At 56.4% G+C, this 115,343-nt stretch carries 100 protein-coding genes, 2 tRNA genes and 3 pseudogenes (1 of these 105 running past the window's edge); 65 read left to right on the top strand and 40 right to left on the bottom strand.

Features of this window, described 5'->3' with window-relative positions; translation table 11 throughout:
- Positions 1–711 carry the final stretch of a fumarate hydratase gene (locus tag GJU83_RS11815; protein WP_008170439.1) on the top strand. The gene continues 804 nt to the left of window position 1, outside the view, so only the last 711 of its 1,515 coding nucleotides appear in the window; its start codon lies beyond the left edge, outside the window; its stop codon occupies positions 709–711.
- A 79-nt stretch (positions 712–790) separates the two neighbouring features.
- Here GJU83_RS11815 and GJU83_RS11810 read toward each other — a convergent pair whose 3' ends face one another.
- On the bottom strand, positions 791–2,245 hold the full coding sequence (locus GJU83_RS11810) for a protein adenylyltransferase SelO (protein ID WP_069184925.1): 1,455 nt from the start codon (positions 2,243–2,245) through the stop codon (positions 791–793).
- A gap of 75 nt (positions 2,246–2,320) precedes the next feature.
- On the opposite strand from GJU83_RS11810, the gene GJU83_RS11805 reads away from it, so the two are divergent.
- From GJU83_RS11805 to GJU83_RS11785, 5 genes are all read left to right on the top strand, one after another.
- Entirely contained in the window at positions 2,321–3,259 is a 939-nt protein-coding gene (locus tag GJU83_RS11805) for a hypothetical protein (protein ID WP_153634464.1), read from the top strand.
- 12 nt (positions 3,260–3,271) lie between these two features.
- Positions 3,272–4,087, top strand: coding sequence for an HAD-IIB family hydrolase (locus GJU83_RS11800; protein WP_153634463.1), 816 nt, complete (start codon positions 3,272–3,274; stop codon positions 4,085–4,087).
- Between the two features lie 36 nt (positions 4,088–4,123).
- Positions 4,124–5,347 carry a glycosyltransferase family protein gene (locus tag GJU83_RS11795; RefSeq protein WP_153634462.1) on the top strand — a complete coding sequence of 408 codons (1,224 nt, stop codon included), beginning with the start codon at positions 4,124–4,126 and terminating at the stop codon, positions 5,345–5,347.
- On the top strand, positions 5,344–7,083 hold the full coding sequence (locus tag GJU83_RS11790) for a sugar phosphorylase (protein WP_153634461.1): 1,740 nt from the start codon (positions 5,344–5,346) through the stop codon (positions 7,081–7,083). The genes GJU83_RS11795 and GJU83_RS11790 overlap by 4 nt, the downstream gene beginning before the upstream one ends.
- A gap of 84 nt (positions 7,084–7,167) precedes the next feature.
- Positions 7,168–8,133 (top strand): NAD(P)H-quinone oxidoreductase, encoded by a 966-nt coding sequence (locus GJU83_RS11785; RefSeq protein ID WP_370686084.1) that lies wholly within the window; start codon positions 7,168–7,170, stop codon positions 8,131–8,133.
- A 31-nt stretch (positions 8,134–8,164) separates the two neighbouring features.
- Here GJU83_RS11785 and GJU83_RS11780 read toward each other — a convergent pair whose 3' ends face one another.
- A complete protein-coding gene (locus GJU83_RS11780; RefSeq protein WP_153634460.1) occupies positions 8,165–9,190 on the bottom strand; it encodes an NADP-dependent oxidoreductase in 1,026 nt (341 codons plus the stop codon).
- 170 nt (positions 9,191–9,360) lie between these two features.
- Here GJU83_RS11780 and GJU83_RS11775 point away from each other — a divergent pair, with 170 nt between their 5' ends.
- Positions 9,361–9,774, top strand: coding sequence for a TA system antitoxin ParD family protein (locus GJU83_RS11775; protein ID WP_153634459.1), 414 nt, complete (start codon positions 9,361–9,363; stop codon positions 9,772–9,774).
- On the top strand, positions 9,758–10,336 hold the full coding sequence (locus tag GJU83_RS11770; protein ID WP_069184917.1) for an ATPase: 579 nt from the start codon (positions 9,758–9,760) through the stop codon (positions 10,334–10,336). Before GJU83_RS11775 ends, GJU83_RS11770 begins: the two co-directional genes overlap by 17 nt.
- 4 nt (positions 10,337–10,340) lie before the next feature.
- Here the strand turns inward: GJU83_RS11770 and GJU83_RS11765 are convergent, their stop codons facing one another.
- Complete coding sequence (locus GJU83_RS11765) at positions 10,341–11,240, bottom strand: DUF1853 family protein (protein ID WP_153634458.1); 900 nt, start codon at positions 11,238–11,240, stop codon at positions 10,341–10,343.
- Between the two features lie 74 nt (positions 11,241–11,314).
- On the opposite strand from GJU83_RS11765, the gene GJU83_RS11760 reads away from it, so the two are divergent.
- The 3 genes from GJU83_RS11760 (at position 11,315) to GJU83_RS11750 (ending at position 13,629) form a co-directional block, all read left to right on the top strand.
- Positions 11,315–11,755: a VOC family protein gene (locus tag GJU83_RS11760; protein WP_153634457.1), complete on the top strand. Its 441-nt coding sequence runs from the start codon at positions 11,315–11,317 to the stop codon at positions 11,753–11,755.
- Between the two features lie 103 nt (positions 11,756–11,858).
- Positions 11,859–13,283 carry a hypothetical protein gene (locus GJU83_RS11755; RefSeq protein WP_153634456.1) on the top strand — a complete coding sequence of 475 codons (1,425 nt, stop codon included), beginning with the start codon at positions 11,859–11,861 and terminating at the stop codon, positions 13,281–13,283.
- Entirely contained in the window at positions 13,255–13,629 is a 375-nt protein-coding gene (locus GJU83_RS11750; RefSeq protein ID WP_153634455.1) for a hypothetical protein, read from the top strand. The genes GJU83_RS11755 and GJU83_RS11750 overlap by 29 nt, the downstream gene beginning before the upstream one ends.
- 41 nt (positions 13,630–13,670) lie before the next feature.
- On the opposite strand, the gene GJU83_RS19175 is transcribed toward GJU83_RS11750, so the two are convergent.
- Complete coding sequence (locus tag GJU83_RS19175) at positions 13,671–14,201, bottom strand: cold-shock protein (protein WP_069184912.1); 531 nt, start codon at positions 14,199–14,201, stop codon at positions 13,671–13,673.
- Between the two features lie 223 nt (positions 14,202–14,424).
- Between GJU83_RS19175 and GJU83_RS11740 the strand changes: the two genes are divergently transcribed.
- Complete coding sequence (locus GJU83_RS11740; protein ID WP_008170396.1) at positions 14,425–14,643, top strand: SlyX family protein; 219 nt, start codon at positions 14,425–14,427, stop codon at positions 14,641–14,643.
- 71 nt (positions 14,644–14,714) lie between these two features.
- On the opposite strand, the gene dapE is transcribed toward GJU83_RS11740, so the two are convergent.
- The 6 genes from dapE to map all read right to left on the bottom strand — a co-directional run bounded on the left by dapE (position 14,715) and on the right by map (position 21,908).
- Positions 14,715–15,851 carry a succinyl-diaminopimelate desuccinylase gene (dapE, locus tag GJU83_RS11735; protein ID WP_069184911.1) on the bottom strand — a complete coding sequence of 379 codons (1,137 nt, stop codon included), beginning with the start codon at positions 15,849–15,851 and terminating at the stop codon, positions 14,715–14,717.
- Entirely contained in the window at positions 15,838–16,866 is a 1,029-nt protein-coding gene (dapD, locus tag GJU83_RS11730; protein WP_069184910.1) for a 2,3,4,5-tetrahydropyridine-2,6-dicarboxylate N-succinyltransferase, read from the bottom strand. The genes dapE and dapD overlap by 14 nt, the downstream gene beginning before the upstream one ends.
- Before the next feature lie 88 nt (positions 16,867–16,954).
- Positions 16,955–17,296 carry an ArsC family reductase gene (locus tag GJU83_RS11725; protein WP_069184909.1) on the bottom strand — a complete coding sequence of 114 codons (342 nt, stop codon included), beginning with the start codon at positions 17,294–17,296 and terminating at the stop codon, positions 16,955–16,957.
- Positions 17,293–18,495, bottom strand: a complete 1,203-nt coding sequence (gene dapC / locus GJU83_RS11720) for a succinyldiaminopimelate transaminase (protein ID WP_069184908.1) — start codon at positions 18,493–18,495, stop codon at positions 17,293–17,295. The genes GJU83_RS11725 and dapC overlap by 4 nt, the downstream gene beginning before the upstream one ends.
- Complete coding sequence (locus GJU83_RS11715; protein ID WP_153634454.1) at positions 18,492–21,137, bottom strand: [protein-PII] uridylyltransferase; 2,646 nt, start codon at positions 21,135–21,137, stop codon at positions 18,492–18,494. The genes dapC and GJU83_RS11715 overlap by 4 nt, the downstream gene beginning before the upstream one ends.
- Positions 21,138–21,908 (bottom strand): type I methionyl aminopeptidase, encoded by a 771-nt coding sequence (map, locus tag GJU83_RS11710; protein ID WP_064227416.1) that lies wholly within the window; start codon positions 21,906–21,908, stop codon positions 21,138–21,140.
- A 253-nt stretch (positions 21,909–22,161) separates the two neighbouring features.
- Between map and rpsB the strand changes: the two genes are divergently transcribed.
- The 17 genes and pseudogenes from rpsB to GJU83_RS11625 form a co-directional block, all read left to right on the top strand.
- On the top strand, positions 22,162–22,914 hold the full coding sequence (gene rpsB / locus GJU83_RS11705) for a 30S ribosomal protein S2 (protein WP_069184906.1): 753 nt from the start codon (positions 22,162–22,164) through the stop codon (positions 22,912–22,914).
- Positions 22,915–23,006: 92 nt separating this feature from the next.
- Positions 23,007–23,876 carry a translation elongation factor Ts gene (gene tsf / locus GJU83_RS11700; RefSeq protein WP_069184905.1) on the top strand — a complete coding sequence of 290 codons (870 nt, stop codon included), beginning with the start codon at positions 23,007–23,009 and terminating at the stop codon, positions 23,874–23,876.
- 184 nt (positions 23,877–24,060) lie between these two features.
- Positions 24,061–24,789 carry a UMP kinase gene (pyrH, locus tag GJU83_RS11695; RefSeq protein ID WP_008170379.1) on the top strand — a complete coding sequence of 243 codons (729 nt, stop codon included), beginning with the start codon at positions 24,061–24,063 and terminating at the stop codon, positions 24,787–24,789.
- A 74-nt stretch (positions 24,790–24,863) separates the two neighbouring features.
- Positions 24,864–25,421 carry a ribosome recycling factor gene (gene frr / locus GJU83_RS11690; protein WP_069184904.1) on the top strand — a complete coding sequence of 186 codons (558 nt, stop codon included), beginning with the start codon at positions 24,864–24,866 and terminating at the stop codon, positions 25,419–25,421.
- 71 nt (positions 25,422–25,492) lie between these two features.
- Positions 25,493–26,263, top strand: a complete 771-nt coding sequence (uppS, locus tag GJU83_RS11685) for a polyprenyl diphosphate synthase (RefSeq protein WP_069184903.1) — start codon at positions 25,493–25,495, stop codon at positions 26,261–26,263.
- Between the two features lie 21 nt (positions 26,264–26,284).
- Entirely contained in the window at positions 26,285–27,124 is an 840-nt protein-coding gene (locus tag GJU83_RS11680) for a phosphatidate cytidylyltransferase (RefSeq protein WP_069184902.1), read from the top strand.
- A gap of 2 nt (positions 27,125–27,126) precedes the next feature.
- Positions 27,127–28,311 carry a 1-deoxy-D-xylulose-5-phosphate reductoisomerase gene (ispC, locus tag GJU83_RS11675; protein WP_069184901.1) on the top strand — a complete coding sequence of 395 codons (1,185 nt, stop codon included), beginning with the start codon at positions 27,127–27,129 and terminating at the stop codon, positions 28,309–28,311.
- 49 nt (positions 28,312–28,360) lie between these two features.
- Positions 28,361–29,710 (top strand): RIP metalloprotease RseP, encoded by a 1,350-nt coding sequence (gene rseP / locus GJU83_RS11670; protein ID WP_069184900.1) that lies wholly within the window; start codon positions 28,361–28,363, stop codon positions 29,708–29,710.
- 44 nt (positions 29,711–29,754) lie between these two features.
- Complete coding sequence (bamA, locus tag GJU83_RS11665) at positions 29,755–32,073, top strand: outer membrane protein assembly factor BamA (protein WP_153634453.1); 2,319 nt, start codon at positions 29,755–29,757, stop codon at positions 32,071–32,073.
- Positions 32,074–32,118: 45 nt separating this feature from the next.
- Complete coding sequence (locus GJU83_RS11660) at positions 32,119–32,616, top strand: OmpH/Skp family outer membrane protein (RefSeq protein ID WP_136631745.1); 498 nt, start codon at positions 32,119–32,121, stop codon at positions 32,614–32,616.
- 47 nt (positions 32,617–32,663) lie between these two features.
- The gene (gene lpxD / locus GJU83_RS11655; protein ID WP_153634452.1) at positions 32,664–33,689 is read left to right on the top strand and encodes a UDP-3-O-(3-hydroxymyristoyl)glucosamine N-acyltransferase; all 1,026 of its coding nucleotides are present in this window, start codon (positions 32,664–32,666) and stop codon (positions 33,687–33,689) included.
- An 11-nt stretch (positions 33,690–33,700) separates the two neighbouring features.
- Entirely contained in the window at positions 33,701–34,138 is a 438-nt protein-coding gene (gene fabZ, locus GJU83_RS11650) for a 3-hydroxyacyl-ACP dehydratase FabZ (protein WP_069184896.1), read from the top strand.
- Positions 34,138–34,929, top strand: a complete 792-nt coding sequence (gene lpxA, locus GJU83_RS11645; protein WP_069184895.1) for an acyl-ACP--UDP-N-acetylglucosamine O-acyltransferase — start codon at positions 34,138–34,140, stop codon at positions 34,927–34,929. The genes fabZ and lpxA overlap by 1 nt, the downstream gene beginning before the upstream one ends.
- An 18-nt stretch (positions 34,930–34,947) precedes the next feature.
- On the top strand, positions 34,948–36,129 hold the full coding sequence (gene lpxB / locus GJU83_RS11640; protein WP_153634451.1) for a lipid-A-disaccharide synthase: 1,182 nt from the start codon (positions 34,948–34,950) through the stop codon (positions 36,127–36,129).
- On the top strand, positions 36,129–36,827 hold the full coding sequence (gene rnhB, locus GJU83_RS11635; RefSeq protein WP_153634450.1) for a ribonuclease HII: 699 nt from the start codon (positions 36,129–36,131) through the stop codon (positions 36,825–36,827). The genes lpxB and rnhB overlap by 1 nt, the downstream gene beginning before the upstream one ends.
- A gap of 69 nt (positions 36,828–36,896) precedes the next feature.
- Positions 36,897–36,973: transfer RNA gene (locus GJU83_RS11630), tRNA-Met, on the top strand.
- 536 nt (positions 36,974–37,509) lie between these two features.
- Positions 37,510–37,738, top strand: a pseudogene (locus GJU83_RS11625) (transposase); the annotation flags it as partial.
- Positions 37,739–37,775: 37 nt separating this feature from the next.
- Here the strand turns inward: GJU83_RS11625 and GJU83_RS11620 are convergent.
- Positions 37,776–38,513 carry an MORN repeat-containing protein gene (locus GJU83_RS11620; RefSeq protein WP_153634617.1) on the bottom strand — a complete coding sequence of 246 codons (738 nt, stop codon included), beginning with the start codon at positions 38,511–38,513 and terminating at the stop codon, positions 37,776–37,778.
- Positions 38,514–38,720: 207 nt separating this feature from the next.
- Here GJU83_RS11620 and GJU83_RS11615 point away from each other — a divergent pair, with 207 nt between their 5' ends.
- The 9 genes and pseudogenes from GJU83_RS11615 to GJU83_RS11580 all read left to right on the top strand — a co-directional run bounded on the left by GJU83_RS11615 (position 38,721) and on the right by GJU83_RS11580 (position 47,857).
- Complete coding sequence (locus GJU83_RS11615) at positions 38,721–39,989, top strand: acyl-CoA dehydrogenase family protein (protein WP_227514608.1); 1,269 nt, start codon at positions 38,721–38,723, stop codon at positions 39,987–39,989.
- Between the two features lie 13 nt (positions 39,990–40,002).
- On the top strand, positions 40,003–41,133 hold the full coding sequence (locus GJU83_RS11610) for a 4-hydroxybutyrate dehydrogenase (RefSeq protein WP_141697245.1): 1,131 nt from the start codon (positions 40,003–40,005) through the stop codon (positions 41,131–41,133).
- A gap of 24 nt (positions 41,134–41,157) precedes the next feature.
- Positions 41,158–42,309 (top strand): CaiB/BaiF CoA transferase family protein, encoded by a 1,152-nt coding sequence (locus GJU83_RS11605; protein ID WP_083231873.1) that lies wholly within the window; start codon positions 41,158–41,160, stop codon positions 42,307–42,309.
- Between the two features lie 102 nt (positions 42,310–42,411).
- Positions 42,412–43,470 (top strand): TRAP transporter substrate-binding protein DctP, encoded by a 1,059-nt coding sequence (gene dctP / locus GJU83_RS11600; RefSeq protein ID WP_069184889.1) that lies wholly within the window; start codon positions 42,412–42,414, stop codon positions 43,468–43,470.
- Positions 43,471–43,582: 112 nt separating this feature from the next.
- Positions 43,583–44,116: a TRAP transporter small permease subunit gene (locus GJU83_RS11595; RefSeq protein WP_227514607.1), complete on the top strand. Its 534-nt coding sequence runs from the start codon at positions 43,583–43,585 to the stop codon at positions 44,114–44,116.
- A complete protein-coding gene (locus tag GJU83_RS11590; protein WP_069184887.1) occupies positions 44,109–45,425 on the top strand; it encodes a TRAP transporter large permease in 1,317 nt (438 codons plus the stop codon). The genes GJU83_RS11595 and GJU83_RS11590 overlap by 8 nt, the downstream gene beginning before the upstream one ends.
- A 74-nt stretch (positions 45,426–45,499) precedes the next feature.
- Positions 45,500–47,092, top strand: coding sequence for an aldehyde dehydrogenase (NADP(+)) (locus tag GJU83_RS11585; RefSeq protein ID WP_069184886.1), 1,593 nt, complete (start codon positions 45,500–45,502; stop codon positions 47,090–47,092).
- A 195-nt stretch (positions 47,093–47,287) separates the two neighbouring features.
- Positions 47,288–47,422, top strand: a pseudogene (locus GJU83_RS19210) (TetR/AcrR family transcriptional regulator); the annotation flags it as partial.
- A 12-nt stretch (positions 47,423–47,434) separates the two neighbouring features.
- A complete protein-coding gene (locus GJU83_RS11580) occupies positions 47,435–47,857 on the top strand; it encodes a TetR family transcriptional regulator C-terminal domain-containing protein (RefSeq protein ID WP_227514609.1) in 423 nt (140 codons plus the stop codon).
- A gap of 29 nt (positions 47,858–47,886) precedes the next feature.
- Here GJU83_RS11580 and GJU83_RS11575 read toward each other — a convergent pair whose 3' ends face one another.
- Entirely contained in the window at positions 47,887–49,572 is a 1,686-nt protein-coding gene (locus tag GJU83_RS11575) for an AMP-binding protein (RefSeq protein WP_083231872.1), read from the bottom strand.
- Between the two features lie 127 nt (positions 49,573–49,699).
- Here GJU83_RS11575 and GJU83_RS11570 point away from each other — a divergent pair, with 127 nt between their 5' ends.
- The 8 genes and pseudogenes from GJU83_RS11570 (at position 49,700) to GJU83_RS19080 (ending at position 58,788) form a co-directional block, all read left to right on the top strand.
- A complete protein-coding gene (locus GJU83_RS11570; RefSeq protein ID WP_167352720.1) occupies positions 49,700–50,875 on the top strand; it encodes a CaiB/BaiF CoA transferase family protein in 1,176 nt (391 codons plus the stop codon).
- A gap of 36 nt (positions 50,876–50,911) precedes the next feature.
- On the top strand, positions 50,912–52,084 hold the full coding sequence (locus GJU83_RS11565) for a glycoside hydrolase family 88 protein (protein WP_069184883.1): 1,173 nt from the start codon (positions 50,912–50,914) through the stop codon (positions 52,082–52,084).
- Between the two features lie 738 nt (positions 52,085–52,822).
- Positions 52,823–52,939 (top strand): annotated as a pseudogene (locus GJU83_RS11560) (hypothetical protein); the annotation flags it as partial.
- Positions 52,940–53,009: 70 nt separating this feature from the next.
- A complete protein-coding gene (gene lhpI, locus GJU83_RS11555; RefSeq protein WP_069184882.1) occupies positions 53,010–53,963 on the top strand; it encodes a bifunctional Delta(1)-pyrroline-2-carboxylate/Delta(1)-piperideine-2-carboxylate reductase in 954 nt (317 codons plus the stop codon).
- A 1,241-nt stretch (positions 53,964–55,204) separates the two neighbouring features.
- Positions 55,205–56,188, top strand: a complete 984-nt coding sequence (locus tag GJU83_RS11550) for a TRAP transporter substrate-binding protein (protein ID WP_069184881.1) — start codon at positions 55,205–55,207, stop codon at positions 56,186–56,188.
- A 15-nt stretch (positions 56,189–56,203) separates the two neighbouring features.
- Positions 56,204–56,749 (top strand): TRAP transporter small permease, encoded by a 546-nt coding sequence (locus tag GJU83_RS11545; protein WP_069184880.1) that lies wholly within the window; start codon positions 56,204–56,206, stop codon positions 56,747–56,749.
- Complete coding sequence (locus tag GJU83_RS11540; RefSeq protein WP_069184879.1) at positions 56,746–58,005, top strand: TRAP transporter large permease; 1,260 nt, start codon at positions 56,746–56,748, stop codon at positions 58,003–58,005. Before GJU83_RS11545 ends, GJU83_RS11540 begins: the two co-directional genes overlap by 4 nt.
- A gap of 318 nt (positions 58,006–58,323) precedes the next feature.
- Positions 58,324–58,788, top strand: coding sequence for a fibronectin type III domain-containing protein (locus GJU83_RS19080; RefSeq protein ID WP_227514606.1), 465 nt, complete (start codon positions 58,324–58,326; stop codon positions 58,786–58,788).
- A 31-nt stretch (positions 58,789–58,819) separates the two neighbouring features.
- Here the strand turns inward: GJU83_RS19080 and GJU83_RS11530 are convergent, their stop codons facing one another.
- The 4 genes from GJU83_RS11530 to GJU83_RS11515 form a co-directional block, all read right to left on the bottom strand.
- On the bottom strand, positions 58,820–61,387 hold the full coding sequence (locus tag GJU83_RS11530; RefSeq protein ID WP_069184878.1) for a CHASE2 domain-containing protein: 2,568 nt from the start codon (positions 61,385–61,387) through the stop codon (positions 58,820–58,822).
- A 33-nt stretch (positions 61,388–61,420) separates the two neighbouring features.
- Positions 61,421–63,058, bottom strand: a complete 1,638-nt coding sequence (locus tag GJU83_RS11525) for a FecR family protein (protein WP_069184942.1) — start codon at positions 63,056–63,058, stop codon at positions 61,421–61,423.
- Complete coding sequence (locus GJU83_RS11520) at positions 63,051–63,785, bottom strand: response regulator transcription factor (RefSeq protein WP_153634449.1); 735 nt, start codon at positions 63,783–63,785, stop codon at positions 63,051–63,053. The genes GJU83_RS11525 and GJU83_RS11520 overlap by 8 nt, the downstream gene beginning before the upstream one ends.
- A 111-nt stretch (positions 63,786–63,896) precedes the next feature.
- Positions 63,897–66,080, bottom strand: coding sequence for a DNA topoisomerase III (locus tag GJU83_RS11515; protein ID WP_153634448.1), 2,184 nt, complete (start codon positions 66,078–66,080; stop codon positions 63,897–63,899).
- A gap of 276 nt (positions 66,081–66,356) precedes the next feature.
- On the opposite strand from GJU83_RS11515, the gene GJU83_RS11510 reads away from it, so the two are divergent.
- Positions 66,357–66,713, top strand: coding sequence for a BolA family protein (locus tag GJU83_RS11510; protein WP_069184875.1), 357 nt, complete (start codon positions 66,357–66,359; stop codon positions 66,711–66,713).
- Entirely contained in the window at positions 66,710–67,333 is a 624-nt protein-coding gene (locus tag GJU83_RS11505; RefSeq protein WP_069184874.1) for an L-threonylcarbamoyladenylate synthase, read from the top strand. Before GJU83_RS11510 ends, GJU83_RS11505 begins: the two co-directional genes overlap by 4 nt.
- Before the next feature lie 13 nt (positions 67,334–67,346).
- On the opposite strand, the gene GJU83_RS11500 is transcribed toward GJU83_RS11505, so the two are convergent.
- Entirely contained in the window at positions 67,347–68,012 is a 666-nt protein-coding gene (locus GJU83_RS11500) for a hypothetical protein (protein WP_069184873.1), read from the bottom strand.
- Positions 68,013–68,287: 275 nt separating this feature from the next.
- Between GJU83_RS11500 and GJU83_RS11495 the strand changes: the two genes are divergently transcribed.
- Positions 68,288–69,913 carry a methyl-accepting chemotaxis protein gene (locus GJU83_RS11495; RefSeq protein WP_069184872.1) on the top strand — a complete coding sequence of 542 codons (1,626 nt, stop codon included), beginning with the start codon at positions 68,288–68,290 and terminating at the stop codon, positions 69,911–69,913.
- A gap of 27 nt (positions 69,914–69,940) precedes the next feature.
- Here GJU83_RS11495 and GJU83_RS11490 read toward each other — a convergent pair whose 3' ends face one another.
- Entirely contained in the window at positions 69,941–70,588 is a 648-nt protein-coding gene (locus GJU83_RS11490) for an MBL fold metallo-hydrolase (protein WP_069184871.1), read from the bottom strand.
- Between the two features lie 41 nt (positions 70,589–70,629).
- Entirely contained in the window at positions 70,630–71,304 is a 675-nt protein-coding gene (locus GJU83_RS11485) for a spermidine synthase (RefSeq protein ID WP_069184870.1), read from the bottom strand.
- A gap of 163 nt (positions 71,305–71,467) precedes the next feature.
- Here GJU83_RS11485 and GJU83_RS11480 point away from each other — a divergent pair, with 163 nt between their 5' ends.
- On the top strand, positions 71,468–72,007 hold the full coding sequence (locus GJU83_RS11480; RefSeq protein ID WP_069184869.1) for a GNAT family N-acetyltransferase: 540 nt from the start codon (positions 71,468–71,470) through the stop codon (positions 72,005–72,007).
- A gap of 58 nt (positions 72,008–72,065) precedes the next feature.
- On the opposite strand, the gene GJU83_RS11475 is transcribed toward GJU83_RS11480, so the two are convergent.
- Positions 72,066–72,142: transfer RNA gene (locus tag GJU83_RS11475), tRNA-Arg, on the bottom strand.
- 87 nt (positions 72,143–72,229) lie between these two features.
- Between GJU83_RS11475 and GJU83_RS11470 the strand changes: the two genes are divergently transcribed.
- Together GJU83_RS11470 and GJU83_RS11465 are read left to right on the top strand one after the other, a co-directional pair.
- Positions 72,230–72,937 (top strand): TIGR04283 family arsenosugar biosynthesis glycosyltransferase, encoded by a 708-nt coding sequence (locus GJU83_RS11470; protein ID WP_083231871.1) that lies wholly within the window; start codon positions 72,230–72,232, stop codon positions 72,935–72,937.
- The gene (locus GJU83_RS11465; RefSeq protein WP_069184868.1) at positions 72,924–73,556 is read left to right on the top strand and encodes a TIGR04282 family arsenosugar biosynthesis glycosyltransferase; all 633 of its coding nucleotides are present in this window, start codon (positions 72,924–72,926) and stop codon (positions 73,554–73,556) included. Before GJU83_RS11470 ends, GJU83_RS11465 begins: the two co-directional genes overlap by 14 nt.
- Positions 73,557–73,561: 5 nt before the next feature.
- Here GJU83_RS11465 and GJU83_RS11460 read toward each other — a convergent pair whose 3' ends face one another.
- Positions 73,562–76,384 carry an insulinase family protein gene (locus tag GJU83_RS11460; RefSeq protein WP_069184867.1) on the bottom strand — a complete coding sequence of 941 codons (2,823 nt, stop codon included), beginning with the start codon at positions 76,382–76,384 and terminating at the stop codon, positions 73,562–73,564.
- Positions 76,385–76,448: 64 nt separating this feature from the next.
- Positions 76,449–76,748 (bottom strand): hypothetical protein, encoded by a 300-nt coding sequence (locus tag GJU83_RS11455; RefSeq protein WP_069184866.1) that lies wholly within the window; start codon positions 76,746–76,748, stop codon positions 76,449–76,451.
- 386 nt (positions 76,749–77,134) lie between these two features.
- On the opposite strand from GJU83_RS11455, the gene GJU83_RS11450 reads away from it, so the two are divergent.
- On the top strand, positions 77,135–79,120 hold the full coding sequence (locus GJU83_RS11450) for an SDR family oxidoreductase (RefSeq protein WP_069184865.1): 1,986 nt from the start codon (positions 77,135–77,137) through the stop codon (positions 79,118–79,120).
- A 156-nt stretch (positions 79,121–79,276) separates the two neighbouring features.
- Complete coding sequence (locus tag GJU83_RS11445) at positions 79,277–81,523, top strand: methyl-accepting chemotaxis protein (RefSeq protein WP_069184864.1); 2,247 nt, start codon at positions 79,277–79,279, stop codon at positions 81,521–81,523.
- A 79-nt stretch (positions 81,524–81,602) separates the two neighbouring features.
- Here the strand turns inward: GJU83_RS11445 and rnt are convergent, their stop codons facing one another.
- Complete coding sequence (gene rnt, locus GJU83_RS11440; protein ID WP_083231870.1) at positions 81,603–82,259, bottom strand: ribonuclease T; 657 nt, start codon at positions 82,257–82,259, stop codon at positions 81,603–81,605.
- Between the two features lie 44 nt (positions 82,260–82,303).
- Positions 82,304–83,335, bottom strand: a complete 1,032-nt coding sequence (gene pyrC / locus GJU83_RS11435; RefSeq protein WP_069184863.1) for a dihydroorotase — start codon at positions 83,333–83,335, stop codon at positions 82,304–82,306.
- A gap of 185 nt (positions 83,336–83,520) precedes the next feature.
- Between pyrC and GJU83_RS11430 the strand changes: the two genes are divergently transcribed.
- Positions 83,521–84,438: a flagellar protein MotY gene (locus tag GJU83_RS11430; protein ID WP_069184862.1), complete on the top strand. Its 918-nt coding sequence runs from the start codon at positions 83,521–83,523 to the stop codon at positions 84,436–84,438.
- A 6-nt stretch (positions 84,439–84,444) separates the two neighbouring features.
- Here the strand turns inward: GJU83_RS11430 and GJU83_RS11425 are convergent, their stop codons facing one another.
- Positions 84,445–85,371, bottom strand: coding sequence for a histone deacetylase family protein (locus tag GJU83_RS11425; RefSeq protein WP_069184861.1), 927 nt, complete (start codon positions 85,369–85,371; stop codon positions 84,445–84,447).
- Positions 85,372–85,579: 208 nt separating this feature from the next.
- On the opposite strand from GJU83_RS11425, the gene GJU83_RS11420 reads away from it, so the two are divergent.
- Positions 85,580–88,324 carry a bifunctional acetate--CoA ligase family protein/GNAT family N-acetyltransferase gene (locus tag GJU83_RS11420; protein ID WP_069184860.1) on the top strand — a complete coding sequence of 915 codons (2,745 nt, stop codon included), beginning with the start codon at positions 85,580–85,582 and terminating at the stop codon, positions 88,322–88,324.
- 58 nt (positions 88,325–88,382) lie between these two features.
- Here the strand turns inward: GJU83_RS11420 and rdgC are convergent, their stop codons facing one another.
- Genes rdgC through GJU83_RS11380 form a run of 8 tightly spaced genes read right to left on the bottom strand, consistent with a single transcriptional unit; the run spans position 88,383 to position 94,127 of the window.
- Complete coding sequence (rdgC, locus tag GJU83_RS11415) at positions 88,383–89,309, bottom strand: recombination-associated protein RdgC (protein WP_153634447.1); 927 nt, start codon at positions 89,307–89,309, stop codon at positions 88,383–88,385.
- Positions 89,310–89,328: 19 nt separating this feature from the next.
- Positions 89,329–89,529: a DUF2788 domain-containing protein gene (locus GJU83_RS11410; protein WP_069184858.1), complete on the bottom strand. Its 201-nt coding sequence runs from the start codon at positions 89,527–89,529 to the stop codon at positions 89,329–89,331.
- 24 nt (positions 89,530–89,553) lie between these two features.
- Positions 89,554–90,324 (bottom strand): peroxide stress protein YaaA, encoded by a 771-nt coding sequence (gene yaaA, locus GJU83_RS11405; protein WP_069184857.1) that lies wholly within the window; start codon positions 90,322–90,324, stop codon positions 89,554–89,556.
- Positions 90,325–90,336: 12 nt separating this feature from the next.
- Positions 90,337–90,570, bottom strand: coding sequence for a glutaredoxin family protein (locus tag GJU83_RS11400; protein WP_069184856.1), 234 nt, complete (start codon positions 90,568–90,570; stop codon positions 90,337–90,339).
- Entirely contained in the window at positions 90,570–91,319 is a 750-nt protein-coding gene (locus GJU83_RS11395; RefSeq protein ID WP_069184855.1) for a YciK family oxidoreductase, read from the bottom strand. The genes GJU83_RS11400 and GJU83_RS11395 overlap by 1 nt, the downstream gene beginning before the upstream one ends.
- 57 nt (positions 91,320–91,376) lie before the next feature.
- Entirely contained in the window at positions 91,377–92,048 is a 672-nt protein-coding gene (gene gph / locus GJU83_RS11390) for a phosphoglycolate phosphatase (protein ID WP_069184854.1), read from the bottom strand.
- Positions 92,038–92,754: a bifunctional 2-polyprenyl-6-hydroxyphenol methylase/3-demethylubiquinol 3-O-methyltransferase UbiG gene (gene ubiG, locus GJU83_RS11385; RefSeq protein ID WP_069184853.1), complete on the bottom strand. Its 717-nt coding sequence runs from the start codon at positions 92,752–92,754 to the stop codon at positions 92,038–92,040. Before ubiG ends, gph begins: the two co-directional genes overlap by 11 nt.
- A 35-nt stretch (positions 92,755–92,789) precedes the next feature.
- Positions 92,790–94,127 carry a TRZ/ATZ family hydrolase gene (locus GJU83_RS11380; RefSeq protein ID WP_069184852.1) on the bottom strand — a complete coding sequence of 446 codons (1,338 nt, stop codon included), beginning with the start codon at positions 94,125–94,127 and terminating at the stop codon, positions 92,790–92,792.
- 113 nt (positions 94,128–94,240) lie between these two features.
- On the opposite strand from GJU83_RS11380, the gene mtnA reads away from it, so the two are divergent.
- Entirely contained in the window at positions 94,241–95,305 is a 1,065-nt protein-coding gene (gene mtnA / locus GJU83_RS11375) for an S-methyl-5-thioribose-1-phosphate isomerase (protein ID WP_069184851.1), read from the top strand.
- On the opposite strand, the gene GJU83_RS11370 is transcribed toward mtnA, so the two are convergent.
- The 4 genes from GJU83_RS11370 to GJU83_RS11355 form a co-directional block, all read right to left on the bottom strand.
- Positions 95,294–96,094 carry a helix-turn-helix domain-containing protein gene (locus GJU83_RS11370; protein ID WP_069184850.1) on the bottom strand — a complete coding sequence of 267 codons (801 nt, stop codon included), beginning with the start codon at positions 96,092–96,094 and terminating at the stop codon, positions 95,294–95,296. The genes mtnA and GJU83_RS11370 overlap by 12 nt on opposite strands.
- Before the next feature lie 18 nt (positions 96,095–96,112).
- The gene (locus GJU83_RS11365) at positions 96,113–98,296 is read right to left on the bottom strand and encodes a carboxy terminal-processing peptidase (protein ID WP_069184849.1); all 2,184 of its coding nucleotides are present in this window, start codon (positions 98,294–98,296) and stop codon (positions 96,113–96,115) included.
- 244 nt (positions 98,297–98,540) lie between these two features.
- Positions 98,541–100,691 (bottom strand): 3-hydroxyacyl-CoA dehydrogenase NAD-binding domain-containing protein, encoded by a 2,151-nt coding sequence (locus tag GJU83_RS11360; protein ID WP_069184848.1) that lies wholly within the window; start codon positions 100,689–100,691, stop codon positions 98,541–98,543.
- A 29-nt stretch (positions 100,692–100,720) separates the two neighbouring features.
- The gene (locus GJU83_RS11355; RefSeq protein ID WP_069184847.1) at positions 100,721–101,929 is read right to left on the bottom strand and encodes an acetyl-CoA C-acetyltransferase; all 1,209 of its coding nucleotides are present in this window, start codon (positions 101,927–101,929) and stop codon (positions 100,721–100,723) included.
- Between the two features lie 188 nt (positions 101,930–102,117).
- On the opposite strand from GJU83_RS11355, the gene GJU83_RS11350 reads away from it, so the two are divergent.
- Positions 102,118–102,381 carry a late competence development ComFB family protein gene (locus GJU83_RS11350; protein ID WP_069184846.1) on the top strand — a complete coding sequence of 88 codons (264 nt, stop codon included), beginning with the start codon at positions 102,118–102,120 and terminating at the stop codon, positions 102,379–102,381.
- 13 nt (positions 102,382–102,394) lie between these two features.
- Here the strand turns inward: GJU83_RS11350 and GJU83_RS11345 are convergent, their stop codons facing one another.
- Positions 102,395–104,860, bottom strand: coding sequence for a DUF349 domain-containing protein (locus GJU83_RS11345; RefSeq protein WP_069184845.1), 2,466 nt, complete (start codon positions 104,858–104,860; stop codon positions 102,395–102,397).
- Between the two features lie 178 nt (positions 104,861–105,038).
- Between GJU83_RS11345 and GJU83_RS11340 the strand changes: the two genes are divergently transcribed.
- Positions 105,039–105,509: a regulatory protein RecX gene (locus GJU83_RS11340; protein ID WP_069184844.1), complete on the top strand. Its 471-nt coding sequence runs from the start codon at positions 105,039–105,041 to the stop codon at positions 105,507–105,509.
- 19 nt (positions 105,510–105,528) lie between these two features.
- On the opposite strand, the gene mltF is transcribed toward GJU83_RS11340, so the two are convergent.
- Positions 105,529–107,043 (bottom strand): membrane-bound lytic murein transglycosylase MltF, encoded by a 1,515-nt coding sequence (mltF, locus tag GJU83_RS11335; protein WP_174805042.1) that lies wholly within the window; start codon positions 107,041–107,043, stop codon positions 105,529–105,531.
- Between the two features lie 281 nt (positions 107,044–107,324).
- Between mltF and purL the strand changes: the two genes are divergently transcribed.
- Both purL and GJU83_RS11325 read left to right on the top strand, forming a co-directional pair.
- Positions 107,325–111,230 (top strand): phosphoribosylformylglycinamidine synthase, encoded by a 3,906-nt coding sequence (purL, locus tag GJU83_RS11330; RefSeq protein ID WP_069184842.1) that lies wholly within the window; start codon positions 107,325–107,327, stop codon positions 111,228–111,230.
- Between the two features lie 415 nt (positions 111,231–111,645).
- A complete protein-coding gene (locus GJU83_RS11325; RefSeq protein WP_069184841.1) occupies positions 111,646–111,957 on the top strand; it encodes a YqfO family protein in 312 nt (103 codons plus the stop codon).
- A gap of 9 nt (positions 111,958–111,966) precedes the next feature.
- On the opposite strand, the gene GJU83_RS11320 is transcribed toward GJU83_RS11325, so the two are convergent.
- Positions 111,967–112,518: an NUDIX hydrolase gene (locus GJU83_RS11320; protein ID WP_069184939.1), complete on the bottom strand. Its 552-nt coding sequence runs from the start codon at positions 112,516–112,518 to the stop codon at positions 111,967–111,969.
- Positions 112,519–112,614: 96 nt separating this feature from the next.
- Between GJU83_RS11320 and GJU83_RS11315 the strand changes: the two genes are divergently transcribed.
- Genes GJU83_RS11315 through purT form a run of 4 tightly spaced genes read left to right on the top strand, consistent with a single transcriptional unit; the run spans position 112,615 to position 115,131 of the window.
- Positions 112,615–113,202: an NUDIX hydrolase gene (locus GJU83_RS11315; protein WP_069184840.1), complete on the top strand. Its 588-nt coding sequence runs from the start codon at positions 112,615–112,617 to the stop codon at positions 113,200–113,202.
- Position 113,203: 1 nt separating this feature from the next.
- Positions 113,204–113,737 carry a gamma carbonic anhydrase family protein gene (locus GJU83_RS11310; protein WP_069184839.1) on the top strand — a complete coding sequence of 178 codons (534 nt, stop codon included), beginning with the start codon at positions 113,204–113,206 and terminating at the stop codon, positions 113,735–113,737.
- Complete coding sequence (locus GJU83_RS11305; protein WP_083231869.1) at positions 113,734–113,922, top strand: DUF1289 domain-containing protein; 189 nt, start codon at positions 113,734–113,736, stop codon at positions 113,920–113,922. The genes GJU83_RS11310 and GJU83_RS11305 overlap by 4 nt, the downstream gene beginning before the upstream one ends.
- Positions 113,923–113,940: 18 nt before the next feature.
- Positions 113,941–115,131, top strand: coding sequence for a formate-dependent phosphoribosylglycinamide formyltransferase (gene purT / locus GJU83_RS11300; RefSeq protein ID WP_069184838.1), 1,191 nt, complete (start codon positions 113,941–113,943; stop codon positions 115,129–115,131).
- Positions 115,132–115,343 lie beyond the last annotated feature (212 nt).

The raw sequence follows: 115,343 nt of genomic DNA, 5'->3' as shown, positions 1-115,343 counted from the left end.
AAGCCAGTGGCCATTATCCCGAACTGTGCGGCAACCCGTCACGCCCACTTTACCCTCGATGGAACCGGGCCTTCCCTGCAGACGCCGCCAAGCCTGGACGATTGGCCGGAAATCACCTGGGAAGTGGGTGAGAACGTCCGTCGTGTGAATCTGGATACCGTCACTCCGGAAGACGTGAAGGACTGGCAGCCGGGAGAAACCGTTCTGCTTTCCGGCAAAATGCTGACTGGCCGCGATGCTGCCCACAAGAAGATGGTAGACATGATCGAGAAAGGCGAAGAGCTGCCGGTCGATCTGAAGGGGCGCTTCATTTACTACGTGGGCCCGGTTGATCCGGTGCGTGAAGAGGTGGTTGGCCCCGCAGGCCCGACCACTGCCACACGTATGGACAAGTTTACCCACACTATGCTCGAGAAGACTGGCCTCACCGGCATGATTGGTAAAGCCGAGCGCGGTCAGGTGGCCATCGATGCCATCAAGGAATTCGGCGCGGTTTACCTGATGGCCGTGGGCGGTTCCGCCTACCTGGTCTCCAAGGCCATCAAGAACGCCGAAGTGGTCGCCTTCCCGGAGCTGGGTATGGAAGCCATCTACGAGTTCGAGGTGGAGGACATGCCGGTCACTGTCGCCGTCGATTCCCGCGGCTCGTCTGTGCACCAGACAGGGCCTGCGGAATGGCACGAGAAGATCATTGCTGCCAAAGCGGTCTGATCTCCGGAAGTCGCTGAAAAAAGAGAAGGGCCAGACGAATGATCGTCCGGCCCTTTTTCGTTCTGTTGCTGCAGATCTATCAGCTTGAACAGCTGATATTCAGGTGCTTGCCCCAATCCGGCGGCAATGCCGCATAAGCCTCGTTCTCCGGTTGCTCGTCATAGGGCCGCTCAAGCACCTTCAGAAACGCTTTCATCGGCTCGTAATCCCCGTTCTGGGCTTCCTGGATGACCTGCTGGGCCAGGTAGTTCCTCAGCACATACTTTGGATTCACGCGGCGCATGGCGTATTCCCGCTCATCGTGAGCACGGGTTTCGTACAGTAGTCGTTCCTCATAGCGCTCCAGCCACTGGTCCGCCACGCTCCGATCGACAAACAGATCACGCACCGGCCCATGGCCATGGCTATGCAGATTGGAAAGCGCCCGGAAGAAGGCGGTGTAGTCGACATGATGCTCGTGCATCATGCTGAAGGTATCCATGATCAGGCTCAGGTCTGCTTCATCCTCAATGGTAAGGCCCAGCTTGTCCCGCATGTTCTGGAGGAAGCGCTCGTTGTAGGCCACTTCATAGCGGCGAAGCCCCCGGCGCACATCGTCTTCCTCCATCACGGGAAGCAGGGCTGTCGCCAGATAACGGCAATTCTCAAATCCGACTTGCGGCTGACGATTGTAGGCGTAGCGCCCGCCCTGGTCGGTATGATTGCTTATATAGCCGGCATCGAAATCATCGAGAAATGCGTAGGGGCCGTAGTCAAAGGTGTCGCCGATGATCGACATGTTGTCACTGTTCATCACGCCGTGGCAGAAGCCCACCGCCTGCCAGTCCGCAATCGTTCGTGCCGTCCGCTCGACCACTTCCTCGAACCACCGGCTGTACCGTTCGTCATCGGGCAGATTGATCAAGTGGGGGAAGTGTAACGAGATCACGTGTTCGAGTAGCGTCTTGACGGTTTCAGGCCCCTCGTGGTGGGCGGCGAACTCGAAGTGCCCGAAGCGAATGTGCGTTTCGGCTACTCGCACAAGTGCCGCTGCTGTTTCGATGGACTCCCGGCGCACCGGGTCTCTGGCGCTCACCATGAAAAGGGCCCGGGTGGTCGGGATGCCAAGGCCATACATGGCCTCGCTGCATAGATGCTCGCGAATGGTGGAGCGAAGCACGGCGCGGCCATCGCCAAAGCGGGAGTAAGGGGTCATACCGGCGCCTTTGAGGTGCCAGTCCCAGCGTCGTCCATCAGGACCAATGGTTTCCCAGAGGAGCAGGCCACGGCCGTCGCCGAGTTCCGGGTTGTAGACGCCGAACTGGTGGCCGGTGTATTTCATGGCCACCGGGTCCATACCCTCAAGCAGTTCAGACCCCGCACCCACGCCGGTCCAGTCGGATTCGGAATCGGCCCGAAATCCCATCTGGGCTGCGAGTTTGTGGTTGAAACACACCATCTTCGCGTCTTTCAGGGGTGAGGGCTGAACCCGGGTGTAAAAACTGTCCGGGAGCTCCAGGTAGCGATGCTCTATTCGAAAATCGTTGCCACTCATAAAACGCCTATACTCCCATTGGTATGAATTCTGCTGCCGTCTCGCTTAAGTCACCCATTAAACTGGAAACCCAACGTGTCTGATCGCTCACTAAAACAAACCGTCAGTGCCCTGATTCAACAGGAGGGCCTGCCCGACGCCTACGCCGAAACGGTGGAAAAAACCATTCTGCCGCTGGCAGACCGAATCTGTGCGCTCCATGATACGGAAAAGCGGCCCATTGTGGTTGGTATTCACGGAGCCCAGGGCACAGGCAAGTCCACGTTGACCCTTTTTTTACGGGAAATTCTGCTCCGGCACCGCAATCGCCCCACTGCCAATTTCTCCCTCGATGATATTTACCTTACCAGAGCCGAGCGTGAGGCCCTTGCCCGGCGGGTACATCCGTTATTTAAGACCCGGGGTGTGCCAGGAACCCACGACGTAGCGTTGGGCCAACAGATTTTGCACCGTCTGCGCAGTGCGGGGCCCGGAGATGCCACGCCCATTCCAGCCTTCGACAAATCAAGGGACGACAGGGTTCCACGTGAGCATTGGCCTGTTTTCGGAGGAAGGGCAGAGATCATTCTTCTGGAAGGCTGGTGCCTGGGCGCGCGACCGGAGATAGACAGTGCGCTGAGTGAGCCGATAAATCCTCTGGAGGCGAACGAGGATCCTGACTGCGTCTGGCGCAGGTATGTTAATGAGCAGTTGAAAGGGGAATACCAGGCGTTTTTTGGTCAAATCGATTGTCTGGTTATGTTGAAGGCTCCCTCCATGGAGTGTGTGCTTGAGTGGCGTCGACTCCAGGAGCAAAAGCTGGCGACGAAAATCCGTAATGCACCAGAAAAGGGCGAGCTCCATGGTGGTGCACAGGATCTGCGCATCATGAACGACGAAGAAATCGGTCGCTTCGTCATGCACTATGAACGCGTTACCCGATCCTGTCTCGCTGAAATGCCGGGCAGGGCTGATGTTCTTATCAACGTGGCCGAGGACCACTCCCTCGGTCTTCCGCAGTTCCGTGAGTCTTGACGGAGAACGGCCATGGCCCGACCTCATTTGATTATCTTTTCCGACCTCGATGGCACCCTGCTTGATCACGATGATTACCGTTGGCAGGCCGCCGGTCCAGCCCTCGACAGGCTGAAGGCAGCCCAGATACCCCTGGTGCTTAACTCCAGCAAAACCATGCCGGAGATCCGGGCGTTGAGGGAAGAGCTTGGAAATAACGATCCGTTCATAGTCGAAAACGGTGCAGCCGTGGTTATTCCGCCCCATGCACTGGGTAATGCCGAAGAAGAAGTGGTGAATTTTGGTGCAACCCGGGATCGGGTTCTTGAGGTGCTTGGCGCTCAACGTAAGAGGGGAGCTCGATTCACGAGCTTTGCCGACATGTCCGCAAACGAGCTGGCGGCAGAGACGGGCCTGGATTCGGCGGCAGCCGTGAGGGCCAAAGAGCGGCTCGGGACCGAACCATTGCTCTGGCAGGGATCGGAAGAGGCGCTGGCGGAATTTGAGGCGGCTATAGGCTCGGAGGGCCTTCGACTAGTAGCCGGAGGACGTTTTCTTCATGCCATGGGGATATTCGATAAAGCCGATGGGGCCCGGTTCTTGCTAAACAAATACAGAGAGCAATACCGGGAGCAGTATGGCGATGCGCACGTGTTGGCCATTGCCCTGGGTGACAGCCCCAACGATCAGCAGATGCTGGAATCGGCCGATATACCGGTGGTAATCCGGGGTGTCAAAAGCGATGAAGTGCGGCTGCCTTCGGCAAAGCACGCCATGCGCTCCCTCAAGCCCGGCCCTGAAGGCTGGAATGAGTGCGTACTCAATCTCCTGTTTGAGTACGGGTACTGACCCGTTTGAATGCGGGTATAAACGAGGAGAGCCGCCATGGGCGACTTTTACCAGAATGGCATTATCACAACCCTTCATAACCTTGTTCGGCGTCCCGTGGAGGACCTGGAAGCGGAGCTGATGAGCTTTCGCAAGGCCCGGCCAATGTCACTGGTGTTGCCGTCGCTGTATTCGGAGCTGGAGGGGCCGGCCCTGAAAAATATTGTGCACGAGCTGGGCAAGGTGCCTTATCTGGATCAGGTGGTCATTGGCCTCGACCGTGCCAATGAGGAGCAATACCGCCACGCTCTGGAATATTTCTCGGAGCTGCCTCAGAGCTTCAAGGTGCTCTGGAACGATGGGCCCCGCCTCAGGAGTATTGACCTGAAGCTCAGGGAGCAGAACCTGGCGCCGACGGAGATGGGCAAGGGCCGAAACGTCTGGTACTGCTTTGGCTATGTACTGGCCTCCGGTGTCAGCAAATCCGTTGCCTTGCACGACTGCGACATCCTTACCTATTCCCGGGATCTAGTGGCCCGCCTGATCTACCCTGTGGCCAATCCCGGCTTCAACTACATGTTCTGCAAAGGCTATTACGCCCGTGTCGCCGACGGGAAAATGAACGGACGGGTGAGCCGGCTACTGGTGACGCCGCTGATCCGCGCACTGAAGAAAGTCTGTGGTCCCAACGATTTCCTCGACTACCTCGACAGTTACCGCTACCCCCTGGCCGGGGAATTCTCATTCCGCACCGACGTGATCAATGATCTGCGCATTCCCAGTGACTGGGGTCTGGAGATCGGTGTGCTTTCGGAGATGAAGCGCAACTACGCCACCAACCGCCTTTGCCAGGTGGACATTGCCGATGTCTATGATCACAAGCACCAGGAACTCTCGGCGGAGGATGTCAGCAAAGGGCTGTCCAAAATGAGCATGGATATCGCCAAGGCCCTGTTCCGGAAGCTGGCGACCAACGGCGAGATTTTCTCCAATGAAAAATTCCGGACCATCAAAGCCACGTATTTCCGCATTGCCCTGGATTTCGTGGAGACCTACCAGAATGACGCCATTATTAACGGATTGACGTTTGATCGGCACAAGGAGGAGAAAGCCGTGGAGCTGTTTGCCCAGAACGTGATGCGGGCCGGCGCCTATTTCCTCGATAATCCGATGGATACACCCTTTATTCCCAGCTGGAACCGGGTCACAAGCGCCATTCCCGACATCAAGGAGCAGTTGCTGGAGGCGGTCGAACTGGATAACGAGGAATTCAAGCCATGACCCAGCCTCTGAAAGCGAAGCTGGTGTCCATGCTGGAGGTGGTTTACCCGGAGCTGGACTGTGACTTTCTGGCCGAGCAGTTATTGACCACCATGGGGCTGGCGCCCAACCAGGAACCGCCGCCTGCGCATCAGAATAACTGGGACGAATCGGATGTGGTGTTGATCACCTACGCCGATACGGTGCAGCAGGCGGACGAAAAGCCGCTGCAGACCCTGCATCGGTTTCTCGGCGATTGTCTGTCGGATTCCATTTCGTCGGTACACATACTGCCGTTCTTCCCTTATAGCTCCGATGATGGCTTCTCGGTCATGGACTATCTGGCGGTGAACGAGTCCCATGGAAATTGGGAGGATATCGAGAGTATCGCCAGGGACTATAAGCTGATGGCGGATCTGGTCATCAACCATATGTCCGCACGCAGCCGCTGGTTCGAGAACTTCCGCAAACGGGTGGATCCGGGCAAGGATTATTTCTTCGAGGGTAATCCGAGAGACGACCTGAGTGCCGTGGTGCGTCCCCGTACCTCACCGCTCCTGAACCCGGTCCAGGCCGACGATGGCGAGCGGTATGTCTGGTGTACCTTCAGCGAGGATCAGGTCGATCTGAATTTTGCCAATCCGAAGGTGCTGATCGAGTTCGCTGCAATCATCCGGCGCTATCTGGAACGAGGCATTATCATTTTCCGGCTTGATGCCGTCGCCTTTCTCTGGAAGGAACCGGGTACGCCCTGCATTCATCTGCAGCAAACCCATGAGCTGATCAAGATCCTCCGGCTGCTGATCGAGCATCACAGCCCTGATGCCGTGGTGATTACCGAGACCAACGTACCCAACCGGGAAAACCTGACCTACTTCGGCAACGCCAACGAAGCCCATGTTATCTACAACTTCTCGTTGCCACCCCTGCTGATCAATACCCTGGTGACCGGTGACTGCAAGCACCTGAAAACCTGGCTGATGAGCATGCCGCCGGCCCAGATGGGCACCACCTATCTGAACTTTATTGCCTCCCATGATGGTGTTGGCATGCGGCCGACGGATGGTCTGCTGACGGAAGAGGAAAAGCAGCGGCTGATCAACACCATGGATTCCTTTGGCGGCAAGGTTTCCTTCCGGCGCACGCCGGATGGTCGGGATCAGCCCTACGAAATCAATATTGCCCTGTACGACGCACTTCAGGGCACGGCGGAGTCGGGGCGGGATCACTGGCAACTGCAGCGTTTTATCTGCGCGCACACCGTGATGCTGGCCCTGGAGGGCATTCCCGCGTTCTACATCCACAGTCTGCTGGCGACGGAAAACGATCTGGAGCGAGTGGAGCATACCGGTCGGCTGCGGTCCATCAACCGCAGTCAGTGGCAACTGGACGACCTGGAGCAGAAGCTCGCGGACCCCCTGAGCCATCACAGCAAAGCGTTCCAGGAGCTGAAGCGTTTGATCGCCATTCGGCGCAAACAGCCGGCGTTTCATCCGAATGCCACCCAGTTCACCCTGCATCTTGGGCTTCAGTTGTTCGGTTTCTGGCGCCAGAGTATGCGCCGGGATCAGTCCATCTTCTGCATTCACAATATCAGCAACGAAGTGCAACAGGTTGCCCTGAGCGACATCAATCTGATTGGTACCGATCACTGGCAGGACCTGATTTCCGGGATGACCATCGATGATCTTTCCGGCTCTATCACCCTGAAGCCATACCAGAGCGTGTGGTTGTCCAACCTGGAAGTTACCGTCTGATCATCTGACAACGTCATTTGTGCAATGCTCGAAAAACATAGGGTATCCTGTGCCCATATGAGCAAGGCCGAGACGTGATACATGATCAAAGCAATCAAGGTAACCGGGGGCAACCTCAACTGGGAATCCTGGGAAGGGCCGGGGGAGCCGCCGGAGGACCACGTTGAAATTGAGGTTGTCTGGACAGCCATCAACCGTGCCGACCTGATGCAGCGGGCGGGTGTCTACCCACCCCCGCCGGGCGCGTCTGACATTCTGGGGCTGGAAGTCAGCGGACGCATTGCCTCGGTGGGATCAGGGGTAACCCGTTTCAAGCCCGGTGACGAGGTCTGCGCCTTGCTCACGGGCGGCGGTTACGCGACCCATGTTGTCGTGCCCGAAGTTCAGGTTTTGCCTATCCCCAAGGGTTTGTCACTCGAGAAAGCTGCGGCCATTCCCGAGGTGCTCGCCACGGCCTGGCTGAACCTTTACCACGAAGCGGCACTGAAACCGGGCGAACGGGTGCTTCTGCACGCAGGCGGAAGCGGTCTCGGCACCGCTGTCATTCAGTTGGCAACGGCCTTCGGTAACCCGGTCTTCGCCACTGCCGGTGACAAAGTCAAGCTGGAGGTTTGTCGGAAGCTGGGGGCCAGCGGTGTCTGGAACCGGAATGACGGTTCCTTTGTGGAGGCCGTTACAGCCTGGGGCGGAGTCGATATGGTTCTGGACCCGGTTGGTGGCAGCTACATTGCCGAAGACCAGCGGGTTCTGAATGTCGATGGCCGGATTGTACTGATCGGGCTGATGGGCGGCCGGATGGCCGAGGTGGATCTGGGCATCATGCTGGTCAAACGCCAGCGTATTATCGGTTCCACACTCCGCTCCCGAACGGTCGAGGATAAGGGTGAGGTCATGCAGGCGCTCTACCGGCATGTCTGGCCGCTGCTGGCCGCCGGCCAGATTGAGCCATTGATCGATAGCACCTGGCCGATCGAACAGTTGGAAGACGCGATGGCCTATGTGGCCGAGAATAGAAATACCGGCAAGGTGCTCCTGAAGATTGCCGACTGAGCAGGCAGCCTGTCGCGCCTTCCTGGATTCGTTAGTCTGCGATATGAACCAGCTGCTTGCCGAAGTTCTGGCCCTTGAGCATGCCCTTGAAGGCGTCAACGGCATTTTCCAGCCCTTCGGCAACAGTTTCCCGATATTTCAGTTCACCGGAAGCGACCCGTGAGGCCAGAATGTCGGTGATCTCCTGGTGCTGGTCCTGCCATTCGGTCACCAGGAAAAACCGGTGTTCGGGTACTGGGTCCAGTGCCTTGAGGACGTGAAACGGGGTTTCCACGCTGGCCATATCCGTCGCATTGTAGGCGGATACGAAACCGCAGATGGGCACCCGGGCGCCCGTGTTCAACAGCGGTGCCACGGCGCGCGTCACGGCACCACCCACGTTTTCAAAGTAGATATCGATGCCGTCAGGGCAGGCCGCTTTCAGGTCTGCTTCCAGATTGCCGGCCTTGTAATCCACACAGGCGTCGAAACCCAGCTCATTGACCACGTAATTGCACTTTTCGGGGCCGCCGGCAACGCCAACAACCCGGCAGCCCTCTGATTTGGCAGTCTGGCCAACGACGGTTCCTACAGGCCCGGAAGCGGCAGAGACAACCACGGTTTCGCCGGCTTTCGGCTTACCCACGTACATCAGGCCGCAGTACCCCGTGCGCCCAGGCATACCGGCAACGCCGAGATAGGCTTGCAGGGGTACGTTGTCTCGCTGCTGAATCTTGTACACCATCGGCGCATCGCCCGGGAAGGTAACGTATTCCTGCCAACCGGAATAACAAGTGACCAGATCACCGACCTTCAGGGCGTCCGAGCGGGATTCCACCACCCGGGCAACGCTCTCGCCGACAATTGGCTCGTCGATGCCGATAGGGTCCATGTAACCTTTGGCATCGTTCATACGAGGGCGCATGTAAGGATCCAGCGACAGCCAGAGCACCTGTGCGACCACCTCACCCTCATTGGGGGAGCGAACGGGGCGCTCTTCCAACACCAGATCGCCTTGTTGAATTTCACCCTGGGGGCGCTGTTTGAGTACAACGGCTCGGTTCCTGTATTCGCTCACTTGTTCTCTCCGGTTGCATAATGAAACCAGATTAGGGTGCAGCAGATTCCGGTGCCGGTCAACCTTCTGGCCATGGCGATGTGATTGAAATGTTTTGCATCAGTTGTAGCGATCTGCAACAAATGCAATAATCTGTAGCAAGTAAGCAGGTATCTTATCTGGAGGTCACCATGACAACCGCTGTTCGTCTTGACGACACATTAGTTCGCCACGCTGCGGCGGAAGGTGCGGTCCATCGACGCTCGACACCCAAGCAGATAGAGTACTGGGCCGAGATAGGGCGTGCCGTCGCCAGCGACGTGAGCGCCGAAGATCTGATTGCCATTCTCCAGGGTATTCGGCAGGTGAGGGTTGAGCCGGTGGTGGCCGAGCCGGTTTCCAGCGATGACCTCTGGGCTGAGGTGGATCAGGCCCGGGCAAGTGGCGAACTGGAGCGCTCTATCAGCCGCGGGCGTACGGTGTATCAGGCGTCTGGAGAGAAACCGGGCTATCTGGAAGCCATATATCCGGATGGCTCCCGGGAAATCGGTCAGTTTCGCAATGGACGCTTTGAGGCACTGAGTGACCGTGACAACGCAGCCTGAGCTCTGGCTGCTGGTTGGCGGTAACGGTGCGGGCAAAACCACATTTTATGAGCGGTTCCTGGCCCGCCGGAAGATTCCGCTGGTAAACGCCGATAATATTGCCCGCAGCATGTGGCCGGACGCGCCCGAAAAGCACAGTTACGAGGCAGCACTGATTGCGGAAAGGGAACGGCTCAGGCTGATTGAGGAGAGGCAGACCTTCTGCTTCGAAACCGTCTTCTCCCACCCCTCGAAAGTGGATTTTGTCGGGACAGCCAAAGCCGCCGGATTTCGGGTTCGGATGTTTTACTTCCATCTGGAATTGCCCTCCCTGAACAAGGCGCGGGTCGCTTCCCGGGTAACAGCCGGCGGCCACAACGTCCCAGAAGCCAAGATCGAGTCAAGGATTCCACGAACGCTGGCGAATCTGCGCCAATGCATTGGTCTGGCGGACGAATTGCACCTGGTCGATAACTCGCGCCTTGATCAGCCTTACGTACGCGTCGCGGTCTGCGAAAATGGGCAGTGGTGTGCCTTGCAGGATAATTTGCCGCAGTGGGCAAGTGATCTGATTGATCGCTGATCATTCACCCTGGCCAGCTGTCCGGCACTACGAATAAGCGATTGGTTTCCTGCCAGAGGCCGGTGACGGAATTCTGCTTCAGCTTCGCGAACAAGAGCGGGATCTCGGCGCGTTCGATGGTGGCCAGTGCGGCATTCACTGCATCAGGAGCGGGGGATTCGTATTGACGCCACGGGCCGATCCAGTGGGGTTTGTTCAGGAGCACCCAACCGGGAAGGTCCGATGATTCAACCTGTGAGAGGTAGCACCACTGGCCTCGAAGGTGATTTGCAGGCACGGACTGTGGGGCGCTCACCTGTGTTCCGGTCGGGTAAAAAAGGTATCCGGGCATGAAAATGCGGGGCATGACAGGTTCTTTGATACCCATGTCTGCCAGCAGCGCCCTGGCTTCGGGCAGCGTGGTTCGCTGGCTTTGCAAGCGCAACATCCGATCTGCTTTCAGGTCCAGCCGATCCCGGGCGTTCGGTCCATACCACAGGGTTCTCTCGCTGTGCTCCGGAACCCCTAGGTAATACTTGATGGCAATTTCGTGGTGCTCAATTCGATCTTCATTCCGATTGTGCACGACAAAATCCAGTTCGCCGATGGTTCGCCCGTTGGACTGTATCTGTTGGTTTTGAAGCAGAACTTCCCAGCCCAGCAGATCTTCCAGCAATACCCGGTAAAGCCGTTCGAAGTAGAACCCGAGCCGTTTCTGGGGCGGTTCTCTCAGCAGAGGCGGTGCTGTTTGCGGATTGTGATCCCAGGCTTTAATTTTTTCCGTTACATCATCAGGCAGAAAGCGACCTGGCTCAAACGTCAGCGGTGACTGCAACAGCTGAGGTGCCTGGCATATCCAGGCAAGGTGTCGGACCGCGGGGGTGGTCAGCTCAGAAGCAGAGTAGGGGGCTGTTTTTGCATCCATATGGCCAGAATACCGTAAACTGTCCGCAAGGCACGATGATCAGTTCACTTCACTTCACTTCTGAAGGAGGCTACATGCAATATCTTCACACCATGATCCGGGTGAGTAATCTGGAAGAGACGCTGCATTTCTTTTGCGATTTGCTGGGAATGATTGAAATCAGTCGCAAGAGTAGCGACAAAGGCCGGTTTACCCTGGTTTTCCTGGCTGCGCCGGAAGACGAGGCGCGTGCCCGAGAAGACCGGGCGCCGATGATCGAGCTCACCTATAACTGGGATCCTGAAGAGTACACTGGCGGGCGCAATTTTGGCCACCTTGCTTACCGGGTGGACGACATTTATGCGCTTTGCGAGCACCTCAAATCCAATGGCGTAACCATTAATCGCCCGCCCCGTGATGGGCATATGGCTTTTATCCGGACCCCGGATAACATCTCTATCGAGCTTTTGCAGAAAGGTGAGGCGCTTCCACCGAAAGAACCCTGGGCCAGCATGGAAAACAATGGTACCTGGTGAGCCCTGCAGGCGGGCCGCCGCGTGGGGCCAGAGCGTGATACAATAACAATCCGCAACAAAGCTTTCGCATCAGGATGATGCATCAAGAACATGGAGACGTTCGATGGACGATTGGCAAGGATGCCTGGATCCCCAGTGCCAGACCGCTTTACTACGAGCCCGGGAAAGCGTTGAACGCCGTGGCGGCTCGGTGATTACCGCTGAAGACTACCTGCTTGCCCTGCTGGACTCTGTACCCGATATTGTCCGCTTTTTGCGGGGCTGCGGCGTGGATATGGATGAACTCATCCGCACCATTCAGTGCGAACAACCGATAGTGACGGAAGTTGGTGGTGAAGGACAGTTGTCATCCCAGTTGATGTATTGGTTCGCATCGGCCAGGGAAACCAGCAATTCCCCATGGCTAGGGTGGTCGCAGCTGCTTGCGACGTTGGTTCGCCACGCGGAGCGGCTGCAGGAAAAAGCCTATGTGGCAGTTTTCGAGCTGGTCCCTCGCTGGCCCGATCCTTCCGAAGAGCGGGAGCCGGCTCCGATCGATGAATTCCAGAGAGCTCCTGTGGTTGTCACTGATTCCGCGTGGGTTGAGCTGGCGGAGGACGTTGCGATCAGTCTAGCGGCATCCCCGTCAGCCATGCTCTGGGTCCGGGGTGATCGGGGTTCGGGTAAAACAGCGTGGCTGCAATCACTGCTACCGACACTGGAACTCGATTATGTTGAGCTGGACCTCCGCCGTGAAGCGGAAATCATGGCCAGTGATCTTCCGGTTCTTCCAGAGCGCCGGGCGCAGGGCGAGACCGGTGAGGGTGCATCGCGCTGGCCGGTCCTTGTGCTGGACAATGTCTCACCCGCAGATCTCATTGCGCTGATGAATCTGCCCGATGGTTTGGCCTCTGAGTTGTTGCTGCAATGGGCCGGGCCGATTCTACTGCTGGGTCCCGGCGAGGCCGCCGACAGCAGTTCGGCCGCCACACTCCAGCATCGCCTGGGCCGTACCCTCGACATCTTTGCCATGCCGGCTTCCAGCGTTGTCCAACGGCAGGCTATTCTGACGGCACATCAGGCCGCCTTAGAGAAGCAATGGAATATCCAGATTCCTCGCTCCGTGATCCGGTTTGCGGCCTCTCGCCGAAGCCGTTGTGTGAGCACTCCCGGAGGAATGCTCCAATGGCTGGAGCGCTCGGCTGCCAGGCTCAATCTCTTTGCTCGAAGGGGCCCGGCCGAGGCGGTGGCCCTGTCCGGGCAGGAAGACACTCTGCGACGTCAGTCGCTGGTGGCCCTGGCCCGCAAGGAGCCTCTTGACGATATCGAAGCATCGCTGGGAGAGATACAGCTTCATCGGGTGGCGGCAGAGGTGGCCTGGCATGAGCGTAAGGCGGCCGGCACCTTGCGTCAGCTTTCTGCTGAAGATTTACGACAGGAACTGGAGCGCTGGGTTGCAGCGCGACCCGGGCCGGTTCACTATGTGCTGCATTGTAATCAGCAGGATGGAGATTCAGCGGGTGCAGGATCTGGAAATTTACATTCGTGATCTGGAACCGGGTGCGGTGTCAGGGTGGCTAGAGAATCACCTGGACGAACTGGAACTCGATGATGGTGAGGCGACACGCGTGATCAAGGGCGTTGGCCGCTACGAGGGCGAAAGACTTCGGATATCGCTTTATCCCGGAGCTTTCGGGAAACGATTTACGTCACTGGTTATTGAAGGCCCCAGGGTGCCCTGGAACAGTGATCTGGACTGCGCGCGCAGTGCCTGGCGTGCAATGGATACCGAGATTCGTTGCAGCCCGGGAGACTGGACAGAAGGGGAGCCTGTAGAGGATGAGAAATGGTGGCGATTGGACCACCGGGGCGAGCAACAGGTCGTCTGGAACTGAAAGAGGCAGCCCGTGGGCTGCCTCTCTTTTTAGCGGGCGATTCAGTCGCTCAGGATGGACACGTTGTCGGCCTGGAGGCCTTTGTCTGCTTCCACAACGTTAAAGCGTACCAGTTGACCCTGGCGCAGAACCCGGCGCCCGCGGCCACGAATGGCACGGAAGTGAACGAATACTTCATCACCACTGTCGCGCACGATGAAGCCGAAGCCTTTCTTGACGTTGAACCACTTTACGGTGCCTTCCTCGTTACCCTCAGGGCTGCTTTCGTCATAGCCGTCATCATCGTCATCGCGGCTCTGGCTGGGTGCACGGTTGCTCGACCGGGATGTTTGTTGCTTTTCGGCCGGTTTCTTGACTGACAACGCAATGGCCAGGAAGCCCGCAATGCCGAAAACGATCAGCGAGATAATGTAGGCTGCGATGCCACGGTTGCTACCCAGGGCTTCCACAAGTTGGCCCGCAGCGATCAGGCGAAGAGGCTCTGGGGTGAAAGACAGCAAAATGGCAAGCACCAGCGGTGCGGGAATGGCGATCAGGAGAGAAAAAAGGATCGCTTTGGATGGATTACGCATTGACTGAAATTTCTCCATTCTTGTAACGCTAACGATAAAAACCGGATATCGGGTAAAATCGCACATCCGGCCGGTGAAAACCGACAGTACCCCGAAAAACGGGCGCGCTGGCGGGCAAAAGCGGAATGATACCAGATTATCCCGAGCGCTGACCAAGCAGCGGGGAACGCAGTGTCATCGATCACATTCTAGAGAGATTTACCCAGGGGAGTCCCAATAGCTGATGAGCCAGAACGATCTGGAAACCCGACTGGATGAGCTGGAAACCCGGCTGGCCTTCCAGGATGACGTTATCAATACCCTGAGCGAGCAGGTGGCCAAGCAGGAAATGGATATCCGTGAACTGTGGGAAGCCAAGCGGTTGCTGCACAAGCAGCTGAAGGATGTTTCGCCGTCCAATATCAAGTCGGAGCAGGACGAAACACCTCCTCCTCATTACTGAAGATGGCGCAATAAAAAGGGTCAGGTGGAACCTTCACCTGACCCTTTTTTGTGGGATTCCGATTTTGACCTTTATGCCAGGAGTTCGATCAGAATCTGTTCGTAGATGTCCGACAGAGTGTTGAGATCCTCGGCTTTCACACATTCATCCACCTTGTGAATGGTGGCATTGATAGGGCCAAGTTCCACCACCTGTGCACCGGTTGGCGCGATGAAACGGCCATCGGACGTGCCGCCGGAGGTCGAAAGCTCGGTTTCCCGGCCGGTCACTGTGCGAATGGCGCTCTGGCTGGCGGATACGAGCGCTCCCTTGTCCGTGAGGAACGGACGGCCACTCAGGTGCCACTGCAGGTCGTATTTCAGGTTGTGGCGGTCCAGGATGGCTACCACCCGTTCTTCCAGACTCTCTGCGGTGTTTTCCGTGCAGTACCGGAAATTGAAATGCACGAGGCACTCACCGGGAATAATGTTGCTGCCCGTGCCCGCTTCCATTCTGGTGATCTGGAATGTGGTTGGCGGGAAGAAGTCGTTGCCGTTATCCCAGAACTCCTTTGCCAGCGCATCAAGAGCCGGAGCCACGGTATGAACCGGGTTCTCGGCCAGATGCGGGTAGGCAACATGGCCCTGAACGCCATGCACCGTCAGATAACCATGTAAGGAACCCCGGCGGCCGTTCTTGATCACGTCTCCCACTTCATGGGTGCTGGAGGGTTCGCCGATCAGGCACCAGTCAATCTTTTCGTTCCTGGCTTCGAGGGTTTCCACCACTTTCACGGTGCCGTGTTGGGCCGGGCCCTCTTCATCGCTGGTGATCAGCAGGGCAATGGAGCCCCGGTGGTCGGGGTATTTGGCCACGAATCGCTCACAGGCGGTTACGAAGGCCGCCAGGCTGCCCTTCATGTCGGCTGCGCCACGGCCCAGCAAATAGCCATCCCGGATGACCGGATCAAAGGGCGGGTGTGTCCAGTTCTTCTCCGGACCAGTCGGCACCACATCGGTATGGCCGGCAAAGGCCAGCACCGGCCCCTCTGAGCCCTTGCGGGCCCAGAGGTTATCGGTATCGCCAAATCTCAGGTTTTCGCCAGTGAAGCCCAGAGGTGCCAGCCGCGACATCATCAGTTCCTGGCAGCCGGCATCTTCGGGAGTGACGGACTGCCGGCGGATCAGGTCGATGGCAAGTTCTAGGGTCGGGGAATCAGTTGTTTGCATGCAGCTCTTCATTCAGCTCGATGGCAGACTTGTTGGTTTTGCACTCGACCGCGCCGGTCTGACTGTTGCGGCGGAACAGAAGATCCGGCTGGTTGGCCAGATCGCGAGCCTTGATAACCTCAACCAGCTCGTTGTTGTCGTCGAGCAGGGCAACCTTGGTTCCGGCGGTGATGTACAATCCGGCTTCCACTTTGCAGCGGTCGCCCAGCGGGATACCGATGCCGGCGTTGGCACCGATCAGGCAGTTCTCGCCAACCGCAATGATGATGTTGCCACCACCGGACAGGGTGCCCATGGTGGAGCAGCCACCGCCCAGGTCGGAGCCCTTGCCAACCATAACGCCGGCGGAGATGCGGCCCTCGATCATGCTGGTGCCTTCGGTGCCGGCGTTGAAGTTGATGAAGCCTTCGTGCATGACGGTTGTACCTTCACCAACATAGGCGCCAAGACGGACCCGAGCAGTGTCGGCAATGCGAACACCCTTCGGTACCACATAATCTGTCATCTGCGGGAATTTATCGACGGACTTGACTTCCAATGTGCGGCCTTCGAGGCGGGCCTGTAACTGACGATCGGAGAGCTCGTTCAGGTCGATTGCGCCCTCGTTGGTCCAGGCCAGGTTGGGCAGCAGGCCAAAGATACCATCGAGCTTCAGACCATGGGGTTTCGCCATGCGGTGGGAAATCAGGTGAAGCTTGAGGTAAACCTCGGGCGTGCTGGAAGCTGTGTCATCGGTTTCCAGTACCGTAACAACGACCGGGCGTTTGCTGTCGGCCGCTTTGTCCGCCAGGGTTGCCTGGTCGGTCTGGCCAATTTGTCGCAGAGCATTGGCTAGCTGGCTGAGCTGTTCGGCGGTCGCGCTGATCGCCTGGTTGCCGCCCTTGTATTCCAGGACATTGGAGATGACGTCCATCAGGGTGTTATCGGGTGTCATGACCGGCTGCTGGTAAAAGACTTCCAGCCACTCGCCCTGGTTGTTCTGGGTGCCGATACCGATACCGAATGCAAAGCTCATCTGATGGTTGCTCCTGTTCTGAATGTTGGGGTAAGAAGTTCGCGCCTTCCGACTCCGGAGTTAAAATTTGGATCTGTTGCCCTGAGATTCAGGCCAGCCATGCAGCCCATTCGTCTGCATTGAAACCCACGCGCACCTCATTGCCGTTTTCCACGACAGGGCGCTTAATGATGGACGGATTTTCCAGCATGATCGCGTGAGCACTTTGGGCGCTAATGGTATCACGAACCTCCTCGGGAAGTTTGCGCCACGTGGTGCCACGGCGGTTCAACAGGCTTTCCCAGCCAACGGCGCTCTCCCATTTGGATAGCAGATCGTCGTCCAGACCGTCTTTCTTGAAGTCGTGGAACTGGTAGTCAACGCCTTGCTCATCCAGCCACTTGCGGGCTTTCTTCACCGTGTCACAATTTTTGATGCCATACAGTTTCATGTCTGGTTCGCCTTAACAAATTCAACAATCCGGTGTGCCGCCTCGACGCATTCTTCCACCGGCGCAACCAGGGCCATCCGGACCCGGTTTTCTCCGGGGTTGTGGCCATCCACCGTGCGAGAGAGGTAGCGCCCGGGAAGGACGTGGACGTTCTGCTGGGCGGAGAGTTCCCTGGCAAAGGTTTCGTCGTCCATCGGTGTTTCCGGCCACAGGTAAAAGCCGGCGTCCGGGAAATCCACCTCCATGACTTCTCTGAGAATGGGCACTACGGCCTCGAACTTGGCGCGGTAGGCTGCACGGTTCTCCCGAACGTGGTCCTCATCGCTCCAGGCAGCAATGCTGGCCAACTGGTTATGGATGGGCATGGCGCAGCCATGGTAGGTGCGATACTTCAGATAGCCCTCGAGAATGCGAGCGTCACCGGCGACAAAACCGGACCGAAGGCCGGGCAGGTTGCTGCGCTTTGAGAGGCTGTGAAATACCACGCAACGGCGGTAGTCATCACGACCAATGGCGGCGCAGGTTTGCAGCAGGCCCTCCGGCGGGTTGCTCTCGTCGGGGTACAGCTCGGAATAGCATTCGTCGGAGGCGACGATGAAGTCGTGTTGGTCGGCGAGGGCAATAACCCTGGCCAATGTTTCCCGTGGAATCACCGCGCCACTTGGGTTGCCCGGTGAACACAGGAACAATACCTGACAATCCCGCCAGACGGATTCCGGCACTGCCTCAAAGTCCGGAATAAAGCCGTTGGAGCCGTCGCAGGGAAGGTACACCGGCGTGGCGCCGGCCAGGAACGCAGCACCTTCATAGACCTGATAAAACGGGTTTGGGCTGACCACGGTGGCGGGTTTGCTGGCATCCACCACAGCCTGGACCAGGGAAAAGATGGCTTCGCGCGTACCGTTCACCGGTACGATGTTTTTCGCCGGACTCAGGCTGTCGGCTTTCAGTTGGAATCGTTGGGTTGCCCAGTGACTGATGGCCTCGCGAAGTTCATCCGTACCCCGGGTGGTCGGGTAATTGGCAAGCTTGTCCAGGTTGTTCGCAATTACCTCTTTGACGAATTCCGGGGAGGGGTGCTTCGGCTCGCCGATCCCGAGAGAGATGGGTCGGAGATGATCAGGCACGCTAATGCCGGCCTTCAGTTTGGCCAGTTTTTCAAACGGGTAGGGGTGGAGTCTGTCCAGATTGGGATTCATTGAATGTCGTCCAGCATTTTGCAGAGATCTTGCTGCAGGGCCTGGCATACGGCCGGGTCCCGGATGGGTTCGCCGTGTTCGTCGGTGACGAAGAAAACGTCCTCTACGCGCTCGCCCAGGGTGGCAATCTTGGCGTTGGTCAATCGTACCCGATGCTCCAGCAACACCTGGCCGACTCGCGCCAGCAGGCCGGGCCGGTCAGGGGTGATCACTTCCATTACGGTGCGCTGGTTGATGGTGTCGTTAGAGAACGTCACCTCCGTCGGGAAGGCGAAATGTTTCAGTTGCCTTGGTGTGCGCCGGTGGATGATATCCGGGTAGTCTTCCGGGTCATCCAGCTCTTCAATCAGGCGTAAACGCACCCGTTCCTTGCGAGCGGGGTCGATTCCAAGAGGCTGGCCCTTTTCATCCAGCACCACGTAGGAGCTGATCGAGTAGGGACCCTCACTGGAGCTGATACGGGCGTCCACGATGTTCAGGTTCAGCTGCTCAAGCACCGCAGTGGTTGCCGCAAACAGGGCAACCCGGTCCTTCATGTAAATAATGATCTGGGAATAGCCATCCGTGGGTCCGCCCCGAGTGTCGCGAATAAGCACCAGTGGGTCGGGGTTGTTGCCGTGACGGACAATGGCGGCTGTCTGCCAGGCAATATCAACGGTTGAGTCCTGGAGAAAATAATCCTCATCCACGGTGTCCCAGATAACATCGATCTGCTCATCCGTCATATTCTGGGCGTGCAGGATCTCGCGTGCTTCAGATTGGGTGGCGCGCACCCATTCTTGCCGGTCGATGGGGTTTTCCGTGCCCCGGCGCAGGGCCCGTTTGGCCTCGATATACAGTTGGCGTAACAGAGAGGCGCGCCAGGTGTTCCAGAGTTTTGGGTTGGTTGCGCTGATATCGCATACGGTCAGCACATAGAGATAATCGAGGTGCGCCTGGCTCGGTACCGCCCTGGCAAAGGCATGAATGATGTCCGGGTCAGATATGTCTTTGCGCTGCGCGGTCATGGACATCAGCAGGTGGTTTTCCACGAGCCACGAGATCAGCTGTGTGTCCCGCTCACTCAGATGATGCCTGTGGCAGAAAGCCTCGGCATCCATGGCGCCCAGTTCCGAATGGTCACCGCCCCGTCCTTTGGCAACATCATGGTATATGCCCGCAATATAAAGGGTTTCCAGCTTTGGTAACCGATGGATCAGGCGAGAGGCCAGGGGGTATTCGTCCCTCGCCTCGGTGCCGCTCAGCCGAACCATGTTGCGGATGACGCGCATGGTGTGGGCGTCCACGGTGTAAATGTGAAAAAGGTCGTGCTGCATCTGGCCGATAATCTGGCCGAATTCCGGGAGGTACCGGCCGAGCACGTTGTACTTCTTCATGGCGGACAGGGTCTGATCCAGCGCATGGGGCGTTCTGAGCAGCTCCATGAACAAAGTGGTCACAGCCAGATCGGAGCGGAACGCATCGTCAATCAGGTGGCGGTGCGCCCGCAGAGAGCGGATGGTGGTCGCGCGAATGCCCTTGATTTCCGGATGCTGGGCCATCAGCACGAAAATTTCCATGATGGCGTAAGGCGCGTAGGCAAAAACCTGGTTGTTAACCGCTTCGATATAATAGTTGCGAATCTGGAAGCGTTTGTTGATCGGCCGGATGGCGTCTTCGGACGCGCTGCCGAGAATGGCCTCGTCATAATACTGCAGGATCACGTCGGTCAGCTCGGCGAGGGCCAGGACCGTTCGATAGTAGGACTGCATCATAAGTTCAACGCCGAGCCGTTTGCCTTCGTCCTTGTAGCCTAGCATCTGGGCAAGGGCACGTTGGTGGTCGAACAACAGGCGGTTCTCATTCCGGTCGGCCAGCAGTTGCAAACCATAGCGCAGTTGCCACAGGAAGGTTTCACCCTGGAAAAGAATCTGATGCTCTTCCTCGGTGAGAATGCTGAATCGCGTCAGGTCTGCAATGTTCTGCAGTCCAAAGTGGCGTTTGGTAATCCAGCCAATGGTCTGTATGTCCCGCAGGGCGCCCGGGGAGCCTTTAACGTTGGGCTCAAGGTTGTATTCGGTATCGCCGTATTTCTGGTGCCGTTGCTGCTGCTCTTCGCGCTTTGCGATGAAGTAGTTGCGATCGGTGCTGACATCGTCGGAGTACACCTGCTCGCTGAGGTCCGAGCGCAGCTCATCCGGGCCGGCGATGGTGCGGGTTTCGAGCAGGTTGGTGAGTATGGTGATGTCTTCACGGGCGGCCGTTTTGCTTTCTTCAATGCTGCGAACGCTGTGACCGATATCCAGTCGCAAATCCCAGAGAAGCGTAACAAAGGCCCCCAGATCATCGTGCCAGCTGTCCTCGATACCATTGCGAGTCAGTATGAGCAAGTCAATGTCTGAGTGGGGGTGAAGCTCACCGCGCCCGTAGCCGCCGACAGCCACCAGGGCAATATCCGGCGAGCCGGAAAAAGGATAACGGTTCCAGATTAGCCTCAGAACGGTATCGACGGTGTCGGCCCGGGAGTGGACAAGGGCGCGGACATCGGCTCCCTGCCGGAAGGCCTCGGCATCTGCGTTATACCTTCCCTCTAACAGTTCCCGGGCCGCCTTGACGGGAGAGGGGGCGTTACTGATGCGGGATTCCAGCTCGCTTTGGTCCACTTAGAAGGACTCTTCCTTTCGCTTGGTCAAAACCTCATGGCCGTCAGCAGTCACAAGGATGGTGTGCTCCCATTGTGCAGAGAGCTTGTGGTCCTTGGTAACCACTGTCCAGCCGTCCGGCAGAAGTTTGGTCTGGTACTTGCCCTGGTTGATCATCGGCTCGATGGTGAAGGTCATGCCCTCCTGAAGCTCCAGGCCGGTGCCGGGTTTGCCGTAATGCATAACCTGCGGCTCTTCGTGAAATACCGCGCCGATGCCATGGCCGCAATAATCGCGAACCACAGAGTATCGGTGTTTCTCGGCGTGTTGCTGAATGACGTGGCCAATATCTCCCAGGCGGGTTCCCGGCTTAACCAGCTCGATGCCTTTATAGAGGCACTCCTGGGTAATCTGGATCAGGCGCTCTGTGCCCGGTTTGGGCTTGCCGACGATCCACATCTTACTGGTATCACCGTGGTAGCCATCCTTTATTACGGTGACATCGATATTTAGGATGTCTCCGTCCTTGAGTATTTTCTTCTCTGACGGGATGCCGTGGCAGATCACGTGGTTAACCGAGGTACAGATGGACTTCGGAAATCCTTTATAGTTGAGCGGCGCCGGAATGCACTTTTGCTCGTTAACAATATAGTCGTGGCAAATCCGGTCGAGCTCTTCAGTGGAAACGCCCGGTTTGACGTAATCGCCAATCATCTCGAGCACTTCGGCCGCCAAACGGCCAGCGACGCGCATCTTTTCGATTTCTTCCGGAGTCTTGATCGATACCTGCATTGGGTTTCCCGTTGATTTGTATCAAACCGGCATTTTAAGGGCCCTGCGGCCCGGGTACAAGGAAGCCGGTCGTCAAAAATAATGGCGTTTACCGGCTCGAATATGGTATAAACGCGCCCGCTGGAAACGAATCCGGCAAATTCACACACGTGTCGGCACGTTATCCCAGGGTGCCTGCTCCTGCTTTATAAGGAGCCAGGTTGGGGTAATCGGATACGTGGAGGACTAACCCGAAGCTAAAAAGGTAACTATCATGGCTCAGGTAAATATGCGTGACCTGCTGAAGGCAGGTGCTCACTTCGGTCACCAGACCCGCTACTGGAACCCGAAAATGTCGAAGTTCATCTTCGGCGCCCGTAACAAGATTCATATCATCAACCTTGAGCAGACTGTTCCTGCCATGAACGATGCGCTGAAGTTCGTTCAGCAGCTGGCAGAGAACAAGAACAAGATCCTGTTCGTTGGTACCAAGCGTGCCGCGGCCAAGATCATCAAGGAAGAAGCCGAGCGTGCCGGTCAGCCGTTCGTTAACCATCGCTGGCTCGGTGGCATGCTGACCAACTACAAGACCATCCGTCAGTCTATCCGTCGCTACCGTGATCTGGAAACCCAGAGCCAGGACGGTACTTTCGACAAGCTGACCAAGAAAGAAGCCCTGGATCGCACCCGCGAAATGGACCGCCTCGAGCGTTCCATTGGTGGTATCAAGGACATGGGTGGTCTGCCGGACGCGATGTTCGTGATCGACGTTGACCACGAGCGTATCGCTATCAAGGAAGCCAACAAGCTGGGCATTCCTGTTATCGGCGTTGTGGATACCAACAGTGATCCGGACGGTGTTGATTACGTGATTCCGGGCAACGATGACGCCATTCGCGCGATCCAGATTTACGTGAAAGCCGTTGCTGATACCTGCATCGAAGCGGCCCAGTCTGCCGGTGCCGGCGCTGACGAGTTTGTTGAGGTCAGCGAAGACGCCGAAGGCGCTGCTCCAGCCGCTGAGTAAGGCTTTATCTTCACGTTTGAGATGTAAGGTGTGCCCAGGGTTGCCTCGGGCACACCTCCCCACCGAATTCGGAACAGTTGAGAGGATTGAACATGGCTGCAATTACCGCTGCAATGGTCAAAGAGCTGCGTGAGCGTACCGGCCTTGGCATGATGGAGTGCAAGAAGGCGCTCGTTGAAGCCGAAGGCAGTGTAGACGCCGCAATCGAAGAACTGCGTAAGTCTTCCGGTCTGAAAGCTGCCAAGAAAGCCGGCCGTACCGCCGCTGAAGGCGCTTCACTGATCAAGATTTCTGACGACAACACCGTTGCGTACATTCTGGAAGTGAACTCCGAGACAGACTTCGTGGCTCGCGATGACAACTTCCTGAACTTTGCCAACGATGTCCTGAACGTTGCCTTCGAAAAAGGCGAAACTGACGTAGCCAAGCTGATGGAAGGCGATCTGGAAGCCAAGCGTGAAGCGCTGGTTCAGAAGATCGGCGAAAACATCACTGTTCGCCGCATCGTGAAAGTTGAAGGCCCGGTTGTTGGTGGCTATGTCCACAGCAACAACAAGATTGCTTCTGTTGTTGCCCTGACTGCCGGCGACCCTGAAGTTGCCCGTGATATTGCCATGCACGCAGCTGCGGTTAACCCGCGTGTTGGCAAGCCGGAAGACATGCCGGCAGAAGAGCTTGAAAAAGAGAAAGAAGTCATCAAGGCCCAGCCGGATATGGAAGGCAAACCTGCCGAGATCGTCGAGAAGATGATGGGCGGCCGCATCAAGAAGTTCCTCAAGGAAAACAGCCTTGTTGAGCAGCCTTTCGTCAAGAACCCGGATCAGACCGTGGGCGAGCTGATCAAGTCCAACGGTGGCGAGCTGGTTGGCTTCGTGCGCCTGGAAGTGGGTGAAGGCATTGAGAAGGAAGAAGTGGACTTTGCTGCCGAGGTTGCTGCTGCAGCCGGCACAGGCAAGGCCTGATCCTTCGTTTGATGCAGCAGGCGCTCTGCCTCTGCATCACCTGAGTCTGCCACGTTAGCCGGAAATTTCCGGCTCTCGTGGCGGGCTTGTATCTGAGATACCCCTTTTTTGAGGAGTATGTCAGATACAAGCCTGCAACGGGTATCACGCCGGATAGCAGCCAACAGACGACAAGGGGATCATCATGCCGACATCATCGAAAACCCAGCCCAGATACAAGCGTGTTCTGCTCAAGCTCAGTGGCGAAGCCCTGATGGGTGAGCACGATTTCGGTATTGATCCCAAAGTTCTTGACCGCATGGCACTGGAAATCGGTGCGCTGATTGGTATTGGCGTACAGGTTGGTCTGGTGATTGGTGGCGGTAACCTGTTCCGTGGAGCAGCCCTGAATGCTGCGGGCATGGACCGGGTGACCGGCGACCATATGGGTATGCTGGCCACGGTCATGAACGGTCTGGCGATGCGTGACGCTCTGGAGCGCTCCAACATCCGTACCCGCGTAATGTCGGCAATCCCGATGAGTGGGATCGTCGAGCACTACGACAGACGCCGAGCAGTCAGGGATCTCAAGGACGGCGATGTCGTGATTTTCTGTGCCGGTACCGGCAACCCCTTCTTCACGACAGACTCTGCTGCTTGTCTGCGTGGTATTGAAATCGAGGCGGATGCCGTGCTCAAAGCCACCAAGGTGGATGGCGTATACTCAGCGGATCCGCACCTGGATAGCAGTGCAGAGAAATACGACTACCTCACCTATGATGAGGTTCTGGACAAGAAGTTGGGCGTGATGGATCTGACAGCCATCTGTCTCGCCCGTGATCACGGCATGCCGCTGCGGGTGTTCGATATGAACCGTGCAGGCGCGCTGACTCGCATCGTAACCGGCGAGAAAGAAGGTACACTGATCGAATAAAACGCTGTCCAGGCCCCATGGGAGTTTGGGGCCATAGTGCAAAAAGACATGACGAACGAATTGAGGATGCTGAAGTGATTAACGACATCAAAGCAGAAGCCGAAAAGAAGATGAAGAAGAGCCTGGAGTCCCTGAACAATGCGTTTAACAAGATTCGCACTGGTCGGGCCCATCCTTCTATCCTGGATAGCGTCACCGTGAACTATTACGGCCAGGAGACGCCGCTGAAACAGGTGGCAAGTGTCAACGTCGAGGATAACCGGACTCTGACGGTCTCTCCCTGGGAGAAGAACCTGATGCCGACCATCGAGAAGGCGATCATGGCGTCAGACCTTGGTCTGAACCCGGCTACCAGTGGCGATATCATTCGGATTCCAATGCCGATGCTGACTGAAGAAACCCGTAAGGAAATGGTCAAGCAGGCAAAAGCGGACGCCGAGCACGGTCGTGTTTCCATCCGCAACGCACGTCGGGATGCCAACAGCATGATCAAGGATCTGTTGAAGGAAAAGGAAATTACTGAAGACGACGAGCGCAAGGGCGAGGATGAGATCCAGAAGTTGACCGACCGCTACATTGCGGAAGTCGAGAAGATGCTCAAGGCCAAAGAAGAGGACCTGATGGCGGTTTAACCGTTCGGGTTCACTTGCAAGCGAATTGAAAGGCCGCGGCAATCAAGCGCTTCGGCCGCACAGGGGATTTCATGACGGGAACTGTATCCGCAGAGATTCCGGTGTCGGCAGACAGCCGACCCCGGCATGTGGCCATCATCATGGACGGGAATAATCGATGGGCCAAGGCCCGTCGTCTCAAGGGAGTGGCTGGCCACAAGGCCGGAGTGGATGCGGTCAGGGCAGTGGTAGAAACCTGCGCCCGCGAAGGTGTGGAAGTTCTCACTCTGTTTGCCTTTTCCAGTGAAAACTGGCGGCGCCCCAAGGACGAAGTGTCGGCCCTGATGAAGCTGTTCCTGTTCGCGCTCGAGCGCGAAGTGCGGAAGCTTCATCGTAACGACATCCGGTTGCGCATAATTGGTGACCGGTCCGCCTTCAGTTCTGCGCTTCGCGAACATATGGAAGCGGCGGAGGAGCTGACCCGCAACAACACCCGGATGACGCTCGTGATTGCAGCGAACTACGGCGGACACTGGGATATCACTCAGGCCACGCGCAAGGTGGCGGAACAAGTGCGTGTCGGGCATTTGGCGCCATCCGATATTACCGATGACCTGATCCAGCAGCACCTCAGTATTGGTGACCTGCCAATGCCTGATCTGATGATTCGCACGGCCGGTGAGCAGAGAATCAGCAACTTCATGCTGTGGCACCTGGCTTACACAGAGCTTTACTTTTCTCCGGTGTATTGGCCTGATTTTCAGCAGGAAGAGATGCTCAAGGCCCTGCAGGCATATGCCGGTCGACAGCGTCGTTTTGGCCAGACAGATGATCAGATAGCGGCCAAGGCTCTACAACAATAACGAACGATAGCGACGTTAACCGTGTTAAAAACCCGAATTATCACCGCATTGATTCTCGCCCCGATCGCCATCGGCGGGATCTTCTTTCTCCCTCCGCTGGGGTTTGCTCTCTTCACAGGTGCCATCATCTCTATAGGTGCCTGGGAGTGGGCAAATATGTCTGGCATTGGGCATCCTGCTGGTCGGATCGGTTATGCGCTGCTAACCGCCCTGATTCTATACGGGCTTCTCAACGTGCCGTTTGTGGCGGTGCTCTGGCTGGCGCTGTTCTGGTGGGGCATCTGTTTTCTTCTGGTTCGCAGTTACCCCGCAGGGTCTGATAAATGGGGCAGTCTGCCGGTCAGAGCCGTAATGGGGCTGTTCGTGCTGGTGCCCGCCTGGGTTGGCCTGAATCACCTGCGTACCGGTGGCTTCCAGTTTGGCGACAGCAGCAACAACCTGCTGCTCATTCTTTACGTGTTCTGCGTGGTCTGGGTTGCTGATATCGGTGCTTACTTTGCCGGTCGGGCGTTTGGAAAAGCAAAGTTGGCACCCCGGGTCAGCCCCGGTAAGTCCTGGGCGGGTGTCTGGGGTGGTCTGGTGGCCGTGGGAGCCTTTGCTCTTGTGGTGAGTTTTCTGGCTTCAGCAGGGGCAGGACAGACACTGCTCCTGATTGTTGCCAGTCTCGCCACCGGCCTGGTTTCGGTGTTGGGTGATTTGCTGGAAAGCATGCTCAAGCGGCATCGGGGCATCAAGGACAGTAGTCAGTTGCTACCCGGCCATGGCGGGATTATGGATCGGATTGATAGTCTGACAGCGGCGATTCCGGTTTTTGCTCTCATCATTACCCAACTTGGTTGGCTCACAACCGGGCACTGGTGACTATGGCAACCCGCTCTATCAGCATTCTCGGAGCCACGGGCTCCATTGGCCTCAGCACCCTGGATGTTGTTCGAAGGCACCCGGAACGTTTCTCGGTTTATGCATTAACCGCCAGCACCCGCGCTGAGGAACTGGCTGTATTGTGCCGGGAATTCCGTCCCAAGGTGGCCGTCATGGCCGATCCAGAGGCTGCCAATATGCTCTCCGAGCTGCTGGCAGACTTGCCGGACACCGAGGTGCTCGCCGGCCTGGATGGGTTGTGTCAGGCAGCCTCGGCGCCTGACGTTGATACCGTGATGGCAGCCATTGTTGGCGCGGCGGGATTATCGCCTACGCTTTCAGCGGTAAGGGCAGGGAAGCGGGTGCTGCTTGCCAATAAAGAAGCCCTGGTGATGTCCGGGAAATTGTTCATGGACGCCGTGACCGAGGCCGGTGCCGAACTGCTGCCGATCGATTCCGAGCACAACGCGATTTTCCAGTGCATGCCGGCAGACAAGATCCGGGATCCTGCTGGTGCCGGTATTACGAGGATCTTGCTGACAGCCTCCGGTGGCCCCTTCCGCGAGCACTCTGCTGAAGATCTCCGGTCGGTAACTCCGGCCCAGGCGTGTGCCCACCCCAACTGGTCCATGGGCCAAAAGATTTCCGTAGACTCAGCCACCTTGATGAACAAGGGCCTGGAGCTGATTGAAGCCTGCTGGCTTTTCAACACAACACCTCAGAAAGTCGAGGTGCATGTTCATCCAGAGAGTATCATCCACTCCATGGTGGAATATGCCGATGGATCCGTGTTGGCACAGCTTGGCAGTCCGGATATGAGAACGCCGATTGCCAACGGCCTGGCCTGGCCCGAGCGCATTGATGCCGGAGTTGCCCCCCTGGATCTGTTCGCTATCGGGCGTTTTCACTTCGAACGCCCGGATCTGGGGCGTTTCCCCTGTCTGCGCCTTGCTGCGGAAGCTTTCGAGGCGGGCGGCACTGCACCGGCGGTTCTGAATGCGGCCAATGAAGTGGCGGTTGCCGCTTTTCTCGACGGTACCCTGTGTTTTTCGGATATCCCCGTTATCATAGAGCGAACGCTCGCTGCGACCGCAGTAGAGCCAGCAGACAGCTTTGAGATCATTTTTGCCAAGGATAAAGAGGCACGGGGTCGTGCGCGGGAACAGATAGGTCTGTTAACTGTCTGATAGTCGCAGCCGTAGGCTGCCCGGCTGAAGCCATTCAATCAGGAACGCTATGCAGATTATTGAAACCGTCCTCGCACTCGCGCTTACCCTCGGCATCCTCGTGACCTTGCACGAATACGGTCATTTCTGGGTGGCCCGGCGGTGCGGGGTAAAAGTGCTCCGATTCTCGGTGGGTTTCGGGAAACCCATGTTTTCCTGGTATGACAAGCATGGAACCGAGTTCGCGGTTGCGGCCATTCCACTGGGCGGCTACGTCAAGATGCTTGATGAGCGAGAGGGGCCGGTACCCGAGGAACTCCGAGACCAGGCCTTCACGTCCAAGCCGCCCGGCCAACGTATTGCCATTGCCGCGGCTGGCCCCGTAGCCAATTTCATATTTGCCATTTTTGCTTACTGGCTATTAAGCGTGGTTGGCGTTACCCATGTTGCGCCCATTGTTGGCCAGATTGCCGACGAGAGCGTGGCCGAGCGGGTGGGGCTGCAGGAAGGCATGGAGATTCACGCCGTGGATGGCCATCGGGTCAGTTCCTGGCGTGATGTGAACATGCGCATCCTCGAGCGGACTGGCGAGCATGGTTCGATCTCCATGGAGGTGTCCGAGGATGGCGCCCGGGGAACCGTCAGCGGTGAGCTTTCAGGATGGGGCCTGAGTGATGATACGCCCAACCCGCTGGCTGAGTTTGGCATCACGCCATGGCGGCCTGCTGTGCCGCCTGTATTGGGTCAGATTTCCGAGGGTGGGCGTGCAGAGGCAGCCGGGTTGCAGCCCGGAGATCGCATCGTTGCCGTGAATGGCGAGGCGATCGGCAGCTGGTTTGAGCTGGTAGAGTTCATTCGCAACGCTCCGGAGCAGACACTTCAGGTCACTGTGGAGCGCAACGGCTCGGAACAATCCCTGAGCGTGACCCCGGAAGCAAGGACCGAGGAAAGTGGCGAGTCGATCGGTTTCGTCGGGGCAGGTGTGGAGGCGATCTCGTGGCCAGAGGAAGTTCTGCGGGATGTCAGCTACGGTCCGTTCGCTGCCATCCCGGTAGCCCTCAGCGAAACCTGGGCGGACACCCGTCTTACGCTCGTGGCCATCAAGAAAATGGTCACCGGACTGTTGTCGCCCACAAACCTCAGTGGTCCGATAACCATTGCCCGGGTTGCAGAGGCCAGCGTCAGCTCCGGATTCGAAGATTTCGTGCGTTTTCTTGCTTATCTGAGCGTAAGTCTGGGCATTTTGAACCTTCTGCCTGTACCGGTACTGGATGGTGGTCATATCGTTTACTACACCATCGAAGCCCTCCGGGGAAAGCCGCTTTCCGAGCAGGCTCAAGCGTTTGGATTACGAATTGGTATGGCAATGATCCTCACATTAATGGTGTTTGCTCTTTACAACGACCTGATGCGGTTGTGAGAATTGCGAGCTCTTTACGCGCATTAACCAGGCGAAATATTTGAATGAGACGTTCTCTTCTAAGTGTAGCCGTTGGCCTCGCTGTGGCCGTGTCCGGCATGAAGCCAGCACTTGCTGATCAGTTCACTGTTGCGGATATTGAGGTTGAAGGCCTGCAGAGGGTATCTGCGGGTACTGTTTTTTCTGCGTTCCCTGTCAATATTGGTGAACAGGTGGACGAGACCGAGCTGGCTGATGCGATCAAGTCGCTGTTCCGGACCGGGCTTTTTACCGACATTGAGGCCAGCCGGGAAGCTGGTGTACTCATTCTGACGGTTCGAGAGCGTCCCTCCATCAGTGATATCGAGATCGAGGGCAATAAGAACATTGAAACCGAGATGTTGATGGACGCGCTGGCAGGGGCCGGGCTTCAGGAAGGCCAGGTGTTCCGGCGTGCGACCCTCGAACGTCTGGAGCTTGAAATACTGCGCTCATACATTGCTCAGGGCCGCTACAATGCCCGGGTAAAGGCAACAGCGGAAGAGCTTCCGAGAAACCGGGTTTCGATTCGTCTGGATATCAATGAAGGTTCTGTTGCCGCCATTCACCACATCAATCTCATTGGCAACCGGGATTTCACCGACGAGGAGCTGCAGGATCTGTTCGAGCTGCAAACCACGAGCTGGTGGAACTCGATAACCAACGCGGACAAATACGCCAGAGAACGTCTGAGCGGCGATCTGGAGTCGCTTCGGTCATTCTATCTTGATCGGGGCTATCTCGATTTCAACGTCGAGTCCAGCCAAGTGTCCATCTCTCCGGACAAGCAAAAAGTCTTCATCGCGATTGCTGTAAATGAAGGTCCCCAGTACACCATTTCCGAAATCAACCTTCGCGGTGAGCTCATCGTGGGTGAGGAGGAATTGCGCTCGCTGATTCCGGTCGAGGAAGGTGATGTATTCTCCCGGTCCCGCATGACAGCAATTTCCGAATCCCTGGCATTCCGGCTTGGCCGTGAGGGCTATGCCTTTGCCAACGTCAATGCCGTTCCGGAGCCGGGCGAAAACAACACAGCCGCAGTCACGTTTTTTGTGGAGCCTGGCAAGCGGGCCTACGTGCGAAGAATCAATTTCGATGGCAACGTGTCTACACGCGATGATGTCCTGCGCCAGGAAATGACGCAAATGGAGGGCGGTGTTGCGTCTTCCGACCGAATCGAGTTCTCCAAGACCAAGTTGGAACGTCTTGGCTTCTTCCAGACTGTTAACGTGGACACCGTCCCGGTACCTGGCACCGACGACCTGGTGGACGTCAATTATTCCGTTGAGGAGCAGCCAACAGGCAGCCTTTCGGCCTCCATTGGCTTTTCCCAGGATTCCGGTGTGATTCTCGGTGCCAATGTCTCTGAGAATAACTTCTTTGGTACCGGTAAGCGGGTATCCTTCGGCGTGAATGTCAGTGACTCCATCAAGAGCGCAAACATCTCCTATCTGGACCCTTACTACACCGTTGATGGCGTGAGCCGCGGGTTCAGTGTATTCGCCCGGGAGACTGACTACGAAGAGGAAGATATTTCCTCGTTCCTGCTGGATGAGTACGGTGGCCGCGTTACCTTCGGCTACCCCACGGACAGTATTACCCGCCTGAATTTTGGTGCCGGTGTCACTCAGTCGAATCTGAAGGAAGGCCTCTTTACGTCACAGGAGGTGAGTGAATTCATTGATGAGGAAGGCGACTCGTTCACCAACTTTTTCCTGTTCGGAAGCTGGCGTCGCAGTACTCTGAACCGTGGCGTGTTGCCGACTGATGGTTACAGCCACTCACTGTCCCTGGATGTGGCGGTGCCGGGTAGTGATCTGACTTTCTACAAAGCTACCCACAAAACGGATTTCTACTACCCTGTGACCGATAATAATCGCTGGGTCTTCCGGGCACGGTCAGAGATCGGCTACGGCGATGGCTATGGTGATCGCAGCCAGATGCCGTTCTACGAGCACTTCTACACCGGTGGTTATGGTTCGGTTCGTGGATACGAAGCCAACTCGCTGGGGCTCAGGGCAACGAATAACGTAAACGACCTTTCGGATCCGGATCCGTTTGGCGGCAACCTTTTGACCGAGGGTGGTCTGGAACTGATCTTCCCGACGCCGTTTGCTGGCGATACCCGCTCAATGAGAACGGCATTCTTCCTGGATGCCGGCCAGGTGTTTGATACAGCCAGGGGGTTCGATCCGGAACTGAGCGAAATCAGGATGGCAGCCGGTGTCGGCTTCCAGTGGATAACGGCTGTTGGCCCATTGGCATTCAGTCTCGCTTACCCTCTGAACGACAAAGCTGGCGACGACACACAGGTGTTCCAGTTCTCGCTGGGCCAGACCTTCTAAAGCATGGATAATAATAATCGACGGATGAAAATCAGGAGAAAACCAATGTCCCGATTTGTTTTGATGTTCGCTGCTGTGATTATGGCGTTTTCATTCCCGGCGATGGCCGAAACCCGGATTGGTGTAGTCGATCTGCGTCAGGCACTGTTCTCGTCTGACGATGCCAAGACATTCAGCGAATCCCTTCAGAAGGATTTTGCCGGGGACGAAGCCCGCGTCCGTGAAGCCCAGGAAGCAGCTCGCAAGCTCCAGGAACGCCTTGAGAAGGATGGAGCCATGATGAACGAGAGCGAGCGTAACAAGCTGGCGGGAGAGTTCCAGGAGAAGGTAAAGGAGTTCAACTTTCTCAAGCAGCGGTTGGATTCAACAGTGAACCAGCGCAAGCAGGCGTTTCTGGAGCAGGCTCGTCCCGAGGTGGACGCAGCGGTCAAGGAGCTTCTTGAGGAGAACAACCTCGACCTTATCCTGCCAAGCGAAGCAGTTGTCTATGTAAAGCCTGAAATGAACCTGACCTCTCAGCTTCTTGAAAAACTGAACCGTTAATCTGTGACGGGCACCCCGGTGCCCTGATCGTTGCTTGGGAGTTCGCAATGACAGAAAGGTCCTATCGCCTTGGGGAAATTGCCAATGCCCTTGGTGCGGAGCTACGGGGTGACCCTGATGTAAAGGTTTCGGGTCTGGCGACGTTGCAGGCGGCTGGTCCCGGTCAGATCAGCTTCCTGGCGAATCCGTCCTATGGCAAATATCTGCCAGACACGCGTGCTTCGGCCGTTATTGTTGCACCTGCCTCGGCGAAAGAGGCTCCGACCAACGCCCTGTTACTGGACAATCCATATCTCGGATATGCCCGGTTGAGCCACTGGTTTGACCCCGCCCCCGTTGCTTCGCCCGGCATTCACCCGTCCGCAGTAGTAGACCCGTCAGCGACCATCGCTGAGGATGCCAGCATAGGCCCGAATGTGGTGGTGGAAGCCGGGGCAGATATTGGTGAGAGGGTTGTTGTTGGAGCCGGCTCGATTGTTGGAGCCCGCGCCAGAATCGGAGCCCGGACTCTGATTCGGCCCCGGGTGACTCTGGCTCACGACGTGGTGATTGGCGAACGTTGCCACATACTCAGCGGTGCTGTGATAGGCTCCGACGGTTTTGGTTTCGCGAACGAGAAGGGCGTTTGGCACCGTATTGCACAGCTCGGGCGCGTTGTTCTCGGGAATGATGTGGAAGTGGGCGCCAACACCACTATCGATCGCGGGGCTTTGGATGACACCGTGATTGGCGACGGTGTGAAGCTCGATAACCTGATCCAGATTGCCCATAACGTATGCATAGGCGAGCACAGCGCCATGGCGGCTATGGTTGGCATTGCCGGCAGCACCCGCGTTGGCAGGCACTGTGTTTTCGGTGGCGCATCCGGCGTTGCTGGCCATCTTGAAATCGCCGATCAGGTTCATCTGACCGGTATGACTCTGGTAACCGGTGACATCCGGGAGCCAGGTGTCTATTCATCAGGCACGAGTGCCGATACCAACCGTCAATGGCGCAAGAATGCGGTGCGCTTCCGGCAGTTGGATGTTCTGGCGCGACGGGTAAAAGAACTCGAAAAGAAATTAGAGGGCTGAGGCCGATCAACATGATGAACATCGACGAAATTCTGGAGTACCTTCCACACCGATACCCGTTTTTGCTGGTGGATCGGGTAACTGAGGTCGAAAAGGGAAAATCGATCAAGGGCTACAAGAATATTTCGTTTAACGAGCCGTTCTTCCAGGGCCACTTCCCGAATAATCCCATCATGCCGGGCGTCTTGATCATTGAGGCGATGGCGCAGTTATCCGGCATTCTCGGTTTTGTGACTGTGGGCCGGAAACCTTCTGACGGCGTGGTACAATACTTGGCCGGTTCGAGCAAGGCCCGGTTCAAACGCCCGGTATTGCCAGGGGATCAACTGTGCATGGAGTCGGAATTTATTTCCGGTAAACGGGGTATATACAAATTCGAGTGTCGCGCTCTGGTCGACGGAGAAGTCGTTTGCGTGGCAGAGATTCTGACCGCTGAGAGAGAAGTTTGATGGCGACAAATGACTGGTCGGGAGTCCATCCTCAGGCAATTGTAGACCCGTCAGCCAGGCTCGGGGACAACGTCACCGTCGGGCCGTGGAGTTACATTGGTCCGGATGTGGAAATCGGCGATGGCACAGAGATCCTGTCGCACGTTGTTGTTAAAGGGCCTACGGTCATTGGCCGGAACAATCGCATCTTCCAGTTCTCCAGTATCGGTGAAGAGTGTCAGGACAAGAAATACGCCGGCGAGCCGACCACGTTGGTGATTGGTGACAACAATGTGATTCGAGAGAATTGCACCATCCACCGCGGCACGGTCCAGGATCGTGGCGAAACCCGCATTGGCAGCGGTAACCTTCTGATGGCTTATGTGCATGTCGCCCACGACTGCATTGTGGGGGATAACACCATCCTGGCCAATTGCGCGACCCTTGCGGGCCATGTCTCGGTCGGTGATTTTGCGATCCTCGGTGGCGGTACCATGGTTCACCAGTTCTGCCATATTGGCCCCCACAGCATGGCGGCCGGTGGCAGCATCGTACTCAAGGATATTCCCGCCTACGTTATGGCCAGTGGTCAGTCAGCGGAGCCTCATGGCATGAACGTCGAAGGCCTCAAGCGCCGCGGTTTCAGTAAAGATGTTTTGCTGGCCTTACGCCGTGCCTACAAGGTCATCTACCGCCAGGGGCTCACGACCGAACAGGCCGTTGAAGAACTCGAGAAATCCTATTCCGATGTTGCGGAGATTCGCCCGCTCATTGACTCCCTGCGTGGAGCACACCGCGGCATCATCCGCTAACCCGGCAGGAGCCTGTCGGTGACAGATCTTTCTCACGCGATCATCAGCGAACGCAAAATCACATTCGGTATCATTGCCGGCGAGGCATCGGGGGATATCCTCGGTGCCGGGCTGATTCGTTCCCTCCGGCAGCGTTATCCCCGTGCCCGTTTCGTCGGAATTGGCGGAGAGGAGATGGTTGCTGAAGGTTTTCACTCGCTGGTGCCGATGGAGCGCCTTTCGGTCATGGGCCTGGTTGAGGTCCTGGGTCGGATTCGCGAACTATTCAGCATCCGGGCCCGAGTGCTGGACTATTTCTTCACCACTCCTCCGGACGTGGTCATTGGTATTGATTCCCCGGATTTCACTCTGGCTATCGAGCGACGCTGCCGCGAGGCCGGTATCCTCTCTGTCCATTATGTCAGCCCATCCGTGTGGGCCTGGCGGCAAAAGCGGATTTTTAAAATCGCCAAGTCCGTCAACCTTATGCTGACCCTGTTCCCGTTTGAGGCTCGTTTCTATGAGGAACACCACGTGCCCGTGGCGTTCGTGGGTCACCCCCTGGCCGATCGCATTCCCATGGAACCGGATACCCTCAAGATGCGGGAGTCGCTGGGTATAGACCTCGAAGCGTCGGTACTTGCCGTCCTGCCGGGCAGCCGGGCAGGGGAGGTGGAAAGACTAGGCACCCTGTTTTTGGAAGCGTCTCGCTGGATCCAGGAGCGACGCCCGGATCTTCAACTGGTGATTCCCTGTGTAAACAGGGATCGCGAAAAACAGGTGCGGGATCTGGTTGATGCGCTCGAGGTGAAACTGTCAGTCACGATTGTGCGAGGCAGGTCCCGAGACGTGATGGCCGCCTCCGATGTTGTGCTGCTTGCTTCGGGAACTGCAACGCTGGAAGCGATGCTGTTGAAAAAGCCGATGGTCGTGGGCTATCGCTTGAGCGGATTCAGCTATGCCCTGTTGTCGAAATTGGTCAAGGTACCTCACGTCGCGTTGCCCAATTTGCTTGCCAAGCGCCAGCTGGTTCCGGAACTGCTTCAGGACGACGCCACGGCGGGAAGTCTGGGCGCCGCAGTGCTCGAGCGCCTGGAAAACACTAAAGAGCGGGTTCGGCTCAAAGAAGCCTTTACTGACTTGCACCACACCTTGAGGCAGGGTGCTGATGAAAAAGCCGCCCAGGCGATCTCTGACTTGTTAGAGCAGGGTGCCCGCTGATGCCGAAAAAGCCATTGCCGCCGTTCGAATGCCGCTATACGGGCTCTCTCCTGGCTGGTGTCGACGAGGTCGGTCGGGGTCCGCTGATTGGGGCTGTCGTAACGGCGGCGGTGATTCTGGACCCGGACCGGCCGATTGCGGGCCTCGCGGACTCAAAGAAGCTTACTGACAAACGCCGCAGCGCGCTCTATGGGGAGATCCTGGAGCATGCCAAAGCCTGGAGCATAGGCCGGTGCGAGGCCCATGAGATTGATGAGCTGAACATCTATCAGGCCACGATGCTGGCCATGGAGCGTGCGGTTTCAGGTTTGGCGATCGCCCCCGAATACGTTCTGGTGGACGGTAACCGCTGTCCGAAGTGGCACTGGCCATCGGAGCCTGTTGTGAAGGGTGATAGCAGGGTCGAAGCCATCAGCGCCGCCTCCATCATTGCCAAGGTAACCCGTGACCGGGAAATGGAAGCGCTGGAGACGCGTTTCCCTGGTTTCGGCCTGGCACAGCACAAGGGCTACCCAACACCGATCCATCTGGAAGCCCTGCGCCGTCTCGGTGCGACTTCCGAGCACCGCCGCTCGTTTCGCCCGGTACAGGAAGTGATCGAGCAGGTGGGCTTCTATCGCGAGAAAGTGGCGCCAGAGCCAAAGCCAGAGCCAGAGCAACTGCAGTATCGAACCGATCTTTTCGAAGATATTGATTGACAGTGGTGCATCCAATCCTTAATATACGCGCACGTTGATCGGGGCAAGCCCATCAACAACCAGTTTTGATGCGGGGTGGAGCAGTCTGGTAGCTCGTCGGGCTCATAACCCGAAGGTCGTTGGTTCGAATCCAGCCCCCGCTACCATCTAAGAGAAAGGCAGATCAGTGATTCACTGATCTGCCTTTTTTGCGTTTGGGCCGGAAGAAATCCCCTGTGACGTATATGTGACAAATATGTGCCAAGGCTTTTGACGGTTCGATCTGCGGCCAGCTGGAAAATGACCGTCAGTCAGTTTTTGTTCTTCCGGTGAGAGTAGTTGTCTACGCTGCAAGTCTGAGTGTGTTCTTGACGTTCCAGTCTAGTTCAGCTGCCACATTATGGCGACATACGTCGGAGTTCTGGCCACGCTTTCTTTAGAAAGCGGACTTTTTACCGCGGCGAGATGAGCCAGTGTGTAAAATCTGAACCGAGGTCGGTTCACTCACAGGCTAGGAGTGGCAAGGGCACCAGTATAAATCCAAGCTTTTAAACAAAAGCGAACATTGGCGTCGCACCCACACGCTTTGCTTTCAAAGCGGTCACTCACGGTACCAAGTTCAACTGGGTGCCTGTGTAATCCCCCAGAGAATAATCGAAATTTTGAGTAGAGGCCTTTAACGCGACCGCAGGAGGAACAACCGATGAAGAAGTCTCGATTTACCGACAGCCAGATCATGGCGACGTTGAAGCAGCACGAAGCCGTAGTTCAGGTGGCTGAACTGGCTCGGGAACACAATCTCAGTTCGGCGCTGATCTATCCAGTGGCGCTCGAACTTTGGCGGAATGAACGCATCGATGATAAAGCGCCTGAAGGAGCTGGAAGCTGGAAATTCCCGTTTAAAGAAGATTGATGCTGAAGAATGGCTCAAGCTCTTGTGGAATCGGTACTACGGAGAAGGGCCCCTCTTTATTGAATACAATCGAGTTTTCGAGAGGCGGCAGTAAATCCAATGAGAGAGAAAACATCTTCAACAGAGCCTTCATACGATATCTCCAAGTCACGCGTTGAAGATTGCACCGCAATTTCTAGGCCTGCCTTCATCTCCGCAATCAATTTGGCTTCTTCGTTAATTGACGTTCCTGTCATGGTGCCGTCAAACGACAAGTCGCTGAAACGAAATCTGTGAACTTCATTGTCATCAATTCTTACGATCAGCTCAGCACGATCATTATCTGATATCAATGGACTAAAGGAATGTTGATACACCAACGCCATTTCGCCTCCTGAGCACGCAATCATCAATATCCGATTGAGGCGGTTCGAAGATTTAGTGGCAATTATCTGAGTAATACGGTCCGTGAATTTGTCAGTCTCAGAGCCAAATTCCCACTGGGACTTTGGTGGCGATTTCTTTTTACTTTCAGGTCGGGTTGTAATTGCTACGCACGAACTCTCAGAGGTACAAAGTTCCTTTAACTCTGACTTTCGAAAAACTCCTCGAACCACATAACGACCATCCAATTCTATATCATATTTGTATCCAGTCGGCCTGGGGCTTGAATACACGCCGTACCCTGTTCTCTCGCCCATTGACCAGTTTCCTACATAGACATCTCCTGCCCATTTAGTGGTGGGACCCCATGAATATGTGCCATAACCATGTGGGTCTCCATCCACGATGGTCCAGTCGATCCATTTGCCCATCCGAACGAGTGGAGGATGCCTTCGATGTAAGTTTTCAGCAGATCTCGCTGGGCTACCTGGTGCTTATTTCGGGAGATCTAGTGATTTCTTACGGCTTTTGGGCGAAACGGGAGAGATTTATGAGGGATAGTATTCCTCGACATCAAGCCAACTCATTGCCTTTGTTCAGGTTTTAACTTTTTTAGAGCCGGCGACGTAGAGCCCCTAATGCCCTCCAAACAGCTAACCGACTGCAGCTACAAGAATTCTGCTGAGTTGCTGTCATTTTATTTTTTATTGACCATCCGGATAGTATGTGCTTTATTGGTAAAAACGCGCAGTCGCTATCAACAAAAACGAGGAGAACGAACGATGCTCGAACGAGAGGATTACGAAGAGTTTCGCAAGGCGGTGAGGCGCCTAGCCGAAACCAAAATTCAACCCTACGCCGCGGATGTCGACGAAAAAAAGCGATTCCCTGAAGAGGCACTTGCCGCATTCAAGGAATTGCAACTGGTTGCGCTGCCCTTCGATGAGAGAGTTGGTGGCCAGTCTGGGGACGTGCTGGCGCAAAGCATCTGTTTAGAGGAAATTGCCCGCGTATGTGCGACCTCGTCGCTGACACTGATGGTGATTTGGGCCGGGCTTGGACCGATAGCATCGTTTGGTTCGCCACAGTTGATCGAAGAGGTTATGAAGCCGGCAATTAATGGCGATACCGTTGCATCCATCTGTCTGACCGAGATTCATGGGGGGTCTGATGTCTGGGGCGCTCGTACTCGCGCCCAATACCAGGATGGTCAGTGGGTAATTAATGGCCAAAAACGCTACATCACCAATGCCAGCCGCTCTGACTGGTACTCGGTTCTAGCGCGAACCGGTGAAGATAGCTTTGGTGTGTTCGCGGTGCATAAATCTGACCCCGGCCTTTCGTTTGGCAAGCTGGAATCGAAGATGGGGGTGCGAGGTAGCCCCACTGCTGATGTGATTTTCGAAGATTGCCGCGTCGAAGATTATCGGCTCCTTGGTGACTCTAAGGAAGGTCGACAGTACATCACTGATTCGCTGGCCTACACTCGGCCGCTTATCGGAGCTCAGGCGCTCGGGATTGCCCAAGGGGCGCTTGATGCTGCCATCAAGTACGTGAAAGAAAGAGAAGTGTTTGGCCAGCAGGTGGCGCGCTTTCAGATGATCCGCGGCACTATTGCCGATTTGGCAACGGAAATTGAAGCTGCTCGCCAACTTCTCTATCGGTCGTGTCAAGCGGTCGAAAACAAGGAGCCCGAGGCCCGCACCCTAGCCTCCATGGCCAAGCTATTCTGCAGCAATGTCGCCATGAAAGTGGCCACCGAGTCAGTGCAGCTTCATGGCGGTGCGGGTTATCTGACTGATTTTCCCGTGGAGCGCATGATGCGCGACGCGAAAATCACCCAGATATACGAAGGAACCAGCGAGATCCAGAAATTGATCGTCGCAAAAGCCATGCTTTCTGATTGAGACGAAAAACATGATTGCTCAAATTAACTATCTGACCAATATTCGCTTGGGAGCAGGCGCAATAGCTTCACTGAATGATGAATTGGCAAGTATGAAAGTGAGTAAGCCGCTGATCATTACGGATGCTGGCCTGGTTTCCAGCGGCCTCCTTGATAAGGTTAGGGCAACTGCCAAGCTTTCGGACAGCGTTGCTATTTATGATGGCACTCCAGCTAACCCGACTGAAGCGGCTGTAGAAGACGCTTTACACGCCTATCGTTGCGACGACTGTGATGGCATCGTTGCAATCGGTGGCGGTTCCAGCATAGACCTTGCCAAAGCTGTTGCGTTGCTCGCAACTCATGAGCGGCCACTGCGCCAATATGCAGCGATTAATGGTGGCGTTGCCAGAATCGGCCCAACCGTTCCCCTCGTGGCAGTACCAACTACAGCAGGAACTGGAAGCGAGGTAGGCAGGGCGTCCCTTATAACGCTAAACGATGGCCGTAAACTCGGATTTTTATCCCCTTACTTGATCCCGGACTTGGCCATCTGCGACGCCGAACTGACCCGCTCACTTCCGGCCGGGCTAACCGCAGCAACCGGGATGGATGCCATTGCCCACTGTGTTGAAACTTACCTGAGCCCCAAGATTAATCCACCGGCCGATGCCATTGCGTTGGACGGCCTCCGCCGAGCTTCGAAGTATCTGATTCGCGCCGTAAAAGACGGAACTGATATGGAAGCACGAAGTGAAATGATGATAGCGGCCCTGGAAGGTGCGCTGGCATTCCAAAAGGGTTTGGGGGGCGTGCACTCTATGTCCCACGCTCTTGGTGGCCTGAAGGAGCTTAAGCTGCACCATGGAACCCTGAATGCGGTGTTGTTGCCACCTGTATTACGTTTTAACCAGAGTCATTGTGGTGACAAATTTGACCATCTCAAGGCCGCTATGGGCCTGCCAGGCGATGCCGACCTGCCAGCAGAATTTGAGCGCTTGAATGCCGAGCTGGGCATGCCAAAGAATCTCCGTGCAATGGGTGTGCCGGATGAGGTGCTCGAGGACATGGCTCAGTTTTCCGAAGAAGACCACTCCACCGCTACCAATCCGCGTCCAGCATCGGCTGAGGACTTTCTCACCATGTTACGAGAAACCATGGGCTGAGCTTGTGATCGTGAGGAGTTTGATATGACTGAGCAGAACTCAATCCTGAAGGGCACCCGCGTTTTGGATTTAACTCGTCTTGCGCCAGGTCCGTACGGCTCAATGTTGCTAGCAGATATGGGGGCAGAGGTTATTGTCATCGGCGGAGGTCGTTCCGGCTTACCAATTGACAGCTACCGTCGTGGCAAGCGCTTTATAAGCCTTGACCTTAAAAGCCAAGAAGGTCTGGAAGCCTTCCGCCTGTTGGTTGCCGATGCAGATGTTTTGATGGAAGGCTTTCGTCCTGGTGTTATGCGCCGCCTGGGCCTCGACTATGACTCCCTCAGGCAATACAACCCGAGACTAGTGTACTGCTCTCTGACAGGCTACGGACAGGATGGTCCGCTCGCTCAAGAGGCAGGTCACGATATCAACTATGTTGGTCTGTCCGGTGCCCTTGGCGCCATGGGCCCGGTCGAGGGACCACCGGCACTGCCATTAAACATTATTGCGGATTTTGCCGCTGGTGGACTCTACGCCGCCTATTCTATCCTCGGAGCCCTACTGGAAAGGGAGCGCTCGGGACTGGGGCAGTTCCTGGACGTTGCTATGGTAGATGGCTGTCTTTCCTTGATGATGATGCACTACCAGGATTGGGGTAAGGCGGTGTTGCCTTCTCGTGGCAAAGGCCTACTGACTGGAGAGGCCCCTTTTTACAGGTGTTACGTCTGCAGCGACAGCAAGTACCTGGCAGTTGGGGCTTTGGAAAGTGCGTTTTTCACTAATCTGTGGCGTGGACTGAACCTAGAGCAACCAGTGCCAGATCACATGGATCCGGACACTTGGCCCGCAATGACCAAACAGTTCGAGCGAATATTTGCTGGCCGGTCCCGGGACCACTGGGTGGAGCACTTTAGGGGCCTGGATGCCTGCGTTTCACCGGTGTTAGCGCCAGATGAGGTGTTCAAACACTCGCATGTGCAAGCTCGGTTTCCTGGCAGCGACACCTATACTATTCCAGCCATTCCTCGCTATTCCAGAACCCCAACCATGCCGGGTGTCACTGATGGCACGGACATTTCGCATACGGTCCTCCGAGAGATAGGTCTCTCAGAAGTGAAGATCAACAAGGCCGTCCCTGAAACCTCGAACGTGACAGGGCTGGTGTGGCCACCGGTTAAACCCATTCAACGCTGAGACTGAAGGGCTTGGCCGTCACAAAAGCTCATAACAACAAAAACCGGGCGGAACTCCGTAAAGGGGAACCGGCCAACTACGCAAGACGAAAGGAGATCAACAATGAGAAAGCTCACAAACCCTATCAAGGTGGCTATTATCGCCGCCAGCGTAAACCTTGCTGCCGGTAGTGCGATGGCCGCGGAATTAACCTGGAAAATGGCTACGCCCTGGGGCGGTGGTCCCTGGCTGGAGCGAGATGCTAAAGGCTTTGCCAAAAATGTGGAGGAGCTCACCGGCGGCCGCATCACGATCAATGTCTTCCCGGGCGGTACCCTGTCTAATCCGCTAAAAGTCACCGAGGCAGTGAACCGCGGTGTTGTTGAAATAGGGCACAATTGGATGGCCTATGACTGGGGCAGGGATCGAACCACCGCGCTTTTTGCAGGCTATGCGGGCTCACCAACCCCAGAAGGTTACCTGATGTGGCTCTATGAGGGGGGCGGCTTGGAACTCTGGCAAGAGTACCGCGATGAAGAGTTCAATGTAGTGTCATTCCCCTGCGCGATAATCGGTACAGAGATTTTCCTGCATTCAAATAAGAAGGTTCAGACCCACGAAGACTTCAAAGGTCTGAAGATTCGCACTTCCGGCGCCTGGGCTGAGATTGCGTCCGACCTTGGCGCTTCCACTATTGTGATGCCGGGAGCCGAAGTGTATACGTCGCTTGACCGGGGTGTAATCGATGCCACTGAATGGGGGAGCCCAGAGATCAACAAGCCGACAGGTTTCGTCGATATAGCTAAGTATATAGTTGTACCGGGCATGCACCAGCCTGGGGGGGTCCTGGAGTGCGAAATCAACAAGAAGGTCTGGGCGGGTCTTTCCAAAGAAGACCAGCAGGCAATCGCCACAGCTGCAAAGCTCTCCATGTATGAAAGCTGGAGTGCTGGTGCCAATGCTGACCTTTCAGCATTCAAGGAGATGACCGAGGGTGACAATGAAGTTGTGCACCTTGATCGGGACTTCATGGCGACAATTGAAGAGGCCACAACTAATTGGGAAGACAAGCAGGCTGAGGACAATGAGTGGTTCGCCAGAGTACTGAATTCTCTGAGGGATTTTGAGGGTCAACTCGCTGTCTGGCCTCAGTATCGCTTCCCCATCGGCGGTGAGCAGTAAAAGCAGGGTGTGAAGCGGGCCTCTATCTCTGTGAGAGGCCCGGCATTATCAAAGACACGATGCTCTCGGCCCAACCTAGGTTCTTGCCCGGGGCATCGGCATTAGGGTATGCATGATGAATGTTTCCAGCTACCTCGGAAAAGCCGTGGATGCGTTGTCGAAAGCAGCTGCGCTGATCGGTGCATTACTGATCGTGCCGCTGATTGGTTCGTTGACCTATGAGGTCGTTAGCCGCTACATCCTGAACACGCCAACAGTCTGGGCGTATGAAATGAGCTACATGCTCATGGGATCAATTTTTCTGTTGGGCATGGCGTACGCGCTGAAGGTCCGCGAACATGTCAACGTCGATATCTTTTATGGGATCTTGCCGCCACGAGGCAAAGCGACCATGGACATGATTGGCTTGGCAGTATTGTTAGTGGCACTGATCTGGATCGTTGACGCGTTATTTCAGTATGCGCTGGAGGCCTATGAGTATCAGGAAACCTCCGGAGCTTCCGGTTGGAACCCCCTGATCTGGCCGTTCCGAACAGTCTGGGTTATCGGGTTCGGTATACTGACGGCGCAAACCGCCGTCGAATTGGCGCGTTCTATTGCCATCCTGTTTAAAGGCGAAGGTGAGTCAGGGGTGTGGCATGAGTGAATACATCGGATTCTGGATGTTCCCGGTTCTCCTGATTTTCCTGTTGGGCGGTTTCCCCATTGCATTGTCGATGATTTGCACCGCGTTTATTTTCGGTGTGATTCAGTTCGGCGGTTCTGCATCGTTCCAGCTGATTTCCCAGATTGATAGCGTCGCGGGCAATTCGGTGCTGGCCGCAGTACCGTTATTTGTCTTCATGGGAGCCTTCCTGGAGAAAAGTGGCATCGCATCGAAGTTGCTTGAGGCTATTCATATCTGGACCTGGCGACTACCGGGAGGCATGGCCCTCAGCACTATTATTATGGGAGCTATCTTTGCTGCCATCAGTGGTGTAGTCGGTGCCACAGAAGCTGTGATTGGCTTACTAACCGTACCGGTTATGTTGAAACATGCCTATGACAAGCGATTGATTTCCGGGACCGTGTGCGCCAGTGGGTCGCTAGGTACGGTAATTCCGCCTTCCATAACAGTGATCGTGCTGGGGCCGGTTGCCAACGTTTCGGTGGGTGAACTCTTTGCCGGTTTGCTGCTGCCTGGGCTGATAATGGCTGTGCTTTTCGGTCTTTACGTGGTCGGCATTGCCATTGCAAAGCCGGCTATGGCTCCACGCGCGATAGAGGGCAGCCCCGAGTATAGCCTTGGGCAGAAACTGAGAATAACTGCAGTGGCGCTAATTCCGCCTTCGATACTTATCTTCGCCGTGCTCGGTAGCATCCTTATGGGCGTAGCTACACCCACGGAGGCGGCTGCCTGGGGTGCGTTGGGAGCGGTTGGTTTATCAGCTATCTATCGTACGTTTACTTGGCATCTGTTCGGTAACGCACTGATGAAAACTCTGCTGATTACTACGATGATCCTGCTCATCGTTCTGGGCGGCAGTATGTTTGCGGGGGTCTTCTTCGCATCTGGCGGTATGCTCGCAATCCAGACTCTGCTGAATGACCTCGGTATCCCAGCCTGGGGTGTGATTGCACTGATCCTGCTTCTAACATTCTTAGCAGGATTTGTCCTCGACTTGATTTCGGTGGTGCTGATCGTCATCCCGATTGCTATGCCGCTGGTGCTGAACCTTGGATTCGACCCTATTTGGTTTTGTATTGCTTTCCTTGTGGTACTGCAAACCAGCTATCTGACTCCACCCATGGCACCGTCGATATTCTATCTTCGAGCGGTAGCGCCGCCGGATATTACCCTACGCCATATGTATAGTGGAGTAATTCCGTTCATCATTCTTCAGATCATTACCTTGGCGTTGGTGCTGGCATTCCCTGAGCTAGCGACCAGGTTGCCAGAAGTGCTGCTGGGTTAAATGTCCGAGGCTGAACTTTTTAAAAATAGACCAGCGGTGGCTATCCGCCGCCGCAACATTCTAAGGAGGTCATCATGACTGTATCAGGACATCAATTGATTGGTCAGACTAGCTACCGGGGCGATCAAGCTGCCATTGAACCAGTTAACCCTGCCACCGGAAAGCGCTTGGAGCCAGACTTTCCCGGGGCCAGTGAAAGGGATATTGAACAAGCCTGCAGCCTAGCTTTGGAGGCCTTTGATGAGTACCGGGAAACTTCTCTGGAAGCTCGAGCGAGTTTTCTCGACACTATCGCCACAGAAATCGAGGCCCTAGGTTCTAGTCTGATTGAGCGCGCCGTGGCTGAAACTGGACTGCCGAAGAGTCGGATTGAAGGCGAGCGAGGCCGGACCTGTGGTCAGCTCAGATTGTTTGCCTCGGTGGTGCGTGCCGGTGAGTGGTTGGACATTAGGGTGGACTCCGCGTTGCCGGACCGCAAGCCGATGGCTAGGGTTGACTTACGCCAAAGGCAAATTCCCGTTGGGCCGGTCGCGGTTTTTGGTGCGAGTAATTTTCCTTTAGCATTCTCGGTCGCGGGCGGCGACACGGCATCAGCGCTGGCTGCAGGCTGCCCGGTCGTGGTCAAGGGGCACTCTGCACATCCTGGTACATCTGAGTTGGTTGGTAGGGCAATTCAACAAGCGGCTAAGACCTGCCAGATGCCTAATGGAGTATTTTCACTTCTGTTCGGTGCCGGCAATGTCATCGGTAAGGCCCTTGTGGCCAACTCCTGCATCCAAGCGGTTGGGTTCACTGGATCCCAGCGCGGCGGGATGGCCCTTACATCGATTGCGCAACAGCGCAGAGTACCGATTCCGGTATTTGCAGAAATGAGCAGCATTAACCCCGTATTCCTGATGCCGGGAGCTGTTGCGGCTCGGGCTAGCAGTATCGGTAAGGACTATGTGGCGTCGCTTAATATGGGCGCGGGTCAATTCTGCACTAATCCGGGCTTAGTAATTGGTTGTCGCGGGGAAGACTTTGATGTATTCAAGCAAGCTGCTATGGATGCCGTAACACGAACAGATGGTCAGACTATGCTCACGCCTGATATACACGCGGCCTATACACAAGGCATCGAGCGCTGGTCTGACCATGCCGCCATTAAATGCTTGGCGAGTGGATCGCAAGGAACAACCCCCAATAGCTGTCAGCCTCACTTGTTTGCCGCTAGTGCCGCCGATTTCCTCGCAGACGAGGCATTGCAACGGGAGATTTTCGGTGCCGCATCCCTGATCATAGAGTGCGAAGGGGTTGAGGAAATGCAGCACGTCGCCTCCAGCCTAGAGGGGCAGCTCACCGCCACACTGCACATGGACGACGACGATCTCGAGCTTGCACAATCGCTGCTCGCGACACTGGAGACCAAGGCTGGTCGAATACTGGTCAATGGTTGGCCGACAGGTGTAGAGGTTTGCCATGCAATGGTTCATGGAGGGCCTTTCCCGGCCACCTCTGATAGCCGCACAACATCTGTCGGAAGCGCGGCTATCCGACGTTTTCTCCGGCCTGTATGCTACCAGAATTTTCCGGATGCTTTGCTCCCGCATGCCCTGAAGGAGGCCAACCCTTATAAACTGAATCGCTTGTTGGATGGCGAGCGGGAAATATGGGGTGATAAACCTTAAGTAAGGAACCAAGCCGCTAGTCGTGGCAGGTAGTAGTCACGATTTAGCGGCGTTTTCAACTTTATGTATCATGGGCGGGTTATTTTCGGCGCGAGCTATACTCCGCTTCATCCAAGAGTTTTATTCACGTAGGAAAAGAAGTTGACTAAAACTGGGAAGAAACTCAACAAAAACGAAATTTCTCGCGAACGCAGCATGAAGCGACTGACCCAAGCTGCTTTCGAATTGTTTGTGATACGTGGTTATCATGCCACCAGCCTTGAGACTATTTCGTCAAAAGCCGGCCTAACTAAAGGTTCGGTTTATTTTTACTTTGGCAGCAAGGAAAAGCTGGTCTTGCAAATGTTTGATGTTCTACGTGAGGATCTTGTGGATGGTCTAGTAGCCACTCTAAGGAATCCTGTTGGCAACCATGTGGATCGGATTATCCGCTACATCCACGAGGGTGCTGACTTTGGCGCGGAACGACCCAACGAGCTGCTCTTCATGATCCAGATGGCCATTGAATTCGCACGTCAGGATAACGACATTGCCAAGGCCATCAGGGAACTCTACGGAGATGTACATAAGGCCGTAGAAGAAGTGGTCCAAGAGGCCCAGGCAGTTGGTGCGATGTCGTCAGACATTGATGCTCGCTCATTCGCCTCCATGATCGTGGCGGTCCACGATGGCATGATGCTGGAATGGCACCTGCGTGGCGCTGAGATCAGCGGTCCTGATCTGGTTAAAAACGTACGGCACATGTTACTGCACGGTATTGGCTAAGCATTCCCGCCGATTTTGGCCAATGCTATTTATCCCGGGTCGATAAGCTTCTTTAGGCTGATGCCGGCAGCTTTGCGATCCCAAGTGCTGGATTGAATGCCACGCTCTGAAAGCTGTTTTTTCTTCACTTTGTTGGTGGGTGTCCTGGGCAGTTCGTCGGTGAGCTCTATATAGCGGGGCACCATGAAGTGGGGCAGCGTCTGAGCCAGGAAGCTCAACAGAGCCTGTGGTTCAATGACGGCTTCTTCCATGGCTACGATGTAAACTAGGATATCGTCGTCGTTTTCATAGCCCGACGGAACGCCTATCGCCACGCACTCTTTCACACCGGGAAAGTCAGCCACTGCCGCTTCGATATCAAACGATGATATGTTCTCTGCTCGGCGGCGGATACGATCGCCCTTGCGATCGACGTAGAACAGGTTGCCGCTACTATCCCTGACAGCGATATCTCCGGTATGGAACCAAAGGTTGCGCCATGCGCTCACCGTTTCCTCTGGCATGCCCATGTAGCCCAGCATGGTAGTCCAAGGGAACCGGGGCCTAACTACAATTTCACCTGCCGTACCATCTGGTATCGGTCGGTCTGTTTCCGAATCGACGAGTTCCACGTCATACCACTCTGTAAGCACTTTTCCGCAGGAGCCGGTAATCGCTGGAGATTGCCTCGAGGTCCAACATGGGCAGCCAATTTCACTCATACCCCACATTTCAATACCTTTAACGCCAAACCGTTCTAGGAAGGCATAACCATGGCGTTTGGGCAATGGGCAGCACATCAGGCGTGTGAGAGCGTTGTCCGAATCTTCCCTCCGTGCTGGCTCAGCCTGGATCATTTCGATCATCGGTCCGTGGGCAATACTTATGGTTGCTCCGCTTTCCCGGATGCGATCGAGCCAGCTTTTAGCATCAAACTTTCGGTCAAGGACGAGGGTTCCACCAGCGGCAAAGATGGCGAGTACTCCCATGAACTTACCAGCAATATGAAACAGGGGATGAGCACTGTAGAACACGTCAGACGAGTTCATGCCGGTTTCCCCTGCGGTGGTGTGAGCCAATAGACAGACATGGCCATGGGGCATCACCACGCCTTTAGCGGGACCGGTGGTGCCAGACGTGAACACTACAGACGCCGCATCAGAGGGCAGGATCTCTGGCCAGGTCTGCTCCTGTGGTCTAGGCGTGGCGATGAGGTTACGGTGATGCCGAACGTCGATATTTCCCTTGGCCTCGAACCCTTTGGCCAGTTCGGTAGGATCAGCTTCCGAGTTGTCGATAACAACAACCTGCTGGACGCTCGAAAAATCAAAATTCAGTTCGGTAATAAATGGAATCAGATGAGCATCACTGACAATTAGGCTGGGTTTGGCCAAGTTGAGGACATGGGCCAAAGAGTTACCGCGATACCCAGTATTCGCTGACACATCGACCGCGCCAACTAGCGCAGCGGCCATCCATGCGTGTAGGGCCGCGATGCTGTTGTCAGCAAAGACCAGGATTCGGTCACCGGGCTCGATGCCTACCTGAAGGAAATGCGCTGCTAACGCCTCCGCATGGTCCATAAACTGGCCATAAGTCTCCTTGTTACCCGAGACGTCGCGGGCAAAAACTGCCTCGGGTGAGGCCCCCACACGACGTGCAGCGACTTTTGGTAATGTCCACTCAGAGAGCGAATCCGGAATTGCGAATTCAGATAATTGGTCATTTAGAAGCATAAAGCGTCTCAGGCTATCAGGGCGTGTGTTGAGAACTAAATTAACAATCAATAATTGTCAAACTGAGTTGCGCATACCATTTAAATACTATACGGTTAGTAAGTAAATAGGGATGATGGAGAAAACAATGCAACCACTTTCTGGGATCACGGTGCTAGAGCTTGGCATGGTTATGCAGGTGCCTCTTGCCGGGCAGATGCTTGGGGACTACGGCGCCGACGTGATTAAGATTGAACGGCCGCCCCGAGGCGATATTATGCGGGATCTCGACGAAGTCGGTACTGCCCGAGAGGATATGAGCTGTTACTACGCTGCGGTTGGTTGTAATAAGCGGACCCTGTGCCTCGACCTGAAGCAGGCTGAAGGTCGAGAAGTCCTTGGCAAGCTGATTGATAAAGCCGATGTGCTAATTCACAACTTTCGGCCCGGGGCTATGGAGCGACTGGGTTTTGGTTACGAGGAAGTTTCCAAGCGTAATCCCAGGCTAGTTTATGCCGTTGGTTATGCCTTCGGCGCTAGAGGTCCCCTATCAGGGATGCCGGGCCAGGATATGTTGGCGCAGTCTCTCAGCGGCTTTGCCATGAACGGGGTGGAATCCGGTGACCGTCCCCGTTTAACTGCTACCCCGACGGTTGACTATGCCACGGCAGCGTCATTATCGCAGGGAATTCTGGCGGCTCTGATGGGTCGGGAACGGACTGGCAAAGGAGATCTGGTTACCACCTCTCTGTTTGATGTTGCCATTGCCATGCAACTGCTTGAGGCCTCCAGCCGTTCGATGTACAGCTACCGCACCGACTGGGTTCAGTACGCCATGATCTTCAAGACCTTGGATGGGTGGGTCACTGTTCTCACTTTGTTCCGAGACAACCCGCTACAGCTTATGTGCACCGCGTTTGACGAAGACGATATGAGCACTGATCCGCTGCTAGCCACAGCAAGTCTACAACGTAAGCATGCCCACATAGTTCAGGAAAAATTCGGGCCGGTGATGGAACGATACACTACCGCTGAATGTGTCGAGCGGCTATCCAAGACCGACATTCTGTGTGCGCCGGTGTTGGATCTGGACGAGACCCTGAAGCATCCACAAACCCTTCAGAATGATATTTTGCGGGAGGTGGACATACCAGGCCATGGGCCAGTTCAACTGGTTGGCAATCCAGTAAAACTGGCCAGTCAGGTTAAACAAAAGCCACGGCCGCCCGCCGCTCTGGGCGAATTTTCACGTGAGATTTTGAGTGATTTTGACTACACCGAAAACGAGATCAGAGGTTTCCTGGAACGTGGAGTCATTAACTGACTGATCATCAAAGACAATCAAGAGGGGCACTAACTTATGAACGGTAAACCGCCATGCGGCAATGACGAAAACCGCTTGTTGGATCAAACCATTGAAGGTCTAGTGGAGCGAGCGCGTCTCACTTTAAAACAACCGCTAGCTGGATTTCCCCACTACGCCGATACGACAACCGGAGAGTGGACTACCACGGAAGATGGTTTTTGGACTGGAGGCTTTTGGCCCGGCGTACTCTGGTTGAGTGGTCACTATTCTGGCGATTCATCACTCTGGCAAGCGGCCGAGGAATGGGTAGAGCGCCTGGAGCCGAGGGTTGATTCTGATTCGGTGTTTCGGGGCTTCCTGTTCTATTTTGGATGTTCTGTTGGGGCGGATCTTGCGGGTAGCAAGAAAGCCGAGACACTTGCGTTAGCTGCGGCCAACAGCCTGTGCGCTACCTTCCGCCCGAATATCGGTCTGATGCCCTTGGGTACAAAGGCGGAAGAGGCCCACACGGTCGGCGAGAACGAAACCAATATCGACAGCCTATCAGCCAGTTTAGTGCTGGCTTGGGCTGCGGAGAAGACTGGTAACGATAAATTTAGGGATGTGGCAATCCGCCACGCCCTGACCAATGCTGAATTTTGCGTTCGCGAGGATGGCTCAGTATGCCAATCCGCTAGTTTTGACAGCCAAACAGGCAAGTTGATCAAAACATACACCCACAAGGGCTTCAGCCCGAACTCTACCTGGGGGCGCGCTCAGGCTTGGGCCATGATGAGCTACGCTTATCTATCAGCGTTGTATCCGGAAAATCGTGAAATCCGTGACTACGCCGAAAGAGTCTGCAGATGGTGGATTGAGAATGTACCCGATGATGGAGTGGCTTACTGGGATTTCGATGCGCCTCAGGAAACTGGAACTCCAAAGGACACCTCTGCAACCTCCATTGCCTGCTATGCTCTGCTTACACTGGCTACTGTCCTTGATGATCAAGAAGTCGCGCAGGAATATCAAGGAAAAGCTCGTGCCACAGTGAAGACCCTTTGTCGTGACTACGTTGCGACCATTCCAGGGGGCGCAGGTACCATTCCCCCCTTGGTGCTAACACGAGGTTGCTTTGACCCAATGCGTGGTGTTGCCATTGAGCATGAGCTGATTTGGGGCGACTATTTCCTATTGCACTGTTTGGGTTTACTGACTGGTCGCTTGCCCACGAAAAGACTTGGTTGATACTCAGGAGCTTGAGCGTGGCTGAGTCTTGAGGTATTCGCTGAATATTCCCGAATATTTGTCAGGCAAATACCTCTAAGGTCTGGCGTGGACGTTAACCGGGGTGCTGTACTCGCTCGAAAAAAGCGGAAAAGCTAGGTTTTGCCATTAGATCGTTGAGGCGTACCAGCTACTTGAAACCTCGATACGCGCTATGCTCTATGCAGTATTCAGGATTGTGATGTCGTCTACGCAATGTCAAAAAAAGCACCGCAGGATTCTGTTATCCAACAGATTGAGCCGTGCACCACTGCTCCGGAGAAACAGTTGCCTGATGGTATAAGTGAAGAAGGTAATTGCCGGGCATCAGGATGCGCCGACGATTGACTATCAATAAAGCCAAGTAAGTAAAGTCGCTTTCCCCGAATTTTCTGGACCCGTTCGGGGGAGCGCATTAACGCTCGCGGAAACTCACCTGTTTTCCTGAAGCTATCTTTAATGACGCGGTGTATGTCGATAATCTCGCGAAGGCTGGCCTATTACTGTCTTAAATAGGTGGTCCTGCACGCAGTTTTTCAATGTCAAAGGTGTTAAGAACCACTTGTTGGCTGACAGGTTTATACGGAGTCTTGAAAACAGCTAGGCGCATGATGGAATTACCGGACGCTTGCTAACCATCTGTTCCAGGAGCCACATAAAGTTGGCCGCTCCGAACACGTTGGATGACCTAGTTCGGGAGTGGTGGTCTCTCAACCGCGTCGAGGCTGGATCACAGGTATTCATCAACACATGCTAGACCCCGAGGATCCCTGGCCGGAAGGTTATCGACTAAGTGATACATGGCCGTCTTTTGGCAAAAAAGCTGAGGGTGAATGAGCGGTAACGTCTCGTCATGACACAGTACTAAGTAATTTGTAAAAAACAAGTTTAGCAAGTGGAGTTTTCAATGATTGAGACCAATAACCTAGTCGAGCTATTGCCCTGGAAAGAGCTAATCGAAAGCCTGAACGACATCTTTCAGCAGGAATATAACTGCCCGATCCGACACCATCATGGAATCAATGTTCCGGGGAGTGACGAAGCTACATTGCTACTGATGCCATCATGGATCGATGGGCAATATATTGGCGTTAAGCAAGTCAATGTGTTTCCGGGTAATCACCGCCGGGGCATGCCGGGGCTATCCAGCCATTACCTATTGAGCTCTGGCGAAACTGGTGAGCTGCTCGCCCGCTTAGATGGCAATGTGATCACTGCCAGGCGCACCGCCGCTGCCTCGGCACTTGGTACCAGGTACTTATCTCGGCCTGATAGCAAACGTCTGTTGATGGTGGGTGCCGGTCGGGTTGCAAGGAACGTGGTGCCGGCTACCGCGAGCATTAGACCTATCGAACACGTCGATGTATGGAATATCTCAGAAGACAACGCAGAAAAGTTTGTTTCCGAACTCAAAGGCCAAGGATACAGCGCAAGGCGTGTCGATCAGGGCTCACTGGAAGAAGCCGTCGGGCAGGCCGATATCATTAGCTGTGCCACGTTGAGCAAAACCCCGCTGATTCTAGGTGACTGGGTTAAAGAAGGTACCCATGTCGACTTAATCGGCAGCTTTACGCCGAAGATGCGTGAGGCCGATGACACCTTGATGTCGAAAGCTCATGTGTTTGCCGACTTCAGAGAGGCGGCGCTTCAGGAGACAGGAGACCTAATTGATCCTATCCGGAGTGGTGCGATCAGCGAAGCCTCCGTAGAGGCTGACTTCATTGATCTTAGCAAAGGCGTTCATGCTGGTAGGGCAGGCTTGTTAGGTGGTGATAAGGCCATCACCGTATTCAAGGCGGTGGGTTCATCAATCGAAGATCTTGCGGCGGCGATCCTTGCTTACAATAAATTGATCGCCTAATGGCGGACGTGGCTATACCAAAGGTGCACCCTCCACTATGAGTCTGTCGTTCCTATCCTCCAATGTAAATTGAATGATTCTCCTTTAGGTCGGAGCTCTGCTTCGGCCTCTTTTTTATTGGGGCGTCCTGTCATTCCAAGTCGAGATTGAGATTCTATCTCACGAAACGTGGGTTTGGTCCAAGCCATTGCGGAGGGAGGGCCCGCCAAGTATCTGCTGAACTTGCTACTCAGTGGCGACCTTGACCTGGTTATTGGCCGCTTGAGCGACAGCTCCATGTTTTCGGGTTGTAGTTCGAATCGCTCTACGGCGATTCGCTCCGGCTGGTGGTTCGTGCTGGCCACCCACTTGCCGGCTGCCCCTTGGAGACAATTGTAAGTGGCCTATCAGAATTTGCCTTGGTCTTACCCACTCGGGAAACCAGTATTCGACAGCAAGCCGACAGCCTGTTGCTGCAAAATGGTGTGCGTCTTCCTTCCAGCTGTGTTGAGACGCTTTCCACTGCCTTGGCCCGCAGCTATACGTCCAGATGTCTGACGCGGTATGGATTGCGCCAGAGGATGCTGTTCTGGCCGTCGTCATTGGTTACTTCTGTTACTTGGTTCTGAATGGTAGTGGCGGTCGAAAATGATCCTCTTGAAATAGCTTGTTTAGGCCTTTGGCGGTTCGTATCTGCCCGGTGGTTATTCCCATGAACTGAACGCCGACCGGCTAGAAGCATTTCTAGCCGGTCGTTTCAATGGTATCGTTCGACCCGGATTCATCGCTGACTCGCTTAGAAAGGATACTGAATGCCTTCTTCCATTACGCTGATCCATAGGCTGGTGGTGAACTCATCTATATTGGTAGGCCCTCCAAAACAACCGCTGTTGCTGAGTGCAGATGCTCCAAAAATCTGAATGTTCGCTTTGCGACCGTAGCTTCAGTTTTGAACCTCCGCCGATCAACCTTCGGCACGCCGCATTCCGTTCTGATGATTTTAGGACAATTTTAGGCGTATGGGGACAATTAGTGGGTCCTACGATCATCGGCCTCATAACCGTCGTTGGTTCGAATCCAGCCCCCGCTACCAAATTCAAAAAAGGCAGATCAGTTAGTCACTGGTCTGCCTTTTTTGTCGCGATATTAAAAACTTGTTAGCGAAATCGCCCGTCCAAAATTCCGTCGTTCTGGGGTATGCTTCGGGACTGAGTTTCCGAAACCATCGTTTGATGAATAAAACAACATAAATGGAGCCTCCGATGAGTTCAATGAAGCGCCTGCTTGCCGCGTTTGCATCCTTTGCAGTTATGTCCAGTGCCGCCGTTGAGGCCCGCGATTTTCGCCTCGGCTTGATCACGCCACCGCCCCACATCTGGACCAAGGCAGCCAACGAGTTCGGGCAGGATCTGAACGAGAAGTCCGGAGGAGAGCATTCGGTAGCGGTTTTCCCGGCCAGGCAGCTGGGTAACGAGGCGCAGATGGTTCAGCAGCTGCAAACGGGCGCACTGGATATGGCGTTCCTAACCATTGCTGAAGTGTCCAACCGGGTGCCGGATTTCGGCGCGCTGTATGCGCCTTATCTGGTCGACAACATTGACCAGGCCGCAGAATTGTTACGCTCCGACGAAGCTAACAAACTTCTGGACCAACTGCCGGCCAACGTTGGCCTGGTAGGTGTAGGTTATGCCATGGCTGGAATGCGCCAGGTGCTCAGCCGGGATGAGGTTTCCGGTCCTGCCGATCTTGAGGGCAAGAAGCTACGCATTACCCCGTTCGAGCCCATTCGGGATTTCTACAACGCCGTCGGCGCGGCACCCACGCCGTTGCCACTTCCTGCGGTCTATGACGCGCTGGCGAATGGCCAGGTTGACGCCATCGACATGGATTTCGACTCCATCCTGGTGCTCAAGTTTTACGAGCGCGCCGACCACCTGCTGATTTCCAACCACATGATGTTCCCCATGGTGGGCGTGGTATCTGGCAAGGTCTGGCGTGACCTGGGCAACGAAGACAGACAGCTCATCCAGGAAACCATGAAAGCTCACCTGAATGCCGTGATGGACAAGTTTGTGGCCCAGGAGAAGGACCAGGAACAGCAGCTCAGAGAGCTGGATATCACCGTGAGGAAGGCAAACCGCAGTGAATTCGCTGACGCCATTTCCGCCTGGGAAGACATCTGGGCTGAGAAAGCCCCGTCTCTTGGTATCCTGCGCAACGTCGCCGAGGACATCAAAGCCCAATAATCCGGGCGATGCACCATGCTTAAAGCTGTTTCGGATTTTGTCGCACGCATTGAAGCTGTCATCGCCGCATCGCTTGCCGGTGCGGTGACCCTGCTGATACTTCTTAACATCGTCACTCGTTTTGCCGGTTACGCCATCTACTGGGTGGATGAGCTGGCGATCTACTGCATGATCTGGATGACTTTCTTCGCGACATCCGTGCTGCTCAAACGGCGGGAAAGCGTTGCCGTGGGTCTGCTGACCGAGTATGTAAAAGGTGGAACCCGAACCGTACTGGCGAAAATTAGCGACCTGATGGTGCTTCTGTTTGGCGGCATTCTGGCCTGGCTCAGCTGGCGCTGGTATGACCCGGTCACGCTATATCAGGTGGGGTTTGACCTGGAAAGCTTTCAGGCAGAAACCTTCAACTTCATGTACGCGGAGAACACCAGCACCCTGGGCATTAAAAAGTTCTGGGTGTGGATGGTGCTGCCGATTCTGTCGATTACGTTGACCATTCATGGTTTAGCTAATCTTCTTTGTTTCGAGGCCGCCCCCGAACAGAGCGGGGGTACGACATGACCGCGGTTGTCTTCGCCGTTCTGTTGTTTTTGGCAGTGCCGATCTCCCTGGTATTGGCACTGACGGCGCTCTGGTATATCTACGATTCGGGTAACACCGTGCTGCTGGATTCCTACTTGCAACAGCTATTCGGCGCTATCCAGAGCTATGGACTGCTGGCGATACCCCTGTTCATGCTCGCCGGCGAATTGATGAATGAGGGTGGCCTTACCAGCAGGCTGGTGAACCTGGCGCGCATCCTGGTCGGTGGGTTCCGCGGAGGCATGGCTTATATCAACCTGGTGGCCAACATGATGATGGCGGCCATTATGGGCTCTGCTGCCTCACAGATCGCCATGATGTCTCGCGCCATGGTGCCTGCCATGGAGAAAGACGGTTACGAAAAGCCTTATGCCGCCGCCATAACCGCTGCCGGGGGATTGCTCTCGCCCATTATCCCGCCGTCCATGCTGTTCGTGCTGTTTGGCGTTCTGGCCCAGGTACCGATTGCGGATATGTTTATTGCGGGCATTATTCCAGGGCTGGTGATGTCCTTCCTGTTTTTTATCGCTATCAGCCTGCTCGGCCTGAAATACCAGTATCCGAAAGGGAGCTGGCCAACGCGCCAGCAGGCTAAACAGTATTTCCTGATGGGCATCCCGGCGGCGCTTATCCCGCTGATCATCATCGGCGGCATCCTCACCGGGCTGGCCACGCCCACAGAATCAGCCGCGCTGGCTTCAATGGGTGCGCTGGTGATTGGCAAATATGTTTATAGAGACCTCAAATACAAAAACCTTTTCGGAGTTCTGAGGCGGACCGCCTTCAATTCCGGCATGGTCATCATGCTGATTGCCGCGGCCGGCGTATTCGGCTGGGTGATCATCTTCGAAAAGATCCCGCAAAGCGCGGCCAGCTGGATCGCCGCACAAACCACAGACCCTTTCATGTTTCTGATGCTGGTCGTGGGTATCCTGCTGCTGGTGGGCATGGTGATCGATGGCATTGCCGCACTGATATTGGTCGTGCCGATCCTAATGCCCATAGCGGAAGCTCAGTTCGGCATCAGCGCTTACCAGTTCGGCGTGGTGGTGTGCCTGACTTTGGTTCTTGGCTTGCTTACGCCACCGGTTGGTGCGGGCCTTTATATTTGTTCCGCCATGACCGGCGCATCGCCGATGGCTATTTTCCGGGCTTTGCTTCCGTTCCTTCTGGCAACTATTCTGACGCTGGTGTTGATCAGTTGGGAAGAGGGGTTGGTGCTGGCGTTGTTGTAGGTAGCACCTGATTTACATAGAGGCACGCTCTCGCAGTTGAGTATGGTCTCCAGTCATTTCGAGGTATGCTATATACCTTCCTTCATTTCTTTCCCTGCTTATCTTTCCCTGCTTAGACTTTTTTCCAGTAGCTCACGCCGCTATCGCCCTTTCCGGGCAAATTTTTGCCTTGCTAGTCAGTGATTTCCCCTCTTTATTACCATTCCCTGACGGGAAATTGACATTTTCGTAATTAGGAAAATGACCGTCATCACATCGATAATCGTCCACGTTTTATACAATTTTACAAAGTCGACGATATATTGGTGTTAATTGCATATGAAACGCGTCATCAAAGTGTCACAGGCATGGATTGCCGCGTTTATTCTGGGAGCACTTCTCACAGGCTGTGGGGGTGGTTCATCGGGTAGTGCTGGCACTGCATCACCGGGCGATTCCGGCGGTTCGGTTGGTTCAGGTAATCCGACTGATGGCGGCAACGTTGGTGGTCAGGATCCATCTCCTGAGCGTTCCGCAGTGCTGAGCTGGAGCGCGCCGCTTACTCGCGTGAATGGCGAGAGCATTCCGATGGGCGAGCTCGACAAATATGTGATTCGTTACGGGCAGGATGCCGAAGAGCTGAGCGAAGAGGTTGTCGTTATCAATGCTCAGGCCGAGGCGGAAATGTCCTACGAAGTAAGCGGGCTGGACGTGGGTACCTGGTATTTCACCATTCAGGTTCAGGATACCAACGGGCTGATCAGTGAGCCCTCCGATGTTGTAAGCAAGTCTATCCGGTCCTGAGGCGGGGATTCCCGGCCTGAAGTTTGAAGTCTCAGGCCAGCGGATCTGCAATTGGAAGTTTCAAGGTGAAGGCAGAACCTTCACCCGGTGTCGATGACACCGATATCTCTCCCCTGTGTTTTTCCACGACGGTCTTTACGAACGAAAGCCCCAGCCCGGTACCGTGTACTCCGGCCAATTCCGAGCTCTTCTGCCGACGGTAGCGGTCAAACAGGTGCGGCAGTTCTTCCGGATCGATGCCTGTGCCTTCGTCCGCGATCGTCAAACAGGCCTGGTGACCGGCGCGGAAGACCTGAATGCTGACGTCGGATCCACTCGGGCTGTATTGAACCGCATTGGTGAGCAGGTTGATAACGGCCCGCTCCAGAAGCTCCGCGTTGCCTTTCAGCCAAAGATCTTCGGTGCCCTGAAGCTGGAGCTGTATCTGCTTCTCGATGGCCTGTTCGCTGACGCTATCACGGGCATTCTCCACGATGGCCAGAAACTCGCATTCGTAGAACCGGGTTTCTGTCAGCTGTTCGGCTCGTGCCAGTTGTACGAACTCCTCCGCCAGGTGATAGCTTCGTCGGGCCAGCCGTCCCAGCTGGTCCAGTTGTTCCTGTTCAATGTGGCTAGGGTCTCGTTTCAACTGTTCGATCAGGGCAAGCTGTGAAACCAGTGGCGAACGTACGTCGTGGGAAATAAAGTCGATGGCTTCGCGGTGCTGGCGCTGCTGTTCCCGCAGTTCCGAAATGTCCGAAATGTTGGCAATGATGCCTTGTTGGTCAGTGTCGGGCAGTGAAAACGGCGCGAAATGAATCAGAAAATCCTTGTCGCGAATTCTCAGATCCACGGTTCGGCTCTGTTGCAGTGTCAGGGTATCGGAAACCGTTTCGTGCCAAGGCGGCGTTTCCCGAGGGTCATGTCCTTCGAGCAACCTGACCAGGGGCAGGCCTGCAAGGCTCGGCATGGGTTCGCGGAACCACTCTTCAATATGGCCGTTGGCAAAGCGGATAACGCCCAGTTCGTCGGTAACAATGATACCGTCGGGCATGCGCTCGAAGCTTCTGCGAATAAATTGTTGCATGTGATTCAGCCGATCCGTGGCGATACGCACCCGCTCAATTCGCGCTGAGATATTTTCGCTGGGTCTTGCGGTTGAATCCGCCAGTGCAGGCTGCTCCAGATGAAGTCTGCGCAAGTAGCGCTGGACAGCTTCGCGGCCGAGATCATTGGGCAGCATCAGGCCCAGGTGATAGCGGGTACCGGCGCGCAATAGCTGAATCCAGCTGCGGTTGCTGTCGTGGAACCAGTGGCCGGGGGTCAGATCAGAGGGAACATCGGCCAGGGACAATCCGCGGGCGGAAAGAACCTCGTTCTCCTTGAGTAAAAGCCAGCCAGTGGGCCGGAAGAGGGCTTGAAAGTGCTCCAGAAGTTGCGTTGGGTTTCTTCCCGAGGGTGCGGGCAGGGCAACTTGCGGGCTTCTGGCAAGGTCGTCCAATTGCCGGTTAAGAAAACGATTGGTCATGGCGAGCCTGAGGCCGCTTGAGACTGGAAAGGCCAGGAGCGGCACCAGCAAAGCGTTCGCCAGGGGAATCCACCATTTCAGCGCCAGAAGCATGAACAGATAGAGACCGACCAGTCCGACCAGAGCCGCTGCGCAGGCGAGCAGAGTGCGTGCCGGGCGCATCGGAGGCAGGGCGAGCGCGAGGATCAGAATGGTTGTTAAAGACAGAAGGGCCGAAGCCCATTCCGGTGCCGGGCGAATCAACAGCCCCTGGGTTCTGGCGGAGAACACGTTGGCGTGAAATTCAACACCGGCCATAGGTCGACTCAGGCCTGAGAAAGGTGTTGGCAGTATGTCTCCGAAACCTGCGGCTGTGGCGCCGACAAAGACGGTTTTGCCTCTGAAACGTTCAGGGGCTGGCGGTTGTGTAATAACCTCTGCAAAGGAGTACGACTGCAGGGAGCCGGCACCACCGATCAAGGGGATGGCCCGATACTGATCGCGAACATTGACATAGGGAAGGGCCTCTTCCGTCCCCGAATTTTGTGGCCCTATCCCGCTAGCGGCCAGCGCTAGGCTCGGCCAGAGCTGACGACCCAGGCCATTAAACAGGTAGAGACCACGCGCAACGCCGTCGCTGTCCAGTTCCACGTGAGCGTGGCCCAGCCCCTTGGCCGCTGAAGCCAGTTGTCCAACCGGCAATTGTTCGCTCAACAGGTACTGGGATGTGGGGGGAGACAGATAGACCGGCAGGATGACGTTGCCATGGCTGCGCATCTGTTCTGCCAGTTGCTGGTCATCGGGTGACGGTTCTGCAAACAGAATATCGAAGACAATGGTTTTGGCGCCTGCCTGCTCAAGTTTGGCAATAAGCTCTGCGTGCAGTGTGCGAGGCCATGGCCAGCGCCCGAGGCGGTTCAGACTCAGCTCATCAATGGTTACCAGTACTACCTCGTCCGAGGCATTTACAGGATTTGAAGTAATGGCCTGATCGTAGAGCAAGAAATCAAGGCGCTGGGGCAAATCCGTGGTCTGGATGAGCAGAAGGAGCGCCAGCAGTATCAGGCCCAGAGTCCAGGGGGTCGTTTTAATTGGCAGCCAATCCCGGTTCATGAGCCCTGCTGTGTGTTTCGTTCGATCAACGGATTATTCCAGGTACAATTCCCTCCCAGGTCCCCAGCGGCTTTGCAAAGGACCATCAGAAAGAGCTTTCAGGCGCACAAAATACCGCCTTCCGGGAATAAGACGCAAGGCTGCGGTGGTGTCAGACAGCGTTGCTTCCTTGATGATGTTGTTGAAACCGGGCTCTTCCGACAGCTGTAGGCGATAGTCAGTGGCTGTGTCCACCTTCTCCCAGAAGACCCTGACCTGGCTGTCGATGTAGTTCACACTGATGATTCGCACTGGGGGCAGGCTGCCATTGACCACAAGCTCTCGCGGCTCGGTGGTAGCGACGGAGTTGCCGCCTGCCTCGGTAACCACCCGCCAGTAGTATTTGCCGGGCCCCAGCGGGCGTGAAGGCAGCGCTGCAGTTTCCGGCGCCCATTCGCTGGTGGCGATAACGTTCCGGAAATCCCGGTCCTCGGCAACTTCCACTCGAGCCACTTCATTGTCGCCGTTCAACTGCCAGCGAAACTCGGGCATATCATCGTTTACCGTGTCTCCATCGGCGGGAGACAAAAGGCTGGCGGTTCTTGCCTGAAGATCGACCTCCACCGGAATTACACGAGGCATGCCGGCGGTTCCGCGAGCATCGAGGGCCGCCAGGTGCACTTCATAGCTGCCGTTATCCAGCCGGCCGATATCAAAGCTGCTGCCAGTGAGTTTGCGGCTTTCCACCCAGCGGCCGGTGTCACTTTCGAAAATATCCACGCGATGCATGGGGGCACGGCTTTCCTGCCAGGTCATCGTAGCCGGCAGTTGGGTCAATTTTGGTGGAAGTGGGTCAAGGGCAGGCGCTGGTGGCAGGCGTCGAATGCTGAGGCCATCATTGCCCGCGGTGGACAGGCTGGCACCGAAGCCCGCAGGAATGCGGCGGGTCTTGCCGGGTGCTCCGAAGTCAACATTTCCCTCGGTTACCTGCAGGCGAGTACCCTCTGCGGATGTCTGAAGTGCAAATGCGGTCCCGCGCACAGCGGCGACGGCGGATGGCGTTTCAATCTCGAATCGGGCGCCGCCCTCCATCACTGGTTTTACGCGGGTGTGGATCTCGCCCCTGTCCAGTCGCAGCCGGGTATCCACCATGCCGGCTTTGCCATATTGGGTCAGGCGATTGAAGATCAGCCGTGAATTCGGAGAAATCCGGACTTCCGAGCCGTCTGCCAGTTCAATAGTGGCGGTTCCGGACGCTGATAGAATTTCGTCACCGACGCGGATCAGGGCATCTTCACTGAGCGGCGTTTTTCGACCCGAGTTTCCGGAAATCAGTTGTACAGTTCCGGTGACCGAGGTTGCCCGTGCAGGTTGTGGTTGGCGTTTCAACCAGGCAAGAGGAATGCGAACACTGTCGCCGGCACCGAGCGTGGCACCGTTTTCAATCTTGTTGTACTGCAAAAGGCGACTTGCTGGAAAGTTCGGCGCTAAAAGATCGCTGGCCACTTCCGAAAAACTCTCGCCAGGCCGTAACGTGTAGATCCACTCAGGCACTGTGTTGGCGGGAGATGCGTCGGAATGGCCGGCAGAACCGCGAGTCACCGACAGCTCCGCAGCCGTGGGAGCGGCGCAAGCGAGCAGAGCGAGTATCAGCAGCAGTACGGGCAATCGCGGAGCCGGGCTTTCAGTCATTGGCGGCCCTGGCGGGTTCTTGATCATCAAACGCCTGATCCTGTGCCTTCATGGCCTCCAGGCGGTAACCGCGCTGGTAAATCGTCTTGATGCGGAAACCATTTTCGGGATTGAGCCCCAGGCGACGGCGAAGGCGGCTCATGTGTGTATCCACAGTGCGGGTATTGATGTCCCTGGCCAGCCCCCAGACACGCTCGAGCAGCATTTCCCGGGTCAGCAGACGCCCCTGGTTCTGGAACAGGAACAGGGTCAGGTCGAAATCCTTGTCGGTCAGCGTGAGCTCTTCACCATGAAGCGCAATGACTCGCTGCTGCGTATTGATTTCGAACGGGCCGTAGCGAAGCACCTCCTTCTCGCTGTCAGGATTGGACCGTCTCGCCAGGGCGTTGATGCGCGCGACCAGTTCCGCAGCCCGGGCGGGTTTTGCCAGGTAATCGTCGGCGCCGGCATCGAGGGCGCGAACGATGTCTGCCTCGCTGTCCCGTTGGGTGAGGAAAACCACGGGAATTGGCCAGTTGAGCTGGGCCCGGACGCTCTCCAGAACGTCGATGCCAGTCATATCCGGAATCTGCCAATCCAGAATAAGCAGGTCGTAGCTACGATGCAGAACTGCGCTCAGGAAATTTTGGCCGGTAGGGAAGCTATCGCAGTGATGCCCGCGCTCAGACAGAATTGACAGGATGTGCTGTGCCTGTTCGGTTTCATCTTCAAGCAAAGCAATACGCATTAAGCCTCTCCCGGAGTGTTGCTCTCTTGCCTGTTATGGAGCAGAGCGCTTGACGGACTACTCTGCTATATCAACCAATTATCACAAAATGTGGATCTGCCTTCAGTATCGTTATGTAGACTTGCGTAAACGGACTGCAGGCTTTCCGTTGTCGTCGTCCAGTGTTTGTCGGCAGCCCGGGAAATTACTGCAGCCCCAGAACCAGCCTTTTTTGCCCTTTCGCCGCACCAGGGGCGAGAAACAATGGGGGCAGGGAATGGGTTTTTGGCCAGTACCATCCTGGGGTGCGGCTTCTTCCAGTGGTCGGGTACCCCGGCAATCGGGGTAGCGGGTGCAGGCATAGAATCGGCCGAACTTGCCGTCCCGCTCCGTCATTGGGGCACGGCATTTAGGGCAATGGGGCCGGGCCTCGGCTGATTCTGTCCCGGCATGCTCGCAGTCCTGGGCGGGCTGGCCCTGGGGTTTGTCCAGAAAGGCGCGTATTTCATCTTTCAGGGTTTCCAGGAACTGCCTCGGGTCACCCTCTCCGCGGCGAATGCTTTCCAGATTGGCTTCCCATACTGCTGTGCGATCCGGTTTGCTGACCGATTTGGGCAGGGCGCCGATCAATGCTTTGGCTTTGTCGGTAGCCCGGATGTGTCGACTGTCACGGTATAGGTAATCCCGCTTGAAGAGGGTTTCGATGATGGAAGCCCGGGTTGCCTCGGTGCCCAGGCCATCGGTTTCCCGCAGGGTTTTTCTGAGTTCGGTAGCGGTGACAAACCGGGCAATGTTGGTCATCGCCGATAGCAGGGTCGCATCGGTAAAATGCTGCGGCGGCTGGGTCTTCCGTTCAGTGAGGCTGCTATCTTCACAGAATACCGGCTCGCCTTTTTCCAGCCTCGGCAGGGGCGTCTTGTCCGGCTCGTTGCGCCCTTCCCGGAGTTTCAGTTCCAGCGCTTTCCAGCCGGGCTCCAGGATGGCGGTTTCCGTGGCGCGGAATTCGTGCTCTGACACTCGAACCGTCAGTTTGCCTTCCCGGTGCACGGCATCAGGCGCGAATTGCATCAGGTAATGCCGGCTGATCAGGCCGTAGATTTTTTCTTCTGCTGCAGTGAGTTTGCCGTTGGGCGTGGGGCGGCTGGTTGGAATAATGGCATGGTGGGCGTCGACCTGTTTATCGTTCCACGCAGCCGTCCGGCGATCGAGATCTGCGCCGCTACAGGCCTCCTGAAGATCGGGTGCGACCCGGGCAATGGCCCTTACCACCTGTTCCCGCTGGCCGTAATGGCCCTCCGGTAGATACCGGCAATCAGATCGAGGGTAGGTGATGAGCTGGTGGCGCTCGTACAGGTTCTGGGCGGTATCCAGGACCTCTTTGGCGCCCATCCGGAACAGTCGGCCTGCTTCGATTTGCAGGGCCGATAGGGAAAACGGCAAAGGTGGCGCTTCGGACCGATCCCGAAAGCGGGATTCGGTGATTGTGCCGGGGCGGCTTCGGACACTGTCGGCAATCTGTTCAGCAATTTCCCGATTCAGCAGGCGATTTTCTTCATCCAGATAATTCTGGAACTGTTCGTTGGGCAACCAACGGGCGGTGAAGCTTCGCTGGTCGGCTTCCTCTTCCTGAGCCTTGAATCGGGCTTCAATCCGGTAATAGGGCTTAGGCTGGAAGTTTTCGATGGTGTTGTCACGCTCAACCACAAGGCCAAGTACCGGGGTTTGGACCCGGCCAACGGAATAGACGCCTTGCTCCCCTTGTTGCTGGTAACTGAGCGTGTAGAAGCGGGTCAGGTTGATACCATACAACCAGTCTGCCCGTTGCCGGGCGAGCGCTGAATGGGACAGTCGACGGAAATCGCGGTTGTCTTTGGGGCTCTGTATAGCGCGAGATACGGCCGCTGGGGTCAGATCGTTGATTAGAATGCGCTGCACCGGTGCTCTGGTGCCGAAATAGCGGATAACCTCGTCTACCAGCAGTTGGCCCTCACGGTCCGGGTCGCCGGCATGAATAATGATCTGGGCCTGTCTAATCAGGGATTCCAAAACCTTGAGTTGCTGGCGCACGCTGTCCTTGGGCATGACTTCCCATTTGTCGGGAAACATGGGCAGGTCTTCCTGGCGCCATTTTTTCCACGCCGGGTTGTAGCGCGCCGGTTCTGCCGGTTCCAGGAGGTGGCCAATGCACCAGCTTACCGTGGCAGCATTTTCGCCGTTGCCACAACGTATCCAGCCCTGGCCTTTCTGGTGAGGGCCGGGGAGGGCGGCGGCGATGGCGCGGCCCAGGCTTGGTTTTTCGGCGATGTAGAGGTGCATGGGGTTTGGGTGTTTTGGAATCGGGATGGGAATGTGGCGCTTTGGCTCTGTAGTGTCAAGGCTCTCGGGTGTGTGCTGTATGTGTAGTAGACTGGTTGGTGTAGGGGAGGCGGCTGTGGCGATGGCTTTCCCAAAAGACGCCGTGAACCCATCCCTGGGGGCTTGGCGTTGCCATCCATGGCAACGCACACTTTTGGGAAAGCCATCGCCACACCCGCTTCTGACAACGTGCCATTCGCCTCTCCAGTTCCAATGCGGAGGCAGGAGTATTGAAACATGAAGATCCAGAACGCAATTGAAACCAAGCTGAACGAGGCCTTCGAGGCCCGTGTGCTTCAGGTGGAGAACGAGAGCCACAAGCACAGTGTGCCGCCGAATTCTGAAACCCATTTCAAGGTGACCCTGGTTTCGCCGGAGTTTGAGGGGCAGATGAAGGTGCGGCGGCATCAGGCGATTTACAAGGTGCTCGCCGAAGAGTTGGCGGGTCCGGTTCATGCGTTGGCGTTGCATCTATACTCACCGGAAGAGTGGGAGGCGACCGGTCACACTGCGCCGGAGTCTCCGAATTGTATGGGTGGGTCCAAGAAGGATCCGGTGATGGCGGCGCGGACCGCTCAGGGAGAGGGTTCATGAGTCAGTTTTTCCAGATTCATCCGGAGACGCCGCAGAAGCGTCTGATCAATCAGGCGGTGGATATTCTGCGTCGTGGCGGGGTGATTGTGTATCCCACGGATTCCGCCTATGCCATCGGCTGCCACCTGGGCGATAAGCAGGCAGCGGATCGGATCAAGCGGATTCGCAGGCTGGACGACAAGCATAACTTCACCCTGGTATGCCGGGATCTGTCGGACATCGGGGTGTACGCGAAGGTGGATAATACCCAGTACCGGTTGCTGAAGAATTTCACGCCCGGCCCCTACACGTTCATTCTGGATGCCACCAGTGAAGTGCCCCGGCGGCTGCTGCATCCGAAACGCCGCTCGGTGGGCGTAAGGGTGCCGGATAATGCGATTGTTCAGGAGCTGCTGGGTGAACTTGGTGAGCCAATCATGAGCAGCACCCTGATCCTGCCCGGAGAAACCGATCCGATGACAGACCCCTATGACATCCGGGAAACCCTGGAGCATGAGCTGGATCTGATTATCGACGGTGGTTTTTGCGGTATGGAAGCGACTACGGTGGTGGACTTTACTGGCGAGGCTCCGGTGGTTACCCGAGTTGGCAAGGGAGATCCAGCGCCGTTTGAGGTCTGATCTCCCTTCTAGATTATGCCCGGGCGTTCAAATTAAAGGCGTACGCCCGGCTATTTCCCGCAGCTTCCATTTGCTCAGCACTCACCGAGCGCCGCATGGTGTCGTAACGGTGTACCAGATCCTGCAGGCCATTGAACTGCTGGTTCTCGCTGATCAATGTGTCCAGTAACGGGTTGTTCACGCCGTAGGCCTGGTTCAACTTGAGCGCATTATCCATGAAATGCAGGGTCGGCTCGGTGACGCTCAGGCGATTGAACGCTTCCTTGAAGTTCTTGTTCACGTTCAGGTCTTTTTCAATCTGGGCACGGGTGTTGTCCGCAATTTTCCCCTCTACCGTAACGCTGCCGTTTTCGTTTTTGCTCACGTTCAAAGCAGTTGCGGGGTGTAAATTGTATTCGGCAAGTTTGTGCCGCAGTGTCTCGCGAATGAAGGCAAGATCCTGCCCCACCGTTTGCTTGTAGTCTGCCATTGCCAGCCGCCGCGCTTTCAGGCGTGAGAGATCAGTCTCGCTGCTGTCAGAGGGCGTGAAACGGTCATCGCCAGATGTCGGTTCGGCTTCTACAGCTTTGGGCTGGGCCTTGCCAGTCGCGGCTTCCGGAGCTGTTGAGGGCGTCTGGCGCTTTTCCATGGCCTGCTGGAACTGGGTGCTTGCCCGGATCAGAGAGGTCAGTAGGGACATGGATGGGATTCCTCCTTCGGTGAACCGTAATGCGGTTTCCGAACAGTCTGCGTTGGACATAACGGATACTCGTTATCTAGCTCTGCAGCTTTCAGGCCAACTCCATCAAGTCCCTGCCTGAGGGCTCCCCTCTCTTGTTATGCAAATGACCTTTCCCGGATCTGATCTGGGTCAGGAAATAATTGACGCATATCTATAAAGTTTGGCGACAGTTAGTTGTCGCCATAAAACGTCAAAACAACTCTCAGGCCGCGCGGCCTTGGTGTCGGATTATCATGAAAAAACATTACTCCATCCGCTTCCTGCTACTTGCGGCCCTGGCGGCTGCCTTCTCGCTGATTCTCGTGTTTACCGTGCTCTACAGCGCCGACTCCCAGCGTGATCATCTCGAAGAGTTCAGCCACAAATATGTGGATGGGCTGGCGAAATCTTACTTCGATGGGCTGAACACCATGATGGTCACCGGCACCATCGGTAATCGGGATGTGCTACGGCAAAAGGTGATGGCATCCGAAGATGTGCTGGATGTGCGCGTGATTCGCAGTGATCATTTGAACCGCACCTTCGGGGCTGGCAATGCATCGGAGCAGATAAGAGAGCCTCTGGATGAGAAAGCGCTGGCAGGCGAGAGGGTGGAAGCCTATTCCAGCAATAAGGAGGGCCGCGTCTACACGCTGATTGAGCCGGTGATCGCTATGGAAAACTACCAGGGCGTGAACTGCCTGGGCTGTCACCGGGCCAAGGAGGGTGATGTTCTCGGCGCCATTCGGGTGGATTATTCCCTGGCTGATAGCGATGCCCGGTTGCAGCAACAGCTCCTGACCAGTGGCGGCATCCAGGTGGCCATTTTTGCTGCAGTGTTTTTCATGACCGCAGCCGCCTTGACCCGACTGGTTTTTTCCCGCCTGCGGCGACTCCACGACCGTATGGATGAGATTTCCAGCAACTCGGATCTGACGATTGAGCTTGAGGTTACCCGCAACGACGAAATCGGTTCCGTTTCCCGCGCCTTCAACCGGATGATGGCGAAGATACGGGAGAGCATGAATACGGTAATGGACAATGCCGAACAGGTTGAGCAGGCGGCCAGAAGCATTGCTGGTAAGGCGGACACCACTGAGCGGGAAGTGCTCGCCCAACGCGACAACACCGATCAGGTGGCCAGCGCCACGACAGAGATGGCTGCGTCGGCGGTTCAGGTCCGGGAAAACGCCATCCACACGACTCGCAAATCCGCAGATACGGCGGAATCCGCGAGCAAGGGGGAAAGCCTTGCCCGCAATGCAGTTGAGGGAATTGAAGCACTGAACAGCGAGGTCCAGAGCGGCGCGCAGCGCATTGAGCAACTGGATCAGCGGACAAGCCAGATGTCAGATATGCTGGAGGTGATTTCCAATATCGCCGACCAAACCAACCTGCTGGCGCTCAATGCCGCCATCGAGGCAGCGCGGGCCGGCGAGCAGGGGCGAGGTTTTTCGGTGGTGGCCGATGAGGTGCGGGCTCTGGCCTCGAGAACCCAGGATTCAACGGAGGAAATCCGAAACACCATCAATGGACTCAAGGGCGAGGTCGTCGATTGTGTGGCCACCATGCGCCATGCCTCGGAAATGGCAGAGCAGCAGGTTTCAGCGATTCTGACCGTGGAGTCGGAGTTACAGACGATTGCCGCTGCCGTGCGCGAGATCACCGATCTCAACGAGGAAATGGAGAGTGCCGCCAACGAGCAGAGCGATGTCTCCGAATCCATTAATCACAACGTGATTGAGATAAGCCGCTCAGCGGAGCAAACCTCCGGCGATGCCAAGGAAACGGCGAGGATCGCCGGTGACCTGCTGGCCATGGCGGAGAATCTGAGGAAGACCATCGAACAGTTCCGGCTGAATCAGGAGGGCCGTAAATAAAAAAGCGGCCTGGGGCTGACGAAAGGCTCAGCCCCGATGGTCGGAGACGAAGGGGTTGGTGGCTCGCTCCTGACCGAATGTGGACATCGGACCGTGTCCTGGAATGAACGCGACCTCATCTCCGAGCGGGAACAGCTGTTCCTTGATTGAGCGGATCAGTGTTGCGTGGTCCCCCTTGGGAAAATCCGTGCGCCCGATGGAGCCATGGAACAGCACGTCACCGACCAGCGCCAGGCCGGAGCCCCTGTGGTAGAAAACCACATGGCCAGGCGTGTGGCCCGGGCAATGAAGCACCTCCAGAGTCTGATCGCCCACAGTCACCTTCTCCCCATCTTCAAGCCAGCGATCCGGGGTGAATACTTCCGGTGCCGGAAACCCGAACATCTGTGCCTGCTGGGGCAGGCCGACAATCCAGAAATTGTCTTCCTTCTGTGGCCCTTCAACGGGAATTCCCAGCGTTTTCGACAGCTCTGCGGTTCCGCCGGCATGGTCAATGTGGGCATGTGTAAGCAGAATCTTTTCGACCGTTACACCTTCCTCGTCCACGGCGGCGCGGATCTTCTCAAGATCGCCGCCTGGGTCCACCACGGCTGCCTTGCGTGTCTTCTCGCACCAGATCAATGAGCAGTTCTGCTGGAAAGGTGTAACCGGGATGATTCTGTACTTCAGTAACATAGGTTTTCTCTAAAACAGGGGGGATAGCTTCTTCGAATAGCTTACCACGCCAGCCAGATAACGTGGCGGGCACCCTTGCCCGGCCGCAGAGCCCTCACTGTGACCGCTTCAACAGAAAATCCGGCCCGGCGTAGCCTCTCGGTGAAGGCATGCTCCTGGCCGGCTGACCAGTAGGCGAGTATGCCGTCAGGACGCAGGGCTTTCTGGGCGGCCGCAATGCCTTCCGGTGAATAGATCCAGTCGTTTTCTTTGCGGGTCAGTCCTTCCGGACCGTTGTCGACATCGAGAAGGATGGCGTCCCACTCGCTGTTTGAATTTCTCAGTAATTCCGCCACATCACCGATCTGTACCCGGGCTCTCGGATCATTCAGCGGGTTGCCAGCTGCGGAGCCTAGCGGGCCACGATTCCAGGCTTCTACTTCGGGAACCAGCTCGGCAACCGTTACCTGCGCATCTTCTCCAAGGGCGGACAATGCTGCGGCCAGCGTGAACCCCATGCCCAGGCCGCCAATCAGCACTCGCGGAGTGGGTTGATCGGCAATGCGTTCGCACGCCAGGGTGGCGAGGGCATCCTCCGAGCCGTGGATGCGGCTGTTCATCAATTCGCCTGTGGTGCCAGCGATCTTGATAGAGAATTCTTCATTACGCTGCAACAGACGCAATTGCGTCCCTTTGCCTGGGATGGTCGCAGTGCCGATTTCGGTGAAGCGTGCCATTTGCGGTACCGGGGTGAAATATTGGCGGGCAGTGTAACCCGCTTCATATCCGGTGAATACAATGGGCTGGGTTCGAAGTCGGAAACAAGCCTTTCGTCTGGCTTGTCTTTACCTCTATATTTGAAAAATTAGCAAATGAAAGTCTCTGAGAAGGGCATCACGCATGGAGTTTTCCAGTCACTTCAAAGGCCTCGAACAGGACATCAAGGACCTCGTCATAGCAAGCTTCACTGACTCGGAAGGCTCTGACGAAGGAGAGCTTATCGGTGAACTCGTCCGTAACGTTCTCAGCGATACAGCACCTGATGACATCCAGGTTTTTCTTGCCAGAGCAGGGGATGAGCTGGTTGGGGCGGCTGTTTTCACCCGGCTGACTTATCCAGATGATCACAGAGTGGTCTTTTTGCTATCGCCGATGGTGGTGGCCACCCGGTGGCAAGGCAAGGCTGTCGGTCAGCGCCTATTGACCCATGCCCTGGATTCACTCCGTGAAGGGGGCGTTGATGTGGCGATCACCTACGGTGATCCGGCGTTTTACGGCAAGGTCGGATTCAAACCCCTCTCCCAATCAATCGCCCGGCCACCTCTGCCATTGAGTCAGCCCGAGGGTTGGATCGGGCAGTCGCTCACAAAAGAGCCCTTGGCGGCACTGAGCGGGACATCATTTTGCGTGGCAGCGTTGAACGATCCGTCTTTTTGGTAGTGAGCTATTCGGTTTTTGATTCAGCAGGACGGGATGGCAGGTTCTGAGTCAGGTGAGGTGGTACCCCCGGCAGGACTCGAACCTGCTACCTTCCCCTTAGGAGGGGGACGCTCTATCCAGATGAGCTACGGGGGCATTATCGCGAGAAGGGCGCTATGATAGCGGGCTAAGCCAAGAGGCTCAAGGTGCGACCCGGTTTCGGTGATTGTCACGGAGTTTGTTTTGCCAGACCCTTTCTCGTTAAGTGTGATTGTTCCTGTATGGATGGAGGCGGCGGGTGTTACGGAAACCCTGCGTGCCCTGCAAACGATTCGTACACGGGGGCATGAGGTGGTTGTCGTTGATGGTGGTAGCACCGATCCAACCGTTGAGCTGGCCCGGCCGCTTTGCGACAGGGTGGTTGTCGCAGAGAAGGGACGGGCGCTTCAGATGAACGCCGGGGGAGCGGCGGCAACAGGCGATCTTCTGTTGTTTTTGCACGCGGATACGCGCCTGCCGGACAACACTCTTGAGCACCTCGCACGTTTCGTCCAGACGCGCCGGGCCTGGGGACGGTTCGATGTGCGGTTGAGCGGTGAGCGACCGCTGTTCCGGGTTATTGCCTGGTTCATGAATCAGCGCTCCCGCCTGACCGGCATCTGCACCGGCGATCAGGCCATGTTTGTACGACGGGATACTTTTGAGGTGCTGGGCGGCTTTCAGCCTATGCCGCTGATGGAAGATGTGGAGTTTTCACGTCGTCTTTGCCTGGTGTCCCGTCCCTTCTGTATAAACGAACCTGTTGTTACCGATAGCCGCCGTTGGCAGAAAAATGGTGCCTGGCGAACGATTCTTCTTATGTGGCAACTGCGCTGGCGTTACTGGCGTGGTGAATCGCCAGAGTCTCTGGCCCAAATCTATCGATCGGATGTGCGCAATGCCCCAAAGTAACTTTCCGTCGGCGGTCTTTCTGCAGTTTGCCAAATGGCCGGAGGCTGGCCGGGTAAAAACCCGTTTGATGCCGGAGTTAGGCGCTGTGGGCGCACTTGATGCCCACATCCGACTTACGCTGGCGGTGCTGGATAACCTGTGTGCGACCGGCTACCCGGTGGAGTTCTGGTGGGACCGACCGGCTGATGATCGGCCCGGCGAGGCCGAATCGATTGTTGAAGAACTGGAAGGTGCAGGTCTGCATCAGGGCGTCCAGCAGGGCAGGACGCTCGGAGAGCGGATGCACCGCGCACTCAGTCAGTCACTTGGGGATTACGAACGGGCCCTCATTGTTGGCAGTGATTGCCCGTCGGTGGACCCGGATTATGCCCGCAAGGCGGTTGCCTGTTTGGCGGATTATGACGTTGTGCTCGGCCCGTCAGACGATGGCGGCTATGTGCTGATTGGGGCCTCCAGAGTGGCGGAGGGAATGCTCGACGACATTGCCTGGGGGACGCCCGAAGTTCTGACTCAAACCTGTGATCGACTGGAAGAGTCGGGGCTCAGCTATTGTTTGCTCGAGCCCCGCTGGGATGTTGACGAGCCCGAGGACTGGGCTCGTTTTCTGCGTACCTGCTAATGTTTTCAGCTGGCGGGTACCGGTGGCAGTTCCGTTAGCCTGCCCAAAGCCCGACTCGCCTCAAGGCCGTCTCCGCCAGTCACAACCTGCAGGCTCTGGTCTCGCTCCAGAACCGACTTCCGGAACGTTTCAAGCAGTGCCGCTTTACTCACGCCTCGCACCGCGTCGGCCAGTTGCTCACGGGAATCAAAGCTTTCCATGTCTCGATCAATCTCGCGCCAGTAGCGGCTGGAGATCTCGCTAAGTTGCCGGTCTTTCTCCAGCAGTTTGCTGATGACGGCCTGCTTTTCGCGTTCCAGACGCTCCGCTGTCAATGCTGACAAGGTCTCCTCGAAGCTGTTGGAAAACTCCTGAACGGCATGGTCGATCTCTGCGCGCGTTGCCGACGGCGATTGCACTACAAACCCGAGGGCAGGCGTCTCCAGCATTTCGAAAGGCGTCGCGTATACGATATAGCCCAACTGGCGGTTGGTTCTTATTTCCTCATAGAACGGGCTGCTGATGATCTGGGCCAGCAGACGGAATCGGGCCCGTTCCTCGAAGCTGGTGTTGTCGCCCTGCATGTAGAGTGTATAGCCGGTGTCCGGGTGGTCTACCTCAATGGAAACCATCGTTTCAGTGTCTGGCAACTGACGTACCTGACTGCGGTCTACCTCGGTCAATTCACTGTTGCCCAGAACAATCGCGTCGATCTGCCGCGCCAGGTTCAGGGCCGAGGCTTCCGTGAGATTTCCATGGGCCAGCATGACCGGGTCCACCTGTGAGAGCAGGGCCTCCGAGAAGGAGTTCAGTTCATCGAAGCTCACTTCCCGGGCAGCCTTGAGCTTGGCGTCAGTCGGCCAGGCACCTTCGATAAGGGACGTCTGTACGAACTCCGAGGTCTGTTCCACCGGGCGGTCCTTGGCCTTGTTCTGAAGGCCGTCAATCAGCTGTTGCCGGGCGATTTCAAAACGCTGCTCCGTTAGCTCTGGTGTAGCCACCTGGACCAGTATCCGGTTCATCAGGGTATGGAGTTTATCGTTGTAACCGCCGACACGAACCGTGATACCCCTCAGGTGAGGGTAAACACTGTAATCCAGGCCCGCGAGGCTGGCGGAGTAAGCCCAGGCATTCAGATTGGTATTGATGGTGTCTACCAGCAGCTGGGTCAGAACGTAGCTGCGGGCCGAAGCCCGGGTGGCTGGCGTTCGAAGACCCACGAACACATTGGCTTTCGGGGTATCAAACCGGGTGTCCCGGGCAAACCAGACATCCATTCCTTCAAGTGCGCCGAGTCTTGTCGGCTGGTCCATCGTGCTTCCCGATACCATCGCCAGATCTTCCGGCACGAAGGGGTTTTCAGGGGGTAAACGCAGCTGGGCCGAGAGCTCAGGGAGGCTCCGAGCCGTGAGCATTTCCGGGTTCAGGGCTTCCCGGGTCCAGGCGGCGTTGTACCAGTCGGTGCGATTCGGATTCTCCAGTTCAGGTTCCGGTGCCAGAACGAAGGCAAGCAGGTTTTCCGGTGTCAGTCTGTCCAGAATGTCGCGATACTGCTCCGGTGCAAAGCGCTCAACCAGCCAGGGAGCCCGCAGTACGTCTTGCGGCGGATAGTCCTGCAGGTAGCGAGAGAGACGCATTGCCTCATGCAGGGGGTTACCCTGCTCGCGGAACCGGAAGTCTATTCGTGCCAGGTTCTGCATCTCGAGGAAGCGCTGCTCGCTGATTCCTTTCTGGCGAACCTTTTCAATGTACTCGAACACCAACGGCAAAATGTCCTCATGGCGAGCTAGCCCCTCGGGTGTCAGGGAGGTGCTGATCTCGAGGGTGGCGTTTTCACCGGTATCCATGCCCAGACCTGCGGAGAGGCTCTCGGCCAGACCGGCCTTTTTAAGCACATCGAAAAGACTGCCTGGGCCCTCATGGCCAAGCAGGTTGGCCACGTAGCTGACGGGTTTGGTGCGGTAGTTTTCTTCCTGGGATGGAATCGGGAAGGTAAGCGACAGGCTGCGAACATCCTTGAGTGCTTCTGCTGTTACCTTGGCCGGGAGGTCCTCCGCCCGGTAAAGGCTGGCCACATGGCGTTTGGTTTCGAGGTTTCGGTTTTCGATGGCATCGAACCGGCCTCGCACCATGGATTCCAGTTCGTCCAGGGTTTGCGGCCCGTAAACCGCCAGGCTCATGATGTTTGAGGAGTAATGCTGCTTCCAGAACTCGATCAGGTCAGGCCGGAGCGGGTTGTCTTCGGTGTTCTCCAGGGTGCTGAGGTTGCCTACCGCAAACTGGCTGAAGGCGTGGTCGGGATTACTGGCGGCTTTTTTTACGGAATAGAATCGGCGCCCATCGTCTTTCTGTTTGGCGCTGAATTCCGAGTGCACGGCGTTGCGTTCACGGTCCACCAGTTCGGCGGTAAACAGGGGTGCGGAGAACTGCTGCGCGAATCGGTCCAGGGCCGGTTCCAGAAATTCGGCCTGAACATCGAAGAAATAATTCGTATCCTGGAATGCAGTGAAGGCATTGTGCTGGCCGCCATGGCTCTTGATGAACTGCTGGTATTCGCCTGGATCCGGATATTTCTCGGTTCCAAGGAACAGCATGTGCTCCAGGAAGTGGGAGAGTCCTTCCCGATCCGCCGGATCGTCCCCGCTACCGACGGCAACGTTCATCGAGGCAGCCGCTTTGTCGGCATCCTGATCCGAAACCAGAATCACCTTCAGGGCATTATCCAGTTCGATGAACCGGTACTGGTTATCGTCATTGGGGCTCTTCTCCGGAATCTGGGCTGCAAAAGCAAGGGTGCTGAACAGCACAAGTGTCAGCAGGGAAAACAGGCGTGATATCGGGTTCTGCATTGAGTTCTTCCTGACGGTGCGTGTGTTCATAGGTTCTCTGTGATTCGGAGAAGAGTTTCGTGTATCAGTGCATCGGCGCGCTGCGTGTGCTCTCTGGTTGCTGGTCCAATGTTTTACGAGCGAGATCCGCGGCTTTCTCACCGTCCAGCTGGCCAGAGGCGATACGCTCCAGAACCGTGGCCATGATGGCGACGGACTGTCGGTAATCGGCAAACTCGGCCTGGAAGGCTTGATCAATGGCCTCGTAGACCGCCTGGATTTTCTCCTCGCGGGAACCTGCGTTTTCGGCGGTGTCGTTTATGGCCCTCAAACAGGCTCGGGCAATGGAAATGTATCGTTCTGCGTTGGGATTGTCTTTTTGCATGATTGGTGGTTCCGAAGATCGGTTTTCCTGTGAAAAGAAGAGATGCCAGAAGGCGCGATAAGTTCCCGATTATGTCATTGCTGGCGGGCGCTTTCATTGCTTTGCGGTAATCCGGAAATTGGGCATGCATGGGCCAATTCCTGTGCTAGTCTCATAAGCATTGTGTCGGCGAACCGGACAGGCCCGTTGAGCGTGCGGGAGAAAATTTTTAGAGTAATAGCTCTATGCAAAACAAAGGCTTACAGAGTAAAAACTCTAAAAAAGTTCGATACATGAAGGTTGCAATTAAGTACAATGCCGGCGTTTCCGGAAAACTCTAAGACTTTAGTCGTATGAGTGCCGGCATGGATAGACAACAACAGAGCAACAGGCAGGGTGGAAGATCGATGAATTATTTCCTGACGGGTGGCACCGGATTTATTGGCCGTTTCCTCGTGGAGAAGCTTCTGGCACGTGGGGGTACTGTCCACGTTCTGGTGCGTGAACAATCCCAGGACAAGTTGGACAAATTGCGCGAGCGGTGGGGTGCGGATGAAACCCAGGTGAAGGCTGTCATAGGCGACCTGACCAGCAAAAATCTGGGTATTGACGCCAAGACACTGAAAGCCCTGAAAGGGAAAATCGACCACTTCTTTCACCTCGCCGCCGTGTACGACATGGGGGCAGACGAAGAAGCTCAGCAGGCGACCAACATCGAGGGCACTCGGGCTTCGGTGAGTGCTGCCGAGGCAATGGGCGCCAAACACTTCCATCACGTGTCTTCCATCGCGGCTGCCGGTCTGTTCAAGGGGATTTTCCGCGAAGACATGTTCGAGGAAGCCGAGAAGCTGGACCATCCTTACCTGCGCACCAAGCACGAATCTGAAAAGGTGGTTCGGGAGGAATGTAAGGTTCCCTTCCGCATTTACCGCCCGGGCATGGTAATTGGTCATTCTTCCACCGGCGAAATGGACAAGGTGGATGGCCCCTACTACTTCTTCAAGATGATTCAGAAAATTCGCCATGCGCTACCCCAGTGGGTGCCGACCATTGGTGTCGAAGGCGGGCGTCTGAACATTGTGCCGGTGGATTTCGTAGTTAACGCCATGGACCACATTGCCCACCTTGAGGGTGAAGACGGCAAGTGCTTCCACCTGGTGGACAGTGATCCGTACAAGGTTGGCGAAATCCTCAATATCTTTAGTGAGGCGGGGCACGCACCCAAGATGGGGATGCGGATTGATTCCAGAATGTTCGGCTTTATTCCGCCGTTCATTCGCCAGAGTCTGAAGAATCTTCCGCCCGTGAAGCGGCTGACCTCGGCAATCCTCGACGACATGGGCATTCCGCCCTCCGTGATGTCATTCATCAATTACCCGACCCGGTTCGACGCCCGTGAAACCGAGCGCGTTTTGAAAGGCACCGGTATTGAAGTGCCCCGGCTGCCGGACTACGCGCCGGTGATCTGGGACTACTGGGAGCGCAATCTGGACCCGGACCTGTTCAAGGACCGCACGCTCAAGGGCACGGTTGAAGGTCGCGTGTGCGTAGTGACAGGTGCAACGTCCGGTATCGGTCTGGCCACGGCGCAAAAACTGGCAGACGCTGGCGCCATCCTGGTGATCGGCGCCCGGAAACTGGAGCGTCTGAAGGAAGTGACCGCGGAGCTGGAGTCTCGCGGAGCGAGCGTGCACGCCTATCCGTGCGATTTCTCCGACATGGACGCGTGCGATGAGTTTGTGAAGACCGTTCTGGATAACCACGGCCACGTGGATGTGCTGGTCAACAATGCCGGGCGTTCCATTCGCCGGTCACTGGACCTGTCGTTCGATCGATTCCACGATTTCGAGCGCACCATGCAGCTGAACTACTTCGGTTCCGTGCGCCTGATCATGGGCTTTGCGCCGAAGATGCTGGAGAACCGCCGAGGGCACGTAGTGAACATCTCGTCTATCGGGGTGTTGACCAACGCGCCCCGATTCTCGGCCTACGTGGCGTCCAAGTCTGCCCTGGATGCATTCAGCCGTTGCGCTGCTGCGGAGTGGTCAGATCGCAACGTGACCTTCACCACCATCAACATGCCGTTGGTGAAGACCCCGATGATTGCGCCGACCAAGATCTACGATTCTGTGCCTACCCTTACGCCGGACGAGGCCGCAGGCATGGTCGCTGACGCGATTGTTTATCGACCGAAACGCATCGCGACTCGTCTCGGGATTTTTGCCCAGGTGCTGCATGCCCTGGCACCCAAGATGGGCGAGATTGTCATGAACACCGGTTACCGGATGTTCCCGGATTCACCTGCCGCCGCCGGCAGTCGATCCGGCGAGAAGCCGAAGGTGTCCACAGAGCAGGTGGCTTTCGCCGCCATCATGCGGGGCATCTACTGGTAACGTGGTAGCGCCTGAATCGAGTGGGAGGGGAGTTACTTCCCCTCCCATTTCAATTGGTTAAATAAGATTCGCCTCTTTTTTGAGTTGTTCTGGGCTAAAGAAAACCTGCCGATAGCCGATGGTTAACATAAGAACAATATAAAAGAAGGGCTATTGATGACTCTCAAGAAACGTCTTTTGCTGACCTTGCTGCTGGTTGGCCTGCTTCCCGTCATTGCCATCTCGTTTTTTAACGCCGAAATTGCCCGACAGAGCCTGACGGAACAGGCGTTGCAACAACTCTCTATTGCGGCTACCAACAAGCAGCATAGTGTTGAAGATTATCTCAGCACTATTGCCCGGCAGCTGAAAGCCATGGCCAATAATCGCGGGACCCGAACGGCGGCCCAGGGGTTTGGTTTGGCATTTCAGAATTACGAAAAACTGGTACAAGAGGAGCAGTCGACCTTACGAGAAAACGTCGAGGCTTATTATCAGCAGAATTTCTTGCCACCCTTACAGCAAAATGGTGGTGCTAAGGGACGTTCAGCCTCGGATTTCGTTGCATCCCTCAGCAAAAACAGCCTGGCTCTGCAGATGGGTTACATCGTGGACAACCCGAATCCTGTGGGGCAGAAAGACGAATTGGTATCGGCCGACGTCCATATCGCGCAGTTTTATAACACCCTTCACAAACAGTGGCACACCTCGTTCAAGGAGTTTCAGGAGGCGTTCGGCTACTACGATATTTATCTCATTGATGCCGATACAGGCCATGTTATCTATTCCGTAGCCAAAGAGGTTGATTTTGCTACCTCCCTGAAAGACGGTCCCTACGCGGATTCCGGCCTTGCGGCAGCTTATCGTCAGGCGCTGTCTGACGGACAGGATACTGCTCCGACTTTTGTTGATTTTACTCGGTATGTACCGTCCTACGGTGCGCCCGCCGGATTTGTGGCAACCCCCATATATTCCGAAAAGGATGAGCGGCTGGCCGTGCTGGCCTTCCAGTTCCCCATCGACAGCCTGAACAACATCATGATGGAGCGAGATGGCATGGGCGAAACCGGGGATGCCTATCTGGTGGGCCCGGATAACCTGATGCGGTCAGACTCATACCTGGATCCGGAAAACCGCAGCGTTGTCGCTTCCTTTGCCGACCCGGAGAATGGGCGCATAAGTTCGACATCGGTGGATGAAGCTCTGGCTGGGAATTCCGGTGAAGGCGTGGTTACGTCCTACCGGGGCGAACCAGTGTTTTCCGCCCACAGGCCAGTTGCTGTAGGCGGGTTGAACTGGGCGCTGGTGGCGGAGATCAGCGAAGACGAGGCCTTGGCGCCCGTGCGTGAAATGTGGACGCTGGCCGCGATAGCCATTGCTATTGTGATCCTGGCTGTAGTGGCCGTGGCGGTCTGGACCGCAGTGCGGATCATGAAACCCCTCGGCAGAGACCCGGCCGAATTGCAGGCACTGGCGGAGCAGGTGGCTGCGGGTAATCTGGTCATCGATTCGTCCGAAAGTGACAGGGCAACGGGTGTTTACGGCTCCATGCTCAAAATGGTGTCGGACCTGAAAGAAGTGATCTTCAGGGTCGAGGAGGCTTCCCAGCGCCAGGCCAGTGCATCTGAACAATTGTCGGGTACTTCCTCACATACTCTGGAGAGTGTGAATCAGCAGGCAGAGCAGACTGAGCAGGTGGCGTCGGCCATTGAGGAAATGTCCTCCGCCATCAACGAAGTGTCCCAGAACACCGCGGAATCGGCAGCCAGCGCCAAGCGCACTCATGAGGCGGTCAGCCGCAGCGCAGCCGAGGTGGAATCCTCCGCTGAGGACACCCGTGCTATGGCCAGGGAACTGGAGGAAGCTGAGGCCGGCATAGAGGACTTGCGAAAGAATATGGAATCCATCACCAGGGTTCTGGATTCGATAAAGTCCATCGCCGACCAGACCAATTTGTTGGCTCTGAATGCCGCTATTGAAGCGGCCCGGGCCGGTGAACAGGGCCGGGGCTTCGCGGTGGTTGCGGATGAGGTGCGCAGCCTGGCCCAGAATAGCCAGAAGGCGACCGAGGAGATCAGTAGTTCCATCGAAACTCTGGTGAATTCGTCGGAGCGTGCTTCACAGGTGGTTACCCGCTGCAGCGTCCAGGCCAGCGGTATTTCCGAGCGGGCAGGAGCCGTTGTATTGCAACTTCGCGAGGCAGTGGACGAGGTTACCCGGATGTCCGGTATGGCGGAGCAGATTGCGACTGCATCCGAAGAGCAATCAGCCACAGCCGAAGAAGTAACGCGCAACGTATCTACAATTGCAGAAAAGTCCGTTGAGACCAAACAGGCCATGGCCCAGATATCAGAAGCCAGTGGTGACCTGGCCGAGTTGTCTCATCAACTGAAAGATTCGCTGTCCCGGTTTAAAGTCAGCTGAGTACCAGAAGGCGTTAAAATCTTAGGCCATGCTCGGCACACAAATAAAAACCCGCTACGGCGGGTTTTTTTAATGGCGTTTACTCGGTCTCTTCGGGGATCACCGGAGGTGGAAAGCCGCCCAGCTCTTTCCATCGATTCACAATGCCGCAGAACAGGTCCGCAGTCTTTTCCGCATCATAGGCTGCGGAGTGGGCTTCCTTATTGCTGAACGGAATGCCCGCGATCTTACAAGCCTGGGCCAGAACCGTATGGCCGTACGCCAGGCCGGCCAGAGTGGCGGTATCGAACGTGGAAAAGGGATGAAATGGATTGCGCCGGATATCTGCTCGCAGTGCGGCCGCAAAGATGAAATTGTGGTCAAAAGTGGCGTTATGTCCCACCAGAACGGCCCGCTTGCAGTCGTGGTTTTTCACCGCCTTGCGAATCGGGCTGAAGATTTCACTGAGACCTTCCCGCTCGGGAACCGCTTCACGCTCTGGATTCCACGGATCTATGCCGGTGAAATCCAGGGCGGATTGCTCCAGATTGGCGCCTTCAAAGGGATCAATCTGTTGTACGTGGGTCTCCGCTCGCCGCACCCAGCCGTCGTCGTCCATGGTCAGTATTACCGCCGCCACCTCCAGCAGGGCATCCCGCTCGGGATTGAATCCTGCGGTTTCCACGTCGACGACAACGGGTAGAAATCCGCGGAAGCGGCGGGACATGGGATGCGGTGGTTTGTTTTCGTCAGTCACTCAAGCTCCGGTCTTGGCCGTGGGTGAGAAGGAATAGATCAGGTTTACGCCAGTCGCCAGTGAACGGTTTCACCGGCCTTGAGAGGCACGATGGTTCCGTCAGCCAATGGCAGCTCCGCCGGCATGGTCCAGGGTTCGCGAACCAGGGTAATGGTATCGGTGTTGCGCGGCAGGCCGTAGAAGTCAGGGCCGTTGAAGCTGGCGAATGCCTCAAGCTTGTCCAGAATGCCAAGCTCTTCAAAAATATCCGCATACAGGCCGATGGCGCCATAGGCTGAGTAACAGCCAGCACAGCCGCAGGCAGCCTCCTTGCGATCCTTGGCATGGGGAGCAGAATCCGTGCCCAGGAAAAAGCGTTTGTCGCCGCTGGCTACCGCGTCCCGCAACGCCTTCTGATGGCGGTTGCGCTTCAGAATTGGCAGGCAATAAAGGTGCGGGCGAATGCCGCCGACCAGCATATGGTTGCGGTTATACATCAAATGCTGGGGCGTCAGCGTCGCGGCAAGGTTGTCGCCGGTATGCTGCTGGACAAACTCGGCGGAATCGGCCGTCGTAATATGTTCCAGCACAACCTTGAGATTCGGGAAAGCCTCCAGGGTGGGGGCCAGGACCCGCTCCAGAAACACCTTTTCACGGTCAAAGATATCGATATCGGCGTCGGTTACTTCGCCGTGAACCAGAAGAAGCATGCCGCAGTCTGCCATTGCTTCCAGCACGGGATAGATGTTCCGTATATCCTTCACTCCGGAGTCGGAGTTCGTTGTCGCGCCCGCCGGGTAAAGCTTGGCGGCCACAACACCGGCGGCTTTGGCCTCGCGGATGGTTTCCGGTGTCATGCTCTCGGTCAGGTACAGGGTCATCAACGGCTCGAAGGCGGTGCCTTTGGCAGCCGCGAGAATCCGCTCCCGATAGGCTGCGGCATCAGCGGCGGTTGTGACCGGTGGCACCAGGTTAGGCATGATGATGGCGCGGCCGAAGCAGGCCGCTGTGGCCGGTACCACGTCGCTAAGAATGTCACCATCCCGAACGTGAAGGTGCCAGTCGTCGGGCCGGGTAAGAGTAAGCTTTTCTGTCATGGCAGTTGTCCGCAATACCTTATGCGAGGCGTGCTGTGGGGCCCTGGAGGATAGAGCCCCGAAAAATTTGGCGAATTATACCAGAAGGCGCGGGTGATTGTTTTCCGGCCGGAGCTAAAGAAAGGCAGACGCGGGCCGTTAAGCAATCAGAATCTGTTAACTACCGGACACTGATGGCACATACTATGGGATTCCGCCTCGGAAAACGTCTCAATACACTGCTGGCTTGCAGTCTTCCTGTGCTGCTTTTGCCGGCTGCCGGGCAGGCTGCCAGCTATGGTGCCGGTATCGAGAATAGCCAGTGGTATCTTGCCGAATCGGTATTCGAGTGTCGCCTGGTGCACGAGGTTCCCGGTTACGGTCGGGCCGTGTTCAATCATCGCGCGGGTGAAAGTCTGAGCTTTTTCCTGGAGTCTGATTCGACACCAATGCGACCGGGGCGTGGCAGTCTCGTGGTGGAGGCACCGGCCTGGCGTCCGGGTGTGGCGCCGAAGCCCCTGGGCACGGTCAATGTGTCGGATGATCGCCGCCAGGTCTCCCTGGACACACGCCAGGCCTTTGTTGTTGCCCACGGCCTGCTGGAGGGTATGCGCCCCACGGTTACCCGGGAATCCTGGTTTGATGGTCGTCCGGTGCGGGTGCAGGTGTCCAATATCAATTTTGCTGGTGAATACCAGCGCTATCAGCGCTGCACGTCGAATCTCTTGCCGGTGAACTTTGATCAGATTCAGCGTTCAAGGGTGCCCTTTGCCAGTGGCAGCACTCAACTGTCTGACGCCGACAGGCAGTTGCTGGACAACATCGTGCGCTACGTGAATGCCGACACCACGGTTGAGAGAATTTTCGTGGATGGCCACAGTGACAGCATTGGCAGTCGTATCGACAACCGCGCGCTTTCCGAAGATCGTGCCAATGTGGTGGCCGACTACCTCAAGGCGAGCGGTATTGATGAAAACATGATTACCGTTCGGGCACACGGTGACCAATACCCGGTATCCAACCGGCCGGCGGATAACCGCCGCACCAATATCCGCTTGCAGAGGGCAGGTGATCGCCCGGAGCTTCAGCAGGCCAACGGGTATGGCGGTGAGCCCCGGGGATAATCGCTTTCAGTAAACCGAGTTCAATACTTCCAGATGGGCGTTTACGCTTTCTGCCAGGGCCCTCAGGTGGTATCCGCCCTCCAGCGTTGAAATGATGCGGTCGTTGCTGTGCTCACGTGCAACAGACACGATCATTTCCGTCAACCAGCGGTAGTCGTCGGTATCCAGATTCAGTTCCGCCATCGGGTCAAGTCTATGGGCATCAAAACCCGCGGAAATCAGAATGAGTTGCGGTTTGAAGTCGTTCAGCCGCTTCAGCCAACCTGCCTCCACCTGTTTCCGATACTCTTCAGACGAACAGTTCGCTGCAATCGGAATGTTGACGATGTTGTCGGCCTGGCGGTGCACATGGGAGTGCGGGTAGAACGGGTGCTGGAAGCTGGAGCACATCAGGATTCGCTCGTCACCACCGACAATGTCCACGGTTCCGTTGCCCTGGTGCACATCGAAATCAATGATCGCGACCCGTTCAAGGTGATGGAAGGTGAGAGCGCGCATGGCGGCCAGGGCGACGTTATTGTAGAAGCAGAAGCCCATGGATTTCGCTCGCTCGGCATGATGGCCGGGCGGGCGCGCGCAAACAAAGGCGTTGGTTACCTGGCTACTCATAACCATATCCACGGCCTGGATGTTGGCGCCAGCGGCAAGGCGGGCTGCCCGCAAAGTGTCCGGCATCATGGCCGTATCCGGATCGGTAAACACGCGGCCCCTTGTGGGTTGCATCAGATCGAGTTGATGCAGGTACTTTTCGGGATGCACCGTCAATAACTGGTCCCGGGTGATCTCTTCCGGCCTCACCCAGTCGAGCTTCTGATCAAGACCGGTATCAGCCAGGTAGCTGATGATCGCCGCCAGACGCTCAGGGCTTTCCGGATGTTCCGGCCCCATGTTGTGTTTCATGAAGTCATCGTGGGAAAAGAATGCCGTGGTCATACGTCTCGAACTGCCTTCGATGTGCTTATATTTTCTTCAAGCTTATCAGGGAAAACCGCCTGATGCCGTGTTTCTTTGGTCTTATAGGGACGATAGCCATTTCACATCGGGGAATCAGGGCCTAAGATAAGGGTTACACTCATAAGTAACCTGTTTTATTACATTTATTCGCCAACGGCCTGCCGGCCACTCACATAGGAGAGTCAGCTTGAGCACCCGGTATCTGGAGAGCCTTTTCAATCCCGCGTCCATTGCGGTGATCGGTGCGTCGGAGCGGGCAGACAATCTTGGCGGCATGGTATTGCGGAACCTGATGGGGGGCGGTTATCCGGGGCGCCTGCTGGTGGTCAACCAGAACGATTACGACAACGTGCACGGTGTACCCTGCGTCAAGAAAGTCTCCAAAATGGACTTTTCCCCGGATCTGGCCATCATCTGCACGCCGCCGGATACTGTGGCCAAGACCATCAAGCGGCTCGGGGAAGCCGGGGTGCGCACCGCCATTGTCATGACCGGTGGCATGTCCCGTACTCACAGTAAAACCGGTCAGCCTTTGATGTATTCCGTGCGCGAGGCCGCCAGGGAAACCGGGATCCGGGTGCTCGGCCCCAACACGATTGGTTTGATGGTTCCGGCACGTAGCCTGAACGCCACCTATGCCCACATGGGCGCGATCCCGGGACGGGTTGCTTTCGTAGGCCAGTCCGGCACCATTGCCAGTTCGGTTATAGACTGGGCCTTTGCCCGGGGGGTGGGGTTTTCCTACTTCCTGACCCTCGGCGATGGCATGGATATCGATCACGACGATCTGATCGACTATCTGGCGCAGGACACCCAGACCCGCGCGATTCTTCTGCACATCGAGAACATCCCGAATGCCCGGCGGTTTATGTCTGCGGTGCGGGTAGCCTCCCGCACCAAGCCAGTGATCGCAGTAAAATCCGGGCGGGTACCGGAATCGGAGTGGTTTCCCCACGATCTGCCGGCCGGTTTGAAACGCAGCGATCCGATATACGATGCCATGCTCCAGCGGGCCGGTGTGCTTCGGGTGGACGGTCTTGGCCAGATGTTCGATGCGCTCGAGACGTTAACCCGGATGCGGCCATTGCGCCGGGAAAGCCTGGCCATCATGGCCAACGGGGTTGGCCCGGGGGTGTTGGCCGTGGACCGCCTGGCGGACCTGGGCGGCGAGCTGGCGGAGTTGTCGGATGCCAGTATCGAGGCCCTGGCCGAGCTGCTGCCACCTTACTGGACCCGCAAGAACCCGATCGATCTCAACTACGATGCTTCCCCGGATTTGTATGGGCGGGCGATCAAGATTCTTGCCAAGGATCCGGAAGTGGCAAACGTTCTGGTGATGTATGCGCCAAGTCTGACAGAGGACAGCCTCCAGATTGCTGACGCTGTGGTACAGGCTTCCAAGGGCACCCGTCTGAACGTGTTCACCTGCTGGCTGGGCCAGAGTACGGTCATGGATGCGCGGGAAGAGTTTTACCGGGCCGGGCTGCCGTCGTTCTTCAATCCCGAAAAAGCCGTCATGGCGTTCATGCAGCACGTGCGTCATCAGCGTGTTCAGCGGCTGCTCACGGAAACACCCGAGTCCTTTACCGATCACTTTGCAGACCGAACCCACACCCGTCATGTGGTCAGCCGGGCATTGCGCTCTGGCCGGTATCATCTGTCGAACCGGGAAGCCCGGGATCTGGTGAGTGACTATGGCATTAGCACCATCGACACCATGTACTGCGACGATATGGAAGAGGTCCTCGAGGTTTTCGCAGTTGAGCGGCGTCCCATCGATATCACCATCATCCATGAGCAGGCCTGCCATCCTTTCCTCGACCTGAGTCCTACCCAGCGCCGATACAAGGGCACGGTTCAGAAGCTCAACAGCGAAGCGGCCATCATGGACTCCTGCCGCTACCTGATGGAGGAATACCAGAGCCACTTTCCGGGCAGTGGCTTCCTCGGCTTCGCTGTTCAGCGTTCCTATCAGCACGTGGGCGGGATTGAGTTCAGTGTTGGTATTACCCGGGATCCGTTATTTGGCCCCCTGGTGGTATGTGGCGCAGCGGGCGCCCAGATCAATGTGATGACCGACCGGCAGATTGCACTGCCGCCATTGAACATGGTGCTGGCCCGGGAGCTTCTGCGCCGGACTTATATGTACAAGCTGTTGAAAGAACACAGCCTGAAGCCGGAAGAGGATATCCGGGCGGTGTCCGAGACGCTGGTCACCCTCTCCCAGATCGTCATCGACATTCCCGAAATACAGGGGCTGGAGATTTCGCCGCTGCTGTTCAACGAGCAGGGGGCTGTGGCTGTGAATATCTCCATCAATCTGGCCGACAAGCCAGGCCGGCCGATTATCCAGCCATACCCGCGCGAACTCGAGGAGTGGATTGTACTGCCGAAGTCCGGGCGGCGGGTCATCATCCGGCCGGTACTGGCCGAAGATGAGCCCGCGCACCGGGCGTTTCATGAGCTACAGTCGCCAGAATCCATCCGCTACCGCTTCTTCCAGTACCGGAAGCATTTCTCCCGGGAGGACGTTGCCCAGATGGTGCAAATCGACTACGACCGGGAAATGGTTTTTATTGCCAACGCGCCGAGGGAAGACGGAGAAGGTGAGGAGACCCTGGGCACCGTGCGCACCTGGACTGACGCTGACAACCTGCAATGCGAGTTCGCGGTCATGGTGCACGATAAAATGAAAGGGGAGGGCCTGGGCGTCGCCCTGATGCAGAAGATGATCGATTACTGCCGTTCCCGGGGCACCATGGAAATGGTTGGCAACGTGTTGCCGGACAATCGCCCCATGTTGCAGCTGGCGGAACACCTGGGCTTCGAGATCAAGTTCAATATCGAAGAAGAGGTGATGGATCTGCGGCTGGTTCTGAACGAGCCGGAAAAGGACTGGCAGAGAGAGCGCCTGGGCAAGAGCGCCCATTGAGCGGTAAGGGGAAAGACGGGGTCAGATTGATTATGCACCTGACCCCGGGGTGTCGGTTTTATTCCTCGACGATCGCTGAACGGTCTTCACCACCCAAGACTTCGAGAAGCCCCGGGATCAAGCGGGACAGCTCCAGGGTCATCAGCGTGAAGGCTGCATCAAACTTGGCAACGGCATCATCCACATCGACGTCGTCCAGTTGATCCTGGAGAGTTTCGCCGAATTTCAGGCGACGAATACCCAGCTCCTCATCGAGTACGAATGAGACGTTGTCGTCCCAGGTCAGTGACAGCTTGGTTACCTGCATGCCCGCGTCGAGATGATTGCGGATTTCATCGGCTTTCAGGTCCAGGCCTTTGCAGCGCACCACTCCACCATCTTCAGACGGATCTTTCAGCTCGCATTCACTGCCCAGAACCACCTTGCCAGGCAGATCGACGGATTCGTTCAGCCAGCCGGTGAAGGTAAAGGCAGGCGCCTGCTCCACGGCGGGCGGACGAACTGGTAGTGAGCCAAGGCTCTTGCGCAAGGTGGAGGCCAGATCTTCCGCCTGTTTGGCGGAGCCGGCATCCACGACCAGGACACCGTCCTGGGGCGCGAGGTAGGCGAAGCAGCGGCGATTTTTGGAGAAAGCCTGGGGCAGCATCTCCAGCATCACCTGTTCCTTGATTTCATCCTTTTCTTTGCGGCGGACCTTGCGGCCCTGCTCGAACTCGATAGCCTCCGCTTTCTCTTCCACGGCTTCCTTCACCACCGGGCCAGGAAGGATTTTCTCTTCTTTGCGCAGGGCAATCAGGTGATAGCCGTTAGCACTGTGAACCAGCTGTTCACCATGCTTGCCCAGGGGTGGAACCCAGCCCTGGCGGCTGGTTTCCTGGGGGCCGCAGGGTTTGAAGGCGTCGGCCTGCAGTTTTTCTTCCAGCTCTTCGGCGGAGATATCAAACGGTTTGGTAAAACGGAATACGCGGGCGTTGCGAAACCACATCAGGGCTGGTCCTTGTCGTTCATATTTGCATGATCTCTACGAGTACGGTCTTGATAATAAAGCCCACAACGCCGGCGCCCAGCACCGTAAACAGGGCGATGGTGCCGAATCTTCCGGCCTGGGATTTCTTTGCCAGGTCCCAGACGATGATACCCATCCAGACAATCAGGCCGGTCAGAAACACCAGCATGGCGATCTGGGAAAACACTGCTTCGTTCATTGCTTACTCCGATGTCAACGTGGATTACTGTTCATCCCGCAGGAAAACCCAGTTGTTCTTATCGGATTGGTCTTCGCTGAAGTAATAGCCTTCGAGGTTAAAACCTTTGAGGTCGTCGGCCTGGGTAATGCGGTTCTGGATGGCAAATCGGCACATCAGGCCGCGGGCTTTCTTGGCGTAGAAGCTGATCATCTTGTACTGACCATTCTTCCAATCCTTGAATTGGGGGGTAATCAGCCTACCTTCAAGGTCTTTCTTCTTTACACTTTTGAAATACTCGTTGGAGGCCAGGTTTACCAGCACGCCGTCGTCGTCTGCCAGCAGCCGGTTGATCTCGTCAGTAATCTTGCTCCCCCAGAAGGCATACAGGTCCTTGCCACGGTTATTCTCGAACCGGGTACCCATCTCCAGGCGATAGGGTTGCATCAGGTCCAGCGGTTTCAGGACCCCATACAGGCCGGAGAGCATGCGCAGATGCTGTTGGGCAAACTCGAAGTCCTCCTCGCTGAAGCTCTCTGCGTCCAGGCCGGTATAAACATCACCCTTGAAGGCCAGTACCGCCTGGCGGGCATTCTCGGGGGTGAACGGCGTGTGCCAGTTCTGGAAGCGCTCCGCGTTCAGCTGGCCCAGCTTGTCGCTGATGCTCATCAGGTTGCTTATCTGATGCGGCTCCAGTTCCTTCAGTTGGTCAACCAGCTCACAGGCGTCGTCGAGAAATTCCGGCTGGGTATAGGTGTCAGTTGCCAGCGGGCTTTCGTAGTCCAGCGTTTTTGCAGGGGAAATAACCATCAACATGTCAGGCAATCCTCATTGCAGGAATGTGAGTAATTCATCCCTGGTAAACGGCCAGTCCAGTTCCGCACCGGTGTCGTTGCGTCGCAGCACTGGAATCCGGGTGCCGTACCGCTCCACCAGCTTTTCGGACTGGGCAATATCCACCACGTCTACCGGTATGGGTTCCGGCATGGGCGTACTGACAAGCAGGGCTTCAGCCAGCTCGCACAAATGGCACTGGGATGTCGTGTAGAAAAGCAGTTCCATTATTTCGGCTGTGCGTCCAGTTTCTGGCCGTTGACGCCTTGGCTGTCCTTGCCCATGAGATACAGGTAAATCGGCATCAGGTCTTCCGGTGCCGGATTTTGCTGTGGGTTCTCCGCCGGGTAGGCGTGGGCTCTCATATTGGTACGGGTCGCGCCCGGGTTCAGACTGTTCACCCGGACATTGTGGCGTTCGTCATCCAGTTCTTCGGACAGAAGTTGACTGAGGCCTTCAACCGCAAACTTGGAGACTGCGTAAGCGCCCCAGTAGGCTTTGGCTTTGCGACCGACACCGGAAGACGTGAAAATCACCGAAGCATCGTCGGATTTGCGCAGCAGGGGGATCATGGCCCGGCTGAGCAGAAACGGGGCTGTTGCATTGACGTGCATGACCTTGTTCCAGGTTTCCGGGTCATACAGTTCAACCGGGCTGCGATCGCCCAGGATGGCCGCGTTGTGCAGTAAACCGTCCAGTTGGCCGAAGTTGTCTTCCAGCGTCATGGCCAGTTCTTCATAGTCCTTCACCGCAGCGCCCTCAAAGTTCATGGGCACGATGGCGGGCTTGGGGTGCCCGGCGGCCTCGATTTCGTCGTAGACCGTTTCCAGCTTTCCTACAGTTCGGCCAACAAGTACGACGGTCGCACCATGGGCGGCAAAGGCCTTTGCCGCAGCCCGGCCAATGCCGCTGCCGGCACCCGTCACCATAACGATACGGTCTTTCAGAAGATCGGCGGGTGCTTGGTAATCATGCATAACCTGTCTCCGTGTCAGGCTGTTACCGGTTAAACACCGGATCTTAAAATTGATCGACTATTGTAACAGCTTTGCCAGGTCCGTGACGGTGTCGGCAATAAGATCTGCTTGCCACAGGTCAATGGTTTCCGGCTCTTCGATATAACCGTAGCGGACCGCGATAGTCTTCATTCCGGCATTGCGACCTGCTTCGATGTCCCGTTCGTGATCGCCTACATAAATCCCTGAACCAGGCTCGGTTCCCATTTGCTGGCAGGCGAGAAACAGGGCCTCCGGATGAGGTTTGCGCTGGGCAACATGATCGGGGCACACCAGGGCAGCGCATCGGTTCGCAAGATTCAGAGCTTCGACTAGCGGAACCGCAAAACGGGCAGGCTTGTTGGTGACAATGCCCCAGGGGATCCCCTGTTCCTCAAGAGCCTGGAGTAATTCATCCATGCCTTCGAACAGGCGGGTTTCTACAGCCACTCCGGCCTCGTAGAGGTCGAGGAAAGCTGTGTGTTTTTCCAGGTACTCCGGGTGCTCCGGTTCCAGGCCGAAGCCGACCCGGATCATGGCCCGAGCGCCGTTTGAGACGGAGCGTCGAATATGCTCCGGGGGCAGGGCGGGCATGCCGTATTGTTCCCGCAACTGATTGAGGCAGCGGATGAAATCCGGTGCCGTGTCAATCAGAGTACCATCCAGGTCGAACAGGACTGCCGAGGCTTGATGCGTGTTTTCAGGCTTCACGGATATCCCTGGCGTGCATCAGGTAGTTAACGTCCACGTCTCTACCGAGTTTATAGATCTTGGTAATCGGGTTATAGGTCATACCCGTCAGTTCCCGGACATCCAGGCCTGCGTGGCGCAGATGATCGGACATTTCAGAGGGCCGGATAAACTTCTTCCATTCGTGAGTGCCCTTTGGTAGCAAACGAAGCACGTATTCGGCGCCGACAATGGCAAACAGGAACGACTTGGGGTTCCGGTTGATGGTCGAGACAAACAGATGGCCGCCGGGTTTGAGCATGGCCGCACACGCCTTGATGACCGATGCCGGATCCGGGACATGCTCCAGCATTTCCAGACAGGTCACGACATCGTACTGGCCAGCATGTTCGCTGTCCTGCGCCAGTTCTTCGACGGTGATTTGCTGGTAATCCACGTTCACACCGCTCTCCATGCCATGGAGTCGAGCGACCGCAAGGGGCGCCTCGCCCATATCGATACCGGTAACATGGGCGCCGCGCTGGGCCATGCCCTCAGACAAAAGGCCGCCACCGCAGCCGACATCCAGGGCGCGCTTGCCAGCCAGGGATACGCGCTCATCAATGTAATTCAGGCGTAGCGGATTGATGTCGTGTAGCGGTTTGAATTCGCTCGTGGGGTCCCACCAGCGACTGGCCAGGGCCTCGAACTTGGCGATTTCGTTCCGGTCTACATTCTGGTTTGTCATGGTTGGTTCTGCCTGATGGATCAATAAGAAATCGGTTAGTTTGCCTTTGTACGGATACGCCCGGCCCAATCTTCAACCCGGAGCATGAGATCGGCGACGTCAATGCGGGTTAGCCGGCCGTCCTGTAATTGTGGTACGCCGTTAATCCAGCTGTGGCTTACTGATCGACCATGGTTGCTGTAGACGAGGTGCGAAGCCGGATCGTAAACCGGCTGCAAAAACGGGTCACTCAGGTCAATGGCAATGATGTCTGCCAGCTTGCCCTCAACCAGTGATCCGAGTTCGTGGTCCCGCCCCAGGGCCCGGGCTCCGTTGATGGTTGCCATTTCCAGAGCCTTGTGGGCAGACAACGCCGAGGCATCACCGGCTACTACTTTGGCCACCATGGCAGCGGTGCGAAGTTCTCCGAACAGATCCAGGTCGTTGTTGCTGGCGGCGCCGTCAGTGCCAATCGCAACATTAATCCCGTTGTCCAGAAGGTCCTGCACCGGGCAAAGGCCGCTGGCCAATTTCAGGTTCGATTCCGGACAGTGAATGACATGGGCTCCCGATTGTTTCAGCAGGTTCACATCGCTTTCATCGATCTGCGTCATGTGCACGCACTGGGTCTCCGGGCGAAGTACGCCGAGGTCTGCCAGTCTGGCCGTCGGGCGCTGGCCACCTTTTTCAATGGCCTCGGTTACTTCAAAGGCAGTTTCGTGCAGATGTACCTGGATGACGGCACCGGTTTTTTCCGATAGCCGTACCGCTTCAGCCATCGGGCCGTCGGAAACCGTGTAGGGGGCATGGGGGCCAATGGCCGGCATGATGTAGCCGTCGGTCTTCCAGGTGTCTATAAAGTCGGCACCTTTGCTCAGATACTCGTCCGGACCGGCACCCCAGGGTGTCGGGAAATCCAGCAGCGGAAAACAGATCTGGGCGCGCATGCCCGCATCATGGGCGACCTGTGCAGCGATCTCCGGAAAGAAATACATGTCCGAGAACGTGGTGGTTCCGGTGCGCAGCATTTCTGCCATGGCCAGTTGCGTGCCATCGGCAATGAACTGTTCGCTGATAAAGCGACCTTCGGCCGGCCAGATGTGATCATTCAACCAGGTCATGAGCGGCAGATCATCCGCCATCCCCCGAAACAGTGTCATGGCTGCGTGGCCGTGCATATTGATCAAGCCGGGCATGACAACATGGTGGGGAAGATCGACGGTTTCACGGGTTCGGAAGGTCTGGTCCGCCTGCTCCTGAGGGATAACGGCGACCAGGCGGCTCCCCTGAATTATGACGGCGTGATTCTCAAGCACTGTGCCCGCTGGCTCAATTGGAATCAGCCAGCGCGCGTTGATGCGGATATCGGCTGCAGTGATGGTATCTGCCGTCATTCATTCCTGCCTTACAGCGCTTGGTGCGACCCTGCCGCACCTTGAAAATGTAGCCCGGAAGTATAACCGTTATACTGGCAGTTTTCAGCGCTGAAAAACCGGAGCAGTTTTCTATGGCAACCACCCCGAAACCCTCTTCTGAACGCGGCATTGGTACCGTTGCAATACGGTGGCATGGCAGCAGTCTCGAATTGCTGGACCAACGCCTGCTGCCCGGGGAGGAACACTGGATCACCCTGGAGGGCGCTGCGGGTGTGGCACAAAGCATCCGGGACATGGTGGTTCGTGGCGCTCCGGCGATCGGCATCAGCGCAGCCTACGGGGTGGCCCTGGCAGCCAGGCATGCCGGCGGTGGCGACTGGAAAGCTGAAATTAAACAATCCATTCGTGAGCTGGCGGCATCACGGCCCACGGCGGTGAACCTGTTCTGGGCGTTGCAACGGATGGAACGGGTCTTCCACGCCTGTCACTCTCTCGACGAAGCGGAGAAACGTTTGGCCAATGAGGCCGAGGCAATCCATGAAGAAGATCTGGCTGCCAATTTTGCCATGGCGGACCATGCCCTGGAATTCATCGGTGCAGAGAAACCGCTTTCGGTGTTGACCCACTGCAACACCGGTGCACTTGCCACCGGCGGCTACGGCACGGCTCTGGGCGTTGTTCGACGGCTGCACGAGGAAAAACTGTTGAAAGACGTCTATGCCGATGAAACCCGACCCTGGCTTCAGGGTGGCCGGCTAACGGCCTGGGAACTCTCTCGGGACGGCATTCCTGTCACTTTGAACGCTGATGGCGCTGCGGCAGCAATATTGGCTCGTAACGATGTCCGTTGGGTCATTGTCGGCGCCGACCGCATCACCGCCAATGGCGATGTGGTTAACAAGATTGGCACCTACAGTCTTGCGGTGCTGGCCAGGCATCATAAAGTGGGCTTCATGGTGGTGGCACCGTCGAGCACCGTGGATATGGCTCTGGAGTCAGGCGCGGATGTTCCCATAGAAGAACGGGACGGGATTGAGGTGCGGGAAATCCGGGGTATTCCTCTGGCGCCGGAAGGCGTCAATGTGTTCAACCCGGTTTTTGATGTGACACCGGCCAACCTTATCGACGCCATCGTTACTGAAAAGGGCGTCGTGCATAACCCGAATATTACCGGTATGAGAGCACTATTTGGTTGAAGACGGGCCGCCCGCCTGCCGCTTCTTTCGGACGGGGGATTTCTCGGGTCTGGATGGCCCTTCGGGGTGTTTGTCCTCGTAGGCAGCCTGAAGTTCGGCCACCTCCCGTTCCTGTTCTTCGATAAAGTGCAGGGACATCTCAAAGCTCTGGCGGGTGAACTCCAGCACTTTCTGGAAGCCCTCATCCGAGAGCGTCCGTGCGTCGTCATGCCGGCGGAAGATGTTGATGAATTCGCGTTCCCGCTCGAACTGCAGGGGGAGTTTCGCCACACCCCAGTCATTCAGAATCTGCCAGACTTCCGGGTTGTAGTTGCGCGTGGTGCGCATGATAAAAGGGATTGGATCATTCCGGGCAATGAGAGCCGCGAGACGCAGAATCAGCTCGAAGGAGAGAGTGGAGGTGCCATTCTCAATGGCCTCGAGAACCGACTTGTCCCGCAGGTTCAGGGCCTCGCTCATTTCCGACAAGGTTAGACCGGCCACTTCCCGGATGTCCTTCAGGGACTGACCCGCCGTGAGCATCGCCCGCAACTGATCCTGGGAATTCATCAGGGCCCGACCAACCCGAAGTGACGTATCTGTGGCCTTCACCCCGAACCGGAGCGCTGACCCGGTGAGGCTGGCCAGGCGGTCGATAAGACCTTCCGGCGTCCGTTCCTGGGTTACCGGTTTTTCCAGCCCTTCCACCTGCTCCAGCGAGCGCATGGCATGCAGGGCATCCAGAAGCATGTCCTGGAGCATTCGCGCTTTCTGGCGGCCATCCTGCCCGCTGGTGTCCTTTTCCGTCATGGGCCTGTAGGCATCCGCTTACCGGGTTACCGCGGAGGCCGGAGCCTGTGCGGCGAACTGTTGCGGGTCCAGGATGGACGCCATGCGGTTATCCAGGTCCAGCATGTCAGCCATGATATGGCCACCTTCACGGATCACGAAATCCAGTTCTTCGTCGGTGGAATCCAGATCAGCTGCCTGTTGGTCCTGCCAGTCTTCGAGGGCTTCAAGGGAATCGAATGGTGGCTGCCCTTTCAGTTCCCGCCTGGCATTCGCAATTGTCAGACGCGTGCGCTCAATTTGTTCGTGTTCGGCACGACGCTCTTCCAGATTAAGGCTGACGCTGTCCGTGGCGCGCTGCTTGGTGAGGAAGTCGATTTCCTGCTGCAACAGACTGAATTCAGGATTGGTTGAGAACCGCTCTTCGTGTCGCTTGCGAAGCTCATCAATAATACCGCTGAAATCGAAGTAACGCGTGTGCGGGACGGCTTCGATCTGGTCCCAGGGCAGGGCATGATCAAGGGCGTCCTCACCGATGCGGGTCTTGTCGATGCGGGATGGAATCTCGATATCCGGAATCACCCCTTTGTGCTGGGTGGAGCCGCCTGATACCCGATAGAACTTCGACTGGGTGATCTTGAGTTGGCCATGGTTCAGCGGACGCACCGCCTGAACGGTACCTTTGCCGAAGGTCTGGGAACCAACGACCAGCCCCCTGCCATAGTCCTGGATGGCGCCGGCGAAAATTTCGGACGCTGACGCGCTCATACGGTTGGTGAGTACCACCAGCGGGCCATCATAGGCGACCGAAGGGTCCTCATCGTTCAATACCTGCACATCGTTATTGGCATTGCGGATCTGAACAGTGGGGCCTTTATCGATAAACAGCCCTACCAGATCGTTGGCCTCGTGCAGGGCGCCACCACCATTGTTGCGCAAATCCATGACCAGTCCATCAACGCCCTCGGCTTCGAGTTCCGCGATGAGGTTACGAACGTCCCGGGTTGTACTCTTGTAGTTCGGGTCTCCGGCCTGCATGGCCTGGAAATCGGCATAGAACGTGGGGATGGTGATTACGCCAATCGTGTATTCCTTGCCACCGCGCTCAATCCGGATGGTGTCCTTGCTGGCGCTCTGTTCTTCCAGTTTCACCTCATCGCGCTTGATCGCGATGGTTTCGGTGATGGTCTCGTCAGACGCGTTAGCCGGAATGACTTCCAGGGTGACGGTCGAGTTCCTTGGCCCGCGAATCAGATCTACAACTTCGTCCAGCCGCCAACCAATCACATTCACCGGTTTTTCACCTTCCTGTGCCACCGAGACTATGCGGTCTGCCGGTTCAAGCTGACCCTGCTTGGACGCCGGTCCGCCGGGCACCAGTCTCACTACCTTGGTGTATTCGTTATCTGACTGAAGGACCGCTCCAATGCCTTCCAGGGAAAGGCTCATGTTGATGTTGAAGTTCTCGGAGGTGCGCGGTGAAAAGTAGGATGTGTGCGGATCCCACATTCCGGTAAACGCATTCATGTAGGCCTGGAAAGCATCTTCGCTTCTGGCCTGGTACGCGCGCTTGAGCTGACCTTCGTAGCGCCGGCGCAGAGTTTCAACGATGGCCTCATCGTCGGCACCGTTCAGTCGCTGTGCCAATACTGCGTTTTTGATGCGTTTTACCCACAGTTCGTCCAGCGCCTTGGCATCCGCCTCCCAGTCCGCTTCTGAGCGGTCCACCAGAATGCTCTCGTTGGCCGAGAAGTCCAGCGAGTCTATGCCGTTGTCGATGATTGCCAGTGCAAACTGCAGACGCTCGATAATCCGTTGCTGAACAAGGTTGTAGATATCAAAGCCCGGCTGGAGCTGGCCGGTTTTCAGGGCAGAGCCCAACTGGGTCCGGATTTTGTCGAATTTCGCAATGTCGTCTTGTGACAGGTAGATTCGCTGGCCGTCCAGATAGTCCAGGTAGGCATCAAACACGTCGCCAGACAATTCGTCGCTGATTCCAAGGTCGCGGAAATGCGTAAACTGCAGCTGACGGGCAATCAGAATGTTAGCGCGCGCCTGATCGATCGTCGGCGCAACCGGCTCGTAGACAGCTGGGGTTTCAACCTTGGCATGCAGTCCCAGTGGCGTCGACAGTAGCAAGGCTACAGCCATTGCCTTGCACACCCCGGATCGACCAGTTCCGGCCAGGGTGCGACGAGCCATAATTCTTTCCGCGATGGTCATAAATGCGTACCTGACGGTGTGGGGAGCCCCTCGGCTTTCGGAGGGAGTGTCTACCCGTGACTTATAAATTTATTGTAGGCAAGCACTACACCCGATGCCATAGGCAGGGCGTATCGGTTCGTGACAATCTGTCCATGAAGGCGCCAGGTTGGTAACCGGATGATGGTCGATTGCGTAGGTCTTTGATTGGTAGGTATGCCGGGCGGAAGCGCATCCCGCCCGGCAATGAGTCAGCAGGGTTTGATCAGGCGAACGTTGTGTTGGTTTCCGCCTTTTCCTGCAGCAGTCTGGGCGGTGCAAAGCGCTCACCATAGGTTTTGGCGAGCTCTGATGCCCGTTCCGTGAACGCTCTCACTCCGTATTGATTGATGAACTGGATGGCGCCACCGGTCCAGGGCGCATAGCCAATGCCGAAGATGCTGCCGATGTTGGCGTCTTCCACCGTGCGCAATACGCCTTCCTCGAGGCAGCGCACCGTTTCAATGGCCTGAATGAACAGTATCCGGTCCTTCAGCTCCTGCAGTTCGACTGCCCGAGCCTTGCCGCTATCCACGAACAGGTTTTCCAGTTCCGGCCAAAGGTGTTTTTTGCCACTGGCGGGGTAGTCGTAGAACCCGGCGCCCGAGGCTTTGCCCTTGCGCCCGTGCTCGTTGACCATGGCATCAATCACCGCCTCAGCCGGGTGGGGGGTCCAGGTGCCGCCTGCCGCCTCGGTGTCTTTCTTGCTCTGGTCCCGGATGTGCTGCATAAGGGTCATGCTGACTTCGTCCGAGATCGCCAGAGGTCCCACCGGCATGCCGGCCAGTAGTCCTGCATTCTCAATGCTGGATGGGTGGATGCCTTCGCCCAGCATGCAGATGCCTTCATTGACAAAGGTGCCAAAAACCCGGGAAGTGAAGAATCCCCGGCTGTCATTCACCACCACCGGGATCTTGCCGATCTGCTGAACGTAGTCGAACGAGCGTGCCAGCGTTTCATCAGAGGTTTTCTCGCCGACGATGATTTCCACCAGTTGCATCTTGTCTACCGGTGAGAAGAAATGCAGGCCAATAAAGTTCTCGGCGTTCGCGGAGGCCTCGGCGAGTTGGGTGATGGGGATAGTGGACGTGTTGGAGGCGAAGATTCCGTTGTTTACCAGCTTCGGTTCAGCTTCCTGGGTTACCCTGGCTTTCAGTTCGCTGTCTTCAAAGACGGCTTCGATTACCAGATCGCAGCCTTCCAGATCATCCGCAGAATCCGTGGCTTTGATGCGCCCGAGGATCTCTGCCTTCTGCGTTTCGCTCATCCGGCCACGGCTGACTTTCTTGGCCAGCAATTTCTCGGAGTAGCTCTTGCCTTTTTCGGCGTTCTCCACGGAGACATCTTTCAACACCACGTCGATTCCCCGCGTGGCTGTGGAATAGGCAATACCTGCGCCCATCATGCCGGCGCCAAGCACGCCAACCTTGCGGAAGGTTTCTTTCTCGACGCCATCGGGCCGGCTGCCGCCCGCCTTGATGGCGTTCAGCTGGAACCAGAAGGTGCCGGTCATGTTCTTGGCGACCTGGCCGATCACCAGCTCGGCAAAATACCGGGTCTCGATCAGGCTACCGTTGTCGAAATCCACCTGGGCTCCCTCGACGGCCGCGGAGAGAATGCGTTCCGGCGCCGGATAGCAGCCTTTGGTTTTCTGCTTCAGCATGGCCGGTGCGATGGCCAGTTTCTGGGCCATGGCGGGATGGTGAGGCGCCCCGCCAGGAAACTTGAAGCCTTTCTGGTCCCACGGCTGGTGACACTTGGGATTGGCATCGATGAATGCCCGGGCCTTGGTGATCATGTCGTCGGCAGAATCGGCCAGTTCGTCGACAATGCCAGCCTTAAGTGCGGCCTCGGGGTTCACCTTTTTGCCTTCCATCAGAAACGGGAAGGCTGCCTCAAGACCAATCATCCGGGGCAGTCGCTGGGTTCCGCCACCGCCGGGAAGCAGGCCCAGCGTCACCTCCGGCAAGCCCAGTTGAATGCTGACGTCGTCAATCGCCACGCGATGGTGGCAGGCCAGGGCGATCTCCAGACCACCGCCCAGGGCAGAGCCGTTGATAGCGGCCACCACGGGTTTGCCGGTGGTTTCGAGGAAGCGCATGTGGGCTTTCAGGCCGTTGACCATGTCCTCAAAGGTTTTGGCGTCGGCCTGTGTGACCTTGTGCAGCTCTGTCAGATCGCCGCCGGCAAAGAAGGTTTTTTTGGCTGAGGTAATGATCACGCCGCGGATGTTGTCCAGGTCATCTCTTACTTTCGCTGCCGTCTCCGAGAGGGCGTCCCGGAAAGTGGCATTCATGGTGTTGGCGGACTGGCCCGGCATGTCGATGGTGAGGGTCAGGATCTGATCTGAACCCAGTTCGTAACGGATGGCACTCATAATCGGTTCTCCTTGAAAAGTGGACGGGTTCAGACGCGCTCAATGATGGTGGCAATGCCCATGCCGCCACCAACGCAGAGGGTAGCCAGGCCGTAGCGCAGTTCACGCCGCTCCAGCTCATCCAGCAAGGTGCCAAGAATCATGGCGCCGGTGGCACCAAGCGGGTGGCCCATGGCGATGGCGCCGCCGTTCACGTTCACTTTTTCGTCGGGAACCGAGAGTTCCCGCTGGAAGCGCATCACCACGGACGCGAAGGCCTCGTTCACTTCAAACAGGTCAATCTGGTCGGCGGTCATGCCCGCTTTTTCCAACGCTTTGCGCGCCGCCGGCGCAGGACCGGTGAGCATGATGGTTGGATCGGTGCTGGTGACGGCTGTGGCAACGATGCGGGCGCGTGGTGTCAGGCCCATGGCCTTGCCCTTGGCTTCGCTGCCGATCAGCATGGCGGTGGCGCCGTCGACAATACCGGAGGAGTTACCGGCGTGATGCACGTGGTTGATCTTCTCAACGTAGTGGTACTTCTCCCGTGCGACACCGTCGAAGCCCATTTCACCCATCATCTGAAAGGAGGGTTTGAGGCCACCCAGGCTCTCCAGCGTCGTGTTGCCGCGCACATGCTCGTCACGGTCGAGGATCACGACACCGTTCTGGTCCGTGACGGGAATAATGGATTTTGCAAAGTAGCCGTTCTGCCATGCATTAGCGGCTTTCTGCTGGGATTTCACCGCAAAGCCATCGACATCTTCACGGCTGAAGCCTTCAAGCGTGGCTATCAGGTCTGCGCCGATACCCTGGGGCATGAAACCGGTATGCAGGTTGGTTTCCGGGTCCGTGGCCCAGGCTCCGCCGTCAGAGCCCATGGGTACCCGCGACATGGCCTCCACGCCACCGGCAACCACCATGTCCTCCCAACCGGAGCGTACTTTCATGGCGGCCAGGTTAACGGCTTCAAGTCCGGACGCGCAGAAACGATTGAGGGTAACGCCGGCCACTTTTTCATCCCAGTCGGCCGCCAGAGCGGCTGTCTTGGCGATGTCCGCACCCTGGTCGCCAACGGCGGTCACGCAGCCCATTACGATGTCATCCACCTGGGCGGTGTCCAGGCTGTTCCTCTCCTGCAGCGCGTGGAGCACTGTGGTCAACAGCGTGATGGGTTTGACGCTGTGAAGTGATCCGTCTTTTTTTCCACGCCCTCTGGGGGTGCGGACTGCATCGAAGATATACGCCTCGGTGGTCATTGCTTGTCCTCTGGTCATATTGTTTTCGGAATTGATTTACCGATGACACAACCATAGCCCGTTGCGACCAGGGGGTGTAATGACGCGGGCTGCCAATCGCATTGGCGAAATTGCTCAGGAACCATGACAAGGCGGGAGGTGGCTTCTATGGTGTTAGAAACCGCAGACGAATTCAGGAGGCGAAAGCCATGTCTCTGCGAGATGCGATCGACAACTTTTACGAACGACTGGTGGTGGATGCCATTGAGGCAACGCGGGAGGAGTCCGACACGGCGGATTATCTTATCGATGTGATGTGCGTGGCCCTGAACCGCCTTCCAACGCGGTATTATCGCCATTCAATCGATATGATGTTCTACCTGGCCGACGAAGAACTCAAGGGGATGAAACAGAAATCCCTGGCCGCCGTTAAGGAGGCCAGGGACTTCGTTAAAGAGCACCAGCGGGAATAAACCGCAGGGTGCTTCAGGCCTGGTTCAGGTTGGCAAGGGCCTTGTTCAGGCGCTCGGCCAGCTCTGTGTTTGCGTCTTTGCCGATTCCGGCCAGGCACCAGCTCGCGAGCAGCTTTTCCACGTCCTGCATTTGATCATTGCCGTTGTCGGCGGATCCCATGCCATCAGCCAGGCGCCGTACCTGTATTTCCATGCGGCGCTGCTGGTCGGTTTCGGGTGAGGGGACGCCGCACAGAATTTCCGCCCGTATCACCAGCTCGGCCGGATCACTGGCGTCTGAGGCATCCGCCAGCGCGGTCCAGTGTTGGGGCACGGAATCATTGGCGGTTTCGCCCGTTGTGGCAGCCATTACAAGAGACTGCCACGATGCCATTTTTGCCCGAAGCTTCAGCTCGGAAAGCGCCTTGTTCAGCCGCTGCTTTTCCTGCTGAACCTGCTCTCTGACGCCCTTGGACAGGTTTGACTCGTCGATTCCACGAAGCGTCGCAAGGGCCGCCGTTACTGACTCCTCATGACTGTCTGAGGATGCCTCGGCAACCTGCTCCAGAGCAGCCTGCGCTGACTCGTCGGCGGCCCGCGATGCCTGCTGCTGTTCTGTGCGCTCGGCATCGCGGCGGGCAAAGATTTGATCGCAGGCCTTGCGGAAAGCCTGCCATAGTTTGCGGTCTTCCCGGTGACGGGTAATGCCGATCGCCTGCCAGTCCCCCTGCAGGGCCTTGGCCTGATTCATGGCCTCCTGGAGTGGTTCGTGGTCAACCAGAGCCTCGGCCTTTTCGACAATCGCCTGTTTCAGTGCTTCGTTTTTCCGGCGCTCCTCATCGAGTGGCGCCTCAAGCTTCTTGAGCAGTTCATCGAAGCGTTTCTGGACGGCACGATTGTCCCGGAATTCCACGGGCCACGCTTCTTTCCACTCCTGGCGCGCTGTCTGGTGGATTCGCTCTGCGGCTTTCCAGTCGATCGATGACCAGTCGGCATTGTTGAGGAAACTCTCAAGTTGCTCGCAAATGGCGGATCGCTTCTCCAGATTGGCCTGTTTCAGGCCGGACTTCGCAGAAAAGTAGGCTTTGCAAGGCTCATAGGCCTTGTCGGAGGCAGCTTTGAACCGGGACCAGAGGTTGCGGTCCGAAGAGCCGCCCAGATCGCGCCACTCATTCTGCAGTTCCTTGATTCGCTCCGCCTTGGCTTCTGGATCCATGGGTTGTTCTGCCAGGTATTCCATTTGCTCGCATAGGGCAATCTGCTTTGGCTGGGTGGCAAAGCCCTGCCAGTCCGAGAGTTCTCTTAATTGTCCGTTAAGGAGTTGCACCCGGGCCTGATAGGGTTTGGCGTGGCGCTGGTCCAAATCACGTAAATGTTGCTGGGCGGTTTTGAACAGCTGCTTCGATTCTTTGAGTTGCTTGGCCTCAAGTGCCGCTTCGAGCTTTTCGAGATCGGTTTCAAGGCGCTTCGCCAGGGCCCGCTGCTGCTCCTGGTCAACACGGGGCTGGGGCTTTGACCTGGGCTTACCGGCCAGCTTGCGCAAGGGCTCAAGCAGTGTGGGAATGGGGTACCCTTCCGGCCAGTTGATTTCCGCGATCAGAGTTTTTGCCTGCGCGCGCTGTTCTTCAGTAGCGTCGTCTTCCCCCTCTACCAAAGTACCGAGTTGGACAATGGCGTCCCGGTCCTGAGTGATCCGACGGATCGAACCGAGGTAATTGCGCAGCGCCAGCATCGCTGTTTCGTAGGACTTCTGTTCCTGCTTGTCCACGGCAGTATCCCGGGTCGCTTCCAGCCAGCGGTTTTCCTGGGTTTTCTGCAATGCATCCAGAGAGGCGAGCGAGGGCAGGGTCTCTGGCGGTTGGGCCTTGAGCTCATCCAGTGTGCGGGTAAGCAGGTCGAGCGTTTCTTGGCGCTGTAGCTGCTGCTCTCGCTGGCGCTTTTCCTCCTCCGCTGCAGATTGCAGGGTCGCAATGCGTTCTTTGCACTGGTGCACCGCTTCCAGGAATGCTTGCGCCTGTTCCGGGGTTGCGTGTTCTTCCACCTCTGTCCATTGTTTCAGCAGGGCATCAAGCCGGGCCTCGTAAAGTTTGGTGTCGTCGCTTTTTGCCTGGTCCCGCGCGTGACGGGTCAAGGTGGCAATGGTCTGGCTGATGCTGTCCAGTCGGGCCTGTTCTTCACGGCGTTGCTGAAGGGCCGATTTAACGGTTTGGTAGACCCCTTTGTCCCGGCCTTTGGCCTGTTTCTGTACTGCCTGGAGACTGGCTTCGTCGGTCAGTCTGCCGGCTGCGGTCTGTCGGATATCCGCTGTGACACCTTCCATCGCGAGTTTGGCCAGGAGACTTTGCGACGGAGAGCCCTCAAGGGCTGTAAGCTGTTCTTCTCTCTGGCTGGCCCGGGTATCCTCCTGTTCGACAGGCGCGGGCTGTACAGCTTTTCGTTGCTTAGGCGCTGCCTCGGGTGTCTTGCGGGATCTGAACAGTTTCTGGATGAACGCAGCCATAAAAGTATCCTTGGGTGTTGAAACCAGTTCACGGTGTCGGGCAAAGTTGGACCGCCACCGGCCATCGGCCTCCGGTTCGGAAGGCCGGGTAGTTTGACTGGTCAGCCTGGGATGCTGATCAGTCGGAAAATTTCGCGGCTAGTCTAGCGTTTTGTGTGCGTATGCGGAAAGGGTCTGTATGGCAAAACAGGAAAATCAGGACGATCAGGAATATAAGGCCCGGGCAACAGCGCTAAGATTGCTTGCCAGAAGGGAGCATAGCCGCTACGAGCTGAGTCTGAAACTGCGTCAGAGAAAGGTGTCGGGCGACATTATTGATGCTGTTCTGGATGACTATGAGAAAGAAGGCTGGCTCGATGATGACCGGTTTGCCGACGTTTATGCCCGCCAGAGAATGGATCTTGGTTATGGACCGCTCAGGATTCTGGGGGAACTTCAGCAACGAGGGGTGCATCGGACCCCGGAGTGCGTTGATGAAATGACTGAGGAAGATTGGTGTGAACGGGCTGTTGCCATCCGGGACAAACGGTTTGGGCTGGCGGATCTCAGTGAAGACTGGGATGAAAAGGTGCGTCAGGCGCGTTTTCTGAATCGTAGAGGTTATTCCGCTAGCCAGGTTGAAAGGGCACTGGAAGCCCGTGCCGACTAGACCACTTCGGGGAGACGCTTCAAAGGGTCGGGGGGATCATGCCCAGCTCTGCCGGCAAGCCAGCCCGGAGTTTTTCGTCCGGCTGCAGTCTGTCTGAAAGAACTCCGGCTTTCTGGCTTTCCTCCATCTGTACGATTTGCGCTTCCTGGTCTGGCGCAGGCGTCGCGGGTTCGTTGAGTCGGGCCAGGACATCGTAATAACGCCGGATATTCTGAACGTAGATGACTGGCTCGTGGCCGCGGGCATAGCCAAAGCGGGTCTTGGTATACCACTCCTTCTCAGCCAGCAGCGGCAGGAATTCCTTCACATCCATCCACCGGTCCGGGTCTTTTCCTGCACCTTCCGTCAGGCGACGGGCGTCCTCAAGGTGGCCAAATCCCACGTTGTAAGAGGCGAGGGCGAACCAGGTACGGTCTGGTTCGGGGATACGTTCGGGAATCTTCTCATGCACGATCCGGAAATACTTGGCACCGCCCTGGATGCTTTCCTCTGCATCCAACCGGTTGTTGATCCCGATGTGGCTGGCTGTGTTCTGCGTCAGCATCATCAGACCGCGGACGCCGGTGGGGGATACCGCGTTGGGACGCCAGTGGGATTCCTGGTAACCGATGGCCGCAAGAAGCCTCCAGTCCAAATCGAATTCCCTGGCATAGTCCCGAAACAGAGATTCGTACTTGGGCAAGCGGTTTTCGACGTGGTGCATGAAAGTGCGGGCGCCGACATAATTGAGTCGGTCCAGGTGCCCATAGAAGCGTTCGGCAATCTGGGCCAGGGTGCCGTCGGCCTCCAGGGTTTCGATGAATTGCCGGGCGGCTTTTGCCAGGGAATCATCTTGCGCCGACGGGAAAAACCAGGCCAGTTCGCCAGGTTCGCCAACCGCAAATGCCTCCTTGACCATTGGATAAAACACGTGGTTCAGATCAAGTTCGTTGGAGGAAACCATCGCATATGGAAATTCGCCGCTCTCGACCCGGGACAGAACCCCAGCAGCGTCCAGCCCGGGGTGCACTTGCCACTGAAGCTCCGAGATTTCTTCCCGGGCCTGATTCAGGCGATGTTCATGATTGCTGTCAGCCACCACGTGGAGGGGTTTTCCGGCCAGGTCTGCCAGTGATTCAGGGCGTTCCATTTCCCGGTTATAAACCAGTATCGATTGTGCGTTGATGCCGGTAGCCACGGTATGGTGCTGGCCGACCGCTTCCGGCTGGCTGGAGAGTCCCAGCATGCCCAGGTGGGCGTAGTTCTTCTCCAGCACTGACAAAATTTCGGTATTGTCCTCGGCGACCCGGATCCGGAGTTTCACGCCCAGCTCGTTGGCGAACAGTTTGGCCAGTTCATAGTCGTAACCGGTTGGGCCGTCCTCACTTTCCACATAGATAGAAGGTGCTGTACGGGTAATGACATGCAGCACACCCTCCTCCCGAATTTCCTGGAGAGTGCTGGGCTGTGAACATCCGGTCAATGTCAGGGCCGCGCCAAGGAGGCAAGCTATCTTGGCGGATGCGCCTGTAAATGCAGCAAAAATTCTGGGCAAGTCCCGAGTCTCCGTCACGGCTGGATCATCTGGTTGCTTTACCGATGGCGACTTGGCAACCCTCGCTATCCTGAGTGTGGAAATCCGTTCCACATTGCCAATGATCCTTGGTGGTGGATGTCCGGTCAATAAATCTGGTTAATTAATATGCAAAACAATGTCAATTGTGCGGTCGGGGATTAACGCTTCAAGCGCTGTATCCCGAACCCGCTTTCGAGTATCATGGCGGCCTTTCAAATTGCACCCAGACTTCCCCGTTTCGCGCGATACAGGTTGATATCATGCTTGAACTTCGCGGCGCACCCGCGCTCTCGCCATTCCGTTCCCGCAAACTGCATTCCCGGATTCAGGATATCGTGCCTGAAGTCGAACACGTTTATGCAGAGTTCATGCACTTTGTCGATCTGGAGGCGGACCTCTCCGTCGCAGAGCAGGCTATTCTGGACCGGCTACTGACCTATGGCCCGAGTGTGCCGGTGGAAGAGCCGGACGGGGTGCTCTTTCTGGTGGTTCCGCGCCCGGGAACCCTGTCACCCTGGTCAAGCAAGGCAACGGACATTGCCCGAAATTGCGGCCTTCGTCAGATACACCGAATCGAGCGGGGCACGGCTTATTACATTCGTTCCGGTCGGAAGCTGGGGCTTGAACAGCGTGAGAAGATCGCAGCACTGCTGCATGACCGCATGACCCAGAAGGTCTTCCATGAAATGGGCGGTGCGGAGTTGTTGTTCAGTCATGAAGAACCGCGCCTTCTTGGTCGGGTTCCTGTTCTGGCGGGTGGCCGCGATGCGCTGGTTGAGGCGAACTCACGCCTGGGGTTGGCGCTCGCCGAAGATGAAATCGACTACCTGGTGAAGTCTTTCACGGATCTTGAAAGGGATCCGACCGATGTTGAGCTCATGATGTTTGCACAGGCGAACTCCGAGCACTGTCGTCACAAGATATTCAATGCGTCCTGGGATATTGACGGCGAAGGCCAGGAAAAATCTTTGTTCGCCATGATCCGCAATACCTTCGAAATGAACAGCGAGGGCGTTCTCTCGGCGTACAAGGATAACGCCTCTGTTATCCGGGGCAGCCGGGGTGGCCGCTTCTTCCCGGATCCGGAGACCGGGGTCTACGGGTACAACGAGGAAGATATTCATATCCTCATGAAGGTAGAGACGCACAACCACCCCACGGCGATTGCCCCGGCGGCCGGTGCGGCAACGGGTTCCGGCGGCGAAATTCGCGACGAGGGCGCAACCGGGCGGGGCTCCAAGCCCAAGGCAGGTCTGACCGGCTTCACAGTTTCCAACCTGAACCTGCCGGACGACCCCCAGCCATGGGAAATCAATTATGGCAAACCGGAGCGGATTGCTTCAGCTCTGGATATCATGATCGAAGGCCCGATTGGCGGCGCGGCGTTCAACAACGAGTTCGGTCGTCCCAATCTGGCCGGTTATTTCCGCACCTTTGAAGAGAAAGTGCCGGGTGCCGCTGGCGAGGAAGTCCGCGGTTACCACAAGCCGATCATGATTGCCGGCGGTCTCGGCAATATTCGTGAAGAGCACGTGGAGAAGGGCAATATCCCGGTGGGTGCCAAGCTCATCGTGCTGGGTGGCCCCTCGATGCTGATTGGCCTCGGTGGCGGGGCGGCCTCGTCCATGGATTCCGGATCCAGTAACGAAAACCTGGACTTCGCGTCGGTTCAGCGGGATAACCCGGAGATGGAGCGTCGCTGCCAGGAAGTCATCGACCGTTGCTGGCAGATGGGGGACCAAAACCCGATCGCGTTTATTCACGATGTTGGTGCCGGCGGTCTTTCCAATGCCATGCCGGAACTGGTGAAAGATGGCGGCCGCGGCGGCAAATTCGAGCTTCGCGACATTCCCAGTGACGAGCCGGGCATGTCACCGCTGGAGATCTGGTGTAACGAATCCCAGGAACGGTATGTGATGGCCGTGGCTCCGGAAAATCTGGAGCGGTTTGACGCCCTTTGCCGTCGGGAACGTTGCCCCTATGCCGTGATTGGTGAAGCGACAGAGGCCCACCACCTGGAGTTGGGCGATTCCTACTTCGGCGACAAGCCGGTGGACCTTCCGATGGAAGTGCTGTTTGGCAAGCCGCCCCGTATGCACCGGAGCGTCAGTCGCGCTTCCTTTACCAAGCCAATCTTCGACTCCACCAAAATCGACCTGGACGACGCCATTCGCCGTGTTCTGCGTCTACCATCGGTTGGTTCCAAGAGCTTTTTGATCACCATCGGTGACCGGACCATTACCGGCCTGGTAGCACGGGACCAGATGGTTGGGCCCTGGCAGGTCCCGGTTGCCGATGTCGCCGTTACCGCTACGTCCTTCGATGTCCGGACGGGAGAGGCTATGGCCATGGGCGAGCGAACGCCGGTTGCAACGATTGATGCCCCGGCGTCCGGCCGCATGGCGGTGGGTGAAGTCATTACCAATATGGCCGCCGCGCCGATCGGTAAATTGTCGGATATACGGTTGTCGGCGAACTGGATGGCGGCTGCCGGACACCCGGGTGAAGATGAAAATCTTTATGAGACGGTTCGCGCGGTAGGCATGGAGCTGTGCCCGGAACTTGGAATCACGATTCCGGTGGGCAAGGACTCCATGTCCATGAAGACCATGTGGGAAGAAGACAACGGCGAGCAGAAGAGCGTAACCGCACCGCTTTCACTGATCGTTAGTGGCTTTGCCCCGGTAACCGATGTTGCCAGAACGCTGACACCCCAATTGGTTAAAGATGCTGGTGAGACGGATTTGATCCTGGTGGATCTTGCCGCGGGCCAGAACCGCCTGGGTGGTTCGGCTCTGGCTCAGGTTTACCGTCAGGTCGGCGCCGTGGCACCGGACCTGGATGATCCAGAGGACATCAAGGCTTTCTTTGCGGTGATCCAGGGTCTTAACTCTGACGATAAGCTGTTGGCTTATCATGACCGTTCCGATGGTGGCCTGTTCGTCACATTGGCCGAAATGTGCTTTGCCGGCCACTGTGGCGTTGATATCAAGCTGGACGGCTTGGCTGAGGATCGCAGTCAGTTTGCCAGGGAACTGTTTAACGAAGAGCTGGGTGCGGTCATCCAGGTGCGCAGGGAAGACACGGGCTTTGTTCTGCAGCAGTTCTCTGCCGCGGGTCTGGGTGATTACATCAGCGTGATTGGCAGCCCGAACGACACCGACAGTCTTCGCCTCACTTTTGAGGGTGGCATCGTTGTGGATGAACCTCGTGTAGAGCTTCAGCGTCTTTGGGCAGAAACCAGTTACCGAGTTCAGTCTCTGCGGGATAACGCCGATTGTGCCCGTGAAGAATTCGATAATCTGCTGGATGTGGAAGATCCCGGCCTTCATGCCGAGCTTACCTACGACATCAACGAAGACGTGGCGGCCCCCTATATCAACAAAGGCATCCGACCGAAGGTTGCGGTTCTGCGAGAGCAGGGCGTGAATGGCCAGGTCGAAATGGCGGCTGCCTTTGATCGCGCCGGTTTCGATTCTGTCGACGTGCATATGAGCGATTTGCTCTCCGGTCGGGTTACGCTGGATGGTTTCAATAGCCTGGTTGCCTGTGGCGGCTTCTCATACGGCGACGTTTTGGGCGCTGGTGAAGGTTGGGCCAAATCGATCCTCTTCAGTGATCGCGTCAGGGACCAGTTCGCGGCATTCTTCAATCGCCAGGACACTTTGGCGCTGGGCGTGTGCAATGGCTGTCAGATGCTGTCTAATCTGCACGAACTGATTCCCGGCAGCGAGGGCTGGCCTCGTTTTGTCCGCAACCAATCGGAACAGTTTGAAGCAAGGCTGGCCATGGCTGAGGTGATGCCGTCGCCTTCTGCGTTCATGGATGGCATGGCCGGATCCCGTATGCCGATTGCGGTAGCTCATGGCGAAGGCAGGGTTGAATTTGCCAGCGGCACATCCGCAGAGGCGCTCTCCGAGAACGAGCTCGTGGCTCTGCGCTACGTGGATAACCGGGGGCAGGCAACGGTTCGTTACCCCTATAACCCGAACGGATCGGAAGCCGGAATTACCGGTGTTACCACTCGCGATGGAAGGGTTACCATCATGATGCCGCATCCCGAGCGGGTGTTCCGAGCTGTTCAGCATTCCTGGCGGCCGTCAGAATGGCAGGAGGACGGTTCCTGGATTCGCATGTTCCGAAATGCGAGACGCTGGTTCGGTTAATCCTCAGCGTCAGGAAGAGCCGGTTTTGGATGCGTTCAACATGAGCGTTCACTCCAAAGCCGGCTTTTTTATTGGCTGCCCCGTTTCCGGGCGTTTTTCAAGGGAAAAAATTGGCGAAATTGGCAAAAATCCCCTTGACTCAGTATTTTTATGCACATTGCTGCTGCCTTCTTGTTTGTTCTGTGCACAAAGACCGGGAAATCGGTTCAACTTTTGCGCAAAATTCATAACCTATTGAAAAGTAAAGATTAAATGAATCGGGTGATTTTGTCGCCAATTTAACGAAAGTGCAGTGATTACGGGGTTTGGGGCCGTGTTCCCAAAAACTTTCCCCAGAGTTATCCACAGAATCTGTGGGTAAGTGTCTAAGCCATTAATCTGTACAAAAAATATCCGATCCGGAGGAGGGTTTGCTATGTACAAGCTGTGTTATTTCGTTCCGGAAACCCACGTAGAGCAAACCAAGCAGGCCTTGTTTGATGCCGGAGCTGGCCGTATCGGCGATTACGATTGCTGTGCCTGGCAATGTCTTGGACAGGGCCAGTTTCGCCCGCTAGATGGAAGCGACCCGTTTATTGGCAAAGCCGGTGCGATTGAAGCGGTAGACGAGTACAAGGTTGAGCTGGTCTGTGCCGACGAGCTGATACGGGAGGCTCTCGCAGCGCTTAAGCGGGCTCATCCCTATGAGGAGCCCGCTTACGAGGTTTATCGGATGGCGGAGTTATAGGTTGCGGCTTTATTTACGGTCTTTTGCCATGGGGTGGCGTATGTCGCTCACATGGACGTCGAAAGATTCGCGCCTGTAGTCGGCCAGGAACAGCTCGAGGGTTCGCTTCACGGTTGGAAAAGAGATCTCCTCCCAGGGAATCTCGTCGAGGCCGAAAAGCCTGGATTCCAGGGACTCTTCACCGGCGCCGAATTGCCCGTTCTTCAGGGTGGCTCGGTAGAACATATGAACCTGATTGATGTGTGGCACATCGATAATCGAATAGAGCCCCTCAATGTTTACTTCAGCGAGAGCCTCCTCCATGGTTTCACGTTCGGCGGCTTCAATGGTGGTTTCTGCGTTCTCCATGAATCCAGCGGGCAGCGTCCAGTAGCCATAGCGCGGTTCGATCGCTCTTCGGCACAGCAGTATCTGCCCCTCCCATACGGGAACGGTTCCGGCGACAATGCGCGGGTTCTGGTAATGTATGGTATCGCAGCTTACACAGACATAGCGGTGCCGGTTATCGCCCTCGGGGATGCGTTGTTCAACCGGCTGGCCGCATGTGCTGCAGTACTTCATGATTTTCCCCGTATACTGAATTGGTTTGGTAGTCAGTTTAACGATCCCGGCTGCCTCTGTCTCATCCAACCTCCGGATGTAACGTGGAGACGAACATTGCGTGATTTACTTGCCGAGCGACTCGCCGGCTATGCGCCGCGGCAGCTGGCGCTGGATTATCCCGAGGCCGGGATTCTGGTTCCGATAACCGATGATCACCGAAACCCTGAAATGATCTTTACGCTCAGGTCTGAAAATCTGTCCACCCATCGCGGACAGGTAGCTTACCCTGGCGGTAAGCGGGATCCCGGGGACCCATCTCTGGCAGCAACTGCGTTGCGTGAAACCCACGAGGAAATTGGGCTGCCGCCGGAGCAGGTCCAGATTATTGCGCCGCTCAGCCAGGTGATGTCCCGTTATGGAATTCTGGTTACTCCGTACGTCGGTGTCATTCCCGGGGATCATCCTCTGGAGCCGAATCCTCACGAGATCGAAAGTGTATTTCGAGTGCCTCTCTCCTTTTTTCTGGAGGACCGGCGAGAGCGCACGGATGCTCTGAACTTTCTCAACCATACCTTTTACGTTCCGTGTTATCGGTGGGAACGTTACGAAATCTGGGGGCTGTCGGCCGTGGTTCTGGTTGATTTCCTGAACGCTGTGTACGATGCCGGAATTGACTTGCTTGAACCGCCTGAAGGAGGCTGACATGTTTTACCAGTTGAATGACCGAACGCCGGAATTGTCGGGTGAGGGGCACTTCGTGGCTGACAATGCGTCGGTGATAGGCAACGTGAGACTCATGGACAATGCCAGCGTCTGGTTTAACGCCGTTATCCGCGGGGACAATGAGTTGATCACCATAGGGCCGGAAACGAATATCCAGGATGGCTCCGTTCTGCACACCGACCCGGGTATGCCGCTTACGCTTGGAAGGGGCGTAACGGTCGGCCACAAGGTCATGCTTCACGGCTGTGAGATCGGAGACTATTCGTTGATTGGCATCAACGCGGTTGTACTTAATGGAGCGAAGATCGGCAAGCATTGCCTGATTGGTGCCAACGCCCTCATTCCAGAGGGAATGGAGGTACCGGATGGCTCCATGGTTGTTGGCTCTCCCGGCAAGATCAAGCGGGAGCTGAACGACAACCAGAAAAAGATGCTCGAAATGAGCGCGCAACACTACGTGCAGAATGCGGCCCGGTATGTCGATGAACTCAAGCCCTGCGAGCCGAAGAAATGAGTGTCGCTGATAAAGTGCGTTCACCCTGCGTGAGCATCTGTGCACTGGATGAGAATGATGTCTGTGTCGGGTGTCATCGGAGCGGGGACGAAATCACCCGCTGGACCCGAATGGATAACGAAGAACGTCGCGAAGTGCTACGAAAGGTGTCGGAGCGAGAAAAGAGATCCCTGATTCACGGCTAATAGAGGTGCTGGCAGATCATGACTGACTCAGTTCGAATTGGTACACCACTTAAAGGTAATGCTTTCAGGGTTCTGTTTTGTGGATCCGGTGAGCTCGGAAAAGAAGTTGTTCTCGAGTTGCAGCGCTATGGCGTTGAAGTGATCGCGGTCGACCGTTATGCCGATGCGCCTGCCATGCAGGTGGCCCATCGAAGTCACGTTATCGATATGTTGGATGGCGCCAGCCTGCGCCGCGTCATCGAGCAGGAAAGGCCAAATCTGATTGTTCCTGAGATTGAAGCCATAGCAACGCCGGAACTGGTTAAGTTGGAAGAAGAGGGGTACCAAGTTATCCCAACCGCCAGAGCGGTGAACCTCACAATGAATCGTGAGGGAATTCGTCGCCTTGCGGCCGAAGAGCTCGGATTGCCAACCTCACCATACCGCTTTGCAGGTTCCCGGGAGGAGTATCTTGCTGCCGTTCAGGAAATCGGCCTGCCCCTGGTCGTTAAGCCGGTGATGAGCTCCTCGGGAAAAGGGCAAAGCACGGTCAAGACCGAAGGTGACATTGAGGCCGCGTGGGAATATGCGCAATCTGGCGGGCGAGCTGGCAAAGGAAGAGTGATCGTTGAGGGTTTCGTGGACTTCGATTATGAGATAACTCTTCTGACTGTAAGGCACCGGGATGGAGTTTCGTTTTGTGAGCCCATAGGGCATCGTCAGGAAGACGGAGACTACCGTGAGTCGTGGCAACCTCAGCCGATGGCGCCGCTGGCCTATGAGCGCTCGGCTGAAGTTGCCCGTGCTGTGGTGGAAAATCTCGGCGGATATGGCATCTATGGCGTCGAGCTATTCGTTAAAGAGGATAACGTCTGGTTCTCTGAGGTATCGCCACGCCCTCATGATACCGGGTTGGTAACCCTTGTTTCCCAGGACCTTTCCGAGTTTGCACTCCATGCACGGGCTATTCTGGGGCTGCCTATCCCCTCTATCCGTCAGACCGGCCCGTCAGCTTCGGCGGTGATTCTCCCCGAGGGGGATTCAGCAGAAGTCTCTTATACAGGGTTGGAGTCCGCGCTATCGGAGCCGGATACCCAGTTGCGCCTGTTCGGAAAGCCAGAGCTAAAAGGGCGTCGTCGAATGGGGGTTGCGCTTGCGAAGGGTGCCTCAATAGAAGAGGCGCGGAAAAAGGCGCGCGATGCTGCGCAATCGGTTATCGTTGAATTATGAATCTTTCTTGGAATTGGGTGTCAAAAATCGGCTTGGTGAGGTTTTTCGAAAAAAATTCGAAGCAAGCGTTGACACCTCCTGAGAGGTCTGTAGAATGCGCATCTCTTTCGAGGGGCAAGCCACTTAGGCGGCTCCAGATTCGAAAGGCAACCGTTTGAAAGTATTGAAGAAAACGAGTTTTAAAATTCTTCAAATAAACGGTTGACAAGGCA

It is taken from the genome of Marinobacter salsuginis (genome assembly GCF_009617755.1).
Lineage (GTDB): Bacteria > Pseudomonadota > Gammaproteobacteria > Pseudomonadales > Oleiphilaceae > Marinobacter > Marinobacter salsuginis.
The sequence above is the reverse complement of the archived record's forward strand: the minus strand, read 5'-3'. Positions and strand labels throughout refer to the sequence as shown.

Bases quoted from the DNA above. Each gene is read 5' to 3' on its own strand.
- GJU83_RS11810 (WP_069184925.1), bottom strand. From the start codon at position 2,245: ATGAGTGGCAACGATTTTCGAATAGAGCATCGCTACCTGGAGCTCCCG.
- GJU83_RS11800 (WP_153634463.1), top strand. From the start codon at position 3,272: ATGGCCCGACCTCATTTGATTATCTTTTCCGACCTCGATGGCACCCTG.
- GJU83_RS11795 (WP_153634462.1), top strand. From the start codon at position 4,124: ATGGGCGACTTTTACCAGAATGGCATTATCACAACCCTTCATAACCTT.
- GJU83_RS11790 (WP_153634461.1), top strand. From the start codon at position 5,344: ATGACCCAGCCTCTGAAAGCGAAGCTGGTGTCCATGCTGGAGGTGGTT.
- GJU83_RS11775 (WP_153634459.1), top strand. From the start codon at position 9,361: ATGACAACCGCTGTTCGTCTTGACGACACATTAGTTCGCCACGCTGCG.
- GJU83_RS11765 (WP_153634458.1), bottom strand. From the start codon at position 11,240: ATGGATGCAAAAACAGCCCCCTACTCTGCTTCTGAGCTGACCACCCCC.
- GJU83_RS11760 (WP_153634457.1), top strand. From the start codon at position 11,315: ATGCAATATCTTCACACCATGATCCGGGTGAGTAATCTGGAAGAGACG.
- GJU83_RS11755 (WP_153634456.1), top strand. From the start codon at position 11,859: ATGGACGATTGGCAAGGATGCCTGGATCCCCAGTGCCAGACCGCTTTA.
- GJU83_RS19175 (WP_069184912.1), bottom strand. From the start codon at position 14,201: ATGCGTAATCCATCCAAAGCGATCCTTTTTTCTCTCCTGATCGCCATT.
- GJU83_RS11740 (WP_008170396.1), top strand. From the start codon at position 14,425: ATGAGCCAGAACGATCTGGAAACCCGACTGGATGAGCTGGAAACCCGG.
- dapE (WP_069184911.1), bottom strand. From the start codon at position 15,851: ATGCAAACAACTGATTCCCCGACCCTAGAACTTGCCATCGACCTGATC.
- dapD (WP_069184910.1), bottom strand. From the start codon at position 16,866: ATGAGCTTTGCATTCGGTATCGGTATCGGCACCCAGAACAACCAGGGC.
- GJU83_RS11725 (WP_069184909.1), bottom strand. From the start codon at position 17,296: ATGAAACTGTATGGCATCAAAAATTGTGACACGGTGAAGAAAGCCCGC.
- dapC (WP_069184908.1), bottom strand. From the start codon at position 18,495: ATGAATCCCAATCTGGACAGACTCCACCCCTACCCGTTTGAAAAACTG.
- map (WP_064227416.1), bottom strand. From the start codon at position 21,908: ATGCAGGTATCGATCAAGACTCCGGAAGAAATCGAAAAGATGCGCGTC.
- rpsB (WP_069184906.1), top strand. From the start codon at position 22,162: ATGGCTCAGGTAAATATGCGTGACCTGCTGAAGGCAGGTGCTCACTTC.
- tsf (WP_069184905.1), top strand. From the start codon at position 23,007: ATGGCTGCAATTACCGCTGCAATGGTCAAAGAGCTGCGTGAGCGTACC.
- pyrH (WP_008170379.1), top strand. From the start codon at position 24,061: ATGCCGACATCATCGAAAACCCAGCCCAGATACAAGCGTGTTCTGCTC.
- uppS (WP_069184903.1), top strand. From the start codon at position 25,493: ATGACGGGAACTGTATCCGCAGAGATTCCGGTGTCGGCAGACAGCCGA.
- ispC (WP_069184901.1), top strand. From the start codon at position 27,127: ATGGCAACCCGCTCTATCAGCATTCTCGGAGCCACGGGCTCCATTGGC.
- rseP (WP_069184900.1), top strand. From the start codon at position 28,361: ATGCAGATTATTGAAACCGTCCTCGCACTCGCGCTTACCCTCGGCATC.
- bamA (WP_153634453.1), top strand. From the start codon at position 29,755: ATGAGACGTTCTCTTCTAAGTGTAGCCGTTGGCCTCGCTGTGGCCGTG.
- GJU83_RS11660 (WP_136631745.1), top strand. From the start codon at position 32,119: ATGTCCCGATTTGTTTTGATGTTCGCTGCTGTGATTATGGCGTTTTCA.
- lpxD (WP_153634452.1), top strand. From the start codon at position 32,664: ATGACAGAAAGGTCCTATCGCCTTGGGGAAATTGCCAATGCCCTTGGT.
- fabZ (WP_069184896.1), top strand. From the start codon at position 33,701: ATGATGAACATCGACGAAATTCTGGAGTACCTTCCACACCGATACCCG.
- lpxA (WP_069184895.1), top strand. From the start codon at position 34,138: ATGGCGACAAATGACTGGTCGGGAGTCCATCCTCAGGCAATTGTAGAC.
- rnhB (WP_153634450.1), top strand. From the start codon at position 36,129: ATGCCGAAAAAGCCATTGCCGCCGTTCGAATGCCGCTATACGGGCTCT.
- GJU83_RS11620 (WP_153634617.1), bottom strand. From the start codon at position 38,513: ATGGGCAAATGGATCGACTGGACCATCGTGGATGGAGACCCACATGGT.
- GJU83_RS11615 (WP_227514608.1), top strand. From the start codon at position 38,721: ATGCCCTCCAAACAGCTAACCGACTGCAGCTACAAGAATTCTGCTGAG.
- GJU83_RS11605 (WP_083231873.1), top strand. From the start codon at position 41,158: ATGACTGAGCAGAACTCAATCCTGAAGGGCACCCGCGTTTTGGATTTA.
- dctP (WP_069184889.1), top strand. From the start codon at position 42,412: ATGAGAAAGCTCACAAACCCTATCAAGGTGGCTATTATCGCCGCCAGC.
- GJU83_RS11595 (WP_227514607.1), top strand. From the start codon at position 43,583: ATGATGAATGTTTCCAGCTACCTCGGAAAAGCCGTGGATGCGTTGTCG.
- GJU83_RS11590 (WP_069184887.1), top strand. From the start codon at position 44,109: ATGAGTGAATACATCGGATTCTGGATGTTCCCGGTTCTCCTGATTTTC.
- GJU83_RS11585 (WP_069184886.1), top strand. From the start codon at position 45,500: ATGACTGTATCAGGACATCAATTGATTGGTCAGACTAGCTACCGGGGC.
- GJU83_RS11580 (WP_227514609.1), top strand. From the start codon at position 47,435: ATGTTTGATGTTCTACGTGAGGATCTTGTGGATGGTCTAGTAGCCACT.
- GJU83_RS11575 (WP_083231872.1), bottom strand. From the start codon at position 49,572: ATGCTTCTAAATGACCAATTATCTGAATTCGCAATTCCGGATTCGCTC.
- GJU83_RS11570 (WP_167352720.1), top strand. From the start codon at position 49,700: ATGCAACCACTTTCTGGGATCACGGTGCTAGAGCTTGGCATGGTTATG.
- GJU83_RS11565 (WP_069184883.1), top strand. From the start codon at position 50,912: ATGAACGGTAAACCGCCATGCGGCAATGACGAAAACCGCTTGTTGGAT.
- lhpI (WP_069184882.1), top strand. From the start codon at position 53,010: ATGATTGAGACCAATAACCTAGTCGAGCTATTGCCCTGGAAAGAGCTA.
- GJU83_RS11550 (WP_069184881.1), top strand. From the start codon at position 55,205: ATGAGTTCAATGAAGCGCCTGCTTGCCGCGTTTGCATCCTTTGCAGTT.
- GJU83_RS11545 (WP_069184880.1), top strand. From the start codon at position 56,204: ATGCTTAAAGCTGTTTCGGATTTTGTCGCACGCATTGAAGCTGTCATC.
- GJU83_RS11540 (WP_069184879.1), top strand. From the start codon at position 56,746: ATGACCGCGGTTGTCTTCGCCGTTCTGTTGTTTTTGGCAGTGCCGATC.
- GJU83_RS19080 (WP_227514606.1), top strand. From the start codon at position 58,324: ATGAAACGCGTCATCAAAGTGTCACAGGCATGGATTGCCGCGTTTATT.
- GJU83_RS11530 (WP_069184878.1), bottom strand. From the start codon at position 61,387: ATGAACCGGGATTGGCTGCCAATTAAAACGACCCCCTGGACTCTGGGC.
- GJU83_RS11525 (WP_069184942.1), bottom strand. From the start codon at position 63,058: ATGACTGAAAGCCCGGCTCCGCGATTGCCCGTACTGCTGCTGATACTC.
- GJU83_RS11520 (WP_153634449.1), bottom strand. From the start codon at position 63,785: ATGCGTATTGCTTTGCTTGAAGATGAAACCGAACAGGCACAGCACATC.
- GJU83_RS11515 (WP_153634448.1), bottom strand. From the start codon at position 66,080: ATGCACCTCTACATCGCCGAAAAACCAAGCCTGGGCCGCGCCATCGCC.
- GJU83_RS11510 (WP_069184875.1), top strand. From the start codon at position 66,357: ATGAAGATCCAGAACGCAATTGAAACCAAGCTGAACGAGGCCTTCGAG.
- GJU83_RS11505 (WP_069184874.1), top strand. From the start codon at position 66,710: ATGAGTCAGTTTTTCCAGATTCATCCGGAGACGCCGCAGAAGCGTCTG.
- GJU83_RS11500 (WP_069184873.1), bottom strand. From the start codon at position 68,012: ATGTCCCTACTGACCTCTCTGATCCGGGCAAGCACCCAGTTCCAGCAG.
- GJU83_RS11495 (WP_069184872.1), top strand. From the start codon at position 68,288: ATGAAAAAACATTACTCCATCCGCTTCCTGCTACTTGCGGCCCTGGCG.
- GJU83_RS11490 (WP_069184871.1), bottom strand. From the start codon at position 70,588: ATGTTACTGAAGTACAGAATCATCCCGGTTACACCTTTCCAGCAGAAC.
- GJU83_RS11485 (WP_069184870.1), bottom strand. From the start codon at position 71,304: ATGGCACGCTTCACCGAAATCGGCACTGCGACCATCCCAGGCAAAGGG.
- GJU83_RS11480 (WP_069184869.1), top strand. From the start codon at position 71,468: ATGGAGTTTTCCAGTCACTTCAAAGGCCTCGAACAGGACATCAAGGAC.
- GJU83_RS11465 (WP_069184868.1), top strand. From the start codon at position 72,924: ATGCCCCAAAGTAACTTTCCGTCGGCGGTCTTTCTGCAGTTTGCCAAA.
- GJU83_RS11460 (WP_069184867.1), bottom strand. From the start codon at position 76,384: ATGCAGAACCCGATATCACGCCTGTTTTCCCTGCTGACACTTGTGCTG.
- GJU83_RS11455 (WP_069184866.1), bottom strand. From the start codon at position 76,748: ATGCAAAAAGACAATCCCAACGCAGAACGATACATTTCCATTGCCCGA.
- GJU83_RS11450 (WP_069184865.1), top strand. From the start codon at position 77,135: ATGAATTATTTCCTGACGGGTGGCACCGGATTTATTGGCCGTTTCCTC.
- GJU83_RS11445 (WP_069184864.1), top strand. From the start codon at position 79,277: ATGACTCTCAAGAAACGTCTTTTGCTGACCTTGCTGCTGGTTGGCCTG.
- pyrC (WP_069184863.1), bottom strand. From the start codon at position 83,335: ATGACAGAAAAGCTTACTCTTACCCGGCCCGACGACTGGCACCTTCAC.
- GJU83_RS11430 (WP_069184862.1), top strand. From the start codon at position 83,521: ATGGGATTCCGCCTCGGAAAACGTCTCAATACACTGCTGGCTTGCAGT.
- GJU83_RS11425 (WP_069184861.1), bottom strand. From the start codon at position 85,371: ATGACCACGGCATTCTTTTCCCACGATGACTTCATGAAACACAACATG.
- rdgC (WP_153634447.1), bottom strand. From the start codon at position 89,309: ATGTGGTTTCGCAACGCCCGCGTATTCCGTTTTACCAAACCGTTTGAT.
- GJU83_RS11410 (WP_069184858.1), bottom strand. From the start codon at position 89,529: ATGAACGAAGCAGTGTTTTCCCAGATCGCCATGCTGGTGTTTCTGACC.
- yaaA (WP_069184857.1), bottom strand. From the start codon at position 90,324: ATGTTGATGGTTATTTCCCCTGCAAAAACGCTGGACTACGAAAGCCCG.
- GJU83_RS11400 (WP_069184856.1), bottom strand. From the start codon at position 90,570: ATGGAACTGCTTTTCTACACGACATCCCAGTGCCATTTGTGCGAGCTG.
- GJU83_RS11395 (WP_069184855.1), bottom strand. From the start codon at position 91,319: ATGCATGATTACCAAGCACCCGCCGATCTTCTGAAAGACCGTATCGTT.
- ubiG (WP_069184853.1), bottom strand. From the start codon at position 92,754: ATGACAAACCAGAATGTAGACCGGAACGAAATCGCCAAGTTCGAGGCC.
- GJU83_RS11380 (WP_069184852.1), bottom strand. From the start codon at position 94,127: ATGACGGCAGATACCATCACTGCAGCCGATATCCGCATCAACGCGCGC.
- mtnA (WP_069184851.1), top strand. From the start codon at position 94,241: ATGGCAACCACCCCGAAACCCTCTTCTGAACGCGGCATTGGTACCGTT.
- GJU83_RS11370 (WP_069184850.1), bottom strand. From the start codon at position 96,094: ATGACGGAAAAGGACACCAGCGGGCAGGATGGCCGCCAGAAAGCGCGA.
- GJU83_RS11365 (WP_069184849.1), bottom strand. From the start codon at position 98,296: ATGACCATCGCGGAAAGAATTATGGCTCGTCGCACCCTGGCCGGAACT.
- GJU83_RS11360 (WP_069184848.1), bottom strand. From the start codon at position 100,691: ATGAGTGCCATCCGTTACGAACTGGGTTCAGATCAGATCCTGACCCTC.
- GJU83_RS11355 (WP_069184847.1), bottom strand. From the start codon at position 101,929: ATGACCACCGAGGCGTATATCTTCGATGCAGTCCGCACCCCCAGAGGG.
- GJU83_RS11350 (WP_069184846.1), top strand. From the start codon at position 102,118: ATGTCTCTGCGAGATGCGATCGACAACTTTTACGAACGACTGGTGGTG.
- GJU83_RS11345 (WP_069184845.1), bottom strand. From the start codon at position 104,860: ATGGCTGCGTTCATCCAGAAACTGTTCAGATCCCGCAAGACACCCGAG.
- GJU83_RS11340 (WP_069184844.1), top strand. From the start codon at position 105,039: ATGGCAAAACAGGAAAATCAGGACGATCAGGAATATAAGGCCCGGGCA.
- purL (WP_069184842.1), top strand. From the start codon at position 107,325: ATGCTTGAACTTCGCGGCGCACCCGCGCTCTCGCCATTCCGTTCCCGC.
- GJU83_RS11325 (WP_069184841.1), top strand. From the start codon at position 111,646: ATGTACAAGCTGTGTTATTTCGTTCCGGAAACCCACGTAGAGCAAACC.
- GJU83_RS11320 (WP_069184939.1), bottom strand. From the start codon at position 112,518: ATGAAGTACTGCAGCACATGCGGCCAGCCGGTTGAACAACGCATCCCC.
- GJU83_RS11310 (WP_069184839.1), top strand. From the start codon at position 113,204: ATGTTTTACCAGTTGAATGACCGAACGCCGGAATTGTCGGGTGAGGGG.
- GJU83_RS11305 (WP_083231869.1), top strand. From the start codon at position 113,734: ATGAGTGTCGCTGATAAAGTGCGTTCACCCTGCGTGAGCATCTGTGCA.
- purT (WP_069184838.1), top strand. From the start codon at position 113,941: ATGACTGACTCAGTTCGAATTGGTACACCACTTAAAGGTAATGCTTTC.